The organism is Xanthocytophaga flava, assembly GCF_030068545.1.
Lineage (GTDB): Bacteria > Bacteroidota > Bacteroidia > Cytophagales > 172606-1 > Xanthocytophaga > Xanthocytophaga flava.
The window spans coordinates 1-94419 of the sequence record NZ_JASJOR010000035.1; the positions used below are offsets into that span (position 1 = coordinate 1).

At 38.2% G+C, this 94419-nt stretch carries 75 protein-coding genes; 40 read left to right on the forward strand and 35 right to left on the reverse strand.

From position 1 onward, the window contains the following. The first annotated feature begins 721 nt into the window (after positions 1-721). From QNI15_RS32700 to QNI15_RS32710, 3 genes are all read left to right on the forward strand, one after another. On the forward strand, positions 722-1159 hold the full coding sequence (locus QNI15_RS32700) for a DUF4259 domain-containing protein (RefSeq protein WP_313991977.1): 438 nt from the start codon (positions 722-724) through the stop codon (positions 1157-1159). 121 nt (positions 1160-1280) lie between these two features. Next, positions 1281-1502, forward strand: coding sequence for a hypothetical protein (locus QNI15_RS32705; RefSeq protein ID WP_313981201.1), 222 nt, complete (start codon positions 1281-1283; stop codon positions 1500-1502). Positions 1503-1662: 160 nt separating this feature from the next. After that, complete coding sequence (locus tag QNI15_RS32710) at positions 1663-3021, forward strand: glycine-rich domain-containing protein (protein WP_314036002.1); 1359 nt, start codon at positions 1663-1665, stop codon at positions 3019-3021. A 127-nt stretch (positions 3022-3148) separates the two neighbouring features. Here the strand turns inward: QNI15_RS32710 and QNI15_RS32715 are convergent, their stop codons facing one another. Continuing rightward, positions 3149-3976 carry a hypothetical protein gene (locus tag QNI15_RS32715; RefSeq protein ID WP_314036004.1) on the reverse strand — a complete coding sequence of 276 codons (828 nt, stop codon included), beginning with the start codon at positions 3974-3976 and terminating at the stop codon, positions 3149-3151. Positions 3977-4245: 269 nt separating this feature from the next. Here QNI15_RS32715 and QNI15_RS32720 point away from each other — a divergent pair, with 269 nt between their 5' ends. Together QNI15_RS32720 and QNI15_RS32725 are read left to right on the forward strand one after the other, a co-directional pair. Next, positions 4246-6630 (forward strand): ABC transporter permease, encoded by a 2385-nt coding sequence (locus QNI15_RS32720; RefSeq protein ID WP_314036006.1) that lies wholly within the window; start codon positions 4246-4248, stop codon positions 6628-6630. Between the two features lie 151 nt (positions 6631-6781). Further along, positions 6782-7714, forward strand: coding sequence for a DUF4097 family beta strand repeat-containing protein (locus tag QNI15_RS32725; protein WP_314036008.1), 933 nt, complete (start codon positions 6782-6784; stop codon positions 7712-7714). 81 nt (positions 7715-7795) lie between these two features. Here the strand turns inward: QNI15_RS32725 and QNI15_RS32730 are convergent, their stop codons facing one another. The 3 genes from QNI15_RS32730 to QNI15_RS32740 all read right to left on the reverse strand — a co-directional run bounded on the left by QNI15_RS32730 (position 7796) and on the right by QNI15_RS32740 (position 13921). Further along, on the reverse strand, positions 7796-8935 hold the full coding sequence (locus QNI15_RS32730; protein ID WP_314036010.1) for a glycoside hydrolase family 172 protein: 1140 nt from the start codon (positions 8933-8935) through the stop codon (positions 7796-7798). A 314-nt stretch (positions 8936-9249) separates the two neighbouring features. Next, positions 9250-11865, reverse strand: coding sequence for a DUF5686 and carboxypeptidase regulatory-like domain-containing protein (locus tag QNI15_RS32735; protein WP_314036012.1), 2616 nt, complete (start codon positions 11863-11865; stop codon positions 9250-9252). A gap of 211 nt (positions 11866-12076) precedes the next feature. Further along, a complete protein-coding gene (locus tag QNI15_RS32740) occupies positions 12077-13921 on the reverse strand; it encodes an ABC transporter ATP-binding protein (protein WP_314036014.1) in 1845 nt (614 codons plus the stop codon). Positions 13922-14513: 592 nt separating this feature from the next. On the opposite strand from QNI15_RS32740, the gene QNI15_RS32745 reads away from it, so the two are divergent. Genes QNI15_RS32745 through QNI15_RS32760 form a run of 4 tightly spaced genes read left to right on the forward strand, consistent with a single transcriptional unit; the run spans position 14514 to position 20792 of the window. Then, a complete protein-coding gene (locus tag QNI15_RS32745; protein WP_313991993.1) occupies positions 14514-15119 on the forward strand; it encodes a TetR/AcrR family transcriptional regulator in 606 nt (201 codons plus the stop codon). 42 nt (positions 15120-15161) lie between these two features. Then, positions 15162-16526 (forward strand): TolC family protein, encoded by a 1365-nt coding sequence (locus QNI15_RS32750; protein WP_314036016.1) that lies wholly within the window; start codon positions 15162-15164, stop codon positions 16524-16526. A gap of 60 nt (positions 16527-16586) precedes the next feature. Then, the gene (locus tag QNI15_RS32755) at positions 16587-17672 is read left to right on the forward strand and encodes an efflux RND transporter periplasmic adaptor subunit (RefSeq protein ID WP_314036018.1); all 1086 of its coding nucleotides are present in this window, start codon (positions 16587-16589) and stop codon (positions 17670-17672) included. Positions 17673-17729: 57 nt separating this feature from the next. After that, complete coding sequence (locus QNI15_RS32760) at positions 17730-20792, forward strand: efflux RND transporter permease subunit (protein WP_314036021.1); 3063 nt, start codon at positions 17730-17732, stop codon at positions 20790-20792. 405 nt (positions 20793-21197) lie between these two features. Here QNI15_RS32760 and dusB read toward each other — a convergent pair whose 3' ends face one another. After that, positions 21198-22187, reverse strand: a complete 990-nt coding sequence (dusB, locus tag QNI15_RS32765; RefSeq protein WP_313981223.1) for a tRNA dihydrouridine synthase DusB — start codon at positions 22185-22187, stop codon at positions 21198-21200. Positions 22188-22394: 207 nt separating this feature from the next. On the opposite strand from dusB, the gene QNI15_RS32770 reads away from it, so the two are divergent. Further along, positions 22395-23375, forward strand: coding sequence for a CPBP family intramembrane glutamic endopeptidase (locus QNI15_RS32770; RefSeq protein WP_314036023.1), 981 nt, complete (start codon positions 22395-22397; stop codon positions 23373-23375). 25 nt (positions 23376-23400) lie between these two features. Here QNI15_RS32770 and QNI15_RS32775 read toward each other — a convergent pair whose 3' ends face one another. Beyond that, positions 23401-24630, reverse strand: coding sequence for an alanine dehydrogenase (locus QNI15_RS32775; protein ID WP_313981227.1), 1230 nt, complete (start codon positions 24628-24630; stop codon positions 23401-23403). Continuing rightward, the gene (gene tsaE / locus QNI15_RS32780; protein WP_313981229.1) at positions 24623-25048 is read right to left on the reverse strand and encodes a tRNA (adenosine(37)-N6)-threonylcarbamoyltransferase complex ATPase subunit type 1 TsaE; all 426 of its coding nucleotides are present in this window, start codon (positions 25046-25048) and stop codon (positions 24623-24625) included. The genes QNI15_RS32775 and tsaE overlap by 8 nt, the downstream gene beginning before the upstream one ends. A 174-nt stretch (positions 25049-25222) precedes the next feature. Between tsaE and QNI15_RS32785 the strand changes: the two genes are divergently transcribed. Both QNI15_RS32785 and QNI15_RS32790 read left to right on the forward strand, forming a co-directional pair. Beyond that, positions 25223-26101, forward strand: coding sequence for an SPFH domain-containing protein (locus QNI15_RS32785; RefSeq protein WP_314036025.1), 879 nt, complete (start codon positions 25223-25225; stop codon positions 26099-26101). A gap of 51 nt (positions 26102-26152) precedes the next feature. Continuing rightward, positions 26153-26347, forward strand: coding sequence for a ribbon-helix-helix domain-containing protein (locus tag QNI15_RS32790; RefSeq protein ID WP_313981234.1), 195 nt, complete (start codon positions 26153-26155; stop codon positions 26345-26347). Between the two features lie 65 nt (positions 26348-26412). Here QNI15_RS32790 and QNI15_RS32795 read toward each other — a convergent pair whose 3' ends face one another. The 3 genes from QNI15_RS32795 to leuD form a co-directional block, all read right to left on the reverse strand. After that, positions 26413-27594, reverse strand: coding sequence for a 2-isopropylmalate synthase (locus tag QNI15_RS32795; protein WP_313981236.1), 1182 nt, complete (start codon positions 27592-27594; stop codon positions 26413-26415). A gap of 284 nt (positions 27595-27878) precedes the next feature. Continuing rightward, on the reverse strand, positions 27879-28955 hold the full coding sequence (gene leuB, locus QNI15_RS32800; RefSeq protein WP_313992013.1) for a 3-isopropylmalate dehydrogenase: 1077 nt from the start codon (positions 28953-28955) through the stop codon (positions 27879-27881). Positions 28956-29065: 110 nt separating this feature from the next. Next, on the reverse strand, positions 29066-29659 hold the full coding sequence (leuD, locus tag QNI15_RS32805) for a 3-isopropylmalate dehydratase small subunit (RefSeq protein WP_313981240.1): 594 nt from the start codon (positions 29657-29659) through the stop codon (positions 29066-29068). Between the two features lie 274 nt (positions 29660-29933). Here leuD and QNI15_RS32810 point away from each other — a divergent pair, with 274 nt between their 5' ends. The 3 genes from QNI15_RS32810 to QNI15_RS32820 all read left to right on the forward strand — a co-directional run bounded on the left by QNI15_RS32810 (position 29934) and on the right by QNI15_RS32820 (position 32651). Continuing rightward, positions 29934-30854 (forward strand): cytochrome c, encoded by a 921-nt coding sequence (locus tag QNI15_RS32810; RefSeq protein ID WP_313992016.1) that lies wholly within the window; start codon positions 29934-29936, stop codon positions 30852-30854. Between the two features lie 564 nt (positions 30855-31418). Continuing rightward, the gene (locus QNI15_RS32815; RefSeq protein ID WP_313992019.1) at positions 31419-32045 is read left to right on the forward strand and encodes a DUF4190 domain-containing protein; all 627 of its coding nucleotides are present in this window, start codon (positions 31419-31421) and stop codon (positions 32043-32045) included. Positions 32046-32087: 42 nt separating this feature from the next. After that, positions 32088-32651, forward strand: coding sequence for a hypothetical protein (locus QNI15_RS32820; RefSeq protein ID WP_313992022.1), 564 nt, complete (start codon positions 32088-32090; stop codon positions 32649-32651). A gap of 40 nt (positions 32652-32691) precedes the next feature. Here QNI15_RS32820 and queG read toward each other — a convergent pair whose 3' ends face one another. After that, a complete protein-coding gene (queG, locus tag QNI15_RS32825) occupies positions 32692-33633 on the reverse strand; it encodes a tRNA epoxyqueuosine(34) reductase QueG (RefSeq protein WP_313992025.1) in 942 nt (313 codons plus the stop codon). A gap of 198 nt (positions 33634-33831) precedes the next feature. Here queG and mazG point away from each other — a divergent pair, with 198 nt between their 5' ends. From mazG to QNI15_RS32840, 3 genes are all read left to right on the forward strand, one after another. Continuing rightward, entirely contained in the window at positions 33832-34632 is an 801-nt protein-coding gene (gene mazG, locus QNI15_RS32830; RefSeq protein ID WP_313992028.1) for a nucleoside triphosphate pyrophosphohydrolase, read from the forward strand. 66 nt (positions 34633-34698) lie between these two features. Next, entirely contained in the window at positions 34699-35160 is a 462-nt protein-coding gene (locus tag QNI15_RS32835) for a 3-oxoacyl-ACP synthase (RefSeq protein ID WP_313992030.1), read from the forward strand. A gap of 123 nt (positions 35161-35283) precedes the next feature. Continuing rightward, positions 35284-35817, forward strand: coding sequence for a DUF4385 domain-containing protein (locus tag QNI15_RS32840; protein WP_313992033.1), 534 nt, complete (start codon positions 35284-35286; stop codon positions 35815-35817). Positions 35818-35939: 122 nt separating this feature from the next. On the opposite strand, the gene QNI15_RS32845 is transcribed toward QNI15_RS32840, so the two are convergent. The 4 genes from QNI15_RS32845 to QNI15_RS32860 form a co-directional block, all read right to left on the reverse strand. Then, positions 35940-36305 carry a hypothetical protein gene (locus QNI15_RS32845; RefSeq protein WP_313992035.1) on the reverse strand — a complete coding sequence of 122 codons (366 nt, stop codon included), beginning with the start codon at positions 36303-36305 and terminating at the stop codon, positions 35940-35942. Between the two features lie 166 nt (positions 36306-36471). Further along, a complete protein-coding gene (locus tag QNI15_RS32850; protein ID WP_313992038.1) occupies positions 36472-36795 on the reverse strand; it encodes a hypothetical protein in 324 nt (107 codons plus the stop codon). 81 nt (positions 36796-36876) lie between these two features. Then, positions 36877-37206, reverse strand: coding sequence for a hypothetical protein (locus tag QNI15_RS32855; protein ID WP_313992041.1), 330 nt, complete (start codon positions 37204-37206; stop codon positions 36877-36879). A 535-nt stretch (positions 37207-37741) separates the two neighbouring features. Continuing rightward, positions 37742-38098, reverse strand: coding sequence for a hypothetical protein (locus QNI15_RS32860; RefSeq protein WP_313992044.1), 357 nt, complete (start codon positions 38096-38098; stop codon positions 37742-37744). 389 nt (positions 38099-38487) lie between these two features. Here QNI15_RS32860 and QNI15_RS32865 point away from each other — a divergent pair, with 389 nt between their 5' ends. Further along, entirely contained in the window at positions 38488-38634 is a 147-nt protein-coding gene (locus QNI15_RS32865) for a hypothetical protein (protein WP_314036027.1), read from the forward strand. A 7-nt stretch (positions 38635-38641) separates the two neighbouring features. Here the strand turns inward: QNI15_RS32865 and QNI15_RS32870 are convergent, their stop codons facing one another. Continuing rightward, complete coding sequence (locus QNI15_RS32870; protein WP_313992049.1) at positions 38642-38989, reverse strand: hypothetical protein; 348 nt, start codon at positions 38987-38989, stop codon at positions 38642-38644. Between the two features lie 2135 nt (positions 38990-41124). On the opposite strand from QNI15_RS32870, the gene QNI15_RS32875 reads away from it, so the two are divergent. Beyond that, complete coding sequence (locus QNI15_RS32875; protein WP_314036029.1) at positions 41125-41415, forward strand: hypothetical protein; 291 nt, start codon at positions 41125-41127, stop codon at positions 41413-41415. 122 nt (positions 41416-41537) lie between these two features. Here the strand turns inward: QNI15_RS32875 and QNI15_RS32880 are convergent, their stop codons facing one another. The 3 genes from QNI15_RS32880 to rlmD form a co-directional block, all read right to left on the reverse strand. Beyond that, the gene (locus QNI15_RS32880) at positions 41538-41924 is read right to left on the reverse strand and encodes a DUF1801 domain-containing protein (protein WP_313992053.1); all 387 of its coding nucleotides are present in this window, start codon (positions 41922-41924) and stop codon (positions 41538-41540) included. A 1069-nt stretch (positions 41925-42993) separates the two neighbouring features. Next, the gene (locus tag QNI15_RS32885) at positions 42994-43368 is read right to left on the reverse strand and encodes a hypothetical protein (protein WP_313992056.1); all 375 of its coding nucleotides are present in this window, start codon (positions 43366-43368) and stop codon (positions 42994-42996) included. Positions 43369-43389: 21 nt separating this feature from the next. Further along, positions 43390-44811: a 23S rRNA (uracil(1939)-C(5))-methyltransferase RlmD gene (gene rlmD, locus QNI15_RS32890; RefSeq protein WP_313992059.1), complete on the reverse strand. Its 1422-nt coding sequence runs from the start codon at positions 44809-44811 to the stop codon at positions 43390-43392. 282 nt (positions 44812-45093) lie between these two features. On the opposite strand from rlmD, the gene uvrB reads away from it, so the two are divergent. The 7 genes from uvrB (at position 45094) to QNI15_RS32925 (ending at position 59050) form a co-directional block, all read left to right on the forward strand. After that, the gene (gene uvrB, locus QNI15_RS32895) at positions 45094-47115 is read left to right on the forward strand and encodes an excinuclease ABC subunit UvrB (protein WP_313992062.1); all 2022 of its coding nucleotides are present in this window, start codon (positions 45094-45096) and stop codon (positions 47113-47115) included. Positions 47116-47226: 111 nt separating this feature from the next. Further along, positions 47227-48177 carry a 1-phosphofructokinase family hexose kinase gene (locus QNI15_RS32900; RefSeq protein ID WP_313992064.1) on the forward strand — a complete coding sequence of 317 codons (951 nt, stop codon included), beginning with the start codon at positions 47227-47229 and terminating at the stop codon, positions 48175-48177. A 243-nt stretch (positions 48178-48420) separates the two neighbouring features. Beyond that, on the forward strand, positions 48421-49026 hold the full coding sequence (locus QNI15_RS32905) for an RNA polymerase sigma factor (protein WP_313992066.1): 606 nt from the start codon (positions 48421-48423) through the stop codon (positions 49024-49026). A 207-nt stretch (positions 49027-49233) separates the two neighbouring features. Then, the gene (locus tag QNI15_RS32910) at positions 49234-50262 is read left to right on the forward strand and encodes a FecR family protein (RefSeq protein WP_313992068.1); all 1029 of its coding nucleotides are present in this window, start codon (positions 49234-49236) and stop codon (positions 50260-50262) included. A gap of 31 nt (positions 50263-50293) precedes the next feature. After that, positions 50294-53845 (forward strand): SusC/RagA family TonB-linked outer membrane protein, encoded by a 3552-nt coding sequence (locus tag QNI15_RS32915; RefSeq protein WP_314036031.1) that lies wholly within the window; start codon positions 50294-50296, stop codon positions 53843-53845. 33 nt (positions 53846-53878) lie between these two features. Beyond that, positions 53879-55411 (forward strand): RagB/SusD family nutrient uptake outer membrane protein, encoded by a 1533-nt coding sequence (locus QNI15_RS32920; RefSeq protein ID WP_313992073.1) that lies wholly within the window; start codon positions 53879-53881, stop codon positions 55409-55411. Between the two features lie 81 nt (positions 55412-55492). Beyond that, positions 55493-59050, forward strand: a complete 3558-nt coding sequence (locus tag QNI15_RS32925; protein ID WP_314036033.1) for a VCBS repeat-containing protein — start codon at positions 55493-55495, stop codon at positions 59048-59050. A 124-nt stretch (positions 59051-59174) separates the two neighbouring features. Here QNI15_RS32925 and rfbA read toward each other — a convergent pair whose 3' ends face one another. From rfbA to QNI15_RS32960, 7 genes are all read right to left on the reverse strand, one after another. Continuing rightward, positions 59175-60035, reverse strand: a complete 861-nt coding sequence (gene rfbA, locus QNI15_RS32930) for a glucose-1-phosphate thymidylyltransferase RfbA (protein WP_314036035.1) — start codon at positions 60033-60035, stop codon at positions 59175-59177. 84 nt (positions 60036-60119) lie between these two features. After that, complete coding sequence (locus QNI15_RS32935; protein WP_313992396.1) at positions 60120-61109, reverse strand: SDR family oxidoreductase; 990 nt, start codon at positions 61107-61109, stop codon at positions 60120-60122. A 90-nt stretch (positions 61110-61199) separates the two neighbouring features. Continuing rightward, complete coding sequence (gene rfbB / locus QNI15_RS32940) at positions 61200-62255, reverse strand: dTDP-glucose 4,6-dehydratase (protein ID WP_313992081.1); 1056 nt, start codon at positions 62253-62255, stop codon at positions 61200-61202. 64 nt (positions 62256-62319) lie between these two features. Then, positions 62320-63354 carry a UDP-glucose 4-epimerase GalE gene (galE, locus tag QNI15_RS32945; RefSeq protein ID WP_313992083.1) on the reverse strand — a complete coding sequence of 345 codons (1035 nt, stop codon included), beginning with the start codon at positions 63352-63354 and terminating at the stop codon, positions 62320-62322. A 167-nt stretch (positions 63355-63521) separates the two neighbouring features. Beyond that, positions 63522-64811, reverse strand: a complete 1290-nt coding sequence (locus tag QNI15_RS32950) for a nucleotide sugar dehydrogenase (protein ID WP_313992085.1) — start codon at positions 64809-64811, stop codon at positions 63522-63524. Between the two features lie 168 nt (positions 64812-64979). Continuing rightward, positions 64980-65927 carry a UDP-glucuronic acid decarboxylase family protein gene (locus tag QNI15_RS32955; protein ID WP_313992087.1) on the reverse strand — a complete coding sequence of 316 codons (948 nt, stop codon included), beginning with the start codon at positions 65925-65927 and terminating at the stop codon, positions 64980-64982. Positions 65928-66017: 90 nt separating this feature from the next. Further along, positions 66018-67328: a UDP-glucose dehydrogenase family protein gene (locus QNI15_RS32960; protein ID WP_313992089.1), complete on the reverse strand. Its 1311-nt coding sequence runs from the start codon at positions 67326-67328 to the stop codon at positions 66018-66020. A gap of 315 nt (positions 67329-67643) precedes the next feature. Here QNI15_RS32960 and QNI15_RS32965 point away from each other — a divergent pair, with 315 nt between their 5' ends. Next, positions 67644-68783 carry an acyl-CoA dehydrogenase family protein gene (locus QNI15_RS32965; RefSeq protein ID WP_313992092.1) on the forward strand — a complete coding sequence of 380 codons (1140 nt, stop codon included), beginning with the start codon at positions 67644-67646 and terminating at the stop codon, positions 68781-68783. Between the two features lie 11 nt (positions 68784-68794). On the opposite strand, the gene QNI15_RS32970 is transcribed toward QNI15_RS32965, so the two are convergent. Continuing rightward, a complete protein-coding gene (locus QNI15_RS32970; protein ID WP_314036037.1) occupies positions 68795-69622 on the reverse strand; it encodes an aminotransferase class IV in 828 nt (275 codons plus the stop codon). Positions 69623-69879: 257 nt separating this feature from the next. Between QNI15_RS32970 and QNI15_RS32975 the strand changes: the two genes are divergently transcribed. Both QNI15_RS32975 and QNI15_RS32980 read left to right on the forward strand, forming a co-directional pair. Next, the gene (locus QNI15_RS32975) at positions 69880-71346 is read left to right on the forward strand and encodes a TolC family protein (RefSeq protein ID WP_313981326.1); all 1467 of its coding nucleotides are present in this window, start codon (positions 69880-69882) and stop codon (positions 71344-71346) included. 72 nt (positions 71347-71418) lie between these two features. Then, complete coding sequence (locus QNI15_RS32980) at positions 71419-72816, forward strand: efflux RND transporter periplasmic adaptor subunit (protein WP_314036039.1); 1398 nt, start codon at positions 71419-71421, stop codon at positions 72814-72816. A 216-nt stretch (positions 72817-73032) separates the two neighbouring features. Here QNI15_RS32980 and QNI15_RS32985 read toward each other — a convergent pair whose 3' ends face one another. Then, on the reverse strand, positions 73033-73806 hold the full coding sequence (locus QNI15_RS32985; RefSeq protein WP_313992101.1) for a DUF2490 domain-containing protein: 774 nt from the start codon (positions 73804-73806) through the stop codon (positions 73033-73035). Between the two features lie 567 nt (positions 73807-74373). Between QNI15_RS32985 and QNI15_RS32990 the strand changes: the two genes are divergently transcribed. From QNI15_RS32990 to QNI15_RS33000, 3 genes are all read left to right on the forward strand, one after another. Next, positions 74374-75132, forward strand: a complete 759-nt coding sequence (locus QNI15_RS32990; RefSeq protein WP_313992104.1) for a hypothetical protein — start codon at positions 74374-74376, stop codon at positions 75130-75132. Between the two features lie 128 nt (positions 75133-75260). After that, positions 75261-77402, forward strand: coding sequence for a xanthine dehydrogenase family protein molybdopterin-binding subunit (locus QNI15_RS32995; protein WP_314036041.1), 2142 nt, complete (start codon positions 75261-75263; stop codon positions 77400-77402). 124 nt (positions 77403-77526) lie between these two features. Continuing rightward, a complete protein-coding gene (locus tag QNI15_RS33000; RefSeq protein ID WP_314036043.1) occupies positions 77527-78858 on the forward strand; it encodes a GntP family permease in 1332 nt (443 codons plus the stop codon). 115 nt (positions 78859-78973) lie between these two features. On the opposite strand, the gene QNI15_RS33005 is transcribed toward QNI15_RS33000, so the two are convergent. Genes QNI15_RS33005 through QNI15_RS33015 form a run of 3 tightly spaced genes read right to left on the reverse strand, consistent with a single transcriptional unit; the run spans position 78974 to position 82905 of the window. Continuing rightward, a complete protein-coding gene (locus QNI15_RS33005; RefSeq protein ID WP_313992112.1) occupies positions 78974-79642 on the reverse strand; it encodes a hypothetical protein in 669 nt (222 codons plus the stop codon). Between the two features lies 1 nt (position 79643). Further along, positions 79644-81272, reverse strand: coding sequence for an AAA family ATPase (locus tag QNI15_RS33010; RefSeq protein ID WP_313992115.1), 1629 nt, complete (start codon positions 81270-81272; stop codon positions 79644-79646). Next, complete coding sequence (locus QNI15_RS33015; RefSeq protein ID WP_313992118.1) at positions 81265-82905, reverse strand: Eco57I restriction-modification methylase domain-containing protein; 1641 nt, start codon at positions 82903-82905, stop codon at positions 81265-81267. Before QNI15_RS33015 ends, QNI15_RS33010 begins: the two co-directional genes overlap by 8 nt. A gap of 814 nt (positions 82906-83719) precedes the next feature. Between QNI15_RS33015 and QNI15_RS33020 the strand changes: the two genes are divergently transcribed. Together QNI15_RS33020 and QNI15_RS33025 are read left to right on the forward strand one after the other, a co-directional pair. Beyond that, the gene (locus QNI15_RS33020; protein ID WP_313992121.1) at positions 83720-84358 is read left to right on the forward strand and encodes an NAD(P)H-binding protein; all 639 of its coding nucleotides are present in this window, start codon (positions 83720-83722) and stop codon (positions 84356-84358) included. A 545-nt stretch (positions 84359-84903) separates the two neighbouring features. Further along, positions 84904-85725: an alpha/beta fold hydrolase gene (locus tag QNI15_RS33025; protein ID WP_313992124.1), complete on the forward strand. Its 822-nt coding sequence runs from the start codon at positions 84904-84906 to the stop codon at positions 85723-85725. Positions 85726-85863: 138 nt separating this feature from the next. Here the strand turns inward: QNI15_RS33025 and QNI15_RS33030 are convergent, their stop codons facing one another. Next, positions 85864-86412: a hypothetical protein gene (locus tag QNI15_RS33030; protein WP_313992127.1), complete on the reverse strand. Its 549-nt coding sequence runs from the start codon at positions 86410-86412 to the stop codon at positions 85864-85866. Positions 86413-87066: 654 nt separating this feature from the next. On the opposite strand from QNI15_RS33030, the gene QNI15_RS33035 reads away from it, so the two are divergent. The 3 genes from QNI15_RS33035 (at position 87067) to QNI15_RS33045 (ending at position 89229) form a co-directional block, all read left to right on the forward strand. Further along, a complete protein-coding gene (locus QNI15_RS33035; RefSeq protein WP_313992130.1) occupies positions 87067-87519 on the forward strand; it encodes a nuclear transport factor 2 family protein in 453 nt (150 codons plus the stop codon). A gap of 166 nt (positions 87520-87685) precedes the next feature. Further along, the gene (locus QNI15_RS33040) at positions 87686-88582 is read left to right on the forward strand and encodes a helix-turn-helix domain-containing protein (RefSeq protein ID WP_314036045.1); all 897 of its coding nucleotides are present in this window, start codon (positions 87686-87688) and stop codon (positions 88580-88582) included. Between the two features lie 233 nt (positions 88583-88815). Beyond that, positions 88816-89229 carry a hypothetical protein gene (locus QNI15_RS33045; protein WP_313992136.1) on the forward strand — a complete coding sequence of 138 codons (414 nt, stop codon included), beginning with the start codon at positions 88816-88818 and terminating at the stop codon, positions 89227-89229. Positions 89230-89241: 12 nt separating this feature from the next. Here QNI15_RS33045 and QNI15_RS33050 read toward each other — a convergent pair whose 3' ends face one another. Continuing rightward, positions 89242-90153: a helix-turn-helix domain-containing protein gene (locus QNI15_RS33050; protein ID WP_314036047.1), complete on the reverse strand. Its 912-nt coding sequence runs from the start codon at positions 90151-90153 to the stop codon at positions 89242-89244. A 157-nt stretch (positions 90154-90310) separates the two neighbouring features. Continuing rightward, entirely contained in the window at positions 90311-91126 is an 816-nt protein-coding gene (locus QNI15_RS33055) for an SDR family oxidoreductase (protein ID WP_313992142.1), read from the reverse strand. A gap of 256 nt (positions 91127-91382) precedes the next feature. On the opposite strand from QNI15_RS33055, the gene QNI15_RS33060 reads away from it, so the two are divergent. Both QNI15_RS33060 and QNI15_RS33065 read left to right on the forward strand, forming a co-directional pair. Continuing rightward, entirely contained in the window at positions 91383-92210 is an 828-nt protein-coding gene (locus QNI15_RS33060; protein ID WP_313992145.1) for an AraC family transcriptional regulator, read from the forward strand. A gap of 81 nt (positions 92211-92291) precedes the next feature. Then, positions 92292-93404 carry an FAD-dependent monooxygenase gene (locus QNI15_RS33065; protein WP_314036049.1) on the forward strand — a complete coding sequence of 371 codons (1113 nt, stop codon included), beginning with the start codon at positions 92292-92294 and terminating at the stop codon, positions 93402-93404. A 64-nt stretch (positions 93405-93468) separates the two neighbouring features. Here the strand turns inward: QNI15_RS33065 and QNI15_RS33070 are convergent, their stop codons facing one another. Beyond that, the gene (locus QNI15_RS33070) at positions 93469-94299 is read right to left on the reverse strand and encodes an alpha-ketoglutarate-dependent dioxygenase AlkB (RefSeq protein WP_314036051.1); all 831 of its coding nucleotides are present in this window, start codon (positions 94297-94299) and stop codon (positions 93469-93471) included. Between the last annotated feature and the right edge of the window lie 120 nt (positions 94300-94419).

Here is a 94419-nt window from a genome sequence, read left to right on the forward strand (position 1 = left end):
TCATGTCTTTGAGCAGTTATTTCATTTAGCCAAAAAAGAACGTAGACGTGTTGACTGTAATGGTTTTCGGTTGTCTCCTAAACAAATTCTTTTCCCTTAGCCTGACGGCTATGGTGTTATCACCAACGACCACTTTCCCACCGTTCAGGTTGGTGATAACACACAACCTGGGGACGAAAGAGCGGAAAGATCCTTTCAGGAGGACAGTGAGAGGAGAGACTTCTAAGAGGGTAAAGAGGAAGGAGAAAAAAATAGAGCACGTTCTTCTAGAGTATAGGGATTCATCCACTAAGGAGGACAAAGAGAGGGCAGGAAAATTCTGTCAATCTTCTTATTTTATCAGAATTCTGATGATGACAATACAAAATCAGAATTCTGATAACACTGGAATAGTATCGGAAATCCGATATTTCTCACCATTGACCTAAACTCCGGTCAAACTCAAAAATGAACAGAGTTTAGGTCAAACACCAATCTGACCATTATTCGAATAATTTTCCAAAATGAACGGAACTCAGGTCAAAGAGAGAAATGATCGGTATTCTGGTCAAAAACAAAAATGACCATCAGTCGTTACCTATATGTCATAACTAGGTAAATGAACAGAGTTCTGATATTTTCCACACTACCTGATACTCCATTTACTCTTTTAACTTTTACTGGTTTTCGAAAAGATTTTATATAATTATGTTCATTGCACTAAACCAATACATAACACACTATGGGAAGCTGGGGAATCAAAGCATTAGAAAGTGACGAAGGACTCGACATTCTGGATTTTTTTACAGAATATACCGAGAGTCATTCTGACATACACTTAGGAGAACTCATCGACTTCTATATAGCCGAAGGATTCCTGCCTGCCGATACTACTGACATAGACTATCTGTATGACAAAACGGCCATTGCTCTGGCAGAGCTTTTTACTGATTACCAGCAATATCCGGAATTAGAGTTTGGTGAAGAGAAACTAAACATTACGTCCTTTACAGGTACGCAGGAGGCGATTCTGTATCTGATCCGTTTTCTGGAAGATATCCTTAATGAAAAGCCTGATGAAGATGGAATACGGGAATATGCCGAACTATACAGAGAGGTCGAAGGCTGGAAAGAACACATGCAGGAATTACTAGCCAGACTAAAAGCAGCAATACCCTAAGAGGTCATATATCAGAATTATCTTACCATGTGTTTACCCCAACCCAGATCTTGCTACAGATAGTATATAGCCATTGTAAATCAACTGGTTAACTAGTAGATTCAGGCTAAAATCTATCCGTATGGTATTTCTTTTAAGCCTCGCAATCTATTTGGCAGGCATTGCTCCTGCCTATTACATCATGAAGCTTTCAGATAATCTGACAGGAGAGGAAGATACACCCCAAAATCGGTTATCTTACGCATTAGGCTCCTGGGTTATCTTTATACCATGCGCCGCAAAATTAATCCTGGCATGGCTCTTTCTGGCTATATACCGATTCATTGAGTGGATACGAAAATAAGTACTTCTCTTCCATCTCTCGTGCTGTAAATAGCCAAATCGTCTAGGATTCAGGGATCTTCTGTGTTACTTCTATGTGTAAGATCCCTCTGTAAAAACACTTGCAGAAAATTCCCTTTATTACGTAATTACATGAAAAGGATATAAAATCAGAACTCTACATGAATCAAGAACTCTGGTCAAAAATATTAGCTTTCGATTTTGATCTCCCTGTTTCAGAATATGGATTTTCAACCCGGCTGGCAAAGGAAAACAACTGGACCAGGCATTTTACAGAAGCCGCTATTCTGGAATACAAAAAGTTTATGTATCTGGCGGCCACCTCTGATATGATGGTTTCACCTTCGCCAATTGTAGATGAGGTATGGCATCTGCATTTGCTCTTTACTCAATCCTATACTGATTTTTGTGAGGTAATAGGTAAGAATGTTCACCATATTCCGTCCACACACAACAGAAGTGACGAGGCAAAATTCAGACAGGCAAAGGAACGAACACAAAAGTTATATACAGAAGCTTTTGGACCACAACCTTCAGAGATATGGGACGCTTCAGATATCTATGCACCTCTGCAACTACCCAATGGACAATACGAACTCTGGAGTGGAATTATAGTGGGTATATGCCTATGGATAGTATTACTTTTTCCTTTCTACTTTGCCTTAAAGGGCCTCTATATCCATATTGACAATCCTTATTTTTTATTTGGGTATCTACTTCTGACAGTATATACATTTTTGACACTTACCAGGTATAATAGAACTCAGTTACGGGAAACGGTAAACGGGTTTGACAAGTCTGCCTTTGTATTTCGACTCCATCCAATAGAACTAGTTTATCTGAAAACACAAAAGGTATCAGAGGTGATCCATGGTTTTATGAACCAGTTGGTCAAGGAAAATAAGATTATCGTTAATGAGGATAATTCGTTAGAGGTCGCCACTCATGCCAAACCTGATACGGTAGAGGAATATACTATCATAGAAACATTAAGTGGTATGGAAAAAGCCTTTTACCCGGCTTTACTGAAACAGCTTCAGACAAAACCCATATTTACCAATATAGAAACCAGCATGGAGGCTTTTAAGAAGCATTTCGCCAAATCACACGTGTTTGGCAAGTTATTCTTCCTAAACTTTGGCATTCTTTCATTTCTCCTTCTGCTCGGCACCATCCGCATGGCTACAGGTATTGCACGCGACAAACCGGTAGAGCTTATTGGAACTTTTCTTATACTACTGCTTTTAGTAAGCATCTTCTTTCTCATCTATCTCAGAAACTATCTGTTTTCGCACACCATTCCAGATCTCTATCGCAAGCAGGAATTACACGTTCACATGCCTTCTGATGGCTGGGAATGGCAATATTTCTTACTTGGATCAGCGGTTTATACCACTACATTTACTCCTATCGCAAGCCATGCCGATGGAAGTGGAAGTTCATCCGATGGAGGAGGATCTTCCTGTGGATCAGATGGTGGATCCTGTAGTAGCTGTGGTGGCTGTGGAGGTGGAGATTGATAGTATGTACTTCTATCGCTGGTATTATTCCCCAGCGAGTTACTTCCTATCATTTAAATTATCTTGAATCACAGATGTAAAGAGATCGCACTAGGTACATGCTCTTTACATCTGTGATTCAGAAAAGTTATGTATTCAAACTTTTACGAAGATCTTCAACAAACTCCTCAGTGACATCAAAATAGGTAGCTAATTGCTGAGTAGTCAGAATACCATCTTTAAGGAATTTGAGAATAGCCTCTGTTTTACCTTTCTGCTCACCTTCCAGTTTGCCTTTTCGTTCTCCTCTTTTGAAGAGAAAGTCATCTTCTTCTTTGATGTATTGAGAAATAGATTCTATCATGATTTCTACAAAAGGTGTTAGTTTACGCAAGTTAGCCAATACGCGTAATTGTTGCAAGTGCCTGTCAAGCTCCAGTTGACTAGTGGATGTGTCTCGTAATCGTTCATAAATCTGTCTGGCAGCCTGTTGCGGACTTGTATTACCAAAGTCACCTAAAATAGCGAATACTATTTCATCTCCTTTACCTGAAGAGAGAAATAATTCGTACTTAATGGAAGATAAAGGTGCAATGTTGAACTTAAAGGACAAATCCCGCTTGACAAGATGTGTAACCATATCTGGTTTCTGATCTGAAAGGAAGATCACATATTGTAGCACATCCAGTTCGTATTTACGTTCCAGCATGCCTCTGTATTCCAGCATCCGGTATACCATACGGGGTTCGTTTATCAGCTGAAATTCCAGATGCAGCAAAAATGTACTTCCATTCTGATCGGTGATTTTTAAGAGCTGATCGGGCTTTCGCTCTATGGTTCGTTGCAAGTCGTCCTTTATTTTCTCATAAGAAACGACCTGAATCTGAAGTACTTTTTCAATTAATACCAGAGTAACAGACTCAAGATTTTCTTTGAAGATTTTATCATATTGATTGCCTTCTTTCTTGTTACTCATATAAGCATAAAAAATGAAACGGAAGGCAAAAGTAACAAGCTGAATGAATAACCTATCTATTCAATATAAAATTATAACGAATTAGACTCAGACCCTATTCTGTAATTAACATTGTTCGTCAGTGAACAGAGAGTGTCCATAAACGGACACTTATTATCTCTTATAGCTGATAAATCTGCCTCTGTTAGCCCAAAAAGGACATTTTAGTATTCTGGCTTTATATTGGCATATACGCAAGTATTCTTTCCTGACACTTAACACGTCGTCTTATGCTACGAAACTATTTAAAAGTCGCTCTACGAAATCTGCTTAAGAACAAGGTATATTCCTTTATCAATATTGGAGGGCTGGCAGTTGGAATGGCAGTAGCCATACTGATAGGTCTTTGGATATGGGATGAAATCACCTATAACACCTACCATCAGAATTATGAACGTATTGTACAGGTGATGCAACACAACCTGTACAATGGGAAAAGAGAAACCCAGACATCCAATCCCTATGTAATGGCAGAGGAGATTCGGAGCAAATATGGAAGTAGCTTTACCTATGTATTACAATCATCCTGGACATCAGGGCATGTGCTTACCTATGGAGAGAAGAAAGCTACAAAAACAGGTAACTACTTTGAGCCTCAGGTGACCGAAATGCTTTCACTGCACATGCTTAAAGGTACACGTACAGGTCTGAAGGAACCTCATTCCATACTACTATCAGAGTCTATAGCTCAAATCTACTTCGGCAATGAAGACCCAATAGGCAAAATCATGCGGATTGACAACAATACGGATGTGAAGGTGACAGGAGTATATGAAGATCTGCCGTATAATTCTGACTTCCGCGAAATGACCTATATTTTACCTTGGGAACTTTATCTGATCATGAATCCGTGGATCAAGAAAATGGAAGATCCCTGGGATAGCAACTTTACCCAAACGTTTGCCCAGATGGCAGAGAACACAGATATAGAGAAAGTGTCTGCCCAGATCAAAAATGTAAAATTCAATCGCGTAAGTTCCTTTGACAGAAAATACAAGCCTGAAGTATTTCTTCATCCAATGACCAAATGGCGTCTGTATTCAGACTGGAAAGATGGCGTAAATGCAGGAGGGCGAATCGAAAATGTATGGCTTTTCAGCATCATTGGCATCTTTGTATTGCTGCTGGCCTGTATCAACTTTATGAATCTGGCTACTGCTCGCAGTGAAAAAAGAGCCAAAGAAGTAGGCATTCGCAAAACAGTAGGTTCTATACGTGGTCAGCTGATAGCGCAGTTTTTCAGTGAGTCATTGCTGGTAGTTATGTTTGGCTTTTTGACAGCCATTTTCTTAGTACAACTGAGTTTGCCTTTCTTTAATGAAGTAGCAGACAAAAAGATGAGTGTTCCTTATCTAAGTCCTGTATTCTGGCTGCTGGGACTTTCTTTCTCCGTTGTTACGGGTCTCATTGCCGGCAGCTATCCTGCACTCTATTTGTCCTCGTTTCAACCCGTCAAAGTACTCAAAGGCACTTTCAGGGTAGGACGTTATGCGGCATTACCCCGCCGTATTCTGGTAGTGATGCAGTTTGCCGTTTCCGTTACCCTGATTATCGGAACCATTGTAGTGTTTCGTCAAATACAACATGCCAAAGACAGACCTATCGGCTATGACCGCAATGGTCTAATCAATATGCAGCTAACTACTCCTGATATTCATAACCACCTGGAAGCAGTACGCAATGAACTCAAGAGCTCAGGTGCCATTGTAGATATGACGGAGTCGACCAGCCCTACCACTTCGGTCTGGAATACCAATGGAGGTTTTGACTGGAAAGGTAAAGATCCGGAACTGGCAGTTGACTTCCCTAACAATGGTGTTACGCATGACTATGGCAAAACAGTAGGCTGGCAATTTAAAGAAGGACGAGATTTTTCACGGGAATACGCTACCGATTCGATGGCATTTGTGATCAATGAAGCGGCAGTAAAATTCCTGGGATTTGAACACCCAATAGGGGAGACTGTTAAGTGGAATAACAAGCCCTACACGATAGTGGGAGTTATCAAAAATATGGTGGTGCAGTCACCTTATCAACCCATACGGGCAGCATTCTTCCATATTTCGAAAGAGCAGGAAAGTGTGGTTATTATTAAGCTGAATCCCAAACTAAGTGCCAGAGACGCACTGAGTAAAGTAGAAGCCGTATTTAAAAAATACAGTCCGGCAACGCCTTTTGAATACAAGTTTGTAGATGAAGAATATGCTCAGAAATTTGGCGATGAAGAACGAATCGGTACACTGGCAGCAGTCTTTGCAGGACTAGCCATCCTGATTTCCTGCTTGGGCATATTCGGACTCTCTTCATTTGTAGCCGAGCAACGCACCAAGGAAATCGGAATCCGGAAAGTACTCGGAGCTAGCGTCCTGAATCTATGGAGCCTGCTATCAAAAGATTTTGTACGACTAGTGTTTGTCTCTTTTCTGTTTGCCATTCCTACAGCCTGGTATTTTATGAATCAATGGCTCCAGAAGTATGAATACCGTACTGAAATTTCCTGGTGGGTATTTGTGGTAACAGGATTAGGAGCATTACTCATTACCCTTCTTACCATTAGTTTTCAGTCTCTCAAAGCTGCTTTTGCGAATCCAGTCAAAAGTTTGCGAAGTGAGTGATCAAAAAGAGTTGCAAACAGAGATAATCTGATTAGTTGAGTTGAATCTCTGTTTGCAAAATTTCTTTCAGCTTCATGCAACCTCAATAGTTTATTTTACATCTTATACACAACTTCTTTTCTAAAATATCAACCTAATACTTTTCTTTGCTATGAAAACGAGACACATACTCACAGCTTTTTTGATGGCATTCGTTAGTCTTACCACCATTCAGGCACAAAACGATACAGATAAACCCTATCTGACCAAAACCTTTTCTCCTGCCGGACTAACCAGCATCAAAACTGAAACTAGTGGTGGCAACGTATCTGTATACGGACAAAATTCCGGAGATGCCCGTATAGAAGTCTATATTCGTGCCAACAACTGGAATCAAAAACTATCTGATAGCGAAATCAAAGAACGTCTTGAAAAATATACGATTCAGATCGACAAAGATGCCAACACGTTAACTGCTATTGCCAAACCTCTTGAATCCGGATGGAAATGGGGATGGAAAGATGGCTTGAGCATCTCCTTTAAGATTTATGTTCCCAACAATATGACTTCTAACCTCAGAACCAGTGGTGGAAACATCTACTTGTCAAACCTTTCTGGTAATCAGGACGCAAAAACCAGCGGAGGCAATATCTCTCTTAGCGCCATAAAAGGAATAGTAGATGCGGAAACTTCTGGTGGCAATATTGACATAGATAGATTTAATGGCACAATAGATGCTCAGACCAGTGGTGGTAATGTAAAAGTAGCTGATTCAAAAGGCTCTCTGAAAATTGGTACTTCTGGTGGTAACATCCGTATTGTACAGGTATCAGGAAGTCTGGATGCACATACCAGTGGTGGTAATGTAACAGCCGATATCGCTAGTCTGGAAAAATACCTGACTCTGTCAACCAGCGGTGGTAATATCACTGTAAAGATGCCAATGGATAAAGGAATGGATCTGGATCTTTCCGGCGACCGGGTATCTGTAGCCATGCAAAACTTTGATGGAACAATCAAAGATGACCGTGTGAAGGGTAAGTTAAATGGTGGTGGCATCCCTGTCAGAATCTCTACATCTGGTGGCAATGTACGAATAAACTAATCTCCCTGGTTATATATGACTCCGAAGCCTCTTTTCAACAAAGAGGCTTTTTTTATAGGGTTAGTCTACTCATCTTTGTTATCAATTCACTTCCAGTTCATCCTTAGTAGGTAGTTTCGGAAAGCCTGCATGCGGCTCTGTCTGATACCAGAAAACGGTTGAGGAAATATCATCTTTTAAAGGCAGATAACGTCCACCGTCTCTCCATCCCAGTGCTTGTACAGTTACCCGAAGATCTTTATCAAACCGGATCGGATCTGTAATATGCCAGCGATACATGCCAAACCGTTGCTGAGACTGATACAATCCATCAGGTCGAATCACCTGATGCAAACCTGTATAGGGAGATGAGAACTCCTGATATTTTCCTTTGTTATCAAAGTTATAGGAACCACAGAAATAATCTTCCAGTCCGGTTCCATTGATAGTAGGAAAATCTTTATCCCCATCCATATAAAACTTCATTTCTCCTTCGCCCCACCAGCCATTGCTATTTACCCCCCAAGCGATATAAGTCCCGACATATTGCCCTTTTCCTTTTATACCATCCAACAGAGTATACACTTGCTTATAGGGTAGAGGATTTACCCTACGAAACTGTGCATGAAAGTAAGCTGCATCATCTGGAATATCTGTAAGAGTATAATCAATCTGATAATATAACATCATGGATTCATTGGCAATGTTTTCCATCGTAATCCGACATTTTTTACGAAAAGGCATAGTCCAATAACAGTTAAATGCACTTCCCGGATTTACCGCTACAGCCAGTGATGTAATGGGTGCATACTGTTGCCATCCCATGCAGAAGAAATCTCCAACAGGAACCTCTACAGAAGGCTCTTTTTCATCATCCCAGTAGATACGCAAAATAGAATAGCGCCACTTGCCTGTTGGCGTCATCCAGATATGTTGTATAGCTCCTTGTCCTGTTATTTCAGCTAATGTAAAGGTAGTTTTGCTTTTTATCTCCACACTAGGACTTACCTTCCAACCTTGTCCCAGATCTTGCGACGCATGCTTTCCTGTACCTTCTGTAGCCATTCCTCCCTTACCTTTTTCTCCTGTAAAATTCTCTGGGCTGATAGATCGGGTCTTGGCATCAGATGTACGGTACAAGTTTCCCATATGTGTATCAAGTCCATTAAATTTCTGTCCATAAACAGAAGAGAACACAAAAAGAAAACAGGCAAGCCCCAGAAGATAAGAAATGCTTTTCATACTAATGTTTAGGTTACAGATGGATAAAAATAACCAGATTACAACTTATGTAAAGCTAGTATTTTGGAGATTGAGGCCACACATATACATCCTAAAAAATTAAGAATGAACCATTTATCTTAATTATAAGAAATTAGAGATCACCCCAAGTCTGGAAAGTCCATAACTAAAGGAAGTATTTAGTAGACAATGTGTTGTATCAATTGTCAGCGACAGTGGGATAGCCCAGACTTGATGAGACGACTTTGTAGAGAACATACTTACCCTAAAAATAGAACTGTAAACAACTGGTCTAAAGTTAATTAAGCCAGTTGTTAGTTAAAGCCCAACCTCAAACGGAATCCAGTTTGGACATATCTCCCATTTTGGAAAGTAGTTACAATTTCAGCTCCCAGTATTTTTAACAGGCCCCTGAATCCATATCCAACCTCGTATACATTGGTTTCAGTAGTCAGTAAGGCGTTCACAAAAAGATTTTCACGAATGCCATACAATCGCAAAGAAGTAAACTGAGTAAACAACAGGCGATTGATCTGCTGACTAGCATGTGCCTGTAGATAATTATGTGTAGTAGAATAGTTGTAGTAGTCCAGAAGACGGAAGAAGTCAAATCCTTCAGGTTGGAATCGTGTTCGGTTACCATTAAAGTGTTTAAAATCTATTAAGTAATTGGGCTTCTGTGGCCCATAGAACAGTCCACCCCGTACCAAATAACGAAATCCCCCTCTTAATAAACGAAATTCATCTCCCACACTAAGTTCCAGCTGGTTAAAATGCACATCTCCAAAGCCTGATCGGTTGTTGATTGTAAACACAGGAGAGTTATTATTAATCAGATAACGGCGTCCATTATAAATGCCAGCCTTTGCAAAAGGTCGAATTGTTAACGAACTAGCCCATATCCAGGCATTATGATCTGGGAAAGCCGTCTGATCCTGCAATTCAATATTACTTGGATCATTGCTGGTTAACTCCCGTTTTTTAAAATCAAACCAGCTGTATTCAGTTCTGTTCACCAATCGATCACGATGTTCGAATGCAATTGACGTAGAAAAGGAGACTTTTTCAGTAAAGCGTTTGTTCCACTGTACACTGGCAAATGTTTTCTCATAGATCTTCATATAGTTCCTCTCCCACAACAAGGTATTCACAGTATTGACGCCTTCGGGAATAGGATTATTACCATTGAACTGAAATATGTTATGTCCAGCTGATACTGAAAAAGACTGCTGTTGGTTTCCTCTTGAAAATGTCAGTCCTCCATTCAAATGGTTTCTTTCAAAAGAATACCTGAGATTACCTTCCAGACTCCATCGTGAATCTTTATTCACTCGTTCTGTATATCTCATCCGTGTCCGTAAAACCGTTCCTTCTACTGTATTGAAAAAACCCATATTATTCCAGATAAAATAATCCGGATTATTCAGGTTCAATAAAGGAGAATCAAAAGAAAAAGTACGAGGATACCATTCGTTTTCCGGTTGTTTTCCATAATTATAGGTATGTCCAAAAATCAAATGGGTAAACCGAAAACGAGGCAGACTTTTAATGGAATCTTTCTTTATCTTATCTTCATTAGCTTTGTAAAGACTGTCCGCCTGTTTATAGCCCTTAATCTCTGTATCTGTTAATGGAACCTGTCTTTCATCTTCCCAGAAGGAGGATGGTCTTTTTCTGGCAAGTGTGTCTACATTAAAAGAATAATCCCGCATCACAGTCACATCTTCTCCACGTTCTTTACGTTCTTTTCTATCTTCCCTTTCCATCTCTCTGCTTAGCTGACGCAATTGCTTTCGGGTCAACTCTTTCTGTTTCAGTGCCGTTTCTGTATTGATCTTCTGTTTACGTACTTCTGCAGCCTTTTCTTTATCAATCTTCTCGTCCACTACTACCGGCTGCTGATGGTATTTTGGATTAATTTTAAGCTGATAGTTTCGTACAGAGGTCACATAGCGAGCTTCTCCTTCCGCTCCAAACATATTGGCCTTTACAGTAATTTCTGATTGTATAGGCATCCAAACATCCTGTGTAAGGTTATAGATCTGTTGCAGATTATAGTTTATCCCATTCTCGTCAGTAAACTTGAACCGATAACTATGAATACTCCATAACTGATCTACAATATAAATAGACCCTTCTATTACATTTTGTCCTTTGATCTTTGGAGTTACCTTAATTCGATTCACCCATTTTCCATTTTCTTCAAAACCACCCTCATACGTAAAGCGGTAATAGTTAAAAGCCTTAGGTGAAAGTGGCAGAATGATACCGAAGAAAGCAGGTTGATAGATATTTAGCTGAGCAAAGTTAATAGCAGGCTGTGTACCAGGAGGGAGATTAGAACGAATAGAAACAGCCTTTTCCTTTACTTTGTCAGGCTGTTGAAAGCTAATCTCATTGATAGATTCCAGCACATAGGTGGTTCCTACCTGAATGTTGCTTTTCTTCAATGCACCTTTCAGCAGAAATGGAACATCAATAACGCGGAACGTACCTTTTACATAAGTTCTCGCAGACCAGCTGTCTACTTCCAGCATATGAAAACGTGCCATACTTATGGTTTTACGCATAATAGTATAGGCAGCATCTTCATCTGACGAACCCACCTGTACTTCATTCAGTTGTACTACAGCTTCCTGCATCGTTACATCCACGGTCACATACTCATCACCCACCTCAACTGACTTATTCAACACTTGATAGCCGAGGTATTGAAACTGAAGTTCGTAAGTTCCTGGCTTCAGGGTAACTTCGTATTTTCCATCTTCATTTGCCATAGTCCCAATACTTGTATTCTTTACCAGAATAGAAGTATAAGGCATAACTTCCCCTTTGGTATTTTTGATGGTCCCACGTATCCCTCCAGCAATACTTGTCTGACTGTAGAAAAAGTAAATAGAAATAAGAAGTGTAAATGTCCACAGTCTCATAAAAGTATTTGAATAGGATAAGTGTTTGTGCTAAAACGGATAAAACGGCTGCTCTAGTATGAAGTTTGCCGTATGCCCGTCTCATAGGCTATGAAAAAAATATACCAGAAAGCGATCTCATGTGTGCTTTCTGGTATATAGAATGTAAAAAAGTAAAATAGGGTTGCAAAAGCAACTATTTAAATATTTTTAACTAAAAAGTAATCAGCGTTTATACAGCTTGCTGCAACATAGTAAGTCGGCGATACACTCCAGCTTCTTTCTCCAGTAATTCCTGATGGTGTCCTCTTTCTACAATCTGTCCATCCTGAATCACCAGAATTTCATCTGCCTCCTGAATGGTACTCAGCCTGTGAGCAATCACCAGTGCAGTACGACCCTTCATAAGATTGCTTAATGCATCCTGTACTAGCTTTTCTGATTCTGTATCCAAGGCAGAAGTTGCCTCATCAAGAATAAGGATAGGAGGATTTTTAAATACGGCACGTGCAATACTCAACCGCTGTTGCTGACCACCTGATAACTTACTTCCCCGATCACCAATGACTGTCTGATAACCATCTTCCTTTGCAATAATGAAATCGTGTGCATTGGCAATTTTAGCTGCACGAATGACATCCTCCTCTTTCGCATCTGGTTGCCCAAACGCAATGTTATTAAATATGGTGTCATTAAATAAGATGGATTGCTGGGTTACAATCCCCATCTCATTGCGTAAAGACTCTAATGTATAACTTCGAACATCTTTACCATCTAATAGAATACTTCCTCCTTCTACATCATAAAACCGTGGAATCAAATCTGCTATAGTTGATTTACCACCACCAGATCCACCCACCAATGCAATTGTTTTGCCTTTAGGAATATAGAAGTTAATATCTTTTAAAACCTGTTTTTCCTCATAGGAGAAAGTCACATTTTTAAACTCAATACCCTTTGAAAAGCTAGTTAATTCCAGAGCATCTGGGGCACTCTGTACTACTTCTGGAGCGTCTATCACTGATAATATACGCTCTCCAGCAGCCTGTGCACGCTGAATGCCTGAGAGAGAAGATACAATGGCTTTGGCAGGTCTTAGTACCTGAGAGAAGGTTGCAATGTAAGTAATAAACTCACTTGCCTTCAATGTGGCAGTTCCATCATTGTTCAGAATCAGACTCCCACCATATACCAGAATACCTGCTACTACCATTACACCGGAAGCCTCTGAAAATGCAGGAGCTAACTCCCGTTTATTCCCCATCCGACGGGTTGTTTCACGGTAATGGTTATTCTCTTGCTCAAACTTTTTCAAAACATATGACTGCGCATTGAACGAACTAATAATACGAACCCCTGATAAAGTTTCTTCAATGATAGACATTAACCGTCCTGCTGATTCCTGTCCTTCTTTAGCTTGCTGCTTTAGCGACTTAGTCACCCAGGCAATTATTACCCCTGATATAGGAATAACTATCAATGTAAATATGGTTAGCTCCCAGGAAATGGCAAATAAGAGAATAAAATACCCAACCAACAGAAAAGGTTCTTTAAAGATGGCGTCTAGAGTGTTAACCACTGACCCTTCCACTTCCTGTACATCCGTAGTCAGACGGGCTAGCAAATCTCCCTTGCGTTCATTATTAAAATATCCGACATGCAATCGTGTTACTTTTGTAAAGATAGCCTCCCGAAGACGTTTTACTGAATACGTACGGGCATCCTGTACTACTCGCTGGGCCATATACCGGAATAAATTGGTCAGTACTACTGCACCAACAATCACTCCAGTAACAAAATATAGAACCGACATTCTGTTACCGGATGCACTGTATTTATAAAAGTAATAATAGAAGAGATCTTTCAAGTAGCCAAACTCCAAAGCAAAGGTTGGTTTATTTACCAGCTGCTGTGCTTTCTCAGGCTCAATCTGCCCAAACAAAATATCCAGCAAAGGAATAAGAAGCCCAAATTGAAAAATACCAAATATGATGCTCAGCAGGGAGAAAATAAAAAAGGGGGTTACAAAACGGCTAAATGGCCGTGCATAACTAATCAGACGTAAATAAGTTTTCATTAATCAGGAAGTATAGACTCATACTCATTTCTACTATTAGTGTAAAAATGCAAGTGGTTGAAAGGTGCAAATATAACAAATGACGAATGGAGAACCTTTTTATTTTGATGAGGGGTAGTAAAACTTACCAACTAACCAGACTTTAGAGGTTGTCTAAAATTATTTATTAAATGCTGCAAAGGCATCTTTTAGGCTGCACCTTCGCTTATTTTTCGGCCCATAGCCGCTGGCTATGCCCCTCAAAATAGTCTCGGTTCGCTCTAAAGTCTGCTCTTTTCGCCTATTTAATAATAATTTAGACAACCTCTTAGAGAAAAATGAGTTAAAAACGGCAAACCTGAAAATTTCCCTCACTCCACTTTTTTTACTCTTCAACAGGACTATTTGTCGCTTCAACACCGGACATCTTTTAAATCATCCCACCCGTTTGCTATTTTGGATCATCAAAACCGGACCTTAAAGAGAAGAGATGGAGGATCTTTTATTCTGTTTATCAGCCATATGTATGTTTATTTTATAAAAACAGTAAACAACTCTTGCTTACTAAACACTGTTCAGTAAATTTGCATCGATTACATCAATACGATAACCTATGGGAATCTCTGAGAGAAAAGAACGGGAAAAGCAGGAAATGAAAAGTCTGATATTGGAAACAGCTACCCAGATGTTTCTGGAGCATGGATTTGAAAAAACCTCACTGCGCAATATTGCTGAAAAAATTGAGTACAGTCCGGCAACGATCTATCTATATTACAAAGATAAAAATCAGCTTTTTTATGATGTCCATGAAAAAGGATTTGAGCTATTATCTGAAAAGATGACGCCATTAATGCAGATCGAAAATCCATTGGAGCGGCTCTATAAAATGGGCGAAATATACTTAGACTTCGCTTTTCATAATCCAGAATACTATGACCTGATGTTTATCATGACTGCTCCTATGGAAGCCCTGCATGATGACAACTGGGATTGTGGCTTTGCTAATTACGAAATGTTGCGTCAAACCATTGCAGAGTGTATGGAGAAAGGCTTGATCAAGAAAGCTGATCTGGAAGTTACTACAGTCTCTGTATTCTCTTTTGTACATGGCTTGGTTTCACTAGCTATAAGGCAACGATTTAAAATGTATCCGGAAGAAACTCTTCCGGAATTATTCCGTCAGTCTATTGACAATATTCTAAACCTAATGAAAGCGTAAATTTTTTTAACCCATTACTAAACAGTGTTAACTTTTTAAAACATGATCACCAGGATTACAACGCGTTGTTTCCGGATGTTTACTGTCCTGTTGTTTCCCTCTATGTTATATGCCCAATCGGCTGTCTTAGAAGACTATGTAAAAGAAGGGATAAAAAGCAATCTGACTCTGAGGCAGGAAAATCTCGAACTTGAAAAAAGTATGGAGACACTAACACAGGTACGGGCATTGTATATGCCACGGGTTTATCTTAATGCTACTTATACTCTTGCTTATGGAGGGCGGCGTCTGCAATTTCCGGTAGGGGATCTACTTAATCCTGTATATGCAACCTTGAATCAGATGACAGGCACAGATAAGTTTCCGTCTGTTCAGAATGTGGATATACAACTCGCTCCCAATAATTTTCAGGAGACAACCATTGCTTTCCAGCAATCCATCTTTAACTCTGATATATACTTTAGCTACAAAATTCAGAAAGATCTTGTCTCAGCTCAACTTGCCAGACGCAATGTCTATGAAAATGAATTGCGTTACACGATTGTAGGTGCCTATTATCAATATCTTCAGACTCTGGAAGCCAGTAAAGTACTGACTCAGTCAAAAACGATATTACAGGAGTTATTAAAACTAAATCAGAAGCTAGTTGCTAATAATACAGCTACCAAGGATGTTGTATTCTCTTCTGAATATGAGATCTCAAAAATAGAGCAACAGTTAGCTTTTGCAGAAAAAAATGAACAGACGGCCCGCTCTTATTTCAACTTTTTGCTGAATCGGGATTTGGCTAGTTCTATTCTGGTAGATTCTGCTGCATATACTTCTGCTGCTCAAACATCTTTAACAGATCTCGAACAAACAGCTCTTTCCAACCGTCAGGAGATCCAGCAGATTAACCATAGTATCAAAGCAAACGAAAACAACATACGGCTTAATCGCAATAACCGTCTGCTACCCAATGTATTCGCAGGAGGAAGCGTAGGATATCAAGGGTATGGATATACATTTGATTCTTCACAACAGTATGCGATTGCACAATTTGGTCTTCAGTGGAATATATTCAAAGGAGGAGAAAAACGATCCAAAGAACAGCAATCGCGTATCCAGGCCAACCTGCTTTCCAGTAAATTCACAGAACTACAACAGCAGATACGCTTACAAGTTACTCAGGCTTATTATGATTTGCAGGCATCCCGAAAAAGTCTGACAGCAGCGGAAGAAGGGTTAAATAAAGCATTACAATCTTTCCGGATCATAGACAGCCGTTATCGCAACAACCAAGCCTTACTGGTTGAATTTCTACGGGCAGAAAACGATGTCACAACCGCCCGACTATCTGTCTCTATCGCACGATATGATTTACAGGCCAAACAGGCTCAGCTAAATAAAGTCATTGCATTACAGTAATAGACACACTTTACAAGAATTTAGACCATCTTCTCTTACTCTGTTAGTATAGAAAATACTATGAAAAACCTTCGCCTACCTTCATACTTAGTACTACTGGCACTCGAACTAGCACCCATGAGTTTTGTAGCTTGCCAGAAAGCCAAATCCACTACAGCTGCACAGAAAGACGATACGTCCGTTGCGATACAAACTGCTTCTGTAAAAGAAGAAACCCGCACCGAATCTGTGTTTACATCAGGATTAATCTCATCTGATGTAGAAGCTCGCTTGTCGTTCAAAACAGGGGGAATTATTGATAAAATTTATGTAAAAGAAGGACAAAAAGTAAGTCAGGGACAACTACTGGCAACTTTAAACCTTACTGAAATCAATGCCCAGGTACAACAAGCCCGACAGTCATATGAGAAAGCAGAACGCGATCTGCAACGTGTGAAAGGACTCTATGCAGATACGGCAGCGACCCTGGAACAGCTTCAGAATGTAACTACAGCACAGGAAGTGGCACGCCAAAACCTCACGATTGCACAGTTTAACCAGAATTACTCTCAGCTTCGTGCTACAACGAGTGGTACTGTCCTGAAAAAGCTAATGAATGAAGGAGAACTGGCTAGCCCTGGTGCTCAGGTATTATATGTAGCTGCCACCGGACAACAGAATTGGGTAGTACGTGTAGGTGTCTCAGATAAAGACTGGGCAAAACTTTCAATTGGGGACAAAGCCAAAGTAACACTAGATGCCTATCCCAATGATGCATTTGAAGGTACTGTAACAGAATTAGCTCAGGCAGCAGATCCACAGAATAAACTGTATGAGATAGAGGTACAGGTAAAACCAGGCAATAAGCGTTTTGCACCTGGCTTATTTGCTCGTGCAGAAATCATCCCGAATGAAAGTCATACCTATTCTATTATTCCGATTGAAGCCTTAGTAGAGGGTAACGGTCAGCAGGCCTTTGTATATGTGGTCAGCGCCGACAAACACACTGTAAAGAAACTACCTGTTCGGGTTGCATTTTTTGATAACCAAAGAGCTATGATTGCCAGTGGACTCGAAGGAATAAAAGAGGTAGTAACTGCAGGCGCCTCCTTCCTTACTGAAGGAGCTGATGTAGCAGTCATGAATGATTCCGGCACAATCAAATAGTGTTTGCTGCATACACTGATAATATAGCCATCCCCTCATTTTTAATTTTACCTGAAGATGCACATAGCTGAATTTTCTGTCAAAAACTGGCAGTTTATGCTTGTTCTGTTTATAGCCGTTGTAGGACTTGGGCTAAACTCCCTTTTCAATATGCCCCGGGGAGAAGATCCCGAATTTCAGGCGCCCTCATTTAGTCTGGTCATTGTCTATCCTGGCACAGACCCTGCCGACATGGAAGAACTGGTGGTAGATCCGGTTGAGAAGCGATTAAACGAACTGGAAAATGTGAACAACATCTACTCCAGCATTGATGACGGACTTGCGGTAGTTACTATTGAATACAAATACGAATCCGATCCGGATGAAAAATACCAGGAGATTGTTCGGGAAGTAAATGCACTTAAAACCATTTTACCGCAGGATATTTTCTCAATGAATATCCTGAAATTCTCACCTACAGATGTAAGTATCTTACAAACAGCTCTGGTGTCAGAGTCTGCCTCCTACAAAACGCTGGGCGACTATGCTGACAAGCTTAAAGAACGCCTGGAGAAAGTTAAAAGTCTGAAAAACGTAGATGACTGGGGCTATCCGGAACAAACTGTACGTATCTCACTAAACATTGAGAAGATGGCTCAGGAAGGTATTCCTCTGAATAGAGTAGTACAGGCACTGCAAAGTGAGAACCTGAATATCCCGGCAGGTAGTGTAAATCTCAATACCCGGAAATTCAATGTTAAGACAAGTGGTGATTATTCAAATCTGGATGAAATGCGCAATACGATTGTGTATACTTCTGGTACTAAAATCATCTACCTGAAAGATGTTGCCAACATTGAGTTTAACTACGATGAAGAGAAACACCTTACCCGTATCAATGGAAAACGTTGTGTACTGGTAACTGCCAGCCAAAAGTCTAACGAAAATATTTTCAGTGTAGGAGATAAGATTAACCCAGTACTGGAGTCGTTTAAAAAAGAATTACCTGTAGACATTAAGCTGGTGAAAAATTTTGATCAGTCGGTTAGTGTCAAGCACCGTCTTACAAGATTCGCTAAGGACTTCCTGATTGCGATTGTATTGGTATTGATCACATTACTTCCATTAGGATGGCGTGCCTCTACAGTAGTTATGATCTCTATTCCACTATCTATAGCCATGGGGCTGGCAGCGTTGGATTATACCGGATTTACGATTAATCAGCTCAGTATTGTAGGGTTGATTGTTGCATTGGGTATTCTGGTAGATGACTCTATTGTGGTGGTTGAAAATATTGAGCGTTATCTTCGGGAAGGATATGGTAAAAAGGAAGCTGCCATTAAAGCGACCAAACAAATTACATTTGCGGTAATTGGCTGTACCACGACACTGGTACTTGCCTTTATGCCATTGAACTTTTTGCCTGAGGCTTCAGGTGATTTTATCAGAAGTCTTCCAATGGCGGTAACATACACTATTATTGCTTCACTGCTGGTTTCGCTTACCATTGTTCCGTTTTTATCTAGCCGTATTCTGGCACACCACCACAATCCGGAAGGAAACTTTTTTCTTCGTATCCTGAAGAAAGGTATCAGTGGTACCTATAGTAAATTGTTACACAGAGCATTGGCTCACCCTGTTATTACTTTGGTTGTAGCCGGACTAATTTTTGGAGGAACACTGATGTTACTACCGACAGTAGGTTTCAGTTTGTTTCCGAAATCAGAAAAGCCTATGTTTCTGATCAACATCGAAACACCGGAAGGATCTAACATTTACGAAACGGACAGAGTGACAAGATATGTAGAAGCTAATCTGCATCAGACACCAGAAGTTGCCTACTTTACTTCCAATGTTGGAAAAGGAAATCCTCGCATCTATTACAATGTTATTCAAAAAGGGGAGTCTCCTAACTTTGCGCAGATCTTTGTACAAACAGAAGAAATGCCGGTAGCTCAGAAAGTGGCTTTAATAGACCAGTTGCGGATAAAATTTCAGAAATACCCCAATGCCAAAATTGAGGTAAAGGACTTTGAACAAGGTCCTAATCAGGAGGCACCTATTGCCATACGTGTATTTGGTGAAGATCTGGATACCATGCGAACAGTAGCAGCCAAAGTAGAATCTATCCTGAAACAAACAGAAGGAACAATTTATGTAAACAATCCTCTGGCCAATCGCAAAACCAGTCTGAAAATACGTATCAATAAAGAAAAGGCCGGCTTATTGGGTATTCCGATTGTGGACATCAACCGTACTATACGCTTAGCCGTAGCAGGCCTAAACATTGGTGTATTCAAAGATGAGGATGGTGATGACTACAATATTGTAACCACAGTACCCAAAGGAAAATACGCAGATCTGGAAGTATTCAAAAATCTGTACGTTAACTCTGCCATCGGAACAGCTGTACCTCTCAAGCAGATTGCAGACATTCAGTTAGAAACTTCTACTAACCTGATCCGACACTATGACAAGGATCGGTATGTATCTGTGACTGCCTTCCTTAAAAGTGGTTATCTGACAGACAATGTATACCAACAAGTGTTACAAAAGCTGGATGCTATGAAGTTTCCAGAAGGATTTTCATACAAAGCAGCTGGAGAACTGGAAAGCAGAGAGAAATCCTTTGGAGGTTTAGGGACGATCATACTGATTACAGCTTTTGGCTTTCTGGGTGTATTGATTCTGGAATTTGGCACTTTCAAAAGCTCCATTATTGTGTTATCAGTTATTCCACTGGGCATTGTAGGAGCCATCGTCATGCTTTTACTTACTGGCTATCCGATGTCATTTGTGGCAGTCATTGGATTGATTGCTCTGGTAGGGATAGAAGTCAAAAACTCTATTTTATTGGTGGATTTTACCAACCAGCTTCGCGAAGAAGGTATGGAGCTACAGGAAGCGATTGAACATGCAGGTGAAATCCGATTTGTCCCGATTGTATTAACTTCACTGACAGCAATAGGGGGTTTGATTCCTCTGGCAATAGAAGGCAATCCACTCTATTCGCCACTGGCTCTTGTACTGATTGGAGGCTTAATTAGTTCGACTTTATTGTCAAGAATTGTGACACCTATCATGTATAAGCTATTACCTCCAAAAGTTGAATTGAAGAATCAGTTGGTAGTAGGCGAGTAATAAGCAAAACTCTTGCGTTTAATTTACGGCAAAAAGGTTCAATGTGCATAGTTCTATGCAATCAGTAATTTTGCGGTGAATTCCGATCACTTTCTCTTGTTGCGGTGAGTTATGCGCAGTAGAGAAAGTGATCAGAGTTCCGCTTAAAAGCAAAAGTGATTAGAGTTGGGCGCAATTTGTTCATTAGGCCGACAAGCCATCTTACCTTTGTGAAAAAAATTTTTGCCGTGAAATCTACGCACACATGAAAAGTGACCAGAGTTATGCTCGAAAGCAAAATTATCGTGAGTTCAGAAATCAGACTTCAAGGAGTTATATAGTTTGGAGGACTTATTATCAATTACTTATAAACAAGAAAAGCGACAAACCATTGTCGCTTTTCTTGTTTATTTAGAGTTACAAAGTCTATATAGCCACTGTGTTAAAATGATCGGCAACCTCATCCAATATGCTGAGTATATCTGCATAATCAGGTGATTCTACCAGACGCATCCGATAGGATTTAAAGTGATCCAATCCTTTGAAATAGTTGGTATAATGGCGGCGCATTTCAAAGATTCCCAGTTTATCACCTTTCCAGCGAATAGAAAAATCCAGGTGTTTTTTGCATACATCCACCCGCTCCTGAATAGTAGGTGGAGTCAAATGCTGACCTGTCTGAAGATAATGTTTAATTTCCCGAAAGACCCATGGATACCCAATCGAAGCCCGACCAATCATAATACCATCCACACCATAACGGTTTTTATATTCCAGCGCCTTCTCAGGCGTATCAATATCACCATTCCCAAATATAGGAATGCGTATACGTGGGTTTTCTTTTACTTTGCCTATTAAGGTCCAGTCAGCCTCTCCCTTGTACATTTGTACACGAGTACGTCCATGAATGGTAAGTGCCTCAATACCTATATCCTGTAAGCGTTCTGCTACCTCCAGAATGTTCTTTGTATTATCATCCCATCCCAGGCGCGTTTTTACAGTAACTGGCAAATGAGTAGATTTCACAACTGCCTCTGTCATCTTTATCATCTTAGGAATATCCTGTAGCAAGGCAGCCCCAGCTCCTCTGCAAGCTACATTTTTTACCGGACAGCCATAGTTGATATCAATCAGATCTGGTTGTGCAGCTGTAGATATTTCAGCGCATTTACCCATTGTTTCCACATCACTACCAAACAGCTGTATGCCAATAGGTCGTTCGTATTCAAATATATCCAGCTTCTGCCGACTTTTGGCTGCATCCCGAATTAACCCTTCGGAAGAAATAAACTCCGTATACATCAGGTCTGCTCCATTTTCCTTACATACTGCACGAAAAGGAGGATCACTGACATCCTCCATAGGAGCCAGCAGCAACGGAAACTCGCCTAATTCTATCTCCCGAATCTTAGCCATAGACAAAAGCTTGGTTTTACTCTTAAAATAAATAGTTACATTACTACTAAATTTGCAAAGATACTCAATTTTTGAGCAATCCGTCAACAATTGCAACCGTTTACCATTAGTAAACAGCAACTGTCCAGCCAGATTCTGGTCTCTCAAGAATTTACATGTATCTTTGCAAAAGAAAACCTCTCTAACCATTTATTGGTTCATTTTATTATGCAACAACCGTATCCGCCTCGTCCATTGGTTAATCCTATTATTGGTCTTATACTGCTAGTTGGCTTTGGTTTACTTGGTCTCTCTCTAGGAACTTTTGTACTAGGGATACTATCTGTTCTTCCTTATTTTGATGGAGATCCAGTAGCTGCACTTCTACAGATTAATCAAATGACGAGTAATAATGATTTCTCACATCCCCATGCCTGGGAAATAGTGATGATAGTACAGGCATTCTCTTCATTTGGTGGATTTATTCTTGCAGCCTGGATCTATTTGTTCTTTATTGAAGGGAAAACTCTTCGGTCAATTAATACAAATGCGAAGATAGATTTTATTCCTTTATTGCTTATTGTCTTTCTGGGATTGGCATTTATCATTCTGAATGAGTGGATTTATCAATGGAATCGCAATTGGGATTTACCTGACTGGCTGTCTGGTTTTGAAGATTGGTCTCGTAGCCAACAGGAAAAGTTAGGCGAATTGACTCAATTTTTAACAAACTTTGATTCATTTTCCAGACTGATTATTGCCCTTATTGTAATTGCTGTTTTGCCTGCCATTGGTGAAGAGCTTATGTTCAGAGCAGCAATGCAGTCCATTTTTCTACGCTGGTTTAGAAATCCTCATGCAGCAGTATGGGTTACAGGGGCTATTTTTAGTTTTATCCACTTTCAGTTAGATGGCTTTATTCCCCGCTTGTTGCTTGGGGTTGTATTTGGCTATTTATATGTTTGGTCTGGTAATATATGGTATGCGATATGGGCACACTTTATCAATAATGGAGTAACAGTTCTTGGCGTTTTCTTTAACAAATCTGAAAAAACAAAAATAGATCTGGAACACACCGAATGGATCACCTGGAGCCAGGCCCTGATTGCAGCAGCAATAAGCAGTGTGATTTTGTGGTATCTGAAACGGTTATTTGATCAGTATTCTCAACCTAATCAGTCAATTTCTGAGGAATATAACTATCGTTAAAAATAAAAAGATCTGAATCTGTTTATTACAGGCGAGCAGCCATAAGCAGATTCAGATCTTTATGTGGCATATTGAATTTTCGGGCAATATGCTGATTAGTTACACTTCCTTTATAGGTATATACACCTTTCATAAACCATTTATTGCGGAAGATCATTTCATCAATTCCTCCCAAAGTACCCATTTCCAACAAATAAGGTGTAAATATATGACTCAGGGCCATTGTAGCAGTATGAGCAACCCGTGAGGCGATATTAGGCACACAATAGTGAATCACACCATATTTACGGAAGATTGGATTGTGATGTGTTGTTATTTCTGAGGTTTCAAAACATCCACCCTGATCAATACTCACATCCACGATAACCGAGTCAGGCTTCATAGTCGACACCATTTCATTGGTTACGACAATAGGACTGCGTCCTTCTTCCATACGCATAGCACCCACCACTACATCAGCCCTATTGAGAGCTTCTGCCAGTAAGTCTGTTTCTAAGGTAGAGGTATGAATCTGATGCCCTACAGCATACTTAAGTCGTCGGAGACGGTAGATATGTCTATCAAATACTTTAATCTCTGCTCCCATACCCATAGCAGTTCGGGCAGCATATTCAGCAACCGTACCAGAACCTAACACTACTACTTTGGTAGGTGGAACCCCGGTAATGCCACCAAGAATAATTCCACGGCCGTTATTGGCACTATTGAGATATTCTGCCGCAATCAACATCACTGTATTACCTGCAATTTCACTCATCGCACGAATAACCGGCATGCCTCCGACCTTATCCTGAAGCAACTCAAATGCTAATGCTGTAATCTTCCGTTTATTCAGCGCCTCAATATAGGTATGAGTCAGTTTAGCCGATTGCAGTGCTGAAATCAGTGTTTTACCAGGTTTCAGATATCCTATTTCTTCATCAGTAGGGGGTTCAACCTTTAAGACAATGTCCGCCTCGAAAGCTTCTTTCGCAGAATAAACAATAGTGGCGCCTGCATCACTATAGGCCTGGTCACTAAATTTAGCTGCTTGGCCAGCTGTTGTTTCTACACAAATACGATGTCCATTACGTGTGAGAATAGACGTAGCCTCTGGCGTGAGTACCAAGCGGCTCTCGTCCAGATCCCGTTCTTTAGGTAAACCTATAAACAACTGTTTTTGCGTAGTTTTCACTGCCAGCAATGATTCTTGCGGATATAATGCCGTTTGTGAGGCAAGTTCTTCTATCCCGGAAGAGGAAATTTGGCTACCCATGTTTGGATAATTCTAAGATTCGGCCGTTTTGCGCATCTAAATTAATACTAATTTTCAGATATTTTGCAGGTAAAAGATGAGGAATTTTTGCCGACCACTCTACAAAACAATAACTATCCGAGTCAAAATACTCTTCTATACCCATGTCCATTGCCTCGGTTTCATCCTTAATACGATAAAAATCAAAGTGATAACAGGACTCACCTTTCGCAGTAAGATACTCGTTGACCAAGGCAAAAGTAGGGCTCTGAACGGTGTCTTTCACACCTAGTCTTTCACAAACAGCTTTTACCAAAGTGGTTTTACCTGCACCCATCTCACCTTCCAGCAACCACACTTTGTATTCATCTGCCAGCTTTATCAGAAAACCAGCAATGAAAGGTAATTCTTTCAGGGAACTATATTTAAGTGTAAACAAGGGCGTCTGAGTTAAAAAAACGAAACTCAAAAATAATATCCCTATGTCTGCCTGGCAAGTCTTTCTTTCTTCTTTATGATTTCAAATGAAACAGATTAAAATTAATGAAGGTAAATAGTTGCAAATATTATATCTATCTGATATCATTACAATATCACAATAATCTAAACTACTATGACACGCGAAAAACTCTATTTACCTCTTTCCGGATACCTTATGGTATTTGTTGAACTGATTACTCTTATTACAGGCATTGTACTGATTGTAGCAGATTTTTCTACACCACCAATTTCTTTGGCAAGTCTGATGGGAGCGTTCTGTCTGCTAGCCTTTGTATTTATTCTTCCCGGTTTTTTTATAAACAATCCTAATGAAGCCAAAGTATTGTTGTTGTTTGGAGAATATAAAGGAACGGCAAGAAGAGAAGGTTTTTGCTGGATTAATCCTTTCTTTACCAAAAGACATATTTCACTAAGAGCTCGTAACCAGAATGGAAATGTGTTGAAAGTAAACGATAAACTGGGCAACCCAATCGAGATAGGTGCAGTACTGGTCTGGCAGGTACAGGATACCGCAAAAGCAACTTTAGAAGTAGAAAACTACCAGCAATATGTAGTTATTCAAAGTGAAGCTGCGGTGCGCCATCTGGCCAATACATTTCCTTATGATGATATTGACGAGCATACAGATGGTATTACGTTAAGAGCCAGTGCAGATCAGGTAAATAACCTGCTGGAAAAAGAATTGAACGAACGCCTTGACAGAGCCGGTATTAAAGTACTGGAAGCCCGAATCAGCCACCTAGCATATGCACAGGAAATAGCAGGAGCAATGCTGCAACGTCAACAAGCTACAGCAGTAGTAGCAGCCCGCCGCCAGATTGTAGAAGGTGCTGTTGGTATGGTAGAGATGGCCTTGTCCAAACTTTCTGAGAAAGAAATCGTTGTATTGGATGAAGAACGCAAAGCTGCCATGGTAAGTAATCTGCTGGTTGTCCTTTGCGGAGAAAAAGGCACTCAACCCGTATTGAATGCAGGAACTTTATATCATTAAAAAATAAATTCATTGGGTGCCTGATGGTCCTGATTAATCCTACCAACTACAATGGCAGACAAAACGGACAAAAAAGCATTTGCCTTACGTATCCGGGCTGATGTAATGAATGCACTGGAACGCTGGGCTGAAGATGAATTTCGAAGCCTAAACGGACAGATTGAATATCTTCTGGTAAAAGCGCTACGAGAAAACGGGCGATTGGAAGAGAAGAAGAACTCTGACCCAGCCCCACAAGAAGAATAATGGACAATATCCATAATAAAAAACCGCCTGTTTTTGCAAACAGGCGGTTTTAGTATATGTATAGATTAGTGTTTTTTAGCCGCTTCTGCTTTAACAGGATACTCAGTAGTTACCAATTCCTGTAGATCATCATCTGTTACTAGTTTTTTCCGGTCAGCTAATGCAATGAATTTATCATACATGCTGTTTAATTCCTCTCTGTCGAACAGATAACCCAGTAACTCAAGACGATAACGTAATGCATGGCGACCGCTACGAGCAGTCAATACGATAGAGGAAGCAGGCACACCTACATCTTCCGGATTGATAATTTCGTAAGTTTCAGCATGTTTCAGGAAGCCATCCTGATGAATACCAGATGAATGAGCAAAGGCGTTTTTACCAACAATAGCTTTGTTAGCCTGTACAGGCATACGCATCAGGTCAGATACCAGACGGCTGATACCATACAATCCTTTGGAGTTGATGTTTGTTTCAAAACCCAGATCTTTATGGGTTTGCATAACCATCACAACCTCTTCCAGAGAGGTATTTCCAGCTCTTTCACCAACACCATTGATAGTACATTCGATCTGACGTACACCATTCATGATGCCAGTAATGCTATTGGCAGTAGCTAATCCCAGGTCATTGTGGCAATGTGCAGAGATAATAGCTTTATCAATATTAGGGACGTGATCAAACAAATACTTTATTTTCTCTCCATAATGCTGAGGCAAACAATACCCTGTTGTATCAGGAATATTAACCACATTGGCACCGGCAGCAATCACAGCTTCTACCAATCTGGCAAGAAACTCAAGATCCGCACGTCCTGCATCTTCTGCATAAAACTCTACTTCATCCACTTTCTTGCTTTTAGCATATTTTACAGCCCATACAGCACGCTCCAGAATCTCTTCACGGGTAGAGTTAAACTTATATTTAATGTGCATGTCAGAAGCACCAATCCCTGTATGAATCCGACTGCGTTTTGCAAAGCGAAGGGCATCGGCAGCAGCATCAATATCTTTGTCTACAGCACGGGCCAATCCACAAATTACAGGTTCGGAAACAGCCTTTGATATTTCAATTACTGAATTAAAGTCACCAGGGCTTGAAATTGGAAAGCCTGCTTCAATAATGTCTACGCCTAGTAGTTCTAGTTCTTTGGCTACTTCAATTTTTTCCGGGGTGGTTAATTGACAGCCGGGGACTTGTTCGCCGTCACGTAAAGTAGTGTCGAAGATGTGAACTTTTTCAGCCATGGTACACGGGGTTGAGGTTAATAAACCAGAGATGTTTTAATAATTAGAAAAGAAATTTTTTCTGCAAACGAATTCCAAGATAGTGGTTTTTGTCCAAAATGGAAAAGAAAAAAACTACAAATATGCACTCCAGATTTGCAAAACATTGATTGTCAAATATTTACAAACACACAAAACAGGATGCATGCAGAGTATTTCGGGTTGTAGGCAATATATTTTTCCTGTTCATGAAAACAATAAGAATCTGCATGAACAGGAAAAACAATAGTATAACGAAGATCTAACTAAATAAATTCCAGGACTTTGGCACCCATAGTCTCTGTGTTCAGAATATTTGCAGCAGGCGTATTTGCGTCTGCAATGTCACGAGTGCGGAAACCAGCTTTTAGGGTTTGTTCAACAGCTTTGATAACAGCATCTGCTTCTTCTTTCATTCCAAAAGATATATCCAGCAATAAAGCAGCAGATAAAATAGATGCCAGCGGATTAGCCACACCCTTACCTGTAATATCGTGAGCAGAACCGTGAATAGGTTCGTATAGTCCTACAGTATCACCTACAGAGGCAGAAGCCAACATACCCATAGAGCCTGCAATCTGTGATGCTTCATCTGTAAGGATATCCCCAAACAAGTTTCCTGTCAATACTACATCAAATGCCTTTGGGTTTTTGATCAGAAGCATAGCTGCCGCATCGATAAACTGATGCTCCAGTGTCACTTCCGGATATTGTTTGGCTACTTCATTTACCACTTCTTTCCACAATCGGCTACTTTCCAGCACATTGGACTTGTCTACAGACATCACTTTTTTCTTGCGGGTCATGGCTGCCTTAAATGCTTTATGAGCAATACGCTCTACTTCATATCGGCTATAAATCATGGTGTCATAGGCAGTATCTCCATTGTCTTTACGGCCTCTCTCACCAAAATACACATCTCCTGTCAACTCACGAAAAAACAATATATCTGATCCACGCAATACTTCTGGTTTGATACTGGATGCTTCAAGCAGTTCATCAAATAATTTGATAGGGCGCAGATTGGCATACAATCCCAACTCTTTACGCATACGTAACAAGCCTTGTTCTGGACGTACTTTTGCAGTAGGGTCATTGTCATATTTCGGATGACCAACTGCACCAAACAAGATTGCATCAGATGCTTTCATTTTGGCAAGGCTCTCATCTGGCAGTGGGTTCCCGGTCGTCTCAATAGCCGCATGGCCAATGGTTGCTTCATCAAATTCGAAGGTATGCCCAAACTTGGCAGCAATTTTTTCCAATACTTTTTTCCCTTCGCGGGTTACTTCCTGTCCTATACCATCACCTGGAAGAATAGTGATTTTGTATGTTTTTTTCATTGGATTACAATTTCATGTATACTTCTGCGAAAACAGTGTAAACACAAAGGTGTTAGATAATAAGTTGTTTGAGTTCGTGTCTGGAAATGCTATAAATAACTATTTATAACTTAATGGGCTAAGTCATAAGCTTTGATTTCTTCTTTCAAACTAAGCAGATAATCGATATCGTCATATCCGTTCAAAAGACAAGATTTCTTGTAAGGATTGATATCAAAAGACGAGGAATGTCCGTTTGCAAGAGATATAGTTTGTTTTTCCAGATCAACAGTCAGTTGTGTAGCTGGATCTTTTTCAATTTCAGCAAAAATTTCTTTCAAAAACTCATCTGAAACCTGAACCGGCAACAGGAAAGTATTCAAGGCATTGTTTTTAAAGATATCAGCAAAGAAGCTGGATACTACTACACGAAAACCGTAGTCATAGATAGCCCATGCAGCATGTTCACGGCTACTACCCATTCCAAAATTCTTTGCACCTACCAGAATCTTGCCCGAATAGGTAGGATTGTTAAGTACAAAATCAGGCTTAGGTTGGCTTTCATCGTCATTATTGAAGCGCCAGTCACGAAATAGATTTTTTCCAAATCCGTCACGGGTAGTTGCTTTCAAAAAACGAGCTGGGATAATCTGGTCTGTGTCTATATTTTCAATAGGCAAAGGAACCGCAGAGGATTTTAATAACGTGAATTTTTCCTTACTCATAATCAAATGTATTGTTGATCGTACAAAGAATTTTATTCGAAATAACAGATATGCTTTAGAGCAATAGTATTATCTAGCTGATAACAACGACCCAAAGGGACAAAGGTATGTGAAAGAGAAAAAAAATACTATAAATAACCTGACGGATTTTAGTATATATCATTCTGGAAACAATACTTTCCTTATAACTTGCAAGTGCTTATGGCGGTATGTCAGAAGAAACACCTGTAATCAATTATCTTTGTGGACAGAATTGTCCCTTATTATTTGTCATATGATTAAGATATTCAAAACAAAGTACCAGCCTGTAAGCTTTGCCTCTCTTTTTCATTCACTTCCACAGTGGTTTTCATTTATCGTATTAGGTAGTTTACTGGCCTGCACTTCACAGACACAGGAGGATCAGAAAGAAGCTATCCCAAAAGATACTATCATCCAGACAACCCCCAATACGTCTACAGATACCTTACAGATTGATTTGGTAGCTCTTAAAGAAAAGGGGCAATTACAGCCTGCTGAGACAATAACAATACCACATGACCCCGTTTTTCTAAAATCCAAAACATTTAAGGCAATACCCTTACAAATGATACTGAATACGTTTTCCTCTGTTAGACGTCTTGATGCCTCACAAACACAGGTAATCTTTGAGTGTGAAGATGGCTATAGCCCGTCTATGCCTTTACAACAATTGATGCAAACAAAAGTCTATCTGGCAACACAGGATACCGAAGCGCCAAAAGGAGAAGAGTGGGTACCTATTAAAAAGAAGGGACATGAGACAAAAATTGCCCCTTTTTATATTGTGTATACAGAAGCAGACCCCAAAGATAATAGTTACAAATGGCCTTATAATCTTGTGCGCATCCGGTTGGTTCCAGTATCATCCGAACTAACAGTATTATTCCCAAAAGATGAACGAATGGTTAAAGGATATAACCTGTTTCATACCAATTGTTTTACCTGCCACTCGATTAATGGTATAGGAGGGAAGATGGGGCCAGAGTTGAATTATCCCAAAAATGTTACGGAATACTGGCAACCTGAGCATCTGAAAGCCTTTGTCAAAAACCCATCATCGTATCGTAATGACTGTAAGATGCCCACACTTACTAACATTTCTGATGCTGACATTACTGCAATTATCCAGTATATAGGTTATATGAAAGACTTTAAAACACTAGCCAAACGTTAAGAACACGAATCTGACAGGAAGTAGAAGATTTATCATCAAAATTATCCGAATACAAGCCAACTATAAACAATATTCGAGCTCCGGTCAAGGCTCCAGTACAGGATAGAAACCCAAACTTATTGATTAAGACAGAAAGGGACTGGAACTCCAGTCGTTTCTCAAAAATATCCCAACTCCGATCTATTTTCCAGAATATTATTATCTTGATCACCATTACTAATTATCAAAATAGTGATCACAGGTGAAGAATAGCTACAATCTGATTATTTCTGAGAAATATCAGATTAATACTAATTGTCTTAGTTGTGCATGGTTCATTATGATTGCTATTGTGTGAGACTTACACCTATCTGCAAAACAATTCAAACAGGAGTTTATGCAATTAAAAAATATTGTATAAGTCAAGTAGCATGTTTGCACAATATTTGTAATCTTAGTATATGTAGAATTCCACACAAAACTTCTTTCCCTGAAATAATAAACAACTAAGTGTTCACTAGTGCGATTAGCGAACATAAAGGTTTGATTACGACCAATTCATTTCCAGATACACCTAAAACATCTATGAAAACAACTTTACTCATGCTAATAGGCTGTCTGTGTCTGTTGGCCTGCCATCCTGTGCACCTACTATCTAAAGAGACATACTCTAACTCCCAACAAACTATTTCACCTGACTTACCCGATGCAGTAGTCTCTCTGGATAGTAGCCACACAGTAAATGCAGCACAGGTTTCGAATGATTTCTATCTTCCTGCTACTGGTTTAGTAGAAAACAAGATTATCTATAGTACCAGTACTCGCAAGCCGGGCTTACTAAAACAAATGAAACTAGCCAAACAACTTTATAAATCTTTGGATGATAGTACAAAACTTTATACACGGCGCCGATCTGCCACCATACAGACAGTAAACCCTATGGCACGTGCTTCTCTATGGTCTGGTATTGGGGCATTTGCCTTAGTATTACTTCCTCTCGGCAGTGGTATATTTGGTTTACTAGCTTTATTCTGTGCTGTTTTTGCTATCATTAGTGGTATTGTTGGCCTTAATCAAATTCGCAGGTCTCCAGATCTATTTAGAGGGAGAGGTCTGGCAATTGCAGGTATTTCACTGGGAGGTTCATTCTTAGTACTTATAACATTAATTCTTCTGGTTCTGTTATTACTTTTTGCTGCCTGGAATCAGTAGCCTTGAATGATACAAACGATAAACAATATATGGCTTCTACTAATGTATCCTCTTAGATATAGGCTATACCGTCTGAGTTATGTATTGTTTATCACAGTATCTCTCCTTAAACAAGCCAAAGCACAAACAGAAGTTGCCTGCCCAGATACATTGGTTACTATGAATGCTCAAGGGGCACAAATGCCTATGGAAGTAATGTTAGATTCTCCTTCTAACAAACACTATTCAGAACCACAAAAACAAGGTTCAGTAACAATAGTGCCAGGAATAGTAAAGGACTCCATCAAGTTATATGTACATCGTAAAAAACTAAAACTCAATGAGCAAACATCACAAAAGCTTGGCAGAATATCTCTCAGGACAACAATTAGTGCATATGTATTGGCATTTGTAAGTTTAGAGATTGCAATAGGCACATTCAGTTTGATTATAGGGCTTGGAGCTATACTACTAGCTATTACAGGTATGATTCTGGGAGTCAAAAGTTTGAATGGCACTCATAAAAACAGAAAATCCAGGATACCTGCTATGGTAGGCTTCTTTTTTAGCTTGATGATGCTGGTAGCTTTTGCAGCAGCTATTGCCATCTGGATGTATACACCCTGAGAGCATGTATTCTCAATCAAGTAGGTCTATCCTATATCGGTTAGAGGTCTTTTGTCACAAAATCAATATTTCGCTTAAGACCAGCTAGCTTGGTACGTTTTACAGGTGAGTCTTTGAATAATACTTTAAATATCTCTTCTGTTATCTCCTCCCAATCTGCTCTTTTCATATGTTGCAAGGCTTCTGAAGGCTGAAACTGTGCTTCCTTATTAGGCTTTGCAAATCGATTCCATGGACAAACATCCTGACAAATATCACAGCCAAATATCCAGTTCTCAAATTTACCCTGTACATCTGGCGGAATTTGTTCTTTTAGTTCAATAGTAAAATAGGAAATACATTTGCTTCCATCTACTACATAAGGTTCTGTAATGGCATCGGTAGGGCAGGCATCTATACAACGGGTACAGGTACCACAATAATCTTTAACAGGCCCGTCTTCTTCCAGTTCCAGATCCAGAATCAATTCACCTAGAAAGAAAAAACTTCCCATCTCCCGATTGAGTAGGTTAGAGTGCTTTCCAACCCATCCCAACCCTGACTTTTTTGCCCATGCCTTTTCTAATATGGGAGCAGAATCGACAAATGCCCGTCCATTTACTTCACCGATTTCCTCCTTAATAAACTGAATAAGCGCTTTCAATTTGTCTTTCACTACATAATGATAATCTATACCATATGCATACTTGGATACTTTCAGATCATTGGTATCAGTAAATAGTTCCTTTTCAGGGAAGTAATTAAAGGCGAGAGAGATTACAGACCTGGCATCCTCTACCAGCAAACGAGGATCTAGTCGTTTGTCAAAGTAGTTAGCCATATATGCCATCTGCCCATGCCTGTTCTGATTTAGCCACTGTTCCAGACGAGGAGCCTCTTCTTCCAAAAAATCAGCTTTAGACACACCACAAAAAGCAAATCCCAGTTCACTGGCTTTTTGCTTGATAAGTTGGGTATTTTGTGTTTTGGAAGAGGAGAACATAGTTACAAAGAAAAGATTTAGCAAAGATAGTTTACTGGTTCTAAAAGCTGAACAAAAAGAAATCTCTTCCTGTTACATTTTCATATAAAAACGATTGTACTACTTTTATTTAAAAGGAGAGTAAAGGCTTTCTTCAGGCTATACAATCCTGTACTTTTATCATTCATTGAAGAATTTACATCCTTACCATAACTATTTATGTTTGAAAATCTTTCACCTCGCCGCCAGGAACAACTTCAAGCCTTTGACCGCTTGTTGACTATTATGGATGAATTACGAGAGGGTTGTCCCTGGGATCGCAAACAAACCATGGAAAGTCTCAGACATCTGACCATCGAAGAAACGTATGAATTGTCAGATTCTATACTCGAGAATGATCTTACAGAGATAAAGAAAGAGTTGGGTGACATTGCTCTTCATATTGTTTTTTATGCAAAAATTGCCTCTGAAACCCAGGCTTTTGATATTGCAGATGTACTCAACTCTGTCTGTGAAAAACTGATTTCACGTCACCCACATATTTATGGAGATGTAAAAGCAGACAATGAAGAACAGGTAAAGCAAAACTGGGAACAGTTGAAACTAAAAGAAGGTAATAAATCCGTATTGGCAGGAGTGCCCGGTTCATTACCAGCTCTGGTGAAAGCCATGCGTGTTCAGGAAAAAGCCAGAAGTGCCGGATTTGACTGGGAAGAAAAACATCAGGTTTGGGAAAAGGTAGAAGAAGAGATCCAGGAATTTAAAGAGGCCTTTAACGAAAGTGGTGAGGTTCCCTCGGAAGCTGCTGAGAAAGAATTTGGAGACTTGCTATTTTCACTAGTAAACTATGCCCGCTTTATAGACATCAACCCCGAAACTGCGCTGGAACGCACTAACAAAAAGTTTATCAAACGGTTTAACTATTTGGAAGCAGAGGCCAAAAAAATAGGCAAAGGCCTACAGGATATGACACTCGCCGAAATGGACGTATTCTGGGAAGAGGCAAAAAAGCAGGAGTAACTTTCTGAAACACCACTTATATATACTAGTGGCCAATGTATCACCAGAATTTTAAATACCAATTTCTTGAACACTTCGATAGAATTAAAAAAACAATTATATGCTCATTGCTTAGAGTATGTAACCCAACGTATAGATACAGCGAAACAGGCAATGGAAGCAGCTCAAACTGCAGCTAATGAAGAGTCTAAAAGCAGTGCGGGAGATAAATATGAAACTACCCGTGCCATGATGCAGATTGAACGAGACCGCCATGCAGCTCAACTGGCAGAGGCACTTAAACTCAAAAAAGAACTGGACTCTCTTAATGTAGACAAACAATATGACAAAGCACAGGCTGGTAGTTTGGTTATTACTGATCAAAACCGTTTTTTTCTTTCTATTAGTGCTGGCAAAATTACGCTTAACAAGATAGACTACTTTGCTGTTTCCCTTAATTCGCCTATTGGAGTCCAGCTACTTAATTTGAAAGCTGGAAACGAATTTCATTTTCAGAACAGAGTTATTCAAATTAAAGAAGTTATTTGAGTATTCTTCTCTTACTTATTAGTTAGGCTAATCAAATATACCTCTGTCCTGCTGAAAGACAGAGGTATATTTTTTTCTATAATCTCTGGGTAAGATATCAGCTCTCACCTTACTATGATTAAAATGGAAAAAAAGAAAACGCAAGCATTTGATTATAGCCTTGATTTTAAGAAGACAGACTTCCGGCAACATCCGGAATTGTATCGTCCGGGAGTAGGAGAGCAGGGAGTTCTGCTGGTAGAACCTTATAAGTCCGAGATATTACCTCATTGGCGATTCAAAACGCCAGCAATTGCAGAGGACTCTGCCAAGAAGATTTTTGAGTTATTTCAACAGTATCTGGCCCAACTGGACTTTGTAGGAGCTGATATGGCCCGAAAATTCCTTCAGATGGGCTTTACCAGAGCACGCAGATATGCTAACTATAAAGGTGGGCGCAAATATGCTCAGATACAGTCCAAGGACACAACAATACTTCCCTATCCCTACTCCAGTGGTAGCCAATATAAAGGCAATCCTGTTAACACTCGCCAAAGTGATGCTGATACAAATGAAAAAGCTCAGGCTGCTGCTATATTCAAGGAATACTGGACAAAGGCTAAAAGCAATCCGGAATATCTTCATCTACGAGATATATTCCTTCAAAAGTATACCTGAACCAATCTACCTCTCAGAATAAGTAATTATGGAGCATATCCTATTTTAACCGTGTAAATACATACCAGACAGAAATTCTAGAATATATTTTTTCTTTCTACTAACTTTATTTGTATAGTTACTCAGTCAGATATCTTCATGGAATATACAAGAGCGGATATTTCATTAAGCACTTCGATTAAGTCTTTAGAACCAGTTGCATTGTAGGCTTTTACAAGTGAGAGTCGTATTATTCTTTTCCTCCAGCTATACATTTCATCTTTACACAATTGATCCACTGCCAGAATAATATTCTCCTTAACTAGTAATAATAGCTCATGAAAATCGCCATTACCTACTCCATCTTCTGCATATATTAAATCCAGCATCTGACTGGAACTAACCGGGACATTTTCTAACTGATTGTTTTTATTTATGATTTTGGCATTTGAGAATGCCCACTTAACAACTATCTCATAAAATTGTGCATAGACCTCATCCTTGTTCATGAATTCCTCATTTTAGATAAATAAAACCTATTAAATAAAATGAGTGGGTTAGTAAAATACTTTTATAGACGGTGGTTTACTGTAAATTTTCCCTACTTAATTAATAATTCCCTACTTAATTAATAAGCAAACGGATAGCTTTGTGAACAAGCAATTGTTCTTTTGTTCAGGACTCAGTAGCATTAAGAAAATAGTCTATTGCACTAAAAGCTAACGTAGTCATCTTTGTAAAAACTAAGCTATCACTTTTTCTTTCTTCTTCATCGTAATACTTTTCAGTTAATTCTTCTGATTTAAGCAGCAATTCAGTTGTCTTCTTTTTGATCTCATCTATGCCAACCAGATTACTTTCATAAGACTCAACTACAGCCAGTGCAGTCTTGAGATGCTTTTGTAGATCAATATGAGCATATTCTTCATCTCTGCGTTTGATCACATAATTAATATTATCTATCAGTTCTTGCAATTTTTCTCTTTTGTCTGTGTTCATTTAGTCTACACTTAAATAAGGAGAGTTCACTCTTTAGCTCCTTTAATCAATAAATCACCATCACTACGTTATTTCTTATGCTTAAGTTTTAGTTCGTTCAAGGAAATAGTCTATTGCTCCATATATACATGTAAGCATTTCCGCAGATGTCAGACTTTCCTCCATATGTTCTTTACTTCTAGTACCAACATCTTCATACACCAGTTGCCTGGACCTTTGTAGTAATTCTCTCGCTACATACTTAATCGAGGAGATGTCTTTCTGACTATCCTCATAAGTTTCAATTACTCTCAAGGCAACTTCAATAAATCCATCCAGATCATTATAAGTATACTCTTCTGTAGGATATTGCATCATTTCGTCCATCCTATTTCTAAGACTTGTAAGTATTTCTCTATCTTCTGTATCCATATTGAACTATCATAAAATGGTAAGTAATAGACTTTCATCTTATTGTTCGGGGTGGTTTCTCACTAAAAGTGGGCAAATGGTAACCTATTTAATTACTCACTTTCGGATAAGTATTAAGAATTAAAAAAATGAAACATTTGCAATCCGTATACTGACACTAATTTTACTATTGATTTTTAACCATTTTTTGTCTCTACATCATTTCCGGGCAATTGTATCTCTTCTGTTAGTTCCTGTTCGATGTTGCCTAGTATTTCAGCGTTTTGAAAATTTAACTTACTTAGATTCTGAATGTTGATGATTACTGGTATGCGTAATTAAAAAAGTGGTTAATCGGTAATAGTGGTGAGACTTTCGTCTTCGTTTAGATCTTTCTTTTTTCGGCCTTTGAATTCTCCATTGCCTCTAATACTATTTCTGATTTTAAAATATTCGGATTGTCCATCCTGGATATAAGTAGGAGGGTACTTTCAAATTTCTTTTTTCTTACTTCATTCTTGATTGAGCAAGCTTGTGAGTACTTATTGATTATTCCTCAATTATCTCCAAAATAGACTTCAGCTACAACCTGATCAAGGATACTTACTAGCTTTTCGGATGATTCGGCTTTGATCGTTTTTGTAATCAAGTCTGCTATCCATCTCCTTTTGGATTCGTATAGGTTTGTTTGATACAATACAGAGAAAGCCAAAAGCATTTGATTGGCAACTACCTGCATGCGTTTGTCTATCAGATCCGGACTTTCTAATGTGCGTTCAGCATTAATCAGTTCCAGCATCTGATGGGCACTTACATCCTGACCTTCTATATATGGATTTGCTTTTTGGTTATTTTCATATATCCATTTAATAAGCAGCTCATAGAGCATCCCCGAGGTTTGTTCGTTTCTCATTTCGCACTCAATTAGAAGTTGTTAAATTCTAAAATGAGTGAATTAGTATAACGGTGGTAGCAATTAAAAGAGTTTTCTTTTTACTATAATTCTTGCTGTCTTTCATGCAAGACTTCAATCAAATCATCTTTATTATCGACTACATTAGGTTTCAGCTAATAGATCTCTGGCGCCATTTCTTACTATCTTCACTTTAAATAGATGACCTTCTTTACCATATACCTCACAATAATATTTGGCTAGATATTTTCGAAGTATATATAAATTTTGACACTCTAAATATAACTTTAAATACACTAAAAATGCAAGAAGTAAGCAAGCCACGAAAGATATTCGAGTATTTCAGTACGCAGATTCGACTGTAAATGAGGGATGAATTCTTATAAGCTATGAAAATGACTAAGTCAACTTACTATGGAAAATTAAAGTTTGGCAACTGGACCAAACAGGAAGAAGACTGGCTAATAGGATGGGCAAAAAGGAACGGTATGCCGGATAGTAAAATGCAGAAAAATCAACAATCAGTAACAGAGTAATCTTTTCCTATTCTGTTACTGATCCGGAAGCAGGCTTGTCTGTTTCGTCATATATCTCCAGCAATCTTTCCAACTCATTTGCTGGTAGAGTTTCTAACTGTATGATGAAAGGAGCATATGATCTAAGATCAGCATTAAACTGAAGCGTAACGTCTAACAACTCACGGATTATCTCTAGTTGTTCTTTTGCTTGGTGTAGTTTACGGATCTGTGAAAGTGAAATAGGTAAGCTAGCAACTTTATGGCAAGCAAGTGATTTACGGAGATAGTCACAAAAGAGAGAATAGGCCTCCCGATCCTTTAACATGAATTTAACAGAATTTAATAAAATAATGTCCAGTAAATTTTGACGCATCACAGTATAGCATTTTTAGCAGACAGGCACACAGCACAATACTACAAGACATAAAAAATAATACCTCTCAGATCTCTGGCTCTGAGTGAAATAGAGAATTGTGTAGCTCGCCCGAAGATGCGTCAGGTAAACGACAAAACGCATGAGATCTTATGGGTATTTGTAGCCCCACCTATTCAGAAGAAAAAATCTAAATCCACAAAAAGGGAAAAGGGAGAGATCCGAAAGCCATCTCTGTATTTAAGAGCATGAACATACATCGGGCATCCTAATGTGAATAAACAATCCCAAGCCTTGTATAGCTACTCAGAGTAATCATTACTTTGTTTGTGGCAACCAAATGCGAAGTAAAAGTAGTCAGAATTCGCCTGACAATAAAATTCGTATACTTGAATTACAAGCAAAACAAGTATTGAATGCCGTTCAAAGGCAGTTTGCCGTCATTAACGCCTTCCCAAATAACAAGCTCAATCCCCTGTATTGGCAGAAGGTAGAACAAGCAATGACCTTTTACGGTTAGCTCAAAGCCTATAGTTAATTCCTGCAGGAAGAGCAAATCTGGTCATAAGTATAGTAGTCTAACTATTGGAAATAAACAATCCCGGCACTTTGTGTCGGGACTGTTTTAAAGCTAGATAGTTACAAAGGGCTGAAACAGCCAGTCGTAAAACTGAACTCATCTTTAATTTACTTAACAATAGCCGAAAACAGAACAGATAAACAGATCTTATAATCACATAAAATCCGCCTAACCAAGAGAATGCGCAACTTTTGGTGAGCCTGATAATTTCCGCTTTCTGGTAGTGTAAGATACACAAAAAATCTCCAAAACAGCGAAAATTTTTCAGGAGTGGAAATGTATCGTTTTTATTTTTGTCTATCTGAACTTCTGGTTATCGGTTAGGGCTTGCTATGCATCTTAGTAAACTTGTTTAATAAAGGTTACACTCTGGTTATTCCCATTTGTCGTAAAGACTGGTTAACACGTTTGATAACACCTTGTAACCTTTAGAAAACCATAGCGCGAAAAAACCGAAAATCCGCTAATCCAACACCCTGACAATCACATGTATTTTGATAAAAGAAACCCTATAGAGGCGATAAGTGGGGAGCCACATTCAAACACTACCTGGTATTGGATGACACCAACCCCAAAAACAAATAGGATCTATTAGGAAGAAACGTTTAACTATGTAGCACATGAATCTCTAGAACCACAAAAAACTATTTATCGTGTAATGGCGGATTCATTATCAAACGTATTATCTAAAGCGAAAAGAGAGAACAAACTAAATTCTATAGACACTAAATTCTACACACATAAATAGTAAGTTAAATAATACTTATCGAATCACTCATGTAGCATCAGATGCAGATGACAAAATTACGGCTATTGATGGCAGGGTATATAAACCATAGATGAATACACAATAACTATTCTTACTACAAATAGGATCTTCCTTATAAAAATGTAAATTTCCTCACACGCATAGAAAACACACAAATCCGCTAAAATACACTTGTATAAATTAAAGTAACTAGCCTTTTCAGATGCTTCTATAAGAGTTGTTTTTAGCTTTCTCTGAACTAGCTAGTTGAAAAGCCAACTCTGAATACTAAGGCTTACGAGCTCTTATTGTTGATAAGCACACTGTTCCACTGACAAGTATTACTCAGGAACAGATGCATAGTTACCGGAACGTAAAAATCGCTATATCCGACAAAAGAGACAGTAGTTACAATAGAGTCAACTATAGAAACAGCTGAAACTTCTAAGAAGAAAGGTTCGTAATAGGTTTCAGTATAACAAATAAGTAATGATTCATTGTAAAAAGCCATCAGTCTCTGGTGGTTTTTTTAGTTTTACCTGTCCGAATACAAGTAAAGGCTTATGATTTCAACTATATATAACATTGTCCCAACAGTTTTCACTTAGGCTTTTGCAAATGAATTAGAAAGGATTTTCCTCTGGAAAAAGACCGTTACTACCACTTAGCATAATAAGAACCTCAAGTATAATGAGATAATTTAGGGTAAACATAGAAGTTGTTTAGTAAAAAGAAAGGATTTCCAAAAAAGAGTGAATTTTGAGATACGAACCAAAAAATATCACTCCAAATGGAAGTCCTTGAAATATGATCTGTGAAGCTCTATGTGAAAAACAAAAGCCTAAAAAACAAAAAGATAATCAACAATCGACTGATAGACAGTATGGTATGCTTTCTTATAATACGACTCCCTATCATTACTTTGATGAACTCTTATATTCGTATCGAACCGTCATTGAGCAGGCCAATGCTTGGCTGGATAGTTTCAAAGTGTTATTAATTCGATTTGAGACAAAGGCTCATACATGGACATCTCTATTATATATAGCCTTCTCTATTCGTTTTTCACGTAAAATTCAACCTCTTGATAAATACTAAACAACTTCAATAGTGGAAAACATGATTCAAAAGAAATTCTAATTTTTAACAGATTGATATTGTCCTACTGTGTGGAAAGCGTTTGAGCGAATTTTGCATCAAAGTCCGGTACACTATTGACTTCAAGTAGTAGCCTGAATCCAGTCTTTAACTATTTGGATTAGCATAGATTGGTTGTTTTCCACATCCTTCATACTGGTAAAGGTAGCAACAGCCCGATCATTTTCCTTCCAAGTCAATAACTTAGAGGGATCCTCGATCAGATAAGTGGCAGGCTGAACTTGTTTTTTAACACCTCTATGAAAAATCAGTTGCACCGATTTAGGTGGTTGAATCTTCATTGTAATCCGATCTTCATCCCTTATACTATAATTGGGTCCATTCCATTTAATAGTTTCAGTTAACTCAGCAGATGCCTCCATAATATATAACCTGAGTTGTTCAATTTCTTTTCGAAAAGGATGGTTTAATTCATCTAGAAATCGGGTCACTTCCTGATTAAGATTCATTGTCTTAAGGTATAAGTTATATGGATGATAGATGAAGTTATTATTTTTTATAAAATCTGTTACAATTACTTAATTGATTTCGCCCCAGAATTTATCTTTTTGTCTTGTGGTATGCCAAGACTTTTTACGCAAGCCTCAATGCGACAACATCCTAACCCGCTATCAGGCTACTGTCAAGTGATTGATGACAGCATTCGTGACGGTTTCTAAGCTACAACTAATGCTATAAGGTACAACTATGGCAAACGCAATACAGGAACTAAAGACTATGAAAAGGCAGTGAGAGTTTATTACCAAACAAAAAGAATTAAACAAAATGAATACCAACAGTGACAGGGCATCATAGGTATGAGTCTACAACAATTGTATCAGTATGCAACTCTGTTGACAAGAAATGTAAATAGCTTTAAGCGGTTTCTTTCTCCAGAAAATCTAGAATCTGATCAGGTTAAAAAGAGGATTGCACATCTCAATGCTACTCTTTCATCAAGTAATTTTCTGATTTATTTTAAGGCAGCTTTACTCTGTTGAGTAAGTGTTTTGTACTTATTCATTGCGGTGTACTACTTGCGAATAAAGGCTTGTTCGTCGGTATTCCAGATGCGAAAATTAATGTACCATCTTTTTGTTACGTCCCTGTTAGAATGGAAAAGTCTAGGCTCGTAATCAGGGTCAAGGTTATTACTCATTGTGTAAAAAACTGTGATAGTTTGCTGTATGGATTCGCAAATAACTGATTTTAAATCGATTAAAAAATAAAAAAGGACAACCAGAAGCTGTCCCCTTTTACAATCAAACCATACAAAACTATGATAAAATGTAATTCTTAACCTTAACCGTTATATTGTCATACTACATGAAGTCCTATTTTTTATTTTATATATCCAAAGGTATAGCACGCGTTTCAAAAAGTCAAGAAAATATCGACTTATTTTACAAAAAAAAGTCAGATAAGTGCAATTTTTATAAAGTCTAAACTGTCCGATATAAGAAGATAGTGTTACTATTATACACTTTAGTGGATCAACTCTCGCAAAAACCACTATAAATGAGGCAATTATCTAAACTATTAGTCTTCCGGATAAGGAATAAAAACGAAATTGGTAAATTCCTCATCTACGACAAATAAGCAGCAGTACTCATCCGGATCTTTATAGGCGGCTTTGAAAACATCTTCATCCTCTACAATCTTCCGCTGCACAAACTCATCCAAAAAGGAAGCATAGTAATTCCAGTCTGTACCTACTTCATATTTACGAATCAGCAGTTGCCCAATAGGGAGTTCAATTGTACAAACGGGAAAAATCGGATAGTCAGAAAACCCTCGTTTACGAATAGCATACGAAGCCTCTTTAACGGCATCTGCTACTAATACAAAGTCTTTACTGATGGTTCCCAAATAACGACCATTCAGTTCAGGATCATTAGCACTATTATCAATCATACTTGGTTGTGTAGTTTTTATTTAGTTACTCACAGGTCTTTTCTCCAGCCATGCTACATTTTCTACATGGTATGTATGCGGAAACATATCTACAGGTTGAACAGCCATTACAACATATTTCTCATCCAGTAGAGCCAGATCCCGAGCTTGCGTAGCAGGATTGCAACTTACATAGACAATACGTTGTGGAGCTACTTTCAGCAGCATTTCGACTACCTTGGCATCCATACCAGCTCGCGGAGGATCAGTAATGACTACATCCGGATATCCATTCGCTTGCAGAAAGTCTTCCGTCAGCAAATCCTTCATATCGCCAGCAAAAAATGCGGTATTGGAGATACCATTTACTTCCGAATTGATTTTAGCATCTTCAATGGCCATAGGTACATACTCCAATCCAACCACTTTCTTTGCCTGACGAGCTACAAAGTTGGCAATCGTACCTGTACCTGTGTACAAATCATATACCAGTTCATCTCCTTTCAGATCAGCATACGTACGCGCTATTGTATATAATTCTAGCGCCTGTTCTGCATTCGTTTGATAAAAGGATTTAGGACCAACTCTAAATTCCAGATCCTCCATCTTCTCTGTGATGTAGGGTTTGCCATGGTAGGTCACAACTTCCAGATCATGAAATGTCTCATTTCCTTTGGCATTGATCACATATTGTAGTGAGGTGATAGCAGGAAATGTATCTCTCAGAAAATCAAGTAAAGCATAAAGCTTTGGTTCATCTTTGGAAAACACTTGTACAATTACCATTAATTCACCAGTGGTGGTAGTACGGATAATTAAGTTCCGCAAAAAACCTTCCTGCTTTACCAAATCAAAGAAAGGATAGTTATTCTGACGAGCAAATTCTCTTACTGCCAAACGGATCTTATTAGAAGGGTCAGGCTGTAGATAACAAGTTTCTATATCCAGTATTTTATCGAATCGTTTGGGAATGTGAAAACCCAACGCTGTTCGATCTGTTATTTCTCCTTTCTGCATATCCTCATCTGTCAGCCATCGGTTAGATGAGAAGGTATATTCAAGTTTATTGCGGTAATAGGTAGTTGCTTTGGAAGGAAGAATGGGTTGTATTTCAGGCAGGTGAATCTTTCCAATCCGCTCAAGATTGTCAGTTACCTGATCCTGCTTTTGCGCAAGTTGTGTTGTATAGGGAATATGTTGCCATTTACATCCTCCACAAACTCCAAAATGCTGGCAAAATGGAGTAGTTCTTTGAGACGAGGCTTCATGGATTTTTATTACCTGTGCTTCCCAAAAATTTTTCTTTTGCTTGAATACACGCAAGTCTACAACATCACCTGGAGCCACTATGCCTTCAATAAATACCACAATCTCTCCATAACGGGCCAGACATTTTCCTTCTGCAGCAAAATCGCTGACAGTAATTTTCTCCAGAATGGGATAACTTTTATTCTTTTTTCGCATACGAGTGCAAAATTACGGAAATGTCTCCGAAAAACAGTATTTACCAATGATTAGAAAACAGAATGTATTTAATAGTTGGATGAATACATGAAAAGTCTAAACAGAGGCATATATAAAACCTGCATTTTTATGTCTTGGCCAAATTATTTATCTTTCATACACAGGAACTTATGTATAAGTAAAAATCGTTCTTCAAAAGGCCTTTTCCTAAAACTTTTCACTTTGAGAAGAGGTTTTTAGCAGCATGTTTTTCAAAATCACTATTGAAAACCGGATTAATTTATGTCTTTTCAGATAACATCAGAATACCAACCAACAGGCGATCAGCCTAAAGCTATAGAACAATTGACAGAAGGAGTATTAACAGGAGAACCTTCTCAAACATTACTAGGTGTAACAGGTTCTGGTAAGACATTTACTATTGCCAATGTTATCCAGAATGTAGAGAAACCCACTCTGGTATTAAGTCATAACAAAACTCTGGCAGCTCAGCTGTACGGAGAGTTTAAACAATTCTTCCCCAACAATGCGGTTGAGTACTTTATTTCCTACTATGATTATTACCAACCTGAGGCCTACATGGCCACTACGGATACTTATATTGAAAAAGATCTGATGATTAATGAGGAAATAGAAAAACTACGGCTTTCGGCTACCTCAGCTCTTATGAGTGGGCGAAGAGATGTGATTGTAGTGGCGTCTGTATCCTGTATTTATGGTATGGGTAATCCGGAAGAATATGAGAAGAGTATCTTACAGTTGCAAAGAGGACAGACACTGGCTCGTAACCGACTTTTATTTTCATTGGTCGATATTTTATATAGCCGAACAGAAGCAGAATTTACACGTGGTACATTTCGGGTCAAGGGAGACACGGTGGATGTGTTCCCTGCTTATGCAGACTATGGTTACCGGATTATCTTTTTTGGAGACGAGATAGAAGCACTGCAACGTATAGATCCTCAATCAGGCCGGAAGCTTTCTGACCAACCAGCTATTTCTATTTTTCCAGCGAACCTGTTCGTAACAGGACGTGATACATTAAATAGTGCCATCCAGCATATCCAAAGTGACCTGGTAGCACAGATACGTTATTTTGAAGAAGAAGACAAGTACCAGGAAGCACAGCGTATTAAAGAAAGAACTGAATTTGATATGGAAATGATGCGTGAACTCGGTTACTGTTCAGGTATCGAGAACTATTCGCGCTATTTTGATGGCCGGATTCCAGGTGCAAGACCTTTCTGTTTGCTGGATTATTTTCCAGATGACTTTTTATTGGTGGTGGATGAAAGCCACGTCACCTTACCTCAGATCAGGGCTATGTGGGGCGGTGACCGCTCCCGTAAAACAGCACTGGTAGAGTTTGGATTTCGACTTCCTTCTGCATTGGATAACAGACCTCTTACCTTCAATGAATTTGAGGAGTTAACCAATCAGATTATTTATGTTTCGGCAACTCCTGGAGATTATGAACTAAGACGATCTGAAGGTGTTGTGGTTGAACAAATCATTCGTCCTACAGGCTTATTGGATCCGGAAATAGAAGTTCGTCCAAGTCTGAATCAGGTAGACGATCTGTTGGATGAAGTAGAAGAAAGAGTGAAACTAGAGGAAAGAGTATTAGTCACTACATTGACCAAACGTATGGCAGAGGAGTTGACTAAATATATGGATAAGTTAGGAATTCGATGCCGATATATTCACTCAGAGGTTAAAGCACTGGATCGGGTGGAGATTCTTCGTGAACTACGTCTTGGGGTATTTGATGTACTGGTAGGTGTAAACCTGCTGCGTGAAGGTCTTGACTTACCAGAGGTAACATTGGTCGCCATTATGGATGCTGATAAAGAAGGATTCTTGCGAGATGTACGATCTTTAATACAGACAATAGGAAGGGCAGCTCGTAATGATAGAGGCAAAGTAATCATGTATGCAGATAAGATGACACAATCTATGCAGAAAGCCATTGATGAAACCAATAGACGGCGCCTTATACAGCAAGATTATAATACAGCCAATGGCATCACACCACGTACAGTGAAAAAATCGCGAGAAGCTATTCTTACCCAAACTTCTGTAGCCGATGCCCGCAAGGAAGCCAAGCAATATTATGTAGAGAGTGAAGAGGTAAGTGTTGCGGCTGATCCGATAGTTTCTTATATGTCACGAGACCAACTGGAAAAATTACTTCAAGAAACTCAGAAAAAGATGGAACGTGCAGCCAAAGACCTGGACTTTGTAGAGGCAGCCCGCTTTCGGGATGAAATGGTTGAATTGAAACGTATGTTGAAAGAACGTTGATTTTTATTGGAAAAGAGTAGAATAAAGTAATATTTTGCCTATGTTGTGATCTATGATGCTATAAATCACAGCATTTCAACAAATCAACATTTACTACGACAGCTTCTTCAGATGGGTATTGTAACATTAACCTTAAATCCAGCCATTGATAAAAGTACAAGTATTGACAGGCTGGTACCAGAACATAAATTACGTTGTGAAAACCCTAAGTTTGAAGCAGGTGGTGGAGGAATCAATGTATCAAAAGCGATACATAAACTAGGAGGAGATAGTCTGGCTATTTTTCCGGCTGGTGGTCCGGCGGGTACTCTTCTGATTGATCTCCTACAGGAGGATAAAATTACCTGCAAGTCTGTTCCAACAGAACAGTGGACGCGGGAAAACTTTATTGTGGTAGAACACTCAACAAATGCACAATATCGTTTCGGAATGCCAGGTCCTCAACTCTCAGAAATAGAAGCTCAGTCATGTCTGGAAGCCATTAAGGAAGCTAAACCTGAGTATCTGGTGGCAAGTGGTAGCCTGCCTCCCGGATTGCCTGTTGACTTCTATGCCAGAGTAGCAAAGGTAGCAAAAGAAATAAACGCACGCCTGATTCTGGATACCTCTGGAGAACCGCTGAAACTGGCAGCTAATGAAGGTGTATTCTTACTTAAACCTAATGTGGGCGAACTTAGTAAAATGGTAGGCGTAGAGACGCTGGAAACAGATGATGTAGATGATGCAGCAAAAGAAATAATAAATCGGGGAGATTGCGGAATTGTAGTTGTATCTATGGGACCTGCTGGTGCGCTTCTAGTCACCAAAGACGGACATGAACACATACCAGCTCCCACTGTTTTGAAGAAAAGTACGGTTGGAGCAGGAGATAGTATGGTTGCAGGTATGACATGGAGCCTCGCGAATGGCAAGACACCTCAGGAGATGGTTCGCATGGGAGTTGCCTGTGGATCTGCAGCTACTATGAATTCCGGAACCCAGTTATTTAAAGTAGAAGATGTGCACAAGCTATATGACTGGATCTGCACATATAGTGCCCGTTATACTCATACAAGTATCTGAAAAGATAATTATTGAAAACATGACAAAACCTTTTAGCTTCTATGCCAAAAGGTTTTTTTATTTAAAATACTTACTCTTTAAATCTTGCTTTTCGTTATAAAGTCAAGTCTCCATTTTATTCGAATAGGATCAATCTACTTTGGAAAAGTTTTATACAACTAAGAAAACATAATAGTATTTTTAAAATAAAAGATTTACATTTACTAATGTAACTATGACTTGTCCTATATTTTCCTACCAATTATGTCAAAGCAGGTGCTTCAACAACAGGATGGAATACTCTGGAACCAATTCCGGGCAGGTGAGCTAACTGCTTTTACGGAATTGTATAACAACTATGTACAAACATTGTACAATTATGGCAAGCGTTTCACTCCTGACAAAGCATTAATAGAAGATTCTATTCAGGATCTGTTTATTGAATTATGGAATAAGAAAGATCACCTAAGTGACACTGACTCTCCTAAGTACTTCCTGATGAAATCACTTAGAAATAAGATGCTGCGGAAACTGGAGCGAGAACACAAATACATACTCAATAACCTTTCGGAAGATTACGATTTTGAAGTAGAACTTTCGTACGAGTTCTCTCTGGTTTCTGAACAAGCTTCTATTGAGCAACGACAACACCTGCAACAAGCTCTGCAACAACTAACCAAACGCCAGCGAGAGGTCATTTTTCTTAAGTTTTATGAGAATCTCTCTTATGAAGAGATTGCATCCCTTATGGCTATTGAATTACGTTCTGTATATAATCTGGTTTCAAAAGCTATTGATGTTATTAAGCGTTATATAAGTCGGTTATTTTTGATACTTGTATTTCTCATTTTTTCTCCATCATTTGAATAACCCCCTCTTATTTCTCTATTCCTGTCTTTTCAAATGAAAAGCATGCATTCTTTCAGAAACCAGATTAGCTGATAGGCATTTGGACTAGAAAAAAACTATTGGATAATTTTTTGAAAAAATTTTCAAAAAAAATGATGAAGTTTTAGTGTCCCATGTATTATGTGTATATAAGACAATTATTTTTATCAATAATCCTCTTCACTCTATATGGATTATCTACACTATACAGCTCTGGACTTTGCGCTAGATGAACATTTTCAGAAATGGATTCTATGCCCTGATGAGGAAACTGATTTATTCTGGGATAGATGGCAACTTCAACACCCTGAAAAAAAAATAGAATTAGAAGAAGCTCGCCAGACAATCCATGCTCTTCAATTCAAAACTGATCTGTTGTTAGAGGAGCAACGACATCGTATGTTTCAAAACATACTTATTAGTATACGAAAGAAGGAGCAGATACTCCCTTTAGTTAAAGAGGAGAAGACAATAATCTGGTATACAAACTGGAAACGTATTGCGGCAGGTCTGCTTATAGGAACTTTTGCATTTTCTGCGATTTCCTATTGGTATTTAAATCAACATATCTATTACAATACACAATATGGCGAGATAAAGACAATTACACTACCAGATCAAACAAAAGTCACACTCAATGCTCACTCAACATTGCACTTTGAACGCAACTGGCAATCTGATAAACCCCGTGAAGTATGGCTGGAGGGAGAAGCATTCTTTGAAGTCTCCAAAAAGACACCTCGTGATCCGGCAGCCAGATTTCAGGTGCATACAGATGATCTTACAGTCGAAGTACTGGGAACAAAGTTTAATGTCAATCAACATGAACACCTGACAGCCGTCAGCCTTAATGAAGGTAAGATCCAACTCAAGCTTGAAACACCTAAACCTTCAAAGGATATTCTAATGTCTCCTGGTGAGATGGTGAAGTTCTCTGAAACCAATCAAAAAATAGAGAAGATTGCTATCCAGGCAGAGAATCAAAGTTCCTGGACAAAAAACTTTTGGGTGTTAACAAACACTTCATTAGCAGAAATAGCGAAACGTATTGAAACAACTTATGGATACGAAGTCTTCATTACCAATGAACAACTCTTATCCGAAAGTATAACCGGCGTATTACCAACACACAATATTAAAAATCTTCTTGATGTATTATCCACCACATACAATGTTAAAATCCAGATTACTAATAACCGGATAACCATCTCGAAATAGTTCCCCTACTTTTTAAAAACAAATGTGTTCCATGAAAAACAACCGCTACCATCTTTTCCTTGGCACAGTACTCCTATCCGGATCTGTGTACTTATCAGGATTTGCACAGAGCTTGGCTGCTGTCCAGATTCCGAGACCAACCTTAGAAAAATCTGAACCTGCAGCCCAGTCCCTGATACAGGTTCTGGGAGAACTGGAAAACAAGTATGACGTCCATTTTACGTACAAAAATACTGTACTGGAAAACAAGACTGTCAAAGCTTTTTCTTCTTCCTCACATGAACTAGGCAAGATTCTGGATCAACTACTGACCCCTCAAGGTCTGAAGTACAAACGGATCGATAACATCTATGTGATTTATGCTCCGGAAGAAAAAGTTAACTTCAAGCTGATTAAGCATATTTCCAGAGAATCAGAGCACGACAATGCAATAGTCTCTAATCAAATCAATACTATCGCATTACCTAAAGCAGAAAAGTTGCAAAACCTTCTGAATGCTCAGGAAATTACAGTAAGTGGCAAAGTTTCTGGCGAAAGTGGTGATGCAATGCCAGGAGTGAGTGTATCTATCAAAGGAACAACCAAAGGTACTACCACTAATGGAGAGGGACGTTATACATTAGGTGGTGTACCAGAAAACGGAGTATTGGTATTCTCGTCCATTGGGTATACAACAGAAGAAATGCAGGTCAGTAATCGCACAATTATAGATGTACAGCTAAAACCAGATCTACAAGCACTTAGTGAAGTAGTGGTAGTAGGCTATGGCACTCAGAAGAAAACCTCTGTGACAGGTGCCATATCCAGTGTATCTTCTAAAGAGATTGCAGCATTACCTGTACCTAGCGTGGAACAAGCCATCCAAGGACGGGTTGCAGGTGCCATCGTAACAAACAATGGTGCACCCGGTGAGGCGCCTCTGGTACGTATTCGAGGTATCAGCTCTATTAACTTTGCATCTAATCCTCTGTATGTAGTAGATGGAATTATTAATGTGGATAATTTTAATAATTTCGATTCAAAAGATATAGAGTCTGTAGAAGTGCTAAAAGACGCAAACTCTGCTGCTATTTATGGTTCCAGAGCAGCAGCAGGCGTTGTGTTGATTACAACCAAAAAAGGAACAAGAGATGGAAATATTCATGTTAAACTAGATTCCTATATTGGTGTACAAAAAGCATGGAATAAGCTTGATCTTTTAAATCGGGATCAGTATTTACAGTATGGAACGGCTTTATTATCAAATGCAGGAGCAGCCCTTCCTCCTCGTTTTTCGGCCATGAATGATCCAATTTATGCAGGTGCCTCTCAAACCTTTGCTCAAACAGATACAGATTGGCAGGATGCACTCTTTCAGACAGCAACTATTACACAGAATAACTTGTCTGTATCCGGAGGAAATGAAAAATCTCGTTTCTATTCTTCCGCAGGTTATTTTAGTCAGGCGGGTATCATGAAAGGGACAGGATATGACCGGTATAATTTCCGTATAAATTCTGATCATCAAGTATTGAAGGGGATAAGTTTTGGTCAAACATTACTGGTTTCTTATGGCTATCAACGCAAAGAACAAAATGCGGGTGGCCGTACACAAGTCCAGAATATGATTCGTATGACACCTTATATACCTTTATATAATCCAACAAATATTGGTGGCTATGGAGGTAATACAGGTGCAGATGGTTCTGACCCCCAAAACCCTGTCCGTGCAGCATTACAAGATCTGGACCAAGTTACCTCAGTGAGAGTATTGGGTTCGTTATTTCTTGATGTCTCTCTTACTTCCTGGCTAAAATACCGCTTTAATGTAGGAGTAAACTACCAGACTTCTCGCGAATATATCTATCAGCCTATCTACTCAGAGGGATTCAATAGTAGAACTCTAGCTGTTTTAAATGATAATCGTAATAATAGCTTTTCTCCAATATATACTAATCAGTTGACGTTTGAGAAAACAATTGGAGAACATTCTATCAATGCATTGGGTGTTATTGAATACCAAACAGGCAGATCCGTATCTTTAAATGCAACAGGTAAAGCATCATCCAATGAGATTAAAGAATTTGATGGATTGAGCAACCAAAGTTTTACAGCTTTACGTGATGAACGAGCGATCTATTCATACATTGGCCGACTAAATTATGAGTATGCTAACAAATATATTTTGAGTGCCTCTATTCGTCGGGATGGTGCCTCACAATTTGCGCCAGGTAATAAGTTTGGAAGTTTTCCATCCATAGGGTTAGGCTGGAGAATCAGCGAGGAAAACTTCATGAAAAATATTCCATTTATCTCCGAACTGAAAGTACGGGGTAGTTATGGATCACTTGGCTATATCCCAGGTAATTATCTATGGCAGACAACAGTATCTTCTAATACAGGTGCAGATTTAGGCAATGTTAGTACACAAGGGTCTTTTTATGATAAGTTAGCAAATAAGGACCTGGAATGGGAAATTACTAAAATGACCAATATAGGCATTGATGCAGGTTTGCTTAATAATAGAATAACTTTCTCAGCTGAATATTATGTTCGTAACACAGATAATCTCATTCTGGAAGTAACTCCTGCGGTATCAACAGGCTATTCCAATCCTACTAGTGCCAATGTAGGCAAGATGAAAAACTGGGGATATGAATTTCAGGGCAGTTATAATCAATCACAAGGTGAGTTTAAATGGAATATTTCAGCAAACATAGGTGTGGCTAAAAACGAAGTAAAAGCGTTAGATACTCCTACAAGCGTCTTGGATAGAGGAGCATTACAGGATTATGGAAATACATCTATCACACGTACTGAAGCTGGACACCCTGTACAGTCATTCTATGGCTGGGTAACGGATGGTATCTTTCAAAATACAGCTGAAATCATAGGATCTGATAATAAACCTAGTGCACCTGTTCAGAGCCTTCCACTCAATAACGATGGAACTGTAAATCTTACTGAATATAATAAAGCGGATAATAAGAGTAAATATACCCGGCCTGGAGATATCCGGTTCAAAGATATAAATCAGGATGGTCAGATTACAGATGCAGATAGAACCTATTTGGGAAGCTTTTTACCAAAATTTACATATGGTCTTAATTTCTCTGCTAATTACAAAGGATTTGACCTAAGCATGTTCTTTCAGGGAGTACAAGGCAACAAAATTTATAATGGAACCCGAGTATTAACTGAGGGCATGATAAGATTGTTTAACTCGAGTACCACTGTTTTGAATGCATGGACTCCAGAGAATACCAATACCGATATACCACGGGCAGTTAATGGTGATCCTAATTCCAATAACAGAACGTCTGATCGGTTTATCGAAAATGGATCTTATCTGAGACTTAAAAGTTTAAATATTGGGTATACCCTGCCAGCTGATGTACTAAAATCTATTACCAAGGGAAATCTGAACAATTTCCGGATATATATATCCTCTCAAAACCTGCTAACATTCACTAAATACAAAGGATATGATCCAGAGGTTGGTTCAAGACTTAATGTGAACAATGGAAGTTTGGTACAAGGAATTGATTATGGCCAATTTCCACAGGCACGTACTTTGATTATTGGCTTACAGGTAGGATTCTGATTATTATTTATGATATTTCAAAGACTTTGTTATATGAAAAACGTAATAAGAAAAGTTAGTTTGGTTTTAATTATGATGTTAGGTGCCTGCAGTGAGGATCTACTGAATAAACAAAATCCTAATGGCAGCACACCAGACAGATATTATACCAATGAGATTGAACTTACTACTGGTGTAAATGGAATATATGCCATGGTACAAAGTGGGCGTCTTACAGGCCGTGAATGGTTTTTTCTGCATGATTTGCGTTCGGATGATGTTGCCACAGGAGGGGGTCAATTGGAAGGAGCCCGAAATCAGATTCTGACAGGGTCACTTCAAACCAGTAATGGTGTAATGACAGATGTTTGGAAAGGGTATTACCGGACCATACACAGAGCAAATTCTGTGATTGATGGATCAGTAAACACACAAAATATCACGGATGAACGCAAAAATCGACTATTAGGAGAAGCCAGGTTTTTAAGAGCATGGGCTTATTCTGAATTGGTGGCTTTCTGGGGTGCGGTTCCTTTGTATAAAAATACGGTACAGTCACTTTTAGAGTCTGAAGCACGTACTCCTGTAGATGAGGTTTACCAGTTTATTATCGAGGAGTTAAAAGCGATACAAGCTGTACTTCCAGCTTCCTATTCTGGCGCAGATGTAGGAAGAGTAACCAAAGGTGCAGCACAAGCCTTACTAGGAAGGGTATTAATGACTACAGGAGATTACGCAGGTGCCAAAACAGAACTTGAAAAAGTTAAAGATTCAGGTCTCTATGCACTGGTAGCCAACTACTCAGATAACTTTAAAGAAGAGACAGGTTTTAATAAAGAATCTATCTTTGAAATTGGTTTTCAAAATGATGGCTTTAACTGGGATTATGATGGTAATGGAACAGGAAATGAAGGTAATAGCCGTACACAAGAATATTCAGCAATTGGTTGGCGAAACCTTATTCCTTCAGATGCATTACTAGCTGATTATGAACGCACCAGCAAAGGAGACGCCAAAAATGATCCTCGCTTTAGTGACACATTTTATCGGATAGGGGACAAATTTAATAATGATGCAACCACCTTAACAGACGTTTTGGTACAAGGTAACTTATCCAACTTTGAGGGAGGAAAAGAGAAAATCAGTTGGAAAAAGTATACCAGCATGTATAAAAATAATCTTACTTTCTATACAGGACCTATGAATATGCGGATTATCCGCTATGCAGAAGTATTGCTGATGTTGGCCGAATGTGAAAATGAGGTGGGTACTTCCACTGCTGCAATTGGGTATCTTAATGAGATACGTAGCAGAGCTAGTGTGAACATGCCAGATTATCCTACTACCAACTATCCTGTAAATAGCAAAGCGGAAATCTTCCGTGCTATTCAGCATGAGAAGCGAGTAGAATTAGCTGGAGAGCAAATCCGGAACAGAGACATTCTACGTTGGAGAAAACAAGGGAAACTCACTTCTGAACCGATTAGCTACTTCCAAGCTAACAAATATGAGTTGCTGCCTATTCCTCAGGAAGAGTTTTCAACCAATGCCAGTCTGAAACCAACAGATCAGAATCCGGGCTATTAATACAGAAAGCATTTTCTACTGTTCAGGCCCCTTCATTGTATGAATGATGGGGCCTTTTTGTTGATTCTAACCACTACTCTTATGAATATAACCCAAATCTGTGTTTGGATACTGTGCTTGGGGGGATTACTGGGATGTAATTCTCCCCAAAAAAACACTCTATTTACACTACTACCTTCTGATCATACAGGTATCACCTTCACTAATCAGATAATGGAAAGTGATACATTTAATGCACTACGGTTTGAGTATATTTACAATGGTGGTGGAGTAGGAGTTGGAGATATAAACAATGATGGACTTCAGGATATATTCTTTGCAGGTAATATGGTTTCCAGCAAACTATATCTTAACAAAGGCGATTTTCATTTTGAAGATATTACCGAAAAAGCCCATATAAATACCAGCTATTGGTGTACAGGTGTAGCTATGATTGATTTGAATCAGGATGGCTTATTAGACATTTATGTTTCCACTATACATCCTGATAAAGATAAAAAAGTACCAAACTTATTTTTCCTCAATAAAGGTATTGATGCAAAAGGCAATGTCATCTTCGATGAAGTTGCCAGTCAGATAGGTCTGGCAGATAGCAGTTATTCTACTCAGGCAGCCTTTCTGGATTATGACCGGGATGGCGATCTGGATATGTATCTGCTCACTAATTCCTCACATGAGAATTACGATCGGAACCAGGCTGTAGGACAACATACAGATGGTAGCGGAAAAAGTGTAGACAAGTTGTTTAGAAATGAAGGAATCGGTACCAACGGACTACCCAATTTTAAAGATATTTCTAAAGAAAGTGGTATTCAGACAGAAGGATGGGGATTGGGGATTGTTGTTAACGATATTAACCGGGATGGCTATCCGGATATCTATTGCGCAAACGATTTTCTTTCCAATGATCATCTGTGGATTAATAACTGCAATGGCACCTTCTCTAATCAGGCAAAGAAATCTTTCAAACATACAGAACACAATGGTATGGGAATGGATATTGCCGACATCAACAACGATGGTCTCAATGACATAGTTGTGATGGATATGATGCCAGAAGATAATCTACGTCAGAAAACAATGTTCTCTACAACCGGATATGATCGTTTCTTTCTTAACCGAAGACAAAATTACCAGAATCAACATATACGAAACGTCTTACAACTAAACAATGGTAATGGTACCTTTAGTGATATTGGCTATCTGGCTGGTATATATGCTACCGACTGGAGTTGGAGTAGCCTGTTGGCCGACTTCGATAATGATGGATATCGCGACTTATTAATCACAAATGGATATCGGAAAGACATCACAGATCTGGATTTTGTAAGTTACAGTAGGGACGCCTCTTTATTTGGAACAGATGAAGCCCGTATAAAAAATGCGATTAAAGCTGTTAAAGGTTTGGAAGGTGTTAAAAAGCCTAACTGCATCTTCCACAACAATGGTGATCTGACATTTACCAATCTCGCTAGTGAGTGGGGACTGGACCAGCCTTCTTATTCCAATGGAGCCGCCTATGCGGATTTTGACAATGATGGAGATCTGGATCTGGTAATGAATAATATCGATGAGGAGGCCTTTGTCTATCGCAACAATGTGGTTCAACTACAAAAAGAAACTTCTATCCCTAATACAAACCATTTTTTAAGAATACGCCTTCAAGGAGAGAAACCCAATACGTCGGGGCTAGGAGCCAAGGTATGGGTTTACTACGATGGTAAAATACAATATACAGAACACGAGATCCAAAGAGGTTATAAATCAACCATCGAAGATTATGAGCATTTTGGCATGGGAAAAGCTACAAAAGTTGACTCTTTGGTGGTGGTCTGGCAAAGTGGTAACAGGCAACATTTGGGCCCTCTCTCAACAGATCAGGTAATCACTCTTCAGGAAAAAAATGCGCACAAACAATCCGTCAAATCATCTATAACACAATCTATTCTTTTCGAAGAAACCCATTCAATTACATACAAACACCAGGAAACTGACTTTCCTGATTTTAAGTATGGACAAGCTTTATTATCTCACAAACACTCTCAACAAGGTCCATCTATTGCTGTTGGGGATGTGAATGGTGACGACTTAGATGATTTTATCATTGGTGGCTCTGCCAATGATCATGCAACTATCTTTTTACAAACAACAGATCATCAGTTCAAACAGCAGTCTTTGCCCAACAAAACTTCAGAAGATACAGGTATCTTGCTTTTTGATGCAGACAATGACGGAGACAATGACCTCTATTGTGTAAGTGGGAGTAGTGAATTTGGCAAAGAAATCTATTCGTATCAAGACAGGTTTTATCGCAATAATGGCAAAGGAATATTTACACTTGATAGTACTGCTCTCTCTAAAACAGAAAGCAGTGGTAGCTGTGTGGTAGCCTGTGATTATGATAAGGATGGAGATTTGGACCTGTTTGTAGGAGGAAGAGTTACGCCAACCCAATACCCAATCCCCCCTTTGAGTTATTTGCTGCAAAATGATGGAAAAGGTCATTTTGTAAACAACACCCAAAAACTATGTCCGGAACTGAAAAAACCAGGAATGGTTACTTCAGCTCTCTGGACTGATTACGATAATGATGGATGGACGGATCTGATTGTAACAGGTGAGTTTATGCCTATTACATTCTTCCACAATAAACAAGGACAGCGATTTGAAAAATCTGAACTACCTAATTCCGGAGGCTGGTGGAACAGTATTACAGGAGGCGATTTTGACAACGATGGAGATATAGATTATGTAGCAGGGAACCTTGGCAAGAATTCATTATTTCAGGCATCAGAGAAATATCCTGTCTGTGTGTATGCCAAAGACTTCGATCAGAATGGGACTATGGACCCTGTACTTTGCAGATATATTGATGGCAAAGAATATATCTCTCATCCACGTGAGACGTTAACAGATCAGATTGTAAGTTTTCGTAAAACGCTAACAAGTTATGCGTTATATGGGAAGTCTACTTTTACGGAATTGTTTGATTCAGAAAAACTGAAAGATGCACTTATTCTTAAAGCGACAACCTTTTCTTCTGCTTATCTTGAAAATCAGGGAAAGGGACAATTCGCTATGCACCCGCTTCCTGTACAGGCACAATTTTCACCCATTTTTGGCTTGCTTACAAATGATGTAAACAATGATGGCAATCTGGATATTTTAGCAGTAGGCAATGACTATAGCAGAGAAACACTCTCAGGTTGGATGGATGCAGGAACAGGACTGTATTTACAGGGGGATGGGAAGGGCAACTTTACGCCAGCAAAGATAACAGAAACCGGATTTCAGGTAGATGGCGATGCCAAAGCGCTTACCCAGATAGTAGTAAGTACAAACAAAAGATTAGTGATCGCTACACAAAACCAGGATAGTGTGAAGGTATTTGAGCATCCACAAAATAAAGAGACTACGCTTTCCTATATACGTTTAAGTCCTAAAGATGCCAAAGCCGAGTTACGATGGACAAATGGAAAGAAACGCCTGGAAGAATTTTATTATGGTTCTGGCTATCTCTCCCAAACAACCCGCACATTAATTGTACCAAATGGTGTCACAGAAGTTGTAATTTTTGATCAGAAAAAGCAGAGTCGGAAAGAGGTATTTCACTCAAAGATTACTCAACGTTCCAGATAAATACGTTTTATACTTATAAGATGCTCATTAGTAAATAAAGAGGTAGCAAAATTTAAGTTGTTCTGATTACTTAAATTTTGTTCCCTCTTTATTTACTTTAAACTTTGATTGTATATAACAAAAATCACCCAAGTACACTCATCAAATATCTTCCATACCCACTTTTTACAAGAGGTTGAGCAATTGCTTCAAGTTGACTAGAAGAAATAAAACCTTCCCGATAAGCTACCTCTTCAATACAGCCAATTTTTAATCCCTGACGTTCCTCTATTACTTGTACAAAAGTACCAGCCTGCATTAGTGAAGTAAATGTTCCTGTATCCAGCCAGGCAGTCCCCCGATCCAAAACACCAACATGCAACTTATCCTCTTCAAGATATTTCCGATTCACATCCGTTATCTCCAGTTCTCCTCTCGGACTAGGTTTTAGATTTTTAGCGATTTCCACAACATCATTATCATAAAAATATAAGCCAGGAACTGCATAGTTAGATTTAGGTTTGGCAGGTTTTTCTTCAATAGAAACCGCTTTCATATTTTTATCAAACTCAACAACACCATATCGCTCCGGATCTGTCACATGATAGGCGAATACTCTTCCCCCAACTGGATCATTGTGCTGCTTCAACAATTTTCCCAAACCACTTCCATAAAAAATATTATCCCCTAAAACAAGGGCTGCCTTATCATTTCCAACAAATTCCTTCCCAATAATAAAAGCTTGGGCTAATCCATCTGGGCTAGGCTGAATAGCATAAGAAAAATTGCATCCCAAACGTGATCCATCACCTAAAAGCTTTTGAAACATAGGCATATCATGGGGCGTAGATATAAACAATATGTCTTTAATACCTGCAAGCATTAAAGTAGACAATGGATAATAAATCATGGGCTTATCATACACAGGCATTAATTGTTTACTTACTGCCAATGTAAGCGGATGCAGCCGGGTTCCGGAGCCCCCTGCCAGTATAATACCTTTCATATAAGCTGATTAATAGTGAGTATTGAATACTAAAATACAGGTATCCTGCTATATTCCTCTAAATTCTTTTATAGATGTTGCTAATCAAGCTATGTAATTATCTCTAAACCACTCGACGGTAATTTTTAATCCCTGCTCAAACCGAACTTGAGGATCATAACCCAGTAAGCGAGTTGCTTTTGAAATATCTGCAAGACTATCGCGAATATCTCCTGCTCGGTTAGGTGCATGTCCAGCAACAATAGCAGGGTTAATTTGATCTTTCAGAACAGAAAACAATTGATTTAATGAAGTTCTCTCACCTACAGCAATATTGTAAACCTGATTAACTGCATCTTCGGAGGCGAAGGCAGCCTTAATATTTGCTTGTACTGCATTTGCAACAAAGGTGAAGTCACGCGTTTGTTCTCCATCACCAAATATTTTAGGCGATATTCCATTTCGTAATGCATCGATCATCAATGGAATTACAGCAGCATATGCACCCTGAGGGCTTTGTCTTGGACCAAATACATTAAAGTAACGTAATCCAATGATTTGCATGCCATATGTTTTACCAAATACATCTGCATACAATTCATTTACATATTTTGTTACTGCATAAGGAGAAAGTGGCCTTCCAATTTCATCCTCTACCTTAGGAAGCTTTTTACTATCACCATATGTAGATGAAGATGCAGCATATACAAATCGTTTTATTTTTGTATCTCTGGCAGCCACCAGCATATTCAAAAACCCATCAATATTCACAGTATTAGTTGTGATGGGATCGTTTACACTACGTGGTACAGACCCCAGAGCAGCCTGATGCAGTACAACATCCATATTCTGACAAGCAATCTGGCATGTCTCCAGATTACGAATATCACCCTCTATAAATTCAAAATTTGGATATGACATAAATGCATCCAGATTTGCCCGATAGCCAGTAGATAAATTGTCCAATACACGAACCTTGCCTGCACTATATTTCAGCAGGTATTCAACCAGATTAGATCCAATAAATCCGGCACCTCCCGTTATGAGAAAATTATAAGAAGATAAATCGTGTGTATGAAAAGGTGTTTCGTACATAAAAAGGTCAGAAAATGTATCTTGCATGATGTCTTATTATTGACAAATAGGACATCATGCAAGGTTGCCTTCTATAATCAGCAAATTTAATTATGAATGTTGATATTGTTTGGTATAATAGTCCTGATATGCACCAGAAGTAACATTGTCAAGCCATTCTGTATTGGTTAGATACCAGTCTACTGTTTTTTCCAGTCCTTCTTCAAATTGAAGTGAAGGCTTCCAACCTAAATCATTCATTATTTTTTGAGCATCAATCGCATAACGAAGATCATGTCCGGCCCGATCAGTTACAAAAGTGATAAGCTTCTCAGACTCACCTTCATTTCTGTTCAGCTTTCTATCCATTATGCGACATAACAAACGAACCAGATCTATGTTTGTCCATTCATTAAAACCACCTATGTTATAGGTTTCGCCAATTTTCCCTTTATGGAAAACCGCATCAATAGCAGCAGCATGATCCAGAACATACAACCAATCTCTAACATTTTCACCCTTACCATAGATTGGAAGTGGCTTATAGTTTTTGATATTGTTAATACATAAAGGTATCAGCTTTTCAGGGAAGTGGTTAGGTCCGTAATTATTAGAGCAATTAGATAATACAACAGGCAGTTTATATGTATTATGGTATGCTCTTACAAAATGATCCGAAGCTGCTTTGGATGCAGAATAAGGAGATTGAGGGTCATACGATGTTTCTTCTGTAAAGAACTCATCCGGATTATGTAGGGAGCCATATACCTCATCAGTAGATACATGATAAAATAAATGATTATCCAGATCATCCTTCCAGGCTTCCTTTGCCGCATTGAGTAGTTGAACCGTACCTATTACATTTGTATGGACAAATGCCAATGGATCTTTAATAGAACGATCTACATGGCTCTCAGCAGCCAGATGGATCACCCCATCAAAGTTATGCAGTGTAAATAAAACCTTTAGGGCCTCCGCATCCGTAATATCTCCCTTTATAAAGGTATAGTTTGGTGCGTTTTCGATATCTTTCAGGTTAGCCAGATTACCAGCATAGGTAAGCTTGTCCAGATTAAAAATATGATAATCTGAATAACGGTTCACAAATCGTCTTACAACATGCGATCCTATAAAACCGGCACCTCCAGTGATAAGTATTTTTTTCATAATATATTGATTCAAAGCTTCAGACAGTGTAAACTTCTTTGATCTCTATCAGAAAATTATCTTCTTATTCTTTTTCTTTAGATTGTAATCTCTGTTGCCAGTTCCAGGCATCCCGCATAGCTTCTTTCAAGGTTAGCTCTGTATGCCAGTTTAACACTTCTGACGATTTATTTACCTCTGCGTAAATCTTCTCCACATCACCAGGTCTGCGTGGACCTATTTTGTATTGTAATTTTACTCCGGTAGCGTCTTCAAAGGCATGAATAGCTTCTAATACAGTGCTTCCCTTACCGGTACCAATATTAAAAACCTCATAATATGAATCTGAAGTTTCTTTTTCCAGTAGTTGTAAGGCTTTTACATGTGCTTTTGCCAAGTCTACAACATGAATAAAATCCCGTACACAGGTACCATCCGGAGTATTGTAATCATTACCAAAAACCGTGATCGGAGGGCGTAATCCAGCTGCAGATTGTGTAATAAATGGAACCAGGTTTCCAGGCACACCTCTTGGTAACTCTCCAATCTGTCCAGTGGGGTGAGCACCTACTGGATTAAAATAACGTAAAGATATTGCTTTCAGGGACTTATGTCCAATAGATACTGTCTGACGAAGTATTTCTTCACACATCTGCTTTGTGGCTCCATATGGTGACTGAGCAGGCAAAAATGGTGTTTGCTCTGTAACAGGTAGTTTCTCAGGTTGTCCATAGACTGTACAGGAAGATGAAAACACCAATTGTGTAGTATTGTATTGCAACATCAACTCTAATAACACTTGTGTAGAACCAAGGTTATTATGGAAATATTCAAGTGGTTTCTCTACAGACTCTCCAACAGCTTTATAGGCTGCAAAATGAATAATACCCTGTATAGATTTCTCCTGCTGAAATATTTCTTCCATCTGCAGCTTATCATTACAATCTACTGCATATATCTTGGGGGCTTTACCAATAATTGCTTCAATACCTTTTAATACACTTTTTTCGGAGTTCGAAAAATTATCAACAATGATTGGTTCGTAACCAGATTGATACAACTCAACAACTGTGTGCGATCCTATAAAACCGGCACCTCCGGTTACTAATATCTTTTTCATTTACCTGACTATGTGTATGTTAACAAATTGATATATTCAAATGGAAGCTCTAAAGTAATATGATTAATTAACTTTTTACATAAGTACCTGCCCTATAATAACTTACCTTCTCAAAAAGCATCACTTCCAGTTGACGCACAAAACAAATAATATACTTACAATATTCTTTATAGGGACCAATAGGTTAGTTTTTGAATCTTGTTCCGGAAAACACCCTTTATATCTATTACTATACCGTTTCCATTGCTAAGTGAATGAAAATATGACTCTTCTAAAGAAATATAAGGTTTATGATTCACTGCAATCACGATTGCATCATATTTTCCTTCAGGCTTCTCTATCAACCCAAAACCATATTCATGTTTTAGTTCATCTGAATCTGCATAGGGATCTACTACATCAACCTGCACACTAAAGTTAATAAGTTCACTAACAACGTCTGCAACTTTAGAGTTACGGATATCTTCTACGTTCTCTTTAAAAGTAGCACCCATAACCAGTACCCGTGACTTGATAATATCTTTGCCCTGTTTCGCCATTAACTGAACAGTTTTTTTCGCCACATAGGCTCCCATAGAGTCATTGATCTGACGTCCACTCAGAATTACTTCCGGAGTATGTCCTAGCTCCTTCGATTTATAGGTTAGATAATAAGGATCTACACCTATACAATGGCCACCGACCAACCCTGGACTAAATTTCAGGAAATTCCACTTGGTACCAGCAGCCTCCAGAACTTCATAGGTATTGATCTTCATTTTATCAAAGATCATAGAGAGCTCATTCATCAAAGCGATATTAAGATCTCTCTGGGTGTTTTCAATAATCTTTGCAGCTTCTGCAACTTTAATAGAGGACGCTTTATAGACTCCTGCATCCACAACCAATTCGTATACCTTTGCAATGATGTCTAATGACTCAGCATCACATCCAGAAACTACCTTCGTGATTTTTGAGAGTGTATGTTCTTTATCACCAGGATTGATACGTTCAGGAGAGTATCCTACTTTAAAATCATTTGGAAACTTTAATCCAGACTCTCTTTCTAAAATAGGAATGCAGTCCTCTTCTGTACAACCCGGATAAACTGTTGATTCATATACAACATAGTCTCCATGTTTGAGAGCTTTTCCAACAGAAACAGATGCACCAATCAATGGTTTTAAATCAGGCATTGTATGGGCATCTATAGGTGTGGGCACAGCCACAATAAAAAAAGAAGCCTGCCTCAAAATCTCCAGAGAATCGGTAAATGTGATGTCACAACCTTCAAACTCTGAGGAATCAAGTTCACCGCTGGGATCAATACCTTGCTGCATTAGCTGAATGCGCTTGGCATTAATGTCAAATCCAATGACTTTGATCTTTCTGGCGAAAGCCAATGCAATAGGGAGCCCTACATAGCCTAATCCGATGACGGCTAATGTTTTTTCCTTGGTAACAAGCTGATTATACACTGACAGAATAACTAGATAAGTATATGTATGAATAAATTAATGCCTCAAAAATAGTATCTTTTTGACAACCTGAGTCTTTTTTAAAAAAAATAGGCAGCTATCAGTATGTTTTCAGTGAATTTTCCACTAATCATATCTGATAACTGCCTACCTAAAACAAAATAGACCTTATTTTTTCTTTTCGGAAACTACTTTTTTAAAGTACTCATATGTAATTTTTAAGCCTTCTTCGCGCGATACCTTTGGCTCCCATCCCAGAATCTTTTTTGCCAGAGTAATATCTGGTTGACGCTGCTTGGGATCATCCTGTGGAAGTGGTTTATAGATTAACTTTTGCTGAGTACCTGTCAATTTGATAATCTCTTCACCAAATTGTTTAATTGTAATCTCAGAAGGATTTCCAATATTAACCGGAGAGGCATAATCACTCATCAACAATCGGTAGATACCTTCAACCAGATCATCTACATAACAGAATGAACGAGTCTGTGAGCCATCACCAAAGCAGGTAAGATCTTCACCACGTAAAGCCTGGCCAATAAATGCAGGCAATACCCGACCATCGTCCAAACGCATTCTAGGCCCATAGGTGTTAAAGATACGTATGATACGGGTTTCTACCCCATGATACGTATGGTAAGCCATAGTGATAGCTTCCTGAAAACGTTTTGCTTCATCATATACACCCCGAGGACCTACCGGATTTACATTTCCCCAGTAATCTTCTTTTTGTGGGTGTACAAGAGGATCTCCATATACTTCGGAGGTAGAAGCAACCAGTATACGTGCTCCCTTTGCGCGAGCAAGCCCCAGCAGATTATGAGTACCTAAAGATCCAACTTTCAATGTTTGGATGGGTATCTTCAGATAATCAATAGGGCTGGCAGGAGAGGCAAAATGTAAGATATAATCCAACTGTCCTGGAACATGTACAAACTTTGAAACATCATGATGATAGAATTCAAAGTTTGGCAACTTGAACAGATGTTCAATATTACGCAGATCACCTGTGATCAGGTTATCCATAGCTATTACATGATAGCCTTCTTTTATAAAGCGATCACATAAGTGTGACCCTAAGAAACCGGCTCCTCCGGTGATGAGTACTCTTTTCATATAGTTACGTTAGACATTTCTGATCTCGCAATGAAGATAGAAAATAGTATTTTATAATTTTATATGAGATTCCTGAAGCAGGAAATAAACTTAGGCTACAACATCTCTGCCTATGCTATAGTAGGTATAGCCCAGTTCACGCATTTGATCAAGTTCAAATACATTCCGGCCATCAAAAATCACTTTATTCTTTAATAAACTACTAATTCGCTCAAACTCTGGAGAACGGAATTCTGGCCATTCTGTCACAATAAATAGAGCGTCTGCACCTTCCAATGCCTCATAAGGACTATTTGTATATACGATCTGATCTCCCAGGATACGTTTAACATTTTCCATAGCTTCCGGATCATATGCACGCACATTAGCACCAGCAGCTACCAATTCTTTAATATTTTCCAATGCAGGAGCCTCCCGAATGTCATCTGTATAAGGTTTGAATGCTAAGCCCCAAACTGCAATAGTCTTGCCAGATAAGTCGTGGTTAAAATACTGTTTAATTTTAGGAAGAAGTTTTGTTTTCTGATTTTCATTTACTCCCATAACTGCTTCCAGGATCTTGAAATCATACGCATATTCTTCAGATGTTTTATGCAAAGCTTGCACATCTTTTGGAAAACAACTTCCGCCATATCCAATACCTGCAAACAGGAATCGTTTGCCAATACGTGAATCTGTACCAATACCACGACGAATATCATCTACGTTTGCACCAACTTTTTCGCACAGATTGGCAATTTCATTCATGAATGTAATCTTGGTAGCCAAAAATGCATTAGCAGCATATTTAGTCATCTCAGCAGAACGTTCATCCATGAAGATAACAGGATTACCCTGACGTACCAATGGAGCATATAATTTGTTCATCACTTTACGTGCCTTCTCTGAATTAGTACCAATAACTACACGATCTGGCTTCATAAAGTCTTCTACAGCTACTCCTTCACGTAAGAACTCCGGATTGGAAACAACATCAAACTCAACTTTAGCATTTTTAGCAATGCGTGCATGTACCTTTTCAGCTGTTCCTACAGGTACAGTACTTTTATCAACAATTACTGCATAATCTGCAAGTAATGGACCTAAGTCATCAGCAACTTTCAGTATATATTTAAGATCTGCTGAACCATCTTCTCCGGGAGGTGTTGGCAAAGCTAAAAAGATAACCTCTGCATCCTTTATTCCTTCAGCCAGATTGGTAGTGAAAAGCAATCGCCCCTCTTTGATATTACGGTCAAATAACACATCAAGGCCTGGCTCATAGATAGTAATGACACCACTTTTCAGCTTCTCAATTTTAGTAACATCAATATCAACACAAGTAACGCGGTTCCCCGTTTCAGCAAAACAAGTTCCGGTTACAAGGCCAACATATCCGGTTCCGACAACAGCAATTTTCATAAAATAAAGGTTTGTGAGGTTTTAACTGATTGATATATAATTTTCCTTTTAAAAAAGTGTGATTTTTTTCAATTAGACACCAAATATGAGTGTTTATACAAATCTGGAATCAAAAGTAAATATTTTGGAGTAATCACAAGGTTAATTTTTCCGGAATTTCTTCTTTCTTCCAATTGATGTAAGATTTAATAAAACTAAAACTGTACTTATTCGATATTTTTTTGAATATTAGAGACACACATTGCCTGATTACCCATTTGATTTGATTAGACCAATGTATCATCTTCTCAACAACTAAAAATCTAAATGATAGCTATGGTAACAGAGACATTCGAAAACCTGGACTTGATAGCTCAAAGTACACGTGAGTTTGCCCTCAGGCATATTCGTCCTTTTGTAAGAGAGTGGGACGAGAAGCAACATTTTCCAATAGGATTATTTAACCACTTGGGTGAACTAGGGTTAATGGGAGTACTTGTACCAGATGTATATGGTGGTGCAGGACTCAACTATGCAGCTTATGTAACTGCTATTATTGAAATATCCAAAGTAGATGGAGCTATCGGGCTTTCGATGGCAGCCCATAACTCTTTGTGTACAAATCATATCTTACAATTTGGCAATGAAGATCAAAAGCAACAGTATATTCCTAAATTAGCTACAGGTCAATGGATAGGAGCATGGGGTCTTACAGAACCTAATACAGGATCTGATGCAGGTAATATGCGTACAGTAGCCGTACAAGATGGAGATTACTGGATTCTGAACGGGAGCAAAAACTTTATCACGCATGGAAAGTCAGGTGATGTAGCAGTTGTGATTGCTCGTACAGGTGCACCCAATACACATACCAATGCATCTGCGTTTATTCTGGAAAAGAACACACCTGGATTTTCTGCCGGTAAAAAGGAAGATAAATTAGGTATGCGGGCGTCTGAAACTACAGAATTGATATTTCAGGATTGCCGAATCCATAAGAGTCAACTCCTAGGCAAAGTTGGTGAAGGATTTAAACAAGCACTTGCTATTCTGGATGGAGGGCGTATATCCATTGCTGCCTTAGGTATTGGTATAGCCATAGGAGCCTATGAAGCAGCACTCCAATATGCCAAAGAACGTCATCAGTTTGGAAAACCTATTGCAGAATTTCAGGCTATTCAATTCAAGCTGGCAGATATGGCAACTCAAATCGAGGCAGCCCGCCTCTTAACTTATCAGGCTGCAGATCTGAAAGATCGAAAGTTACCTGTATCCAAAGCTTCTGCCATGGCCAAGTATTATACGTCAGAAGTTGCTGTAAAAGTTGCGAATGAAGCAGTCCAGATCTTTGGAGGGTACGGATATACCAAAGATTTTCCTGTTGAAAAGTATTACCGGGACGCCAAACTTTGTACTATTGGTGAGGGTACCAGTGAGATACAGAAAATGGTAATCGGACGGGAAATCTTACATTAGACTCGGAAATTTTACTGATTACCCGATAATAATCCCACAAACCAATCTGTTAATGGAGTGTCTGTACGAAAAGATACTCCATTGATTTCTTTTACTAATTGAATGCCTGCAACATTACAGGTAAAAATAGTATCAGCAGTGAATAAGGCTTCTTTGTGAAATAAGTCTTCCTTTACTTCTGAAAACATCAAAACAGCTTCTCTCAGAATAGTTTTTCTTATAATCCCTGCAATACATCCACTCTCCAAACTGGGTGTATACAAAACATTTTCCTTAATCCAGAAAATATTGGAAGCTACACATTCTGCTATATGTCCATATACATCCATCAGAATAACATCATCTACACCTGCACTTTTACGGGCAATGCCAGCCATCACATAGGGTAAGGCAGAACTTGTTTTGTAAGGTGACAGAATAGAATGATGTAATCGGATATCTTCATAAAAGATAAGCCTGTTCTTTATAGAAACACGAGGCCGTGTAAAAGGAAAGGCCGTTAGCAAAAAATCAATGTCATTTGATTCTGGAGTATATAAACCTCCGGGCTTTCGCCACACCTGAAGCCGCAAACGGGCATCATCAGACAATCCGACAAGTTTACATAATTGCATAATCTCCCTTTGCAGATAATCCCGAGAAAAGTCCGCAGGTACATTCATCTGAAGTATCTGCATTCCATTCAGAAGCCTCTCATAATGATCTTTTAAAAAAGGAATTCTTTTATTCTGAACAATTATTGTTTCAAACAAACCATCTCCATACCGGAAAGCTCTGTTGTCCAGATACTCCGATAAATTATCCATCTCAACCATCGTAAAATTAAATACTGCCTTCATGGAATCATTTCACCATTTATCATTATTTTTTTCAGACAAAACCTGCATATACGTAATATTGCTCAAGTCCCTACAGAAAAATCAAACTTTTTTACTGGCAGAGAATGTCCGGAAACGAACACATGTGTTCAATTATGAACAACTAGTTCGGTATAAACAACTGACAATCAATAAAATACGATTTTGGCATAAACTTAGGAAAATAGCTTCCGGACACCAAAACTATCATCTTTATGAAATCTCTGAAAACTTTACCTATGAAAACGTTAAAAAAAGCTGCTTTAACTGGCTTACTAGCCTTAAGTATAAACAGCATACAAGCCCAAAGTCAAGCTCAAAAACAGATCAACAACGATGACATCTGGTCATTGCGTGAAGCTGTGGATTATGCTATGCAAAATAGCATCACAATTAAGAAAAGTGAACTTCAGGCAAGAACCAGTGAGGTAACATACTTCCAATCTAAAATGGCATTCTTACCGACTATAACCGGTAATGGATCTCTTCAATGGAACTTTGGTCGATATGTTGATCCAACAACCAACCAATTCGTTAATCAGACTACACAAACAGGTAATTATGGTATCTCTGGTAACGTTCTCTTATTTCAGGGTGGGCAACAGATACATGCATACAAACAAAATCAACGATTGTATCAGGCAACCCAGGAAGACATTGAACAATCCAAATACAATGTAAGTCTTAATGTAGCCTTGTATTATTTACAAGTGTTGCAAAATCAGGAGTTAGTTGCAGCAGCAACCAGCCAGCTTGAAGTAAGTCGTTTACAAGTGGAGCGTACGGATAAACTGGTGAAGGCAGGCTCACTTCCACAAACTAACCTTTTTGATCTGCAAGCTCAATTAGCGAATGATCAACTAAGTTTAACTACTGCCGAAAATAACCTTCGATTAGCAAAGTTAAATCTGATGCAGGCGATGAATCTTCCAGCACAGGATAACTTTGAAGTTGAAAAGATTGAGCTTCCAGATCCAACTATCAATCCATATCCACAAACAGCTGCCAACATTTATGATGAAGCGCTTAGAACTCAACCTAGTGTTAAAGCAGCAGACATCCGTGTTGAAAGCAGTAAGTATTCGATTATGTCTGCACGCGGATATTTATTCCCTCGATTATATTTGTCTGCAGGGTTGAATACATACTACTCAAGTGGTCAATCCAAATATGTTAAAACAGGAGAAGTATATCCTACAATAGGTAATGTTACTGTAGATGGAGTACCTTATACTGTAACTTCTATTCAAAAATCAACAACCTATAATCAGGAGAAATATAGTTTTGGCTCACAAATAAGTGATAACTTAGGTCAATATGTAGGTTTTAGTTTATCTATTCCAATTATCAATGGCTGGCAATATCGGAACAATATCAGCAAGACAATAGTACAACGTAAGTCTTATGAACTTGATGCACAAAGTACCCGTGTAACCCTACGTCAGAACATTGAACAGGCCTACAATGACCTCCGTGCTGCTGCATCACAGTATCAGGCAAACAGAGACCAGGTAGCTGCTCAGGATCTTTCGTTTAAATCAAACGAAGCTCGTTTTAGTGCAGGCCTTGCCAATTCATTAGACTATAATACGTCAAAAAACAATCTGGCCAGAGCTCAGGCTAATTTGATCAACTCTAAATACACCTATTATTTTCGTGTGAAAATACTTGATTTCTATCAAAACAAACCGCTTACCTTTGAATAAAAAGAGTCAATAATTGATCCTTTACAAAATATATTAAATCGTTTACCATACTTACCTTTTATCTGTACCTCAATGGCAAAGAAGAAAACAAATCGCTTGTTAATTATTCTTGTTTCGGTAGTTGTATTACTTCTGGTGTTTGCTTTTGTTGGCAAAAAAGCCGGATGGATTGGCAAAGAAAAACCAACGGAAGTAGAACTCGCCAAAGTTAAGAAAACTGAAATCATTGAGAAGGTAAGTGCCTCTGGAAAAGTTCAACCGGAAGTAGAGGTAAAGATTAGTCCTGATGTTTCAGGAGAGATCATAGAACTCACTGTCAATGAAGGAGATTCTGTAGTAAAAGGACAACTATTGGTTAGAATACGCCCGGATAACTATATCTCTGCTGTTGACCGTGCACGGGCTACTGTTAATAACAACAAAGCAAGTCTGGCTCAGTCAAATGTGCAACTATCGCGTGCTAAGGTTCAACTAGCAAAAGCAGAAATTGAGTACAAAAGAAACAAAGGACTATTTGAACAAAATGTTATTTCCAATACGGATTGGGTAACAGCCGAAACCAACTACAAAGCAGCTGTCGAAGATGTAAAAGCAGCAGAAGAACAAATTTCAGCTGCCAGATACCTGGTACAAAGTGCAGAAGCAGGATTACGAGATGCTCAGGAAAACCTTCGTAAAACAACTATCTATGCTCCGGTAAGTGGTACTATCTCTAAGCTGGATGTGGAACTGGGTGAACGTGTGGTTGGTACATCTCAAATGGCGGGTACGGAAATGCTGCGTATTGCGAACCTGAATAATATGGAAGTACAGGCAGATGTAAATGAAAACGATATTGTGCGTGTACACTTAGGGGATACCGCTATTATCGAAGTAGACTCCTATACAAGTTTGAAGAAGAAGTTTAAAGGTATTGTAACAGAAATTGCCAATACTGCCAATGGTATGGCCTCTTCTACAACACAATCGACATCAACTGATGCTGTAACAGAGTTTCAGGTAAAGGTGCGCATTTTACAGGATTCTTATAAAGAACTGATGAATACAAAAAGCAAATTATCGCCTTTCCGCCCTGGTATGACGGCATCTGTTGAAGTATTGACAGCACGCAAATCAGGGGTCTTGTCTGTACCACTGGCAGCCGTAACTACACGTACTCCTGATGGTAAGGCAGCACCTTCTACGGCTTCCAATAATGATAACAACAATAATAATAACAACACAGAAGCAGCTCCAAAACCCGCAGCTACTCAGGAACTTAAAGAAGTTGTTTTTGTAAATAACAATGGTAAGGCGGAGTTGAAAGAGGTAACTACAGGTATTAGTGATTATGATAACATTGAAATTGTAAAAGGGTTAAAAGAGGGGGATGAAGTAGTCTCAGGACCCTATAACGTGATTGCCAAAAAGCTCAATTCCAATGATCTGATTGCTACCAAAAAAGAGGAAAAGGATACCAAGAAGAAATAAAGTGACTATCAAAAAGAAAGCCCACTGTGAATATCATAGTGGGCTTTCTTTTTATATATTGGTCATTCTAATTGTAAAAAAGCTTCTTTAAAGCCGATTTGTAAATAAGACCTCTTATATGAATAAAATATAGGCATAAGACTTTCCTATATTTTATTCATATTGCTCGGATGGGCACAGACAATATTCTTCAGGATAGCCTTCGCTTATAACAAACTATAAGTTCTTCAAAATCTTGTTGATGTCATCAATCACAATAAAAACCTGTAGCACATTATTTATATCTGAGTTTTTTGATCCATCAGCGAGGCGTTTCTGAGGTTGAAACTGATTTACATAACCTGCCTCCAATCGGAACTGAGGAGTAAACTTATAGCCCAAGCCAACGTACAGCCGGTTCTGGTCAAATATTTTCTCGTGAATGACATTAGAACCCATACCAATCATAATCTCATCACTAGCAGCCAGGTACAGCGTTTTTTCTTTCATTTGAGGTTGGTTAAGAGGCACAAATATCCGTGTCATATAACGTAATCTTCCTTTACGTGTTGTATTATCCCATAAATTAGAATAATAATCTTTCCCCTGAGACCCATCCGTGAGAAGTCTATTTCCAAAGAAGCGAAACTCATACCGAAAACGTTGTTCAAATATCACTCGCCCCAAAGGATAAGAAAATAGTACCTGAGTGGTAGTACGTAGTTCTGGTTCAAAGGTAGTTTTGTTATCAGCGGTAGGTCGCCATGTACCCCACCAACCCACAGGTGATAATGAAACTCGAAAATATTTACTAGCCTGATATGCTATCCATGGACGAAATACCTGCTGATAAGCGTGGGTAAACAGTCCTCTACGTGTATCTGATACCTGATTACTTACTCTTTGAGACTCCAGATCATCAGAGATACCTTGTGTCCGATATTGATAATCTAACTGGAGACGGACTTTTCTGCTGATAGACCCAGAAATATTGGTTTCACTCCAAAACATCTGGTTTATGTTGTAGTGAGCAGATTGTGCTTGGCTAGATATATTATGAAAACTTAATATAAATCCTTGCAGGAGAAGAAGCTTAACAAATACGTAATAGCAACGCATGTAGTTTAATTAGAGCAGAAATGTTTCAATGGAGGTTTTATTCTACAAAACTAAACTTCAAATATTACCTGGTAATAACTGCAATGTTTTGTTAATGTTAATTTATAAGTACATGTACTTATAAATCCTACCACTCTGTTAACAATAAATTAATATTAAACCCGCAAAAACTTAAAATACACAAAAACATAATATTAAATAACCAAAATTACCCTCAATATGAATCAAATGTTACTGCAAAATTACTGTAATACCACTAGATAAATTCCTAGCTAAAGCAGACTGCGATTATCATATAAAGGATTGCACTTGCTAGTCAGACGTTTTAGACAAGTATTTAGAGAGGTAACTTTTGACTATTAATTTCCTTACTCTACTTGTCTATGTAATATTAGAAGGCAAATACTATTGGAAATCTGGCAGAATATATACTCTTTGCTAGTTATTAAATCACATTGTATGTTCTGGAAAAAGAAACAAGAACTTAGTTGTCCTGTTACACCTGAAGATAAAGAGTGGATCGAAAACAATCTGGATTGGCTCGATCGCAACCTAGTTGAACTGGCACACTTTCCGACTATTTTGCCAACAAAGGATTTCTTTGACTGGAAATTTACAGGCAAGCAAGACGATGCCTTCTACGTGTTGGCACGTATAGGGGAGTTATGCAGCATAAATATATCGCACATTCAGCTGGACTTTATCAACGATCAGCTGGATTTTGGTAATGGATTGCTTACAGCTATTGAGAAAGGCGAAAAAGGGATAGGAGGACTGTATTTTGGAGATGAAGATGGGGAAGCCATCACCATAGAAAAGAAGCAACTTGATAACCCAGCTTCTTTAATTGCTGTTATGGCTCATGAACTTAGTCACCATGTACTGATAGGCTTACACGATATTGGGTATTCAGACGAAAAAGAGAATGAGTATCTGACAGATTTAACTGCTGTAGCCTATGGCTTTGGAATATTTCTTAGTGATAATGCCACAATTTACCAAGTAAGCTCTTCCAGTTGGCGAATTGGTAAACAAGGTTATCTGCCGCCTCAAGTTATTGCTTATGCCATGGCAGTTATTCAGTATTTTAAAGGAGAAATCAAAACGAATCCTGCCTGGATAGACCATCTGGATAAGAAAACAAAAAAATATTTTCTCCAAAGTCTGGATTATGTGCGTGTACACCCTCCGGCACCTACTGGTCATTTAAACTGGTAAAAGACTTCTCAGTAACTGCTGTATGAGTCAATGTAGGTGATCAAGTATTTCTCTCAGGTTGTCATTCTTTTTTGTGCATTCTTTTCTTACTGGCTTTCTTATGCTGTATTACAGTTGTAAGCTAACGTATGAAGAAAAAGAATCAGATAAACCGGAGAGATTTTCTAAAAGCAGGAACCTTGGCTGGTGGTGGACTACTAATATCCATATTATTGCCTCCCACAATTAAAAACTATACATCACCTTCTGCATTTTCTCCGCATGCTTTCCTCCGTATTGATGAAGATGAAGATAACTCTATACATATCATTTTATCCAAGGTAGAAATGGGGCAAGGTATATGGACTACCTTACCTATGCTTATTGCGGAAGAACTGGATTGCGATTGGAAAAACATACAGATTACTCACAGCCCACCTGGTAAAAAAGAAGATTTTCAACTGCCTCCTGTTGAACAAAGCACAGGAGGTTCTAGCTCAACTACTTCCGAATTTGACCGATACAGACAAGCGGGAGCTACAGCTCGCATTATGCTTATACAGGCAGCAGCCCAAAAATGGGGAGTACAACCTGCATCCTGTAAAACAGAAAATGGATATGTTATTTCAGGAACAAAACGGGTTAGCTATAGTCAGTTAACAGCAGAGGCATCCAAGTTACCTATTCCATCATCTGTTCAGTTGCGTCCTCCCAATGAATGGAAGTATATTGGCAAACCTCAAAAACGGCTGGATGCTCCTATCAAAGTAAACGGGCAGGCGAAATTCGGCATGGATATGCAATTTCCTAACCTGCTCACAGCAGTGGTAGCTCATGCACCCGCTTTTGGAGGTAAAGTCAAGTCCTTTAATGCAGATCTGGCAAAAGCCATACAAGGAGTACATGGAGTATTCCAGATACCTACAGGCATTGCAGTCCTTGCTACTAATTACTGGACAGCCCAAAAAGCAAAAGAAACTCTCAAGATTGAATGGGATCTTGGCCCCAATGAAGAAATTTCTAGTTCTCGCCTTGTAGACAGCTATAGCAAACTAGCAAAAACCAAGGGGAAAGTGGCTGTTCAGAAGGAGAGTAAAACTATATTTCCAAAAGCAAAGCATGTTATTGATGTAGACTATGTATTTCCGTATCTGTCCCATTCTCCTATGGAGCCACTAAATTGCACAGTGCAGATACAAGACAATCTCTGTGAAGTATGGACAGGCACTCAATCACCTTTATTACATCAGCAGGAAATCGCCACATTTTTAAAGCTTTCCCCTGAACAGGTTTTGTTTCAAACACCTTTTCTTGGAGGCAGTTTTGGTAGGCGAGGTTCTTTTCAGGGTGACTGGGTCATGGAAGCAGTACAGATCGCTCAAGTAAGTGGTCAATTTATCAAACTGGTCTGGTCACGGGAAGATGACATTCAAGGTGGTTACTACAGACCTATGTATTTACATAAGGTACATATTGAAGCAGACGAGGCAGGAAATCCCATTACTTGGAATCACAGCATCGTGGGGCAATCTCTTTTTGTCAATACACCTCTGGAATCATGGATTGCACCTAAAGGTATCGATTACAGTTCGGTAGATGGTGTAAACGGTTCTCCCTATCTTGAAATAACACCCAACCATTTAATAGAGTTACATACCACCACAGTAGGTGTACCTGTGCTTCCCTGGCGTTCGGTTGGCAATACCCATACAGCTTTTGTAATGGAAACTCTGATTGACCAACTGGCGGCACGTATCTCACAGGACCCTGTTGTGTATAGACGCATGTTACTAAAAAATTATCCTCGCCATCTGACTGCCCTTAACCTGGCTGCTGAAAAAGCCGGATGGCATACCTCACCACCCAAAGGTGTCTTCCGAGGTGTAGCAGTACATGCAGCTATGGGAAGTTATGTCTGCCAGATAGTGGAACTATCAATACAAGATCACCAAATCAGGATACATCGGGTTGTATGTGCTATTGATTGTGGGCTGGCTGTAAATCCGGATGGGGTCTGTGCTCAAATGGAAAGTGGTATTATTTATGGACTCACAGCTGCTTTGTATGGAGAAATAACTATTGAGAAAGGGCGAGTCAAACAGAGCAATTTTCATGACTACCCAATACTCCGAATGAGTGAAACACCCAAGATTGAGGTGTATATTGCCAACAGCACAGCAAAGATGGGGGGAGTTGGAGAACCTGGAGTACCACCTATTGCACCTGCGCTTGCCAATGCGATATTTGCAGCAACAGGTAAGCACATTCATACCCTGCCCATACGATTATAAGTCTGGTAAGTTGTTAGATGAACAAGTTTATTGATTTGGTAATCAACTATTTGCTTTGTAAGTGGTATTCTTGTTTCTTTAATACACAATCTTATCTATCCAAGACTGCTAACTACAAAACCTGATGATGCATTCGTTACCGTATCTCACTGTATTACTCATTGTGGGAATCGGTTTGATTGTCTTACTTACAACACGCTACAAAGTACCTGCTTTTTTTTCCTTATTCCTGGCATGTCTGGTTGTTGGACTAGGAGCCAATATGTCCTTAGATGAAACTATTACAGTAATCAAGGATGGATTTGGGAATATATTAAAATCGTTGGGATTAATTATCGTGCTGGGTACTACACTGGGATTAGTATTGGAACATACAGGTAGTACTACAGTGATGGCGACCTTCCTTTTACAAAAGATGGGCAATCGCTTTGCATCCTTGGCTATGAGTATTACAGGCTTCATTGTAGGCTTGCCTATATTCTGTGACTCTGGTTATATTGTATTGAGTGGACTCAATCATTCCATGGCTAAACGTGCCGGAGTTCCAATCTCAGTATTATCTGTTTCTTTAGCTACTGGTTTGTATTCTGTTCACTGTCTGATACCTCCTCATCCAGGTAGTGCTGCCGCCGCTGCTACTCTTGGAGCTGACTTTGGTAAATTGCTATTGATAGGCGTTCCGGTAGCTATTCCAGCTATGATTGTTGGTAATATATGGGCTATTTATTCAGGTAAACGATCAGTTTCTCTCACAGAAGATCCCCTAGATAATGTAAAGGAAAAACCTACCAATCAACCTTCTCTTTTTGTAGCCTGTCTCCCTGTTTTTATCCCTATACTTCTAATTGGTGTCAGGCCATTTTTAAGCACACAACTCTTAGCATCCTCTAGCTGGCTAAGGGCGCTTTCTTATGCAGGCAATCCAGTCATTGCATTACTATTCGGAATAATGCTTGCATTTGCAGCTAAACGAAACTGGCAGAAGAGCGAACTGGCTGAATTATTACATAAAGCAACTGAGAAAGCTGGAGAGATATTGGTGATTATCGGAATGGGAGGAGCTTTTGGTGCCATTTTAACAGCTACGAAAATAGGAGAGCACTTTAGTCAATCTATCGCATTAGGTAGCATAGGTTTGCTTTTTCCCTTTTTGCTTACTGCCGTTTTAAAGACTGCTCAGGGTTCATCTACAGTCGCCATCATTACAGCAGCCTCTATTGTTTTGCCATTATTACCTGCACTACATTTAAATAATGAAACAGGCAGATTGTTATGTGTACTTGCTATGGGAAGTGGGTCTATGATGATTTCTCATGCTAATGATGCGTACTTCTGGGTAATTGCGAAATTTTCTGGCATGGAGATTCGTACTATGATACGAAGTTATTCCGTTGCAACTATCCTTATGGGTATCACTACGTTTCTGACGGTTTACCTGCTTTCCAAAGTATTGTAAAAGTATTCTTCTTTTGAAAGAATACTTTTGTAGAATTCTAGTTCAAGAATTAGGCAAAAGAAATTCTATAATGCTATATAATAACAGGAGTTATAAGAAGGGTTTATTTAATAAATTATCCCATTATCTTAGAAAGGACTTTTGTATGTATCTCTTCAAAAAAAGCATTCAAACTACAATTATATGTCAAATACTTGCCTTTTTTTATATCTTTAGGTTTTGATAAAGGTTTGCTAATAGAAAAATAATTTTCGTAATTAGAAGTAGAATTTTTGCCGCTCTTACTAAGTACTCTACCTAGTCTTTCTTTTGGTTTTGCTGTTTTAGTAGAATCTGTCTTCTCATAAATAGTTAAGATCCATGCATCAATCTCTTCTACGGCTATAGCATAAAGAATGTGATTTGAAATATCTATTTCTAACCAAGTATTTATTTGGGCAATAATTAAAGCTCGAAGTTCTTCACAATAATTATTTTCTCTTTTATCAGGCCTTGTAATACCATATTCACTAGCTTCAGCCGTATCTATGTGAATAACGATGAAGTCTTGTCCTTCAATAGCTAAGAAGCCATCAATCAATTCTCTCTTCTCACACTCTTCTTTAACAGAAGACCATGAACCAAATGTTCTTGGATCAGCTCTAAGAGCCTTATCAGTTTCATCCAAAGCATATATAGGGCGCAAAGGTTCTATATCACTCTCATCAATTCCAAGCAATCCAATTAATATATTTGTAATGACAGCTCTGTCAGCATGCCCTTCTGAAATAACTCCAATTCTCATACTAAAAATTTTTGGGAATAGCACCAAGTAAACCTTTCAACCACATCTCTGAAAGCTTAAACTTCTTATCACTTAAATCTGATTTAAATTTGAGACGCCGTGTTTTAGTTCGACCTACACTATCTCTGTATACTTCAAATAGTCTTTGTTCATCATCTAATAAATTTAAACCATCAAGGATAGCGGGATTGTGTGTAGTAATCAATGTTTGTTTCTCCCTAACTTTTGAAAGTTCAACTAATTTAGATATTAAAACTTGACATAAACGTGGATTTAATGCTGTTTCAATATTATCTATTGCAAATAACTTTGGGGTCTTATTGCTTATAAAAAGTGCTAAATAAAATAATACATGTAATATTCCTTCATTAGAATTCTCTGCAGAGAAAGTATTATTGTTTTTCTGCATATAACTATCTCTAAAGTACAATGTTGAAATACTCCTTCCTGGTTTTAATCCTGACACTTTCAATTTATCATCCTTATCTGCTATAATTTCCCCAAGCCAATCAAAGAGGTCACAACACTCACGAAGTTGAGTCCATTCAGAAGAATTAAAACTCGCAATTAATAAGTCAAGTCCTTCTCCATTAATTCCCAAAGGAGTTTTCCTACTTTCAGCAGGAGAAACACCTCTTAATGATTTAGTATTTAAATCAAAAATAGCATACTCAGACAACATTTCATCAAAACTATGTTTACGCTTAAATCCTTCCTGAGCCAGGAGAATATTGGCTCTATTTAGCAACTCTTCCCCTGTAATACCAGGATTCATTCTTGTAATTTCTCTAAAGTGCTCTAATAATATTTCAGGATAAGTTTCTTCTTCTACAAGGTTTATCCATTTGGTATAGATATCATCCAAACTTACTGGAGAAAGAGCACATTTATATCTCTCTTCTTCTCCATCATTTTCAAAAATCAGACTTATATCTAAACTACTTTTCCGACTATTATTATCTAAAAATGAACTAAGGATTAGATCTGGTCTAGCGATGCGAACCCCTCGACTATATAAACCATCAAATGTCAAGTCACTCCCTCTTTCTGCACCTACGGTAGCTAATGCTTCTAAGATATTTGTTTTCCCACAACCATTTGTACCTATAAACACATTAAACCTGCCTAGTTCAATCTTATCATCTACAATTGATTTGTAACTCTTGATCTGTACAGTTTTGAGTAAAATTGAAGGCTTAGAATCCTGTTTAACTTGATTTTTATATTTAATAAAATTCTCTACGGCAACATTCCATTCATCTGTTTTATATTTTTTGATTGTATTCAGTGCTAAATAAGAAATCGCATAATGCGTTTTTGCACTCGTTTTCTTAAGATTTGGATCATCAGGATTTAAGATTACCAAAGAATTATCAACGAAAGGATTTAAAGCAATCTTCCTAAATGATTCTCTGGTATTAGCCTTATAATTAGTTCCATAATTATTATTAACAAATTCTATTATGTCTTTAGAAAGTGTTAGACTTTTTGAAGTAGCATTCTGCCAACTTTCATCAGGAGAGATACCACATAATGCAAGTAAAGTCAATGCTGAAATTTTATTTTGCTGCTTTTCTGGTAATCCAAACTCTTTAAGAATTTCTTGGGCTTCTTCTATTTTACTATTCATAAATTTGAGACAAGTCAATTGAGATATTAAAAATTTCCGAGATTAAAGAATCAATATTCAATGGTACACCAATCTCTATAATTTTTTTAATTTTTTCTCCTAGTAACTGGATTAGCTGAAAATCAGGTAAAGGAAAATCCCTTAATTCAGTAGCACTGACATTGATATTCCCATTAAAAGTTCTAAAATATAGATCAAATAAGCGACTGTTTAAAATACCAGCTAAGCCAAAGGCTTCATTATTAGACAAATCTTTCTCTTTATGATAGATATAATTTAAATGATTCTCAATGCCAAGTTTTGGCATATCAGATAAAGTATTACTAAAATATGGAGCAGCAATTAATCTTCTATTATCATCTTTCGCACTAAATCTCCTTAAAAACACATAATTTCTATTTTTTACCAATCTTGAAGACGACACTTCATTATTAATAATATACTGGCCTTTAGGTTTCCCTTTATAACCCACATTTCGAGGCCACGTAAATTTCATAGAGTCAACATTATGTAACCAAATAAGGGGTACTACATCTTGTTTACTTTCAAAACTTATCATTTCTTCACTTCTAAAATCAACAACAGGCCCAGTTGAAATTGCTAGATTATAAGCACTCAATGAGCCTGTCCATGTTTTGAAAATTTCTATAACCTTTTCATCTGTATCTGAAGATGGCAAGTGAATAATTTTTTGATATGAATCGAAGTTGATTAAATCTGAACATTCATACTTTTTAATACGTCTATCTTTGATATCGTCAATTCCATTTGAGGAAGATATAGTTATGTCTTTATCAATGTCAATAAAAGGTAATCCCAATTGACTTGATCTGGTGTGTTGTTTCCTTACCGCTGAAATTATTATATTTTCCTGAAGCACCTTATCCCTTTTGAATGTATCCTTTCGCGAATCAAAAAGATGAATGGTGTCCAGATCTACAATGGAAAAAAATATTTCTCTAAATAATCTAAAATAATTTCCAGAACAAAAACTTCTTGGTGTAATGAATATTAATTGACCATCCTCTTTTAAAAGCTTTGCAGCAATTAAAAGGAAGATTGTATAAATATTTGTTTGACCATAAATAACAGATTTAGTCGCAAGAATCCTTTCATCATCTTTTTGCAGTTTAAAGTATGGCGGATTAGAAATTATAATATCATATGATTCATGAACGCTTTCATTGTTATTCAGAGAAGATGAATTATGAAGGACAAAGTCATTCTTACAAAGAAAAAAAGTAAAATCTATTCCTCTTTGGTTAAGCCATAGTCCTAAATATTTAAAACAATCTTCTGCTAAAGGAAGAATATCAACATCTGTTTCAAAAGCTACTAATTCAATTGTTCTGATATGACAGTTACTAGATATTAATGCCTCACAAATCGCTGTTGAAAGAATACCTATTCCACACCCAGGATCTAAAATCTTAACCTTTTCAGTTTTTATCTTACTAAAACTAGCCATAAACTGGGCAACTGCTAGCGGAGTAAAGAACTGTCCAAGCTTTTTTTTGTGTTCACTACTTACTTTCGATGTATAATAAATTCCTAACCTATCTGCATATTCAGATGGTTTCTCCTCTCTATTTACAAAAGTATTATTTAAGGATTTTTTAGAATGCGTCATCATTTATCTCTATATTATATCAACCATGAACTTTTCCCCTTCCACTTTATTCGTTAAATCTATCAATTTGGGAATGTCCAATGTTTAAACTGTATGATCTTTTTATAATAATGAATTGAATATCTTAACTTATTAAACAAAAAAGAAGTCTAAATTCAGAAAAACAGTAGGGTAGTAAAGAGAGTAATGCGAAAACAATTCTAGTGCATATTCTTATGTATCTTTTATGCAAAGTAAAGAAGAAGCCGTCTATCAGACAATCAAAACTCATTTTGGATATAACATTCATCATAGCAAATTTATAATATATCTGATTATGAGCCTTTTAAAATAGAGACTTATTCGCTTAACAAGTAATAATAACTATCTCTCTCATAATAGAATGTAACTTATCTTCAGAACTTTATATTTATCTTTCCAGAACTTATACTAACAACATGGCGTCCTAGTCTCAACGTACAAACACATACTTCATTCTGGTAACAGTCATTGCGATATTACCAGTTGTAATTCCTTTTCTCATACAAGATATTGTAGAGACAGACCGGGCAATGATGATGCTTCTAATGATTTATACCTGGGTAGCAGGAATTGTATTAATGTCAATAGGAATTAGTGCTATTATTCTAGCCAGAAAAGGACAAGGTACTATATGGATAGGCTTATCTATTCTGTTAATAGGACTGTTCTGGTCTGCATATATTGTGAAAGAAGTATTCTTATCAGTTTGATTGTGGGGTGTAGGTTATCCGATTGGGCGGTATTAAAGTAATTATCGTGGTGTAAGTATAATTTGTAACAGTAAACAAGTAGAAACATGAAAGCATTAGTTATCGGAGCCACGGGAGCAACAGGAAAAGATCTTGTAAATATGCTTCTGCAAGATACTGCCTATACAGAAGTAGTTGTATTTGTACGTCGTCCCAGTGAAATAACAAATCCTAAATTATCCGAGATCCTCACCGATTTTGATAAACTGGAAGAAGTAGCTGGTTCTATTCAGGGAGATGTGTGGTTTTCCTGTTTGGGAACTACACTGAAAGATGCTGGTTCCAAAGAAAAACAATGGCATATTGATTATACGATTCCTGCAAACTTTGCAGAACTAGCGAAAAAGAACGGCATCCCTAAAGCTGTTTTACTTTCTGCCTACGGTGCCTCTCCATCCAGTAGCGTATTTTATTCTAAAATGAAAGGAGAACTAGAAGAGAAGATTGCCAGCCTTGCTTTTGAGCAGTACGTTATTTTTAAACCTGGAATGCTACTACGTAAAAACACAGACCGGCCAAGTGAACGTATCATAGCGAATGTTCTACACTTTGTGAACAAATTAGGAATAATCCGCAAATTCCGTCCACTAGCCACCTCTGTGCTGGCAGAGAAAATGGCAAAAGCCCCCAAAGTTCTCCCTTCGGGAAAACATAGTATAGAACTGAATAAGATCTTTGAATTTTGACAATTCCTATCGATTGCTCATTTAGTTTGAATCTGCATCTTGCACAATACTTTATCTGACTATTTTGACCAGATCAATAAAAATACACATACCATACGGCATTTGTTCAATTTTTGTTATTTTGGTCCGGCATATTCTATGCCTCTGGTAAAAGTGCTTATTCTCATGACGAAACCTGACAACAGGTAGTATACTTTATTCAGGCTGATTTTTAGCATTCCATATAAGAGAATAAGTAAATAGTCTAATAAATTTACGAAATACCGTAAACCATTTTTTTGGTCTTCTGAAACAATTTACTGATAGTCAAGCAATTGCAATTATGGTCTGGATTTAGCTATTCTATTGGATAGTAAGAGGGTGTACTATAAGTATGCGATGTATTCAGGTTGTATCTGTGATAATAAGTGACGCCGTTGCCAGTCATAATGGTATCAGACTAGTATATTTTACAATACTGATTTTCTAAGGCGTGTTCACCTCACTATGAATCTAGTACCCTTATCACATATATTTTTTCTTAACCATTTAACCAATTCATTACAATGAGTACACTAAAATTAAAAGACGGAACAGAACTGTATTACAAAGACTGGGGTACTGGTCAACCTATCGTTTTTCACCACGGCTGGCCATTGTCTAGTGATGACTGGGATGCACAAATGTTCTTCTTCTTCAAGCAAGGATTTCGTGTAATTGCACATGATAGAAGAGGTCATGGCCGTTCTACGCAAACTACATCCGGGCATGAGATGGACACATATGCTTCAGATGTAGCGCAACTGGTAGAAGCATTGGATTTGAAAAACGCGATACACGTAGGCCATTCAACGGGTGGAGGAGAAGTAATTCGCTATGTGAATAAATATGGCAAAGGTCGGGTTGCCAAAGCTGTCTTGGTGAGTGCGGTAACACCTAGTATGGTAAAAAGTCCTCAAAATCCGGATGGTGTTCCGATGAATGTTTTTGATGATATTCGTTTGCAGACTGCTACCAACAGACAACAATTTTTCAGAGATCTTACGCTACCATTCTATGGATATAACCGGGAAGGAGCAGTAGAAAAAGACGGCATTCGCTTAAACTGGTGGAGACAAGGAATGTCAGGCAGTATCCTGGCTCATTATGAATGTGTAAAAGCTTTCTCTGAGACTGACTTCACAGAAGATCTTAAAAATGTAGATGTTCCTGTTTTGGTATTGCATGGAGAAGATGACCAGATTGTTCCTTACCAAACCACTGCTTTACTAGCTGCCAAGCTACTGAAGCATGGTAAGCTAATTACTTATCCAGGTTTCCCTCATGGAATGCCTACAACAGAAGCAGCGACCATTAATGCTGATATTCTGAACTTTATCAAGTCATAAGTAGGAATAGAATAGTTGCTGCATACATTAAGTATTCTATGTATGCAGCAACTTACATAGTTATCAAACAATAGCACAGTTATATTTGATATTAACTAAATAGTAGTGTATAAAAGATGTTCGTAATAAACTGAGTTGCTAAAACTTCTTTTTTCCATGATATAGATCCTTGGGTCTTTTGGATTTAACAGCTATTCCAACTAATTTATTTGTGATATTATATTTATTTTTCAGTTGAGTAGCATCAATGACTTCTAATCCCAATATATTGTCGTTATCCACTAAAGCTAGATTACCTTCATAATTTTCTTCTTGGATTTTATCATTTAGAATATATTGAAAATCCTTGTCACTACCGATCTTAGCAATAAGACTATCATATGATGCAGAGTAAGATCTAAAAAAACGTATGAAACGACTCCGTGCAAAACCCTTAGTTTCCATATAAACCGCTCCATCTTTTGCTTTCTCTCCTAATAAATCAACAGCCTCTTTATCATAAAACATATTGACTATCGCAATTGTATTAGGATCTATCCCATTTAAAGCAGATTGATTAACCTGAGTACTATCTAACATAAAAACAGGATTAGCTCCAAGTTTTTTTACTGCCTTTTCAGGTTTTTGAGCTATTACCTGCCCAAATGTTAGAACCGAGAAAGCAATGGTAAGTATTCTTTTTTGCATATTTCTTCTCAATAACTACAATATATAAAGGTGTATTTTGTATTACTTATTAAGTAAAATAATCAACTATAGGAAATCTCTACGTAAAAGGTATTACACAAGCTTTAAAATATAGCTGCAACTCGTGAAAGAATTGTTTATAGTAGACGAGTAAAATGAAGTCGCATTTTCATCATAAGTTCACAAGTAGCTTAAAAAAATTAATAAAAACAAGGTTGCAAAAGCATAAGCACATTTTCATATAATGAATACAGACAATGTCTATACTTTAATTATGAGAAGTAATATCTTTTTTGAAAAGTCTTGATTATTAGATTGAAATTAAACCCTACTATTTACTAGAGAAATAGTGAATAAACTCTCTGGAGAACCATTCAGTAATTATAGATTAGAGAGCCCTAATACTCTTAAAGAAAAACAAGTTATAACTCGCAAAAGAAATATTTTTAGCAACCAAGATAAAGGCTGGCGAGGAACCACGCCTTAATTTATCTATTATGGCTCATTCTTATGATTAAAAATTAGTAAATACAAAGTGATTTAAAAATTGATTGATTTTTAGAAATACCTGCTTGATTTTTCATAACGGCAGGGGTCGTTCTCATACTACTTTTGTATCACAAATAACAACAAAACATACAAAAAGTAACTATCATGAAAACGAAAGAACAAATTAGAACTCTTGCACAACAAGCTTTTAAAAATCACCTTGAATACCTGTCTTCAGGAAGAATTACTGAATGGGTAGACTTATTTACCAATGATGGTATATTAGAATTTCCTTATGGTCCAGCCGATTTTCCCAAACATGTAGAAGGAAAGCAATCCTTATATGAGTATATGAAGAACTTCCCTGAACATTTTAAGGTACAGTTCGAGAACCTGCATTTTCATGTAACTGAAGATCCTACACTTGTCATTGCAGAGTTTACCAGTAGTGGTCATGCCATTTCGACAGGCAAGCCTTACAATCAGAAATATATCTCAGTGGTGACAACCAATGAGGATGGAGAAATCATCAAATATGTAGACTTCTGGAATCCAATGGTAGCAATGGAAGCGATCAATGCCCCACTCGCAAGTTTTGTCGAAGGCAGTCATGCATAATGCCTGTTTTATGCAAACTGGGTGCAGGTGAATCTATAACCTCCACCCAGTATATTTTTATCCAACAGAATCCCCTCTAATAATTACTCATTACCCTTACATGAAATATTTGCGTAATTTTGTCCTTCTGAAAAGAATTTTTTCAAATCAAAATCTGAAGGACAAATTGGCTAAACCAGAAACAATAGAAGAATATTATGCAAATCGTCCATTTTTGTCTGCTGCTGAGGTAGACAGGAATGCCGCCCACTTTAATATCTTTCGTATAGGTGATCCGGATATTGAAGACATACAAGTTCCTTTTGGCCGCAAGGATTATTTCAAGATCTGCATTATTACAGGAAACAGCCGTATACACTATGCAGATAAGACCTTCGAAGTACGTGAACATGGGCTATTATTTGCCAATCCACAAATCCCTTATAACTGGGAACCTCTTACGCCAAACCAACAAGGATTTAGTTGTATTTTTAATGAAGCTTTTTTTGAACGCTTTGGCAGAATAAAGGAATATCCGGTTTTCAAACCAAGAGGATTTCCTGTATATGAACTGACTACAGAAGAACTTTCAACTATTAAGGCCATTTTTGAGCAAATACTAAATGAGAAGAATGGTCAGTTTGAATTTAAGGACGATGCTATCAGAACACTGGTACTCCAATTGATTCATAGTGCCATTAAAATGCGTCCGGCAATCAATACTGTTCCAGAAAAGGTAACGGCCGCCAGCAGAATTACCTCATTGTTTTTAGAACTCCTTGAACGGCAGTTTCCTCTCGAAAGTGCATCTTCAGAAATACAACTCCGTTCTGCATCTGACTTTGCGAATCAGATGGCAGTGCATGTCAACCATCTAAATAAATCTGTAAAGGAAGTTACCGCAAAAACTACCTCTGAGATCATTATGCAGCGATTGTTGCAGGAAGCCAAAATCATGTTGAAGCATACATCCTGGCCTATATCAGATATTGCCTATGCACTTGGCTTTGAAGGTCCTACTCATTTCAGTACGTTCATTAAGCGACAATTACAATTGTCACCTTCTCAGTACCGCAATACGTAATTTGGCTTTAGCAAAAAATCTTCTTGTCTCTTCTTAGTATACATTGGCTAAACTTTTCCATGCATTAAAAGCAAGGTAGTTTAGCTGTACTACTATCACTCTACCACGTACATACGAAAGGGGTATTTTTCCCGTATCTGCAGGGCATTTTCCCCGTTTCTAGCCTCAGTAGTAGAAATCATCCACATCAAGCAGTATTTTTCCGAAGTAGTTTAGTATCAAAGCTTTTACCTATGAAAACTGCCCCACTACTTGGAGTTATCGGATCTCTATTACTCTTTGTGAGTACCTTTATGCCTATTCTTACAGTTCCCTTGTATGGTAGTATTAATTACTTTCAGAATGGTTTAGGTTATGGAGTAGTTATAGCTGCAATTGCTATGATTGCGTTGGTTCTGGCTATATTAAAAGAGAATTTGTTTCAGAGTGCAACGGCGCTATCAGCTGTGATCGTGATAGGATACACTTACATAAACTTCCAACATGCCATAGATGCCTTACGAACTGAAATGCAAGTCAGGTTAGTGAGTAACCCTCTTCGTGGCCTGGCAGATGGTATGATTAAGGAAATCCAAATCGAATACGGCTTTGTCGTGATGGTGATTGGAGTTATACTATTATTTGTCGCAGGGATAGTTAGAGATTAAAAGAAATTTATTTCAATTCATACTCCTAAACTCTATAGGTGTTTTGCCAGTTTTTTGCTTGAAGAGTTTATTGAAATATTGAGGATAATCAAATCCCAGTGCATAGGCTATCTCACCAACAGATTTATTAGTACTTAGCAGACTGTTTTTGGCTTCCTCAATCAGATAAAAATGTATGTGGTCCTGGGTGTTTTTTCCTGTTTCTTTTTTCAATAGATCACTCAGATAACCTGGGGACAAATTTACCTGATCTGCCAGGTATTTTACTGTCGGCAAACCCTTTTCACTTATGCTATTACCATTAAAGTATTCACTCAAAATCTTTTCGATTTGAACAACCACAATGTTATTGGAGTTTTTTCGGGTTATAAACTGTCTTCCATAAAACCGGGAACAATAATTTAAGAGCAATTCTATTGTGGAAACAATGATGGCCTGGCTATGGACATCAATATTTTCCTGTAACTCAGATTCAATTTTTACTACACAATCATATAAAGTCTGTTTTTCCTTTTCGGACAGATGAAGGGACTCTGATATTTCGTAAGAGAAAAAGCTATAATCCTTCATCTTGTCATTCAAAGAAGTAGCCCGAATTAAATCAGGATGAAAATATAATCCCCAACCCATCATAGTTGCAGATACTTCAATATCATCATCCATTTCTATGACTTGGTTAGGAGCCATACAAATCAGATTGCCCTCTTGAAAATCAACAGTTTTACGTCCATACTTTATATTATTTTTGCTATAATTTTTGAACATAACCGCATAAAAATCAGATGAAATTTTCTTCTTATCATGTACATATTCAGGTAAGTTACTGAGATCTACAACAGCTATCAAAGGATGCTTAAGAGTCTGATTTAACTCGAATAATTTGAGTAAATCAGAAATGGTTTGTAAATGGAAAAACTGATTCATAAAGTATAGGTACTGATTGTAGATAACTGATATAAATATATTCTCTTTTTTGGTAAAAGTCAGACTGCCACGATTTTCAAAGAACCTCTTAGTATAAAATGTAGGGACAGAAGCTATGGATATCTTACTATGTGGCTCCTTTCCCTACATATAAAAATCAAAATCCAAATTGGGTTTTCACAGCTTCTCTAAAAGCTTTATCATCTAATTGGCTCCTGTTTGAGATCATCACTTTAGCATCCTCTCCAGCTGTGTATCGCAACTGATCAGTTCCATCAGTGGCTGCTTCATAAATTACATTGGCGACCACATTGGCCGATGAAGGGCTTTGAAATAAAATTGCCATTCCTGCCAATGTTTTTTCGACTAAAGGTTGATATTCGGTAAGGCTTGCCTCATTGCTAAAGTCAAACGAACGCCCTGAAAAATCAGTAGCAATAGCACCTGGCTCAACGATTTTTACTTTCCCACCAAACTCTTCAACTTCATAACTCAAGGATTCAGATATACCTTCTACGGCAAACTTGGTTCCATGATACAAAGCACCAAACGGGAAGCTCATTTTACCACCAATAGACGAGATATTAATGATAACACCACTTTTGTTTTGGCGAAAATGGGGGAGAAGTGCCTTTGTCACATCTAACAGCCCAATCACATTGGTGTTAAACTGACGAATGATCCTTTCCCTTGAAAACGATTCCAGAGGGCCATACGCACCATAACCTGCATTGTTTAACAATACATCAATTTTGCCAAATTTTCGGACGCCTTCATTGACTGCATTTTCGATAGAATGTATATCCAGCACATCCAGTTTAGTAACCAATATATTGTCTAACGTTGTCAGTTCTGTTTCGTTTTCAGGAGTACGCAACGTAGCGATCACATTCCATCCTTTTGACTGAAATAATTTTGCAGTTTCTTTTCCAATACCACTGCTTGCACCCGTAATTAAGATTGTCTTTTTCATTTTTTTGAGGTTTTAATTATGATGTAAAGGTCTTGTAAAAAGGGTAGTGGGATATAATACTAATTCAGGGTAGTTGTATTCTTTTTGCGGATTGTGCCCATTTGGAAGGACAGTTGCTCGTCATAATCGCCTATAGGAGAATTGTCAGGCTGCATTTATAAGTTTGTCAAACCTTATTTATTCATTAAAAACTATCTTTACCCAGTAACTTCAGAAGATGACAGCTAAAAAAATAAAATCCATTCCAGTAAACTCTATGGGAACCGACTTCGGTGAAGGAGTTGCTATTGAGAAGATATCTTTCCAGGATTTTGGTACTGTGGAAATTGAAAAAGCGACTCAGTCACACCGTGAGGATAGTCATTCTTTTTTCTTGCTTGAAGAAGGATCTGTTTCCATTGAAATTGATTTTCAAGAGTATACCATTAAATCTCCATCTATTATCTACATGCATCCAAACCAGGTACATCGTATACTGGCATTTGACAATGTAACCGTTAGCAGTTGGTCTATCAGTAATGAAAATCTGAATCCTGTGTACCTAACATTGTTGGAAGACATCACCCCTACAAAACCATTGCTATTAGAGAAAGAAACGTTTTCGGTTATTTCTGAGGCTGTAGCACTTAGCATAAAATTCACTGAACAGAAAAAGAATAAACTCTATCACTCATTACTGAAAGATAGTTGCAATGTATTGGTGGCATTGGTTGCGTCACACTATGTAGAGCACACTACATCAACAGACAAACTTTCACGGTTTGATAGTGTCACCAAAGCATTTAAGAAGCTATTGGAACGTAATTATACCATAACCAAACGTCCGGCTTCCTATGCTGAAGAACTAAATATATCAACACCCTACTTAAATGAATGTGTCAGGAATACAACAGGCCATTCTGTTTCACATCACATCCAGCAACGGGTAGTGCTGGAAGCAAAGCGCTTGCTTTTTCATTCGGATAAATCAGTAAAAGAAATTGCTACAGAATTAGGCTATGACGACTATCCTTATTTTTCACGGCTATTTACTAAGGTTACCGGAATGACAGCACTGGCTTTCCGAAACAAAAACCTCGATTAGTCCAATAGCTGCTCTGTATTGCTGTTTTTTTTCCCTGCTGTACGCTCTTCCTTTGCATTGTCAACTAAAATCATACAGACAATGAACTCATCAAAAGAAAAAAAGGTACTCGTTTCAGGTGCAAGCATAGCTGGACTTTCTACTGCGTATTGGCTAAACAAAATGGGTTACAAAGTAACCGTAGTTGAAATTGCCAACGAACCCCGAATGGGAGGCACAGCCGTTGATTTTCGGGGAAAGACAGTTGATCTTGTGAAACGTATGGGAATTTTTGAGCTGTTACAATCACATGCATTGAATCTGGAACGGATAGAATTTAAGAATGCAGAGGATGTAACTGAGAACTCACTTTTGCTGAACAATGAAAAACATCTTAGTAATGAAATCGAAATTGAACGAACCCAGTTAGTGTGTATTTTACTAGATAGTGTACAAAATGATGTTGAGTTTATTTTTAACGACAGCGTTACTTCATTAACCGAAACAGAAGATGATATAAAAGTCACTTTTAAAAGTGGATCACAACAAGCATTTGATTTAGTAATTGGCTGTGATGGCACCCATTCGGGTATACGAAAAATCTGGTTTGGTGATGAAAGAGAATATACGCATTTTCTGGAAGCCTACTTCTCTATCTCAATTGTGAACAAATCGCTAATTACGCCAAACACCATGCAATTTTATAATGTGCCGGGTAAGGCGTATATGCTGAATGCCTACAAGGATAAAACGGATATCATTTTTTCCTTCCTTTCAGAAAAAGAGATTCCCTATGACTATCGTAATACAGAGCAACAACGGCAAATAATTCTGCAACAATTTACAGGGCAAGGCTGGAGAACAGCAGAATTGTTGGAAGAGATAGCAAATTCAACGAATTTCTATTTTGACAAATTTTGTCAGATCAAAATGCCATCATGGACAAAAGGTAGAGTAGCACTGGTGGGTGATGCAGCCTATTGTGCTTCACCTGCTGCGGGCATGGGAGGCTCACTCGCTGTGGAAGGAGCTACAGCACTGGCCGATGCGCTACAAAAACACAACGGAAATTTTGAATTAGCCTTTCAGGACTACAATAAAAATTTACGCCCGTTTATTGAAGAAGTCCAGGCAGAAGCAGAATTTAATGTCAGAGAAAACTTTATTCCAAGAACAGAAGAAGCGATTCGAAAAAGAAACAGAGATGGCTTTTAACACATTTTCATTGCCCATACCATTATTGTTTGATCTGGTATGGGCAGTTAGAATTTATTACCTGTCAACTACTCTTTGGGACCATCCTGTCAGCTAAACTCAGCGTGTATGTTAGGTTTGGATAAACAAAATCTAAGCTTCGGTTCTCTTGTCCTCTTAACTTGAAAAATTCAGATTCTTGCTCCTGATTGGCTAGGTCTAGTAAATCACCCGTAACAAAATAGGGTAAATTGTCATTGAATTGAATATAGGTCTTTGACGTTCGGAATGTAATCCCTAGCCATTTAATATCTGGTACAATTGGTTTTCCGTTTGGTGTTGGCTTTAGTATAATCTTATGTTGAAACTTAGTGTTAGTCTCCGAAGAAAACAACACCACTGAATTATGAGTCAATTCAATTTCAGATTCTTCGTTTGTTATTTTGTCTTTGATCAGAAGCCTTCGTATGTTTTGCTCTGATAATTGGTCTGGTTGAGCATAACAGGAAAAAACGCCGATATAGGAGTCAGCAGCTAAATCCAGACATTGGTCTGAATGATAGTTCATTTTAGCATAACTACAATCATATACTTCTATTAATGCATTGTTAAAATGCTGTGTAGGTATATTAGGTACACTTTCCTTTATAATAGTATGGTTGATTGCCTCCACTATATTATGGTGAATAGCAGAAAAATTATGTGCAGGTATTGTGTATTTGGTAGTAGTTCTCACTATGGGTATACCCTTCGCTTCCACACGCACCAGATGGTTACCTACTCTGCCTTTTGCTACAGATTCAAATTCAATAGAATGAAATAACTCCTCGAACAGATTTCCGGTTAGAGGAAGTTCTATCTTATAAAATCCAGAATCAATCATTGTCCCTCTATCTGATGTTAATAAATTGAACATGCAAGAAAAAAGTGAACAAAAATATAAGTTCAGGTCTAATTGCCAGAAACACCCAATAGCCCATTCTTTTTTTGGCAAGCCCCTCAGGCAGTGTGTAGGGACTTGCCAAAAAAAGAATAA

What these genes read in the sequence shown, in the direction of transcription:
- QNI15_RS32700 (WP_313991977.1), top strand. Translation starts at nt 722, where the DNA reads ATGGGAAGCTGGGGAATCAAAGCATTAGAAAGTGACGAAGGACTCGAC.
- QNI15_RS32705 (WP_313981201.1), top strand. Translation starts at nt 1,281, where the DNA reads ATGGTATTTCTTTTAAGCCTCGCAATCTATTTGGCAGGCATTGCTCCT.
- QNI15_RS32710 (WP_314036002.1), top strand. Translation starts at nt 1,663, where the DNA reads ATGAATCAAGAACTCTGGTCAAAAATATTAGCTTTCGATTTTGATCTC.
- QNI15_RS32715 (WP_314036004.1), bottom strand. Translation starts at nt 3,976, where the DNA reads ATGAGTAACAAGAAAGAAGGCAATCAATATGATAAAATCTTCAAAGAA.
- QNI15_RS32720 (WP_314036006.1), top strand. Translation starts at nt 4,246, where the DNA reads ATGCTACGAAACTATTTAAAAGTCGCTCTACGAAATCTGCTTAAGAAC.
- QNI15_RS32725 (WP_314036008.1), top strand. Translation starts at nt 6,782, where the DNA reads ATGAAAACGAGACACATACTCACAGCTTTTTTGATGGCATTCGTTAGT.
- QNI15_RS32730 (WP_314036010.1), bottom strand. Translation starts at nt 8,935, where the DNA reads ATGAAAAGCATTTCTTATCTTCTGGGGCTTGCCTGTTTTCTTTTTGTG.
- QNI15_RS32735 (WP_314036012.1), bottom strand. Translation starts at nt 11,865, where the DNA reads ATGAGACTGTGGACATTTACACTTCTTATTTCTATTTACTTTTTCTAC.
- QNI15_RS32740 (WP_314036014.1), bottom strand. Translation starts at nt 13,921, where the DNA reads ATGAAAACTTATTTACGTCTGATTAGTTATGCACGGCCATTTAGCCGT.
- QNI15_RS32745 (WP_313991993.1), top strand. Translation starts at nt 14,514, where the DNA reads ATGGGAATCTCTGAGAGAAAAGAACGGGAAAAGCAGGAAATGAAAAGT.
- QNI15_RS32750 (WP_314036016.1), top strand. Translation starts at nt 15,162, where the DNA reads ATGATCACCAGGATTACAACGCGTTGTTTCCGGATGTTTACTGTCCTG.
- QNI15_RS32755 (WP_314036018.1), top strand. Translation starts at nt 16,587, where the DNA reads ATGAAAAACCTTCGCCTACCTTCATACTTAGTACTACTGGCACTCGAA.
- QNI15_RS32760 (WP_314036021.1), top strand. Translation starts at nt 17,730, where the DNA reads ATGCACATAGCTGAATTTTCTGTCAAAAACTGGCAGTTTATGCTTGTT.
- dusB (WP_313981223.1), bottom strand. Translation starts at nt 22,187, where the DNA reads ATGGCTAAGATTCGGGAGATAGAATTAGGCGAGTTTCCGTTGCTGCTG.
- QNI15_RS32770 (WP_314036023.1), top strand. Translation starts at nt 22,395, where the DNA reads ATGCAACAACCGTATCCGCCTCGTCCATTGGTTAATCCTATTATTGGT.
- QNI15_RS32775 (WP_313981227.1), bottom strand. Translation starts at nt 24,630, where the DNA reads ATGGGTAGCCAAATTTCCTCTTCCGGGATAGAAGAACTTGCCTCACAA.
- QNI15_RS32785 (WP_314036025.1), top strand. Translation starts at nt 25,223, where the DNA reads ATGACACGCGAAAAACTCTATTTACCTCTTTCCGGATACCTTATGGTA.
- QNI15_RS32790 (WP_313981234.1), top strand. Translation starts at nt 26,153, where the DNA reads ATGGCAGACAAAACGGACAAAAAAGCATTTGCCTTACGTATCCGGGCT.
- QNI15_RS32795 (WP_313981236.1), bottom strand. Translation starts at nt 27,594, where the DNA reads ATGGCTGAAAAAGTTCACATCTTCGACACTACTTTACGTGACGGCGAA.
- leuB (WP_313992013.1), bottom strand. Translation starts at nt 28,955, where the DNA reads ATGAAAAAAACATACAAAATCACTATTCTTCCAGGTGATGGTATAGGA.
- leuD (WP_313981240.1), bottom strand. Translation starts at nt 29,659, where the DNA reads ATGAGTAAGGAAAAATTCACGTTATTAAAATCCTCTGCGGTTCCTTTG.
- QNI15_RS32810 (WP_313992016.1), top strand. Translation starts at nt 29,934, where the DNA reads ATGATTAAGATATTCAAAACAAAGTACCAGCCTGTAAGCTTTGCCTCT.
- QNI15_RS32815 (WP_313992019.1), top strand. Translation starts at nt 31,419, where the DNA reads ATGAAAACAACTTTACTCATGCTAATAGGCTGTCTGTGTCTGTTGGCC.
- QNI15_RS32820 (WP_313992022.1), top strand. Translation starts at nt 32,088, where the DNA reads ATGTATCCTCTTAGATATAGGCTATACCGTCTGAGTTATGTATTGTTT.
- queG (WP_313992025.1), bottom strand. Translation starts at nt 33,633, where the DNA reads ATGTTCTCCTCTTCCAAAACACAAAATACCCAACTTATCAAGCAAAAA.
- mazG (WP_313992028.1), top strand. Translation starts at nt 33,832, where the DNA reads ATGTTTGAAAATCTTTCACCTCGCCGCCAGGAACAACTTCAAGCCTTT.
- QNI15_RS32840 (WP_313992033.1), top strand. Translation starts at nt 35,284, where the DNA reads ATGGAAAAAAAGAAAACGCAAGCATTTGATTATAGCCTTGATTTTAAG.
- QNI15_RS32845 (WP_313992035.1), bottom strand. Translation starts at nt 36,305, where the DNA reads ATGAACAAGGATGAGGTCTATGCACAATTTTATGAGATAGTTGTTAAG.
- QNI15_RS32850 (WP_313992038.1), bottom strand. Translation starts at nt 36,795, where the DNA reads ATGAACACAGACAAAAGAGAAAAATTGCAAGAACTGATAGATAATATT.
- QNI15_RS32855 (WP_313992041.1), bottom strand. Translation starts at nt 37,206, where the DNA reads ATGGATACAGAAGATAGAGAAATACTTACAAGTCTTAGAAATAGGATG.
- QNI15_RS32860 (WP_313992044.1), bottom strand. Translation starts at nt 38,098, where the DNA reads ATGAGAAACGAACAAACCTCGGGGATGCTCTATGAGCTGCTTATTAAA.
- QNI15_RS32865 (WP_314036027.1), top strand. Translation starts at nt 38,488, where the DNA reads ATGAAAATGACTAAGTCAACTTACTATGGAAAATTAAAGTTTGGCAAC.
- QNI15_RS32870 (WP_313992049.1), bottom strand. Translation starts at nt 38,989, where the DNA reads ATGCGTCAAAATTTACTGGACATTATTTTATTAAATTCTGTTAAATTC.
- QNI15_RS32875 (WP_314036029.1), top strand. Translation starts at nt 41,125, where the DNA reads ATGATCTGTGAAGCTCTATGTGAAAAACAAAAGCCTAAAAAACAAAAA.
- QNI15_RS32880 (WP_313992053.1), bottom strand. Translation starts at nt 41,924, where the DNA reads ATGAATCTTAATCAGGAAGTGACCCGATTTCTAGATGAATTAAACCAT.
- QNI15_RS32885 (WP_313992056.1), bottom strand. Translation starts at nt 43,368, where the DNA reads ATGATTGATAATAGTGCTAATGATCCTGAACTGAATGGTCGTTATTTG.
- rlmD (WP_313992059.1), bottom strand. Translation starts at nt 44,811, where the DNA reads ATGCGAAAAAAGAATAAAAGTTATCCCATTCTGGAGAAAATTACTGTC.
- uvrB (WP_313992062.1), top strand. Translation starts at nt 45,094, where the DNA reads ATGTCTTTTCAGATAACATCAGAATACCAACCAACAGGCGATCAGCCT.
- QNI15_RS32900 (WP_313992064.1), top strand. Translation starts at nt 47,227, where the DNA reads ATGGGTATTGTAACATTAACCTTAAATCCAGCCATTGATAAAAGTACA.
- QNI15_RS32905 (WP_313992066.1), top strand. Translation starts at nt 48,421, where the DNA reads ATGTCAAAGCAGGTGCTTCAACAACAGGATGGAATACTCTGGAACCAA.
- QNI15_RS32910 (WP_313992068.1), top strand. Translation starts at nt 49,234, where the DNA reads ATGGATTATCTACACTATACAGCTCTGGACTTTGCGCTAGATGAACAT.
- QNI15_RS32915 (WP_314036031.1), top strand. Translation starts at nt 50,294, where the DNA reads ATGAAAAACAACCGCTACCATCTTTTCCTTGGCACAGTACTCCTATCC.
- QNI15_RS32920 (WP_313992073.1), top strand. Translation starts at nt 53,879, where the DNA reads ATGAAAAACGTAATAAGAAAAGTTAGTTTGGTTTTAATTATGATGTTA.
- QNI15_RS32925 (WP_314036033.1), top strand. Translation starts at nt 55,493, where the DNA reads ATGAATATAACCCAAATCTGTGTTTGGATACTGTGCTTGGGGGGATTA.
- rfbA (WP_314036035.1), bottom strand. Translation starts at nt 60,035, where the DNA reads ATGAAAGGTATTATACTGGCAGGGGGCTCCGGAACCCGGCTGCATCCG.
- QNI15_RS32935 (WP_313992396.1), bottom strand. Translation starts at nt 61,109, where the DNA reads ATGTACGAAACACCTTTTCATACACACGATTTATCTTCTTATAATTTT.
- rfbB (WP_313992081.1), bottom strand. Translation starts at nt 62,255, where the DNA reads ATGAAAAAAATACTTATCACTGGAGGTGCCGGTTTTATAGGATCGCAT.
- galE (WP_313992083.1), bottom strand. Translation starts at nt 63,354, where the DNA reads ATGAAAAAGATATTAGTAACCGGAGGTGCCGGTTTTATAGGATCGCAC.
- QNI15_RS32955 (WP_313992087.1), bottom strand. Translation starts at nt 65,927, where the DNA reads ATGAAAAGAGTACTCATCACCGGAGGAGCCGGTTTCTTAGGGTCACAC.
- QNI15_RS32960 (WP_313992089.1), bottom strand. Translation starts at nt 67,328, where the DNA reads ATGAAAATTGCTGTTGTCGGAACCGGATATGTTGGCCTTGTAACCGGA.
- QNI15_RS32965 (WP_313992092.1), top strand. Translation starts at nt 67,644, where the DNA reads ATGGTAACAGAGACATTCGAAAACCTGGACTTGATAGCTCAAAGTACA.
- QNI15_RS32970 (WP_314036037.1), bottom strand. Translation starts at nt 69,622, where the DNA reads ATGAAGGCAGTATTTAATTTTACGATGGTTGAGATGGATAATTTATCG.
- QNI15_RS32975 (WP_313981326.1), top strand. Translation starts at nt 69,880, where the DNA reads ATGAAAACGTTAAAAAAAGCTGCTTTAACTGGCTTACTAGCCTTAAGT.
- QNI15_RS32980 (WP_314036039.1), top strand. Translation starts at nt 71,419, where the DNA reads ATGGCAAAGAAGAAAACAAATCGCTTGTTAATTATTCTTGTTTCGGTA.
- QNI15_RS32985 (WP_313992101.1), bottom strand. Translation starts at nt 73,806, where the DNA reads ATGTTTTGGAGTGAAACCAATATTTCTGGGTCTATCAGCAGAAAAGTC.
- QNI15_RS32990 (WP_313992104.1), top strand. Translation starts at nt 74,374, where the DNA reads ATGTTCTGGAAAAAGAAACAAGAACTTAGTTGTCCTGTTACACCTGAA.
- QNI15_RS32995 (WP_314036041.1), top strand. Translation starts at nt 75,261, where the DNA reads ATGAAGAAAAAGAATCAGATAAACCGGAGAGATTTTCTAAAAGCAGGA.
- QNI15_RS33000 (WP_314036043.1), top strand. Translation starts at nt 77,527, where the DNA reads ATGATGCATTCGTTACCGTATCTCACTGTATTACTCATTGTGGGAATC.
- QNI15_RS33005 (WP_313992112.1), bottom strand. Translation starts at nt 79,642, where the DNA reads ATGAGAATTGGAGTTATTTCAGAAGGGCATGCTGACAGAGCTGTCATT.
- QNI15_RS33010 (WP_313992115.1), bottom strand. Translation starts at nt 81,272, where the DNA reads ATGAATAGTAAAATAGAAGAAGCCCAAGAAATTCTTAAAGAGTTTGGA.
- QNI15_RS33015 (WP_313992118.1), bottom strand. Translation starts at nt 82,905, where the DNA reads ATGATGACGCATTCTAAAAAATCCTTAAATAATACTTTTGTAAATAGA.
- QNI15_RS33020 (WP_313992121.1), top strand. Translation starts at nt 83,720, where the DNA reads ATGAAAGCATTAGTTATCGGAGCCACGGGAGCAACAGGAAAAGATCTT.
- QNI15_RS33025 (WP_313992124.1), top strand. Translation starts at nt 84,904, where the DNA reads ATGAGTACACTAAAATTAAAAGACGGAACAGAACTGTATTACAAAGAC.
- QNI15_RS33030 (WP_313992127.1), bottom strand. Translation starts at nt 86,412, where the DNA reads ATGCAAAAAAGAATACTTACCATTGCTTTCTCGGTTCTAACATTTGGG.
- QNI15_RS33035 (WP_313992130.1), top strand. Translation starts at nt 87,067, where the DNA reads ATGAAAACGAAAGAACAAATTAGAACTCTTGCACAACAAGCTTTTAAA.
- QNI15_RS33045 (WP_313992136.1), top strand. Translation starts at nt 88,816, where the DNA reads ATGAAAACTGCCCCACTACTTGGAGTTATCGGATCTCTATTACTCTTT.
- QNI15_RS33050 (WP_314036047.1), bottom strand. Translation starts at nt 90,153, where the DNA reads ATGAATCAGTTTTTCCATTTACAAACCATTTCTGATTTACTCAAATTA.
- QNI15_RS33055 (WP_313992142.1), bottom strand. Translation starts at nt 91,126, where the DNA reads ATGAAAAAGACAATCTTAATTACGGGTGCAAGCAGTGGTATTGGAAAA.
- QNI15_RS33060 (WP_313992145.1), top strand. Translation starts at nt 91,383, where the DNA reads ATGGGAACCGACTTCGGTGAAGGAGTTGCTATTGAGAAGATATCTTTC.
- QNI15_RS33065 (WP_314036049.1), top strand. Translation starts at nt 92,292, where the DNA reads ATGAACTCATCAAAAGAAAAAAAGGTACTCGTTTCAGGTGCAAGCATA.
- QNI15_RS33070 (WP_314036051.1), bottom strand. Translation starts at nt 94,299, where the DNA reads ATGTTCAATTTATTAACATCAGATAGAGGGACAATGATTGATTCTGGA.